Source organism: Mangrovibacterium diazotrophicum (assembly GCF_003610535.1).
Lineage (GTDB): Bacteria > Bacteroidota > Bacteroidia > Bacteroidales > Prolixibacteraceae > Mangrovibacterium > Mangrovibacterium diazotrophicum.
On the sequence record NZ_RAPN01000001.1, the window covers coordinates 3,114,255 to 3,229,597 of the forward strand.

At 46.3% G+C, this 115,343-nt stretch carries 80 protein-coding genes and 1 riboswitch (2 of these 81 cut by a window edge); of the genes, 54 read left to right on the plus strand and 26 right to left on the minus strand.

The genetic code is table 11. The annotated features are described in order from the left end of the window. The 7 genes from BC643_RS12270 to BC643_RS12300 all read left to right on the plus strand — a co-directional run. A protein-coding gene (locus BC643_RS12270; protein WP_147377215.1) for an MBG domain-containing protein crosses the window boundary here: on the plus strand, positions 1-3,571 show its 3' portion. The gene continues 1,106 nt to the left of window position 1, outside the view; the window shows 3,571 of its 4,677 coding nt (coding positions 1,107-4,677); its start codon lies beyond the left edge, outside the window; the stop codon is at positions 3,569-3,571. A 33-nt stretch (positions 3,572-3,604) separates the two neighbouring features. Further along, positions 3,605-4,501, plus strand: a complete 897-nt coding sequence (locus tag BC643_RS12275) for an outer membrane beta-barrel protein (protein WP_120273367.1) — start codon at positions 3,605-3,607, stop codon at positions 4,499-4,501. Between the two features lie 1,132 nt (positions 4,502-5,633). Further along, a complete protein-coding gene (locus BC643_RS12280) occupies positions 5,634-6,056 on the plus strand; it encodes an endonuclease domain-containing protein (protein WP_120273368.1) in 423 nt (140 codons plus the stop codon). 333 nt (positions 6,057-6,389) lie between these two features. Continuing rightward, positions 6,390-7,193 (plus strand): GNAT family N-acetyltransferase, encoded by an 804-nt coding sequence (locus BC643_RS12285; protein WP_211338044.1) that lies wholly within the window; start codon positions 6,390-6,392, stop codon positions 7,191-7,193. Positions 7,194-7,401: 208 nt separating this feature from the next. Then, the gene (locus BC643_RS12290) at positions 7,402-10,542 is read left to right on the plus strand and encodes a DEAD/DEAH box helicase (RefSeq protein WP_120273370.1); all 3,141 of its coding nucleotides are present in this window, start codon (positions 7,402-7,404) and stop codon (positions 10,540-10,542) included. Positions 10,543-10,603: 61 nt separating this feature from the next. Then, on the plus strand, positions 10,604-10,906 hold the full coding sequence (locus BC643_RS12295) for a hypothetical protein (protein ID WP_120273371.1): 303 nt from the start codon (positions 10,604-10,606) through the stop codon (positions 10,904-10,906). A gap of 8 nt (positions 10,907-10,914) precedes the next feature. Next, the gene (locus BC643_RS12300; RefSeq protein WP_120273372.1) at positions 10,915-11,286 is read left to right on the plus strand and encodes a hypothetical protein; all 372 of its coding nucleotides are present in this window, start codon (positions 10,915-10,917) and stop codon (positions 11,284-11,286) included. 393 nt (positions 11,287-11,679) lie between these two features. Here the strand turns inward: BC643_RS12300 and BC643_RS12305 are convergent, their stop codons facing one another. After that, positions 11,680-12,036: a hypothetical protein gene (locus BC643_RS12305; RefSeq protein ID WP_120273373.1), complete on the minus strand. Its 357-nt coding sequence runs from the start codon at positions 12,034-12,036 to the stop codon at positions 11,680-11,682. 1,060 nt (positions 12,037-13,096) lie between these two features. Between BC643_RS12305 and BC643_RS12310 the strand changes: the two genes are divergently transcribed. From BC643_RS12310 to BC643_RS12370, 13 genes are all read left to right on the plus strand, one after another. After that, a complete protein-coding gene (locus tag BC643_RS12310) occupies positions 13,097-13,519 on the plus strand; it encodes an endonuclease domain-containing protein (protein ID WP_120273374.1) in 423 nt (140 codons plus the stop codon). Between the two features lie 388 nt (positions 13,520-13,907). Further along, a complete protein-coding gene (locus BC643_RS12315) occupies positions 13,908-15,629 on the plus strand; it encodes a hypothetical protein (RefSeq protein WP_147377216.1) in 1,722 nt (573 codons plus the stop codon). 662 nt (positions 15,630-16,291) lie between these two features. Continuing rightward, positions 16,292-17,641, plus strand: a complete 1,350-nt coding sequence (locus tag BC643_RS12320; RefSeq protein WP_120273376.1) for an MFS transporter — start codon at positions 16,292-16,294, stop codon at positions 17,639-17,641. A 29-nt stretch (positions 17,642-17,670) separates the two neighbouring features. After that, the gene (locus BC643_RS12325; protein ID WP_120273377.1) at positions 17,671-18,711 is read left to right on the plus strand and encodes a DUF6090 family protein; all 1,041 of its coding nucleotides are present in this window, start codon (positions 17,671-17,673) and stop codon (positions 18,709-18,711) included. A 10-nt stretch (positions 18,712-18,721) separates the two neighbouring features. Further along, positions 18,722-19,477 (plus strand): DUF6090 family protein, encoded by a 756-nt coding sequence (locus tag BC643_RS12330; RefSeq protein ID WP_120273378.1) that lies wholly within the window; start codon positions 18,722-18,724, stop codon positions 19,475-19,477. Between the two features lie 87 nt (positions 19,478-19,564). Then, entirely contained in the window at positions 19,565-21,391 is a 1,827-nt protein-coding gene (locus BC643_RS12335; protein ID WP_120273379.1) for a potassium channel family protein, read from the plus strand. 128 nt (positions 21,392-21,519) lie between these two features. Next, on the plus strand, positions 21,520-22,881 hold the full coding sequence (radA, locus tag BC643_RS12340; RefSeq protein WP_120273380.1) for a DNA repair protein RadA: 1,362 nt from the start codon (positions 21,520-21,522) through the stop codon (positions 22,879-22,881). Positions 22,882-23,185: 304 nt separating this feature from the next. Beyond that, entirely contained in the window at positions 23,186-24,328 is a 1,143-nt protein-coding gene (locus BC643_RS12345) for an efflux RND transporter periplasmic adaptor subunit (RefSeq protein ID WP_120273381.1), read from the plus strand. 2 nt (positions 24,329-24,330) lie between these two features. Then, a complete protein-coding gene (locus BC643_RS12350; RefSeq protein ID WP_120273382.1) occupies positions 24,331-27,474 on the plus strand; it encodes an efflux RND transporter permease subunit in 3,144 nt (1,047 codons plus the stop codon). After that, the gene (locus tag BC643_RS12355; protein ID WP_120273383.1) at positions 27,471-28,853 is read left to right on the plus strand and encodes an efflux transporter outer membrane subunit; all 1,383 of its coding nucleotides are present in this window, start codon (positions 27,471-27,473) and stop codon (positions 28,851-28,853) included. Before BC643_RS12350 ends, BC643_RS12355 begins: the two co-directional genes overlap by 4 nt. Positions 28,854-29,068: 215 nt before the next feature. Then, positions 29,069-29,280, minus strand: a riboswitch (cobalamin riboswitch). A gap of 184 nt (positions 29,281-29,464) precedes the next feature. Continuing rightward, complete coding sequence (locus BC643_RS12360) at positions 29,465-29,857, plus strand: DUF4296 domain-containing protein (protein ID WP_120273384.1); 393 nt, start codon at positions 29,465-29,467, stop codon at positions 29,855-29,857. Continuing rightward, the gene (locus BC643_RS12365; protein ID WP_120273385.1) at positions 29,854-30,342 is read left to right on the plus strand and encodes a hypothetical protein; all 489 of its coding nucleotides are present in this window, start codon (positions 29,854-29,856) and stop codon (positions 30,340-30,342) included. Before BC643_RS12360 ends, BC643_RS12365 begins: the two co-directional genes overlap by 4 nt. A 30-nt stretch (positions 30,343-30,372) precedes the next feature. Continuing rightward, a complete protein-coding gene (locus BC643_RS12370) occupies positions 30,373-31,152 on the plus strand; it encodes a radical SAM protein (RefSeq protein WP_120273386.1) in 780 nt (259 codons plus the stop codon). On the opposite strand, the gene BC643_RS12375 is transcribed toward BC643_RS12370, so the two are convergent. Further along, the gene (locus BC643_RS12375; protein WP_120273387.1) at positions 31,149-31,598 is read right to left on the minus strand and encodes a DUF2147 domain-containing protein; all 450 of its coding nucleotides are present in this window, start codon (positions 31,596-31,598) and stop codon (positions 31,149-31,151) included. The genes BC643_RS12370 and BC643_RS12375 overlap by 4 nt on opposite strands. A gap of 172 nt (positions 31,599-31,770) precedes the next feature. Between BC643_RS12375 and pepF the strand changes: the two genes are divergently transcribed. The 4 genes from pepF to BC643_RS12395 all read left to right on the plus strand — a co-directional run bounded on the left by pepF (position 31,771) and on the right by BC643_RS12395 (position 36,323). Then, positions 31,771-33,663, plus strand: a complete 1,893-nt coding sequence (pepF, locus tag BC643_RS12380; protein ID WP_120273388.1) for an oligoendopeptidase F — start codon at positions 31,771-31,773, stop codon at positions 33,661-33,663. A gap of 161 nt (positions 33,664-33,824) precedes the next feature. After that, on the plus strand, positions 33,825-34,613 hold the full coding sequence (locus tag BC643_RS12385; protein WP_245994931.1) for a phosphatase PAP2 family protein: 789 nt from the start codon (positions 33,825-33,827) through the stop codon (positions 34,611-34,613). A gap of 146 nt (positions 34,614-34,759) precedes the next feature. After that, positions 34,760-35,251: a hypothetical protein gene (locus BC643_RS12390; RefSeq protein ID WP_120273389.1), complete on the plus strand. Its 492-nt coding sequence runs from the start codon at positions 34,760-34,762 to the stop codon at positions 35,249-35,251. Between the two features lie 19 nt (positions 35,252-35,270). Beyond that, on the plus strand, positions 35,271-36,323 hold the full coding sequence (locus tag BC643_RS12395; protein ID WP_120273390.1) for a DUF4421 family protein: 1,053 nt from the start codon (positions 35,271-35,273) through the stop codon (positions 36,321-36,323). Between the two features lie 10 nt (positions 36,324-36,333). On the opposite strand, the gene BC643_RS12400 is transcribed toward BC643_RS12395, so the two are convergent. Next, positions 36,334-37,632: an acetylxylan esterase gene (locus BC643_RS12400; RefSeq protein WP_120274260.1), complete on the minus strand. Its 1,299-nt coding sequence runs from the start codon at positions 37,630-37,632 to the stop codon at positions 36,334-36,336. Positions 37,633-37,855: 223 nt separating this feature from the next. Here BC643_RS12400 and BC643_RS12410 point away from each other — a divergent pair, with 223 nt between their 5' ends. The 3 genes from BC643_RS12410 (at position 37,856) to BC643_RS12420 (ending at position 43,823) form a co-directional block, all read left to right on the plus strand. After that, positions 37,856-38,452 (plus strand): flavin reductase family protein, encoded by a 597-nt coding sequence (locus BC643_RS12410; RefSeq protein WP_120273392.1) that lies wholly within the window; start codon positions 37,856-37,858, stop codon positions 38,450-38,452. Between the two features lie 33 nt (positions 38,453-38,485). After that, entirely contained in the window at positions 38,486-40,540 is a 2,055-nt protein-coding gene (locus tag BC643_RS12415) for a M3 family metallopeptidase (protein ID WP_120273393.1), read from the plus strand. A 637-nt stretch (positions 40,541-41,177) separates the two neighbouring features. Next, positions 41,178-43,823: a TonB-dependent receptor gene (locus BC643_RS12420; protein ID WP_170154537.1), complete on the plus strand. Its 2,646-nt coding sequence runs from the start codon at positions 41,178-41,180 to the stop codon at positions 43,821-43,823. On the opposite strand, the gene BC643_RS12425 is transcribed toward BC643_RS12420, so the two are convergent. The 6 genes from BC643_RS12425 to bglX all read right to left on the minus strand — a co-directional run bounded on the left by BC643_RS12425 (position 43,820) and on the right by bglX (position 55,316). Beyond that, positions 43,820-44,560, minus strand: a complete 741-nt coding sequence (locus BC643_RS12425) for a 5'-methylthioadenosine/adenosylhomocysteine nucleosidase (RefSeq protein ID WP_170154538.1) — start codon at positions 44,558-44,560, stop codon at positions 43,820-43,822. The genes BC643_RS12420 and BC643_RS12425 overlap by 4 nt on opposite strands. Before the next feature lie 304 nt (positions 44,561-44,864). Then, positions 44,865-45,980, minus strand: coding sequence for a family 16 glycosylhydrolase (locus BC643_RS12430; RefSeq protein WP_211338045.1), 1,116 nt, complete (start codon positions 45,978-45,980; stop codon positions 44,865-44,867). A 15-nt stretch (positions 45,981-45,995) separates the two neighbouring features. Continuing rightward, the gene (locus BC643_RS12435) at positions 45,996-48,329 is read right to left on the minus strand and encodes a hypothetical protein (RefSeq protein ID WP_120273397.1); all 2,334 of its coding nucleotides are present in this window, start codon (positions 48,327-48,329) and stop codon (positions 45,996-45,998) included. A gap of 26 nt (positions 48,330-48,355) precedes the next feature. Further along, on the minus strand, positions 48,356-49,864 hold the full coding sequence (locus tag BC643_RS12440; protein WP_120273398.1) for a RagB/SusD family nutrient uptake outer membrane protein: 1,509 nt from the start codon (positions 49,862-49,864) through the stop codon (positions 48,356-48,358). A 19-nt stretch (positions 49,865-49,883) separates the two neighbouring features. Further along, positions 49,884-53,072 (minus strand): SusC/RagA family TonB-linked outer membrane protein, encoded by a 3,189-nt coding sequence (locus tag BC643_RS12445; protein ID WP_245994934.1) that lies wholly within the window; start codon positions 53,070-53,072, stop codon positions 49,884-49,886. 30 nt (positions 53,073-53,102) lie between these two features. Continuing rightward, entirely contained in the window at positions 53,103-55,316 is a 2,214-nt protein-coding gene (bglX, locus tag BC643_RS12450) for a beta-glucosidase BglX (protein WP_120273399.1), read from the minus strand. A gap of 213 nt (positions 55,317-55,529) precedes the next feature. Here bglX and BC643_RS12455 point away from each other — a divergent pair, with 213 nt between their 5' ends. Further along, positions 55,530-58,421 carry a helix-turn-helix and ligand-binding sensor domain-containing protein gene (locus BC643_RS12455; RefSeq protein ID WP_120273400.1) on the plus strand — a complete coding sequence of 964 codons (2,892 nt, stop codon included), beginning with the start codon at positions 55,530-55,532 and terminating at the stop codon, positions 58,419-58,421. A 77-nt stretch (positions 58,422-58,498) separates the two neighbouring features. Beyond that, positions 58,499-59,110, plus strand: coding sequence for an HAD family hydrolase (locus BC643_RS12460; RefSeq protein ID WP_120273401.1), 612 nt, complete (start codon positions 58,499-58,501; stop codon positions 59,108-59,110). A 3-nt stretch (positions 59,111-59,113) separates the two neighbouring features. Here BC643_RS12460 and ispG read toward each other — a convergent pair whose 3' ends face one another. Continuing rightward, positions 59,114-60,979, minus strand: a complete 1,866-nt coding sequence (gene ispG, locus BC643_RS12465) for a (E)-4-hydroxy-3-methylbut-2-enyl-diphosphate synthase (RefSeq protein ID WP_120273402.1) — start codon at positions 60,977-60,979, stop codon at positions 59,114-59,116. A gap of 281 nt (positions 60,980-61,260) precedes the next feature. Between ispG and gldA the strand changes: the two genes are divergently transcribed. Then, positions 61,261-62,172 (plus strand): gliding motility-associated ABC transporter ATP-binding subunit GldA, encoded by a 912-nt coding sequence (gene gldA, locus BC643_RS12470; protein WP_120273403.1) that lies wholly within the window; start codon positions 61,261-61,263, stop codon positions 62,170-62,172. A 79-nt stretch (positions 62,173-62,251) separates the two neighbouring features. On the opposite strand, the gene BC643_RS12475 is transcribed toward gldA, so the two are convergent. Further along, positions 62,252-62,743: a TlpA family protein disulfide reductase gene (locus tag BC643_RS12475; protein WP_147377217.1), complete on the minus strand. Its 492-nt coding sequence runs from the start codon at positions 62,741-62,743 to the stop codon at positions 62,252-62,254. Positions 62,744-62,870: 127 nt separating this feature from the next. On the opposite strand from BC643_RS12475, the gene BC643_RS12480 reads away from it, so the two are divergent. From BC643_RS12480 to BC643_RS12550, 14 genes are all read left to right on the plus strand, one after another. Next, on the plus strand, positions 62,871-63,875 hold the full coding sequence (locus BC643_RS12480) for an LLM class flavin-dependent oxidoreductase (protein WP_120273405.1): 1,005 nt from the start codon (positions 62,871-62,873) through the stop codon (positions 63,873-63,875). A gap of 485 nt (positions 63,876-64,360) precedes the next feature. After that, positions 64,361-65,614 (plus strand): methionine adenosyltransferase, encoded by a 1,254-nt coding sequence (gene metK / locus BC643_RS12490; RefSeq protein WP_120273407.1) that lies wholly within the window; start codon positions 64,361-64,363, stop codon positions 65,612-65,614. Between the two features lie 385 nt (positions 65,615-65,999). Further along, positions 66,000-66,968, plus strand: a complete 969-nt coding sequence (locus BC643_RS12495) for a hypothetical protein (RefSeq protein WP_120273408.1) — start codon at positions 66,000-66,002, stop codon at positions 66,966-66,968. Positions 66,969-66,979: 11 nt separating this feature from the next. Further along, positions 66,980-68,032 carry a phosphate ABC transporter substrate-binding protein PstS gene (gene pstS / locus BC643_RS12500; protein ID WP_120273409.1) on the plus strand — a complete coding sequence of 351 codons (1,053 nt, stop codon included), beginning with the start codon at positions 66,980-66,982 and terminating at the stop codon, positions 68,030-68,032. Positions 68,033-68,111: 79 nt separating this feature from the next. Then, a complete protein-coding gene (pstC, locus tag BC643_RS12505) occupies positions 68,112-68,963 on the plus strand; it encodes a phosphate ABC transporter permease subunit PstC (RefSeq protein ID WP_120273410.1) in 852 nt (283 codons plus the stop codon). Positions 68,964-68,974: 11 nt separating this feature from the next. After that, positions 68,975-69,862, plus strand: a complete 888-nt coding sequence (gene pstA, locus BC643_RS12510) for a phosphate ABC transporter permease PstA (RefSeq protein ID WP_211338046.1) — start codon at positions 68,975-68,977, stop codon at positions 69,860-69,862. A gap of 16 nt (positions 69,863-69,878) precedes the next feature. After that, complete coding sequence (pstB, locus tag BC643_RS12515; protein WP_211338047.1) at positions 69,879-70,661, plus strand: phosphate ABC transporter ATP-binding protein PstB; 783 nt, start codon at positions 69,879-69,881, stop codon at positions 70,659-70,661. Between the two features lie 34 nt (positions 70,662-70,695). Beyond that, the gene (locus BC643_RS12520) at positions 70,696-71,382 is read left to right on the plus strand and encodes a phosphate signaling complex PhoU family protein (RefSeq protein WP_120273412.1); all 687 of its coding nucleotides are present in this window, start codon (positions 70,696-70,698) and stop codon (positions 71,380-71,382) included. 1 nt (position 71,383) lies between these two features. Beyond that, positions 71,384-72,064: a response regulator transcription factor gene (locus BC643_RS12525; protein ID WP_120273413.1), complete on the plus strand. Its 681-nt coding sequence runs from the start codon at positions 71,384-71,386 to the stop codon at positions 72,062-72,064. A 33-nt stretch (positions 72,065-72,097) separates the two neighbouring features. Then, a complete protein-coding gene (locus BC643_RS12530; RefSeq protein WP_120273414.1) occupies positions 72,098-73,867 on the plus strand; it encodes a sensor histidine kinase in 1,770 nt (589 codons plus the stop codon). A gap of 357 nt (positions 73,868-74,224) precedes the next feature. Continuing rightward, positions 74,225-76,960, plus strand: coding sequence for a TonB-dependent receptor (locus tag BC643_RS12535; RefSeq protein WP_120274263.1), 2,736 nt, complete (start codon positions 74,225-74,227; stop codon positions 76,958-76,960). Between the two features lie 42 nt (positions 76,961-77,002). Continuing rightward, the gene (locus BC643_RS23525) at positions 77,003-79,171 is read left to right on the plus strand and encodes a hypothetical protein (protein WP_211338048.1); all 2,169 of its coding nucleotides are present in this window, start codon (positions 77,003-77,005) and stop codon (positions 79,169-79,171) included. Positions 79,172-79,353: 182 nt separating this feature from the next. Continuing rightward, positions 79,354-79,707, plus strand: coding sequence for a carboxypeptidase-like regulatory domain-containing protein (locus BC643_RS12545; protein ID WP_120273415.1), 354 nt, complete (start codon positions 79,354-79,356; stop codon positions 79,705-79,707). Between the two features lie 212 nt (positions 79,708-79,919). Further along, positions 79,920-80,378 (plus strand): toxin-antitoxin system YwqK family antitoxin, encoded by a 459-nt coding sequence (locus BC643_RS12550; RefSeq protein ID WP_120273416.1) that lies wholly within the window; start codon positions 79,920-79,922, stop codon positions 80,376-80,378. 49 nt (positions 80,379-80,427) lie between these two features. Here BC643_RS12550 and BC643_RS12555 read toward each other — a convergent pair whose 3' ends face one another. The 3 genes from BC643_RS12555 to BC643_RS12565 form a co-directional block, all read right to left on the minus strand. Next, entirely contained in the window at positions 80,428-81,036 is a 609-nt protein-coding gene (locus BC643_RS12555) for a TetR/AcrR family transcriptional regulator (protein ID WP_120273417.1), read from the minus strand. A gap of 71 nt (positions 81,037-81,107) precedes the next feature. Then, positions 81,108-83,264, minus strand: coding sequence for a ribonuclease R (gene rnr, locus BC643_RS12560; protein WP_120273418.1), 2,157 nt, complete (start codon positions 83,262-83,264; stop codon positions 81,108-81,110). 116 nt (positions 83,265-83,380) lie between these two features. Continuing rightward, positions 83,381-84,832 (minus strand): glycoside hydrolase family 32 protein, encoded by a 1,452-nt coding sequence (locus BC643_RS12565; RefSeq protein ID WP_147377218.1) that lies wholly within the window; start codon positions 84,830-84,832, stop codon positions 83,381-83,383. An 86-nt stretch (positions 84,833-84,918) separates the two neighbouring features. On the opposite strand from BC643_RS12565, the gene BC643_RS12570 reads away from it, so the two are divergent. From BC643_RS12570 to BC643_RS12580, 3 genes are all read left to right on the plus strand, one after another. Beyond that, entirely contained in the window at positions 84,919-87,393 is a 2,475-nt protein-coding gene (locus BC643_RS12570; RefSeq protein WP_120273420.1) for a T9SS type A sorting domain-containing protein, read from the plus strand. A gap of 270 nt (positions 87,394-87,663) precedes the next feature. After that, entirely contained in the window at positions 87,664-88,572 is a 909-nt protein-coding gene (locus BC643_RS12575) for a prephenate dehydrogenase (protein WP_394340503.1), read from the plus strand. A 2-nt stretch (positions 88,573-88,574) separates the two neighbouring features. After that, the gene (locus BC643_RS12580; RefSeq protein ID WP_120273422.1) at positions 88,575-89,666 is read left to right on the plus strand and encodes a chorismate mutase; all 1,092 of its coding nucleotides are present in this window, start codon (positions 88,575-88,577) and stop codon (positions 89,664-89,666) included. 185 nt (positions 89,667-89,851) lie between these two features. Here BC643_RS12580 and BC643_RS12585 read toward each other — a convergent pair whose 3' ends face one another. The 3 genes from BC643_RS12585 to BC643_RS12595 form a co-directional block, all read right to left on the minus strand. Then, positions 89,852-90,289: a ribonuclease P protein component gene (locus BC643_RS12585; RefSeq protein ID WP_120273423.1), complete on the minus strand. Its 438-nt coding sequence runs from the start codon at positions 90,287-90,289 to the stop codon at positions 89,852-89,854. A gap of 70 nt (positions 90,290-90,359) precedes the next feature. After that, on the minus strand, positions 90,360-91,109 hold the full coding sequence (locus BC643_RS12590) for a uroporphyrinogen-III synthase (protein ID WP_120273424.1): 750 nt from the start codon (positions 91,107-91,109) through the stop codon (positions 90,360-90,362). Between the two features lie 33 nt (positions 91,110-91,142). Beyond that, positions 91,143-92,099 carry a DUF4271 domain-containing protein gene (locus tag BC643_RS12595; RefSeq protein WP_120273425.1) on the minus strand — a complete coding sequence of 319 codons (957 nt, stop codon included), beginning with the start codon at positions 92,097-92,099 and terminating at the stop codon, positions 91,143-91,145. Between the two features lie 96 nt (positions 92,100-92,195). On the opposite strand from BC643_RS12595, the gene BC643_RS12600 reads away from it, so the two are divergent. The 6 genes from BC643_RS12600 to BC643_RS12625 all read left to right on the plus strand — a co-directional run bounded on the left by BC643_RS12600 (position 92,196) and on the right by BC643_RS12625 (position 99,635). Continuing rightward, the gene (locus BC643_RS12600; RefSeq protein WP_120273426.1) at positions 92,196-93,149 is read left to right on the plus strand and encodes a tRNA dihydrouridine synthase; all 954 of its coding nucleotides are present in this window, start codon (positions 92,196-92,198) and stop codon (positions 93,147-93,149) included. A 214-nt stretch (positions 93,150-93,363) separates the two neighbouring features. Further along, entirely contained in the window at positions 93,364-94,698 is a 1,335-nt protein-coding gene (locus BC643_RS12605; protein WP_120273427.1) for a TolC family protein, read from the plus strand. Positions 94,699-94,713: 15 nt separating this feature from the next. Beyond that, the gene (locus BC643_RS12610; RefSeq protein WP_120273428.1) at positions 94,714-95,808 is read left to right on the plus strand and encodes an efflux RND transporter periplasmic adaptor subunit; all 1,095 of its coding nucleotides are present in this window, start codon (positions 94,714-94,716) and stop codon (positions 95,806-95,808) included. Between the two features lie 10 nt (positions 95,809-95,818). Beyond that, positions 95,819-99,043 carry an efflux RND transporter permease subunit gene (locus BC643_RS12615; protein ID WP_120273429.1) on the plus strand — a complete coding sequence of 1,075 codons (3,225 nt, stop codon included), beginning with the start codon at positions 95,819-95,821 and terminating at the stop codon, positions 99,041-99,043. After that, the gene (locus BC643_RS12620) at positions 99,040-99,351 is read left to right on the plus strand and encodes a hypothetical protein (RefSeq protein WP_147377219.1); all 312 of its coding nucleotides are present in this window, start codon (positions 99,040-99,042) and stop codon (positions 99,349-99,351) included. The genes BC643_RS12615 and BC643_RS12620 overlap by 4 nt, the downstream gene beginning before the upstream one ends. 101 nt (positions 99,352-99,452) lie before the next feature. Further along, a complete protein-coding gene (locus BC643_RS12625; RefSeq protein WP_120274264.1) occupies positions 99,453-99,635 on the plus strand; it encodes a YgaP family membrane protein in 183 nt (60 codons plus the stop codon). Between the two features lie 143 nt (positions 99,636-99,778). Here BC643_RS12625 and polA read toward each other — a convergent pair whose 3' ends face one another. Together polA and BC643_RS12635 are read right to left on the minus strand one after the other, a co-directional pair. After that, on the minus strand, positions 99,779-102,571 hold the full coding sequence (gene polA / locus BC643_RS12630) for a DNA polymerase I (RefSeq protein WP_120274265.1): 2,793 nt from the start codon (positions 102,569-102,571) through the stop codon (positions 99,779-99,781). Positions 102,572-102,915: 344 nt separating this feature from the next. Then, positions 102,916-103,218, minus strand: coding sequence for an ArsR/SmtB family transcription factor (locus BC643_RS12635; RefSeq protein ID WP_245994936.1), 303 nt, complete (start codon positions 103,216-103,218; stop codon positions 102,916-102,918). A 252-nt stretch (positions 103,219-103,470) separates the two neighbouring features. Here BC643_RS12635 and BC643_RS12640 point away from each other — a divergent pair, with 252 nt between their 5' ends. Further along, complete coding sequence (locus BC643_RS12640; protein WP_120273432.1) at positions 103,471-104,445, plus strand: polyprenyl synthetase family protein; 975 nt, start codon at positions 103,471-103,473, stop codon at positions 104,443-104,445. Between the two features lie 50 nt (positions 104,446-104,495). Here the strand turns inward: BC643_RS12640 and BC643_RS12645 are convergent, their stop codons facing one another. The 7 genes from BC643_RS12645 to BC643_RS12675 all read right to left on the minus strand — a co-directional run. After that, a complete protein-coding gene (locus BC643_RS12645) occupies positions 104,496-105,506 on the minus strand; it encodes a dipeptide epimerase (protein ID WP_245994939.1) in 1,011 nt (336 codons plus the stop codon). Positions 105,507-105,571: 65 nt separating this feature from the next. Continuing rightward, complete coding sequence (locus BC643_RS12650; protein ID WP_120273434.1) at positions 105,572-106,765, minus strand: C40 family peptidase; 1,194 nt, start codon at positions 106,763-106,765, stop codon at positions 105,572-105,574. A 30-nt stretch (positions 106,766-106,795) separates the two neighbouring features. Continuing rightward, the gene (locus tag BC643_RS12655) at positions 106,796-108,640 is read right to left on the minus strand and encodes an outer membrane protein assembly factor BamB family protein (protein ID WP_120273435.1); all 1,845 of its coding nucleotides are present in this window, start codon (positions 108,638-108,640) and stop codon (positions 106,796-106,798) included. 38 nt (positions 108,641-108,678) lie between these two features. Further along, positions 108,679-109,884 carry an N-acetylmuramoyl-L-alanine amidase gene (locus BC643_RS12660; RefSeq protein WP_120273436.1) on the minus strand — a complete coding sequence of 402 codons (1,206 nt, stop codon included), beginning with the start codon at positions 109,882-109,884 and terminating at the stop codon, positions 108,679-108,681. A 73-nt stretch (positions 109,885-109,957) separates the two neighbouring features. Further along, a complete protein-coding gene (locus BC643_RS12665) occupies positions 109,958-111,157 on the minus strand; it encodes an exo-beta-N-acetylmuramidase NamZ family protein (RefSeq protein WP_120273437.1) in 1,200 nt (399 codons plus the stop codon). A gap of 530 nt (positions 111,158-111,687) precedes the next feature. Beyond that, entirely contained in the window at positions 111,688-113,259 is a 1,572-nt protein-coding gene (locus BC643_RS12670) for a SusD/RagB family nutrient-binding outer membrane lipoprotein (RefSeq protein WP_120273438.1), read from the minus strand. Positions 113,260-113,270: 11 nt separating this feature from the next. Continuing rightward, positions 113,271-115,343 carry the 3' portion of a SusC/RagA family TonB-linked outer membrane protein gene (locus BC643_RS12675; RefSeq protein WP_120273439.1) on the minus strand. Its footprint extends 990 nt past the window's final position, so 2,073 of the gene's 3,063 nt are visible here — the last part of the coding sequence; its start codon lies beyond the right edge, outside the window — the gene reads right to left on this strand; it ends in the stop codon at positions 113,271-113,273.

Sequence of the window (115,343 nt, forward strand, 5' to 3'; positions counted from 1 at the left end):
AACAGCAACCATCAGCGGAGCAAGCCTTAGCGGCATAGTCGACACAGATGTTGTAACACTGGGTAACAGCACATCGGGTACCTTTGCCCAGGCGACAGTCGGCTCCGGAATTGCTGTCGGAACAAGCATGACAATCTCCGGTGACGACGCCGCCAATTACAGCTTGACACAACCGAGCTTAACCGCAGCCATTACAACGAAAGAATTAACAGTAACCGGCGCCAAGGCGTCCGACAAAGTTTACGATGGCTCAACAACAGCCACCATCAGCGGAGCAAGCTTAAGCGGCGTCGTGGGAACCGATGCCGTAACATTAGCCAACAGCACCACTGGAACCTTTAATCAGGCAGCTGTCGGTTCGAGCATCGTGGTAACAACTACCATGACGCTAAGCGGAGACGATGCGGCCAATTATACCTTGACCCAACCCAGCCTAAGCGCTGTCATTACCACCAAGTCAATCACCGTTACTGCCGATGCTGATCAAAGCAAAGTATACGGCGAGTCCGATCCGACTTTCACGTATTCGGTATCTCCTGCCCTGGTGAGTGGTGATAATTTCTCGGGGGGACTAACCCGTGCTGCCGGTGAGGATGTAGATACTTATGCCATCGCACAAGGAACACTGACTGCCGGCTCAAACTACGATCTGACTTTCGTGGCTGATAACTTCGCGATTACTCAAAAGGCAATTACTGTAACCGCCGATGCTGATCAGAGCAAAGTGTACGGTGAGATTGATCCTACTTTGACTTACTCAGTTGCTCCTGCTTTGGTAACTGGCGATAGTTTCTCGGGGGCACTTACCCGTGCTGCTGGTGAAGATGTAGATAGCTATGCCATCGCACAAGGAACACTGACTGCAGGCTCAAACTACGATTTGACTTTCGTAGCTGATAACTTCAGCATCACCCAAAAGGCAATTACGGTAACTGCGAATGCTGATCAAAGCAAAGTCTACGGCGAAACTGATCCTACTTTCACGTATTCGGTATCTCCTGCCCTGGTGAGTGGCGATAGCTTCTCAGGGGCACTTACCCGTGCTGCCGGTGAGGATGTAGCTACTTATGCCATCGCACAAGGCACATTGACTGCCGGTTCAAATTACGTTTTGACGTTCGTAGCTGATAACTTCGCAATTACTCAAAAGGCAATCACTGTTACTGCAGATGCTGACCAAAGCAAAGTATACGGCGAATCCGATCCTACTTTGACTTACTCGGTTTCTCCGGCCCTGGTGAGTGGCGATAGCTTCTCGGGGGCACTAACCCGTGCTGCCGGTGAAGATGTAGATACTTATGCCATCGCACAAGGGACATTGACTGCTGGTTCAAATTACGATCTGACTTTCGTAGCTGATAACTTCAGCATCACCCAAAAAGCAATCACCGTTACTGCCGATGCTGATCAAAGCAAAGTGTACGGCGAGACTGATCCTACTTTCACGTATTCGGTTTCGCCCGCTTTGGTGAGTGGCGATAGCTTCTCAGGGGCACTTACCCGTGCTGCTGGTGAAGATGTAGATAGCTATGCCATCGCACAAGGAACACTGACTGCAGGCTCAAACTACGATTTGACTTTCGTAGCTGATAACTTCGCGATTACTCAAAAACCAATCACTGTTACTGCGGATGCTGATCAAAGCAAAGTGTACGGCGAAACTGATCCGACTTTCACGTATTCAGTTTCTCCGGCTTTAGTAAGTGGTGATTCATTTACAGGTGCATTAACCCGTGCTGCCGGTGAAGATGTAGATAGCTATGCCATCGCACAAGGAACATTGACTGCCGGTTCAAACTACGATTTGACTTTCGTAGCTGATAACTTCAGCATCACCCAAAAAGCAATTACGGTAACTGCGAATGCTGATCAAAGTAAAGTGTACGGCGAATCCGATCCTACTTTAACCTACTCGGTTTCTCCGGCCCTGGTAACTGGCGATAGTTTCTCGGGTGCATTAACCCGTGCTGCCGGTGAAGATGTAGATAGCTATGCCATCGCACAAGGGACATTGACTGCCGGCTCAAACTACGATTTGACTTTCGTTGCTGATAATTTCAGCATCACCCAAAAGCCAATCACCGTTACTGCCGATGCTGACCAAAGCAAAGTGTACGGCGAAACTGACCCTACATTCACTTACTCGGTATCTCCAGATTTGGTAAGTGGCGATAGTTTCTCAGGGTCACTAACCCGTGCTGCCGGTGAAGATGTAAACACCTATGCCATCGCTCAAGGGACATTGACTGCCGGCACAAACTACGACCTGACTTTCGTGGCTGATAACTTCAGCATCACCCAAAAAGCAATTACTGTAACCGCCGATGCTAGTCAAAGCAAAGTGTACGGCGAAACTGATCCAACCTTCACGTATTCAGTTTCTCCGGATTTGGTAAGTGGTGATTCATTTACAGGTGAATTAACACGCGAAGCCGGTGAAGATGCGGGCTCGTACGCCATCGAAATTGGAACTCTAACAGCAGGTAGCAACTACGATCTGAGTTTTGTGAGTGCCGACTTTGTTATTGAGAAAGCCGCGCAAACAATAAGCTTTGACGCGATTCCTGTGAAGCATTTGGAGACAGATGACGACTTCCAATTGAACGCTACTGCAAGTTCAGGCCTCGCTGTCACCTACAGCTATACCTACAGCGCAGATCAAACTCCGGCGGAAGTTTCAGAAGAAGGATTTGTGTACTTGCTCACTTCCGGTGAAGTTGAAATTACAGCCATGCAAGCAGGCGACAACAACTATCTGCCAGCAGAAAACGTAAGTCAAACCCTGACCATTGAAAGCTCGGATGCCAGCATCCACCAACTGACAATTGACGGAGAGACCTACGAACAACCTGAACAGGAAATCTATTACCAGATCGATTGCGGCGAAGAGGAGATCAGCGTAACAATCAGCTACATCACCGAACCGAATGCCAGCTCGAGCGAAGGCAGTACTTTCGTTATCGATACACCTGTCCCCGGAATCTATCGTCAATCAATTACGATTACCTCTCAGGATGGAACAACACAACAGACCTATCTCATCGTTGTTGAAAAGGCCTTCAACTTTGACGATATCGTGGTGCAGAAGTACAACAACGTCCTACTGGTGAACAACAACCCGGACAACAACGGAGGCTACACCTTTGTCGCCTACAAATGGTACAAAAACGGCGTTTTGATTGGCACCGGACAATACTATTCGGCCGGACAAAATGCATCGAACCAACTGGATCCGACAGCAAGCTACTCGGTAGAACTGACGACCAGCGAAGGAGAAGTGATCCACACTTGTGATTTCAGCATCGAGCTAAACAGTGCTTTTGCGTTAACCGTAACCCCGAACCCAGTTCAAGCCGGAAGTACGGTTCAGGTTGTGACCAACTACGATGACGATATGTTGAGCGATCGCACCATTCATGTAACCAACCTCTACGGAACCTCCGTTATGCAACAAGTTTCGGCAAGCAACAACACTTCGTTGACACTTCCGAACAGCCTGGCCCCGGGAACCTATGTGGTAACAACCGTCGCTTCGGGCGTCAGCCTTAATGCAAAAATCATTGTTCAATAATCAGTCTGAAACTATCTCAAAAAAACACACAACATGAATCATTTGAAATTCAAAAAATACAAACAATTCATCATTGCAGCAGTGCTGTTGTTGTCCGCAGGGGCAGCAACAGCACAGGAATACCGCTTGCCGCAAGGCGAATTTTCCGTTTACCTGAAAGGGCCTTTTTCCAAGTTGAAAGCTGACTTGGGGGAAAACGGCGAGAGCACCAACCGTTTCGGAGCGGGCTTTGGCTTGCAATACAGCCGCTACTTCACCCCTCACCTGAGCTTATCGGGCGCACTCGAATACCAATCGTACCGCTCAAAGATCATTCTTCAGGAATTTACTGACAGCTATAGCCTGACCGATGCGGAAGGCGACAACATGGTGTTCCGCTCATCTGCCAACAGCTACCGTGAACGGCAGTCTGTCGACATGCTCAACATTCCCATTCGCGTTCAGTGGGAAACCATCGGCAAATCGAGAAACCTGTTTGCCGCAACAGGCATTCAAATCGGGCTTCCGATCTCGGCCAACTACAAGGGAACAGCCTACGGATTAAAAACATCAGGCTATTTCCCGGAATGGGATGCCGAGCTAACCAGCCCCACGTTCATGGGGTTTGGCAACTGGGGAACACAGCAGAGTGGCAAAGAAAAACTGAAATTGAAACCGAGTTATTCCTGGCTGTTCGAGTTGGGCTTCAAGCAACAACTGCAGGAAATGCGCGCTTTCTATGTGAGTGCTTACGTTGAACTTGGCTTGAACAACCTGGCCAAAAGCACCGACGAGCAGCAAGCGCTTATCGGCTACAACACCGAAAATCCGACAACGTTCAACTATTCGTCGGTGATCAACAGCTCTCCCAAAGCAGGAAGCAGCAACTACGTGAACAAAGTAACCACTCAAGGCTTCGGCATTAAAATGCGATATGCTTTCAGTTGGTAGACCAATTCCCAAAATAAACAGAAAACCCGGAGTCACAAGCTTCGGGTTTTTTATTGGTTTGACTCCTGGCTCCCAGGCAAATTGCATTCGAACACCCAAAAGAATTAACTACCATTCTAGCCTAAACCCTTAAAGGGGCTTAAGCAAGCCAAATCAGGAGTATAAACTTTCATGCAGTAAAACCCCGGGCACCTCCATAACAAACGGTGCTCCACACTCAGCGAAGGCAAAAGTCCCCTTTAGGAGAATTAGGGGTTTTCCGGCTTTAGACGGTGACTTGCCTACTGACACCGTCCTTGTTTTACCCTCTAACTCCCTGAAGGGAGAACCAACAAGGACTGCATCTAAACGCAAATCCGGAGACTCGCAAAACCTTAATCCAGTCCAACGGACTGCCAGCAATAGCCTGCGGCATCGCCGTAGGTTCTGTGATCATTGCAAATTGAATTGCCCTGAAGGGGCAAAAGCCATACTGAAATAATAGCTCACGCCCCTTTCAGGACTTTGGCCGATCCTCCATGGTCACAACAACAGGGCGCTGCCCTGCCCTGATGCTCGGGCACCGTTGGTGCATGGAAGAAAGATTTTGCATGCCTGCTCAAAGGCCAAATTCCCCTTTAGGGGATTTAGGGGTGTAAATCCGCCGAACTGCAATTATTCCTTGCCCCAAAAGCCACATAATATTCTCTTCAACACTCCGATCCAATTTTTTTATCCTCAGGCCGGATAGGCCTATCCTTTTCGATTTGATAAATATGGGGCGTTGCCCCAAACCCCACCTAACTTTTTGTCTTGACACAAAAAGTAGGCAAAAAAGTCAAGGCTGATTTTTATCGGCAACCTTCATCTTCCTGAAATCTAAGTTCAACGAGTGATTTCCTCCTTCGTCGGAACTTCTCGTTTACACTAAGCTTCCAGTTTGATTTTCGGTCTGGATAAAAATAGGCCGATTCAAAGCATTATCACGATTGTGCAACTTTTGATCAGAGCGCCGACTGCACGCAGTCCCGATGAATCGGGACGAACGAAAACACGGAAGTGCGACGCGTAACAACATCTTGAGTTTTAGGAAACAATCGTTTATCTTAGTGTTCGACCCCAAACCCCTAAAGGGGCTTAAGCTATTTACAAGATGAGTATAAGCAATCAGGTTTCCATGTTCTATAATGCTAAGCCTCACATCTTTGAAAAGGCTAAAACACTGCGGGAAAATATGACGTCTGCGGAGCTCAACCTCTGGGAAAAACTAAAAAGGAGACAGGTCCTTGGACTACGGTTTCGTCCGCAACATCCAATTGACATTTTCATTGCTGATTTCTACTGCCATCCACTAAAACTGGTCATCGAGATTGATGGCGGTATTCACCTGGTTCCGGAACATAAGGAATATGACATCGGACGGACAGCAGAACTAAACCAATGGGGCATCCAGGTCATTCGGTTTACCAATGAAGAAGTAGCAAACAATCTGGAAAAAGTTGTCAGCCAAATCAACTTAATCTGTCGTCAAAAATTGAGCGAAGGCAAAGTCCCCTTCAGGGGATTTAGGGGTTAAGCGTGCACCAACCCAGTCCAACGGACTGCAAGCAACAGCCTGCGGCATCGCCGTAGGTGTTGGAATCATTGCAAATTGAATTGCCCGGAAGGGGCTCAACGAAAAACACAGGGTTGCAACCACCATCCCGATCTCTGTGATCCAAATCAATGTTTTTTAGCCCAAACCCCTAAAGGGGCTTAAGCAAGCCTGGTCTGACAACAAGAAAACAAACCTTCATCTCCGTCAATATTCGTAACTTACCATTTCAATCATTAATCAGGAGCCATGCAGGAGATCAATCCCGAAACACTTCAATTCGAAAAGCTGGATTTTAACGGACTACTCACCCTGGTGGACTGGGCGAGGCAGGAAGGCTGGAACCCGGGGCCGCACGATGCCGAGGTGTTTTACCGCACCGATCCGGATGGCTTTTACGGCTATTTCCACCAAGGGGAACTGATTGCCGGTGGCTCGGTGGTTTCCTACGAGGGTGAATTTGGCTTTATGGGATTTTTTATTGTGAAACCCGAATACCGGGGAACCGGCATTGGTCGCCAACTGTGGTTTCAGCGCCGCGACCTGCTACTGAGCCGACTCCGCCCCGGAGCTTCCATCGGCATGGAGGGCGTGGTGGATATGCAGGCTTTTTATGCGAAAGGTGGTTTCCGGCTGGTCTTTCGCGACGAGCGCTACCGGCGAAACGGCGAAAGCTTTCCACCCTCCCCCGGCATCACGCTCTTGACTGCCGACGACTTTCCGGCAGCCCTGAAATACGACCGGCAATGTTTCGGTTTCAAGCGGGAAACGTTTCTGAAAAACTGGCTCACCATGCCCGAAAGCTTTTCCTTCAAAGCCTCAACCAACGGACGGCTCACCGGAATGGCGCACATGCGGAAAGCTACCGACGGCTACAAAATCGGGCCGCTGTTTGCCGACAGCCCCGAAATTGCCGAGGCGTTGTACCGGGCCTGTTTAAGTGCCGCCCCCGGCGACGCGGTCTTCCTCGACATCCCGGTCATTAACCAGGCTGCTTGCCAATTGGTGAAAAGCTATAATGCCGAGTACGTGTTCGAATGCGGGCGGATGTACTACGGCCCCGAACCCAAACTCCCCCTCCCTAAAATCTTCGGCGTTACAACTTTCGAGTTGGGTTGAGTTGGGGTTTGCTTGCCGCCAGCAACGGCACTTTGACCTTTTCTCTCCGCCCCATGCCCTCTGCTCCATGCTCTTTGCCTTTTTCTTTTCCTACCTTTACGCTATGGCCGATGTACACGATCAACAAACGCGTGCATATATTGAAAATAATACTAATTTTATGTTCGTAACTATCAAATAACAACACTCCAACTAACGTCGTATTTTAATGAAAGAACTGGGCCTTTACGAGCAACTAATAAACAACCTCGTCCAAACCAAACTAAATAACCTTGATAGAACCGAATATTACATTGCAGAAAGCGTTATCGACCCAAATGAAGCCGCTGATGTTCTTTCACAATATCTCGTCAACAAATTAAAACTAGCATTCAACCTATTTACTGGCTCCAAGAAACTCGAACTCCAAATTGAGCTAGCAAATAAGATTATCATGCTACTGAAAGATGAGCTCAAAGAAGAGGATTTCAAAGAAGACATAATTGACACCAAAGCGAGAATACTCGACGCTATATTTTCTAAAATTGACGCGCCATTCACCGACTTTGACAGACATCTTAAAGAAATAACACCTTATACCCGATTATCTCAAAGCGAACTGTTCACAGGGAGCAATGCGGGAATTTCGCTTGAAAGCGAAATCAAAAAGGAAATTCTTTCGTCGGATAAAATCGACTTCCTTGTTTCGTTTATCAAGTGGAGCGGCATTCGAATATTCGAGAAAGAACTTACGGAGTTTACAAAAAGAGGCGGTCAACTAAGGGTAATAACAACTTCCTACATGGGAGCCACTGACTTAAAAGCGGTCGAATTTCTAAGTGGTCTCCATAACACAGAAATCAAAATTTCCTACAACACAGAAAACGAACGTCTACACGCTAAAGCCTACTTATTTAAGCGAAACACAAAATTTGATACTGGCTATATTGGTTCCTCCAACCTTTCGAGATCCGCTTTAACCAGCGGATTGGAATGGAACATGAAAATAACCACTCAAGAAGTACCGCATATCATTCAAAAGTTCGAAAAGACTTTTGAAACTTATTGGCACAATCAAGAATTCGAATTATTCGAAAAGGAGCGTGATTTTGATAAGTTAAGATCGGCATTAAAAAGAGAAAGACGCCGAGACACAACTATTCTAAGTGCATATTTTGATATCACCCCTCACCACTTTCAAACGGAGATATTAGAAAAGTTAGAGGTTGAACGAACCATTCACAAGCGATTTCGCAATCTGATTGTAGCAGCCACAGGAACCGGTAAAACCGTAATTTCAGCTTTTGATTATCGAAACTTCAAAAAGAAGAACTCTTCAGCCCGACTGCTGTTTGTAGCTCATCGAAAAGAAATCTTACAACAGGCGATATCCACCTACAGAGGTGTTTTAAAAGACAATAATTTCGGAGAATTATGGGTCGATGGTCTCGAACCTGAATCTTACGAGTATGTATTTGCATCTGTCCAAACATTGAAAAACCGGATAGGTGAACTAACCTTAACTCAATCGTTTTATGACTTCATTATTATCGATGAAGTACACCACATTGCGGCATCTAGCTATCGACCAATTCTAGGAAAGTTTAGTCCCAAAATTCTACTCGGTCTGACAGCGACTCCAGAAAGAATGGATAACGAAGATATTCTCCAAGATTTCTCGAATACAATCGCGGCGGAAATACGGCTACCAGAAGCACTAAACGGGAAACTACTTTGCCCATTTCAGTATTTCGGAATCACAGACAGCGTCGATCTTTCAAAAGTAAGTTGGCAAGCAGGGAAATACTCCACCGGCGAACTGACTAAACTCTATACCGAAAATGACCGTCGTGGTAGAGAAATAATCCAAAACCTGAATAAGTATCTGACCGACCCAGAGCAAGTCCGCACTCTTGGATTTTGTGTTTCTCAAGAACACGCCGAGTTTATGTCAGAGAAATTTAAAATCGCAGGATTAAAGGCAGACTTCCTAACTAGCTCTCGAAGTCACTTAAGGGAAGAACTGAGGTTAAAACTCCTTAATAAAGAAATCAACTACTTGTTCGTTGTCGATATTTTCAATGAAGGAGTTGATATACCCGAAATTGACACCGTTCTATTCCTGAGACCAACCGAAAGCCTAACGGTATTCCTTCAACAACTTGGAAGAGGCTTACGTCTTTCTGAAGGAAAAGAATGTTTGACCGTACTGGATTTCGTTGGTAATTCGCGCCCCGAGTATGACTTCGAGGGAAAGTTTAGGGCGTTAGTTGGAAAAACGAATACATCCATTCAAAAAGAAATCAATGACGACTTCCCACACCTTCCTTTGGGTTGTTCTATCGTTCTTGAGAAAAAAGCAAAAGATTTTATCCTGAGCAATATCATTGAGGCGACTTCGATAAGCCAGAAAAAACTCATTCAAAAAATCAAGAATTTCCAGCACCAAACGAATCTGCCTCTTACGCTAGAAAATTTCACTAATTTCAATCATATCCCACTCCAATTAGTTTACAAAAAGGCAAGTTGGAAAAGACTCTGTCAAGAAGCTGGTTTAATCCAAAACTTCGCGTCAATAAATGAAGCCGAAATAACACGAGCAATCACAAAAAAATGGCTCTCATGCAGTTCAATATCCTATTTCGAATTTATCCTTCAACTGGCAAAAAACCATTTCAATGTCAATTTCCACGAACTCAATGAAAACGAAAGAACGATGTGCCTTATGTTGCATTACGACATCTGGCACAACCAAGGAAATTTTGATTCACTGGAAAAGAGTATTCAGGCGATTGGCGAAAATAAGGTCTTAGTTGATGAGATTATAGAATTGATAGAAATATTAATTGATAGAATCGACTTCATGGAGTTGGACATCCATTTGCCGTTTGAACAACCTCTAAAGGTACACGCCCGGTATACGCGCGACCAGATATTGGTTGCTTTCAGGCACAGTACTTTCGAACAAAAATCAAGCAATAGAGAAGGAAACGCAGAAAACAAAGAACTAAAGACCGACGTTCTTTTTATTGACTTAGATAAATCTGAAAAAGACTTTTCCCCAACAACACTATATAATGACTACGCAATCGATGATTACCTATTCCATTGGCAGTCGCAAAATGCTTCTCGCCCAGATAAAGGGAAAGGTTTAAGTTATGTGAAGCATGTAGAATTAGAAAAACGAGTTCTATTGTTTGTCCGAGAACGAAAAAAAGATCAATTCGACAACACAATGGGATATGTGTTTATTGGCGAGGGGAAAATTGTGGAACATTCAGGAGCCAAACCAATGAATATAATTTGGAAGCTAGAAGAACCATTGCCTGCTTATCTTTGGAAAAGTTCAGCTAAAATGGCTATTGGTTAGTCCTATGTGACGCATTGTCCGTTGACAACCATTCGACTATTGGATACCTTCAGCCCTAAAAATGGCAAAAGGTATCCGCTTTCACTATCTCTACCGCGACTCCGGCAACTACAAAAAGTTTGGACACAAGGACTTTTCGAATCCGACACAAATACCGCTCACGGAAATTGAAACGGCAATTCGGGAAAGATTGATCAGTACGGAGTTTTTCGATCCGGATCAAGTTGGAATCCGAAAATTCCTATTCCACCGCTATAACGATGATCATTCCTGGTATGAATTTGAAAAAATTGAGGAAATTGAAATTCACCGTCCAACTGCAAGCATCGAAAAATTTCTACTTTTATTGGAGTTATTGACGTAAAGCACCCCATGGACCAGCTGATTAACCTCGGCATTTTTGCCACCATCGCAATCTATTCCTTCATTGTTTACCTCCGCTGGTGGCAAATGTATAAGCAAATGGAGGTACTGCTGCACGAGCATTATGAACAGAGAGGGCTCGAGATTGTCAGCATTTCGAAGTTAAGTGCAACTGATCGGTTTAAATACGGTGTTCCCTGGAGTCCTTTCATCAGTTTCTACACCTCCAGTTTTCGCTTTTTACGGGCGGGCAAAGAGACCGTTTGCCGCTCCGTCGAAACCCGCGACGAATCCGGCACCGAGCAAATCCGCTACGTGGAGATTGGCTTTTCGGGAACGGAAGAAATCAGCGTGAACGAGTTTGAGGTGTACGAGTTTTAAGGGATAAAACCGCTAAAACCCCCATCAAGTGAGCCTTTCAAGAAATTCAAAGGTTGGGAATAGCCCTTCTTCCACAGCGCAGCAACGCCATTCCGCATGGTATCATAGAGAATCTCGATGGAATTATATTGCTGCTGTTTGGAATATCTATGATTCCACGTGGCAGCAGGGTCATTCCAGATGGAACCATTGATATTCTCTATGGAATTGCTTTGCTGCCATTAGGAATATCGATCATTCCACGAGGCAGGAAGCCTCGGCAAAAGCGCAGAACGATTATTCCCAAGCGATTTCATCCTCTCGTCGAAGTCGTTTTAGCGAAGCGGCCAGTCGGCGCATCGCTGTAATACAACAAAAAAAATCCGCCTCGTTTCCGAAGCGGATTTCCCGGGATCAGGCTTCCGTAGGAGCCGAACTGGATTTTGGTGTTCGCGACTTCCGGAGCTTTTTAATTTCAAGCACCAGGTTATCGTTCTTACCCAACAAGCCCGTAATCAGGTCAACGGTGGCCGAACCATCGGAGTAAGCCACATCAAGCGTGTCGTTGGCCAGCTGGGTGGCATCTTTGGCTGCAGCCATGGCTTCAATCTGCTTGCCTTCGGCAGTGTCGGCCGCTTGCACTTCGGATTTTAACTGGGTAATTTTTGCCGTCGGGTCGAAACCCTTGTCGGTTAGTAACTGGGTATTTTGTTCCAATACCACGATTAACTGTGTGACAAAGTCACGTTTTTTGGATTCGTTTAAACTCATAACTTTGGGTTTAAATCAGTTTTATAAAATTGATCTTCGGGGTCACCTGCATGCTTGTCGAGGGCACAGGTGGCCTCTTTTCGTACCACTCAGGGCGGCTGCCGCGGCGTGTACACACACCAGGGGTGCGCGTGATCATCAAGCGTTCAAAAAAATAGAATGATCAAAACGAGTTAAACCATCGGATTTGAAGTTGATTGGGTTCGGCTTTTATTCGTAACTAAATTATGAAAACAACCAGCGTAAGTTAAAGTGTTTTAGGACATAGGATCATAGCGTATGGAGGTAGGAGCATGGTGTTTGGAGAGGAAATGGGTGTGGTTTGGACGGACTCTTCGCTGAGTTGAATCATTCCATTTTGGTCTCCCGTGAGAGGTACAAAGCAGTATAAACAAAATAGCTTGCGCCCCTTCAGGGCTTTGGCCGATCCTCCATGGTCCCAACAACAGGGCTTTGCCCTGCCCTGATGCTACGGCACCGTTGGTGCATGGGAGAAAGATTTTGCATGCCTGCTCAAAGGCAAAGTCCCCTTCAGGGGATTTAGGGGTTAAAAACATCAATGGCATAGACCCGTCCTTGCCACCCTCTAACTCCCTGAAGGGAGAACCGGCAAGGGCTACATCGGAACGTGAATCCGGAGAATCGCAAAGAGAAATCACTCGTAAAACCCTAATCCAGTCCAACGGACGGCAAGCAACAGCCTGCGGCATCGCCGTAGGTTTTGGAATCGTTGTAGATTGAATTGCCCTGAAGGGGCTAAAGATTCACGATCAAAAATAGCTCACGCCCCTTCAGGGCTCTGGCCGATCCTCCGTAATCCCTGCAACAGGGCGTTGCCCTGCCCTGATGCCCCGGCACCGTTGGTGCGTCGGTGATTAATGTTTACTGCCCGGAATACATCGCAAGCTGATCAAAGCGCTCGACTGCGCGCAGTCCCGAGGATTCGGGACGAACGGAAACTCGGAAGTGCGACGCATAACAACATCTTGAGTTTTAGGAAACAATCGTTTATCTTAGTGTTCGACCCCAAACCCCTAAAGGGGCTTAAGCTATTTACAAGATGAGTATAAGCGATCAGGTATCCATGTTCTATAATGCTAAGCCTCATATCTTTGAAAAGGCTAAAACATTGCGGAAAAATATGACCACTGCGGAGCTCAACCTCTGGGAAAAACTAAAAAGGAGACAGGTCCTTGGACTACGGTTTCGTCCGCAACATCCAATTGACATTTTCATTGCTGATTTCTACTGCCATCCACTAAAACTGGTCATCGAGATTGATGGCGGTATTCACCTGGCTCCGGAACATAAGGAATATGACATCGGACGGACAGCAGAACTAAACCAATGGGGCATCCAGGTCATTCGGTTTACCAATGAAGAGGTAGCAAACAATCTGGACAAAGTTGTCAGCCAAATCAACTTAATCTGTCGTCAAAAATTGAGCGAAGGCAAAGTCCCCTTCAGGGGATTTAGGGGTTAAGCGCTCGACTGCACCAGTCCAGTCCAACGGACTGCAAGCAACAGCCTGCGGCATCGCCGTAGGAATTGGAATCATTTCAAATCATTGATTGTATCTCCAGACTCAGCAAAGGCTCAAGTCTCCTTCAGGAAGTTTAGGGATAAACCGGCAGACAGCCCTGTGACCTGGTCCAAATTTCGAGCGCCGATAACCCTTCCGGAAATCGTACGTAGAATAAAACACTTATTTATCTGAAATAAGATTTAAGCTGCCCGGCTTATTAGCCCCCTTTGATTCCTCTGAACGACCTTTTCCCCAACCTCCGTGAAGTGAAAAGGACATCCTCTCCCCCAACCCACATTGTACGAGATCTCACTTTCTGTTAAAACTTTACACAAAATCAAATTCCGTGAAACTAAGATTAATGACTTTGCTGTTGCTATCTGCCGTTGTGTGGGTAGCATGCAACCAGGCGAAGAAAAACAAACAACAATTGAGTTACACCACCGTGACTTGTGCTGTACCGGCAACCACTGATCAGGATTGGTACAGCTCCGGGAAGAAAGCACCTTTGTTCGACAACCTTGGCAATTACTCCTACCCGATTACCACCAGCAACGAATTGGTGCAACGCTATTTCGATCAGGGGCTGGTACTGGCTTACGGCTTCAATCATGCCGAGGCTGCCCGCTCGTTCTACTACGCCACCCAGCTCGATCCCAATTGCGCGATGGCCTACTGTGGCTATGCCTACGTACTCGGTCCCAACTACAATGCGGGCATGGAACCCGATCATTACCAACGCGCCTATAAAGCTATTCAAAAAGCCGTTGCCCTGTCCGACCAGGCAAGCCCAAAGGAAAAGGCACTGATCGCAGCCATGGCTAAGCGCTATGCCCCGGAGCCGCCCGAGTCGCGCCAACTATTGGATGAAGCATACTCGGCAGCGTTAAAAGAACTTTGGGGCAGCTACCCCGACGATCCCTATATTGGCACCCTCTATGCCGAATCGCTGTTGAACCTTCACCCCTGGGACCTTTATGAGACGGACGGAAGCGTCAAGGCATGGACGCCGGAAATTATAGAGACACTGAATCAAGTGATTGCGCTAAATCCGAAACATCCCGGAGCCAATCATTTCTACATTCATGCCGTTGAAGCTTCACCCACCCCGCAGCTCGGCTATGAATCGGCGCGTCTGTACGACGAGGGGCTGGTTCCCGGAGCCGGGCACCTGGTGCATATGCCTTCACACATCTACATTCGCACCGGCGACTACCACAAAGGTACATTGGCAAACATCAATGCCGTTGATGTGGACAGCGCTTACACCACAGCTTGCCATGCCCAGGGCGTTTATCCGCTGGCCTATTACCCGCACAACTATCATTTTTTAGCTGCAACGGCCACCCTCGAAGGCAATGCCGGGTGGGGTGTCCGTGCCGCCGAGAAAATGGCAAAGGATGTCAGCATTCAATTGATGAAGGAACCCGGCTGGGGAACCCTTCAACATTATTACACCATCCCCGATTACGTCTATGTCAAGTTTGGCTTATGGGATAAAATACTGGAGTTGAAAAACGAAGTTCCCGATTTGACTTACCCCTCTGCAATTCGTGCTTATGCGCGGGGAATGGCCTTTGCCGGAAAAGGCGACCTGAAAGCGGCAAAAGACGAGTTGGCCCAACTTGAACACTACGCGACCGACGAAAGCCTGAAAGAACTGACAGTTTGGGAAATCAATTCGACCTATGACCTGGTCAACATTGCCGAAAAAGTATTGAAAGCTGAAATCCTGGCCAGCGAGCAACAGTACGACGAGTCGATTCAGCTGTTAACCGAAGCAGTTGCCATTGAAGACGGACTGAATTACAACGAGCCGCCCGATTGGTTCTTCTCGGTACGCCATCATCTCGGCGCGGTACAAATTGAAGCCAAACACTACAACGACGCCATTGAAACCTACACCCAGGATCTCAAAAACCTGCCTAAAAACGGCTGGGCCCTTCACGGCATGAAACTCGCTTACAACAACCTTGGCGAAACCGACAAGGCCGAAGCAGTCGATCAGCAACTGGCCGAAGTTTGGGCTACCGCCGATACCCGGATTAGCAGTTCGCGGATTAAATAGACAGCCCGGCTCGAGGACAAAAGAGATAGCTTAATCGTTCCATGCGGCGCATGCAGCCGTTGCGATCAAAACACATGATCGGTGCGCCTAAAATCCGCAATGCACCTTAGCCCCGGGTTAACACCCGGGGCTACAATTATTTCACCCCGCTGGGGCGAGAAGCCTCAAATTCCACAAATAGCCGATCAAGGCGCCGACTGCACGCAGCAATAGTGAACGGAAACACGGAATTGCGACGCGTGAGCGTCAGGCATGAAGTGTTGAGAGTGAGCGGTGCGCAGCAATTGCCTCGGGTAGTCTTGACCTTTTGGTTCGTTTTGTGTCAAGACAAAATGAACAGCCCGTCCGGCTGGAGGACACACCCGGATTAAACAAAACATCTATTTGATTGGTTATTAACCTCAACCAATACCTTAAACCGATGAAAAAACGCTCGCACACCAGGCCTCCCTGTCGGGAGCGACATCCGGGACTGTGTTCCGATTCTCCCAATCCTCCGTCATCACCCCGCCCTTCTAGCCACCTGTCCGCTAAATGGCAATGACAACCACCCCGAACAAATGCCCCTTGCGCTGATTCAATCAGAACGACTTCCGAAAATTTTAAAACACACCTCATGACTGAAGGATAACACCAATAACCCCAGTTAAAACCCATTGCATATGACGGTTGAAAAAACGCTGACTCGCCAACTCAAACTTCCGGCTTTGTCCGAAAATGCCTTTCTACGTTACTTGACTTTTTCAGCGCTGTACTTCGCACAGGGAATTCCCATGGGACTCATGTTTTATGCCATCCCGGCGTGGCTGGCTGCGAACGGAAAAACACCAGCCGAAATAGGTAGTTTTGTTGCCGCCGTATCGCTTCCGTGGAGTTTCAAAATTTTAGTAGCTCCCTTGATGGACCGCTTTACTTACCTGCCAATGGGACGCCGACGGCCCTGGCTCGTGTTTGGACAAGTAGGCATTGTTGCCAGTTTCTTGCTGCTAGCCCCCCTGAGTGATCCACTCGAGCATATCCCGCTGCTCACTGTGGCCGGTTTTATGGCCAGTCTCGCCAGCATCTTCCAGGATATATCGGTCGACAGTCTCGCCATCGACCTTTTACCGGAAGACCAGCAGGCCCGCGCCAATGGCTTGATGTGGGGCTCCCAAGCCGTTGGTGTTTCATCGACCGTTGCAATTACCGGCTGGATCATCCAGCATTACAGCTTCCTGGTTGCCATGAACCTGTTTGGCGCCATTGTGACGGTCATCATGCTGTTCCCGCTGATCTTCCGGGAACGTCCCGGCGAGAAGGTTGCTCCCTGGACCGCCGGACAAACATCGCCCGAAGCCCAAAAGATTCAACTCTGCAGTTGGAAGGTTATTTTGAAAAGCCTGATCAGAGCATTCACCCTACCGGTAAGCCTGTATATGGGAGTTGCCGTTTTCGTCTATCGCATGGGAGACGGTTTTATCGGCTCCATTCTACCTGTTTTTACCGTCCAAAAACTGGGATGGACAGATATCGAATACGCACATGTCTTTGCAACAACCAAACTGGCGGGAGGTATCCTGGGGATGTTCATCGGCGGAGCCATGATCGACCGCTTCGGCAAAATCAGGATGATGGTGTTATATGCCTTTGCACTCGTCGCGCTGCTTATGGCCATGTCGCTGCTCTCCCTTTACTGGAGCAACGCAACGTTCATTACCGGTTTCTTCTTCATCTATCATACCCTGAGTACCTTCATCACCATCGCTATTTTGGCCGTAGCAATGCAGCTGTCGTGGCGAAGGGTAGCCACCACCCAGTTTACGCTTTACATGACCATTGCCAACCTGGGACTCTCGGCCGGAGCCTGGATTATGGGCCAGTTGAAAACCTATTTTTCCTGGCAGCATATGTTCATGGCCTACCTGGTGTTTATCGGACTGGTACTGGCCATTATGCCTTTCCTGAATTTCAAAAAGCACCAGCAACAACTGAACGAACTGGAAGAGAAACAACGGCAAATTCAGGACAGTTAAATCGAATTTGAATTAAATCCAACCAATATATGCTCCATTTCTTCCCAAAAATCCGCTACCAATTGGCATCCGAAAATAGGGTGGCCAAATACTTGCGTTATGCCATTGGTGAAATACTGCTGGTCGTAATCGGGATTTTGATTGCCGTCCAGATTAATAACTGGAATGAAAACCGAAAGAAAAACCAATCAGTGGAACAACTCATCACCGTATTAACCAAAGATCTCGAATTTAATATTGTCCATTCATCCGAGCTTATTGAGTGGTCCTACGAAAGGGACTCGATTTTCCAACTGATTACAACTAAAAAGGTCACGCGCGAAATGCTCATTAAAAACCCGAATTTGATTATTAAAGGAGGATCAGCGACAAGGCGTTACCCGGATGAGAACCTGAACGACATATTGGCTGGAGAAAACTACATTCCGGAGCGCTATAGCGGTTTGGTTCCGGACCTAAAAGAGTTGAAAGTCCTTCTGGAGTCTCAGAAAAAGTGGGAAACCGCAGTCCTTGAATTCAATGAAAACTGGGCAAAATATCAAAACGACAATCTGCCCTGGCTACATCAAACCGATCCGGCATCGAAAGAAGCAAAACTGGATTATTACCTCAACGATCCCTACTATATCAACCGCTTGTATTGGTACGCCACGCTCCAGTTTGACGAAAACACCTACGATGCCACGAAAATAAGCTCATTATCTGTTGCCTTGTTATGGTTGATTAATGCGGTGAAAGTCAACCCGGACAAGATTGACTTTATGACATTTATGAAACAGCATGGTTTTGTTCCTTTTGAGGAAAAAGACAGCAACGCAAGTTTCGATTCGCTTGAATATCGCACGCAGTTTCGCATGAGCTTCCCGATATACAATAACCTTGGCAGCGCGGTAACCTTAAAAAGAACCAGTGCCGATGATGGCGAAACAACAACCTACACCCTTCCCGACAGTCCTGAATTTTACTTTTTCCCAAACCTCAACCATGGCGATATTTGGGAATACAGCGATAAAAACGGGAACGTTCGGAAATACAGAAGCACCCGAAACGGCTATTTAATCATTCAATAAAAATTATACGATGCTCCGCTTTTTCTCAACAATCCGCTACAAACTCGCTGCCGAAAACCGGGTGGGCAAATACCTGCGCTATGCCGTTGGCGAAATACTGCTGGTCGTAATCGGCATCTTGATTGCCCTGCAAGTGAACAACTGGAACAATTCGAATAACGACCACAAGCGGATGAAAATAGCACTCAAAGCTATTAGCAACGACCTGGTGAAAGACAGTTTGTTTTTAACCCGCTATTTCGCAGTCAACTCAACAGAACAGCTGGCATTGAATAATCAATTTCGGGACAGGGTATTGAGCGAACAAGCAAACCTGGATACCCTGGTAAAAATTGCAGCACACGAATTCAGTTATACCTGGATGCCGATTCCCAAGTTCAATACGGATACCTACGAAAGTTTAAAATCTACCGGACTCATTGAAAAGGTTCCGGACTCTCTAAAAGTCGCACTGTCCAAACTTTACAACGAAGAGAACTTTTCGAATAAGATTTTTGAAGATCTAAACAATCAATACCGGGAACGTCTGGCTGAATTTCAGAAAACATACCCGATCGTTTTTGGACATAAAACTCACCAGGCTTATATCACCGACCTATCCTGGGAAAATGTTGATCCCCTCCATTTCAATCCCCGATTTTTTGGCATTATAAGCACCCGGCATATCCTATACAAAACCTATACGCAGCAAATTCAAATCCTACTGACACACATCAGGAACACACTTCGTTTGTTAGACGAGTTTAACCACGATAAAAGCACCTGAGGTTAAGGACGAACACAGGGATTTCAATCGCATTAAGGTGAACAACCGGAACGAAACCAAAGTATAACACGCAAAACCCGCGATAACATGAAACAACCTATCCTTCTACTGACACTGCTCCTTAGTACTATTGTGGGCTACAGCCAGGAAATCAAGTTTCTGGAATATTCCTATTCCGAATTCTTCAGGCTCATTCAGGAAGAGCAGGACTCCGTTTTCGTGTTTGAAAATGCCATCGTCACCTTCAACCCTGCAACCGACGAGGAATTTAAAGGCTTCTTTAAACAACGCGATTCGATCTTTCAATCTGAATCTTTTCCTGAAAAAGTCGTCGATAAAGAAATTCAGCTTCAAAATGTCATTTTCAAAAGCCGGATTATTGAAAGTCAGAAATACAAGGGCGAAAAAGTTACTGTTACTGAAGGCGCTTTTATTCACTTTCATTTTTTAAAAGCGGTCAGCCTGGTTGATGTTTACGCCTTTAATTGTTTTAATTCGAAATTCGAAAACAGTTTTTACTACGAGAACAAAGAAATCTGTTCGACTGACCAGTCGCTGATTGCCGGAATTTCGAACTCAAACTATTTCGCCTCCAACGAATTTAAAAATGCATTCTTCCGGTTTAATTGTGAGTCGGAAAATATTATCGTTTTCAATAACAAATTCGATATTGACAATAATAACCGGCGCTTCAGTCTGAATTTTATCGTCAACAACAACAGACTTACATCTTTTGGTAAAAACAGGATCAACGGTTCGCGATTGGTATACTTGAGCCAGAACAACTGCCAATGGGTCGATTTTCGGGATAATAACTTCAATACAACGACTCAAATCTCCATCAGCAATATGCATGGGCTAAACCGTTTAATTGTCAAATCCAACACGTTTGAAAAACCCGTCATATTTGACATCGACAAATTTTACCCGGTAAAATACAGCGTTGAATGGAAACAGTTTGATAATGAGTTGATCGCTGATATGGGACTTGGCCCTTATTTGGCGAAAATTGCTTACGAAAAAAACATCCAATTCAACCCTTTTGACGATCAGTATCTCAAACAATATATTGACTCAATCCGGATTGCCGATGAAGATGCCTATACCGGGGAGATGGGCTTTCGGGGATTTTTCTACAATCATTACAAATCGATTTTTGATAACGAAAACGCCAACGCGGTCTATGTTAATTTGAAAAACCTGGAAACGAAAAGGCTGGCATATCTTTATAAAAACAATCCTACGTTCGACACTTTCTTCACCTGGAAGATTAACCAGTTTCTGAAGGTGTTTTCTGCCTACGGAACCAAACCATCTCGCGCCATCATTTTTTCGTTATACGTCATCCTCATTTTTGCCCTCTTCTACCTGTTCTTTCCCAACAGTTGGGACAGCCACGGAAAGCATCGTATCATTCACCGCTATAGCTTTTTCCTGAAGTATCTGCGACGCAACCAGGGCATCCATGAAGTGTATCTCGAGGAAAAGCAGCCTGAGTTACTGGGCTACGAACATTTCAGGCAGATGATTGAGGAATCGGAATATGAAGTTCCCCGCTTTTTCAGGGCTACAGCCTTGCCGCTCTACAAATGGTCGTTGTCAGGCACAAAGTTGACTGCGGCTGTACTTAGCAGAGTCGACGTCATGAAAGGAACCTGGCAGGAAGTGCCACCTGCTCACCGCTGGTGGAAAGGCCTACTGCTAATAGGCGCCTTTTTAATGGCGCTGGCTTGGGACGTTATTATCAAAATTTTGAACGCACTGATGCTCTCGATCAACACCTTTACCACCCTTGGTTTTGGCGAAATCCCCATTAAAGGTCTTCCTCGCTACCTGGCCATTGTGCAGGGTTTCATCGGCTGGTTTATGCTGACCATTTTCTCCGTTTCTCTGATTTCTCAACTTTTAAATTAATGGCAGACCTTATTCCATTTGAAAGATGACACGGCACCGTCGGTGCTTAATAACTTTTGCCGTTTAACTTCTGCCTTTTGCCTTCCTTTAATTACTTTTATTCTCCGAATACAAACAGCATCCAAGGAATGGCTAAAATAAAAACGGTTTATACCTGTCAGAACTGCGGCAACACCTCGCCCAAATGGGTGGGCCGCTGCACCAATTGCAGCGAATGGAACACCTACGTTGAAGAGGTGGAAGTGAAGCAAACGCAATCGCCTCTTCCCTCACGCTCGGCAAGTGGCGCCCAACCGCAACGGCTTTCGGAAGTTGGTGCCGGACAGGTAGAACGCATCGACACGCGCAACAGCGAGCTGAACCGCACCCTTGGTGGCGGACTGGTTCCGGGATCGCTGGTTTTAGTTGGCGGTGAACCGGGCATCGGTAAATCGACGCTAGTGTTACAGGTGGCACTCGACCTCACCGGCCGCAAAATTCTGTATGTTTCGGGTGAAGAAAGCATTCAACAGATTAAGATCCGTGCCAACCGTCTGAAGCGCGAAAACGAGAACTGCTATTTCCTGAGTGAAACATCGCTGGAAAACATCCTGACACATTGCGAACACATGGAGCCGGAATTGCTCGTGGTCGACTCCATCCAAACCGTGGCCACTTCTTATATTGAATCGTCGCCCGGCTCAGTGTCACAAATCCGCGAGTGCACCAACGGCATTCTCAAGTTTGCCAAGGAGCGCCGCATCCCGGTTATTCTCATCGGGCACATTACCAAGGAAGGCAGCCTTGCCGGCCCCAAGGTACTGGAGCACATGGTCGACACGGTGCTGCAGTTCGAAGGCGAAAACCAATACATGTACCGGATCCTGCGCTCCATTAAGAACCGCTTTGGCTCTACCTCGGAGTTGGGTATCTTCGAGATGAATAACACCGGCATGCGCGAAGTGAGCAACCCATCGGAGCTGCTCATCAACCGCGACGACGAAGGCTTAAGCGGAACAGCCATTGCCTGCGCTATCGAGGGAAACCGCCCGCTGCTGATCGAGATCCAGTCGCTGGTGAGCACAGCAGCCTACGGAACTCCGCAACGCTCCTCTACAGGCTTCGACCTGCGCCGCCTCAACATGTTGCTGGCTGTTTTGGAAAAACGCGCCGGCTTTAAGCTGGCAGCCAAAGACGTCTTCCTCAACATTGCCGGGGGCATCAAGGTCGACGATCCTGCTATCGACCTGGCCGTGATCTCGGCTGTACTTTCGTCCAACTTCGATCTATCCATCAGTAAGTCGCAGTGCTTTGCCGGAGAAGTTGGCCTTTCAGGCGAAATCCGCGCCGTAAACCGCCTGGAGCAACGCATCGCTGAAGCCGAAAAGCTAGGCATGAAAAAAATCTTTGTTCCGGCCAACGGCAAAGCCCTCAACTTCAGCAAATACAAAATTGAGATTGATCCCGTTTCAAGGGTCGATGAGTTTTTCAGGAAAGTGTTTCGGAAATAGTTGTTAGTCGAGAGTAGTGAGACACGAGTAATGAGTAATAAGAAGTCACTGGAAAACTTTGTGCAAACGGGCGAGAAAGTTGTTCAATTAAAATGAAATCATTCGATGCGGTGGGTCGGATACAATGTCCCCATTAAACGAAACCCAAACGTTGCCCGGGACGGAAGCTTTAATAAAAATCCTTTTCGCTAATTAATACACTGAAATTGAACATTCTATTACTCTAATTTAACAGCAAACAACCTGCTAGTTTGGATGAATTGTCTTAAATTAATAGATCAAAACATACCAAACTCCTTGTAACATGAAAAAAACCCTGGCGCTGTTAATCCTAACAGGTTTATTTTCGGCTTGCTCCTCCCCTAAACCACAGCAAGCAACACCAAGCTACCCGGTAGTCGAAGTCAAAACGGAAAACATCCCCATCGTCAAAGAATTTGTGGGGCAGACCTACGGCTTGTTCGATATTGCGATTCGAGCCCGCGTTGATGGCTACCTCGAAAATCTTCACTTTAAAGAAGGTGGACGCGTAAAAAAAGGACAACTGTTGTACACCATCGACCCGGCGCCATTTGATGCGAAAGTGGCCGAAGCAATGAGTAAGGTCGCTGAAGCCAAAACCCGCGTTGTTCAGGCCAAAAGCGACTACCAACGCTACAAGCCCCTGTCGGAGACCAATGCGGTGAGCCAAAGCGACTACGACGCCGCCGTGGCAAATCTTGGAGCCGCCGAAGCAGCATTGGAAGCCTCCAATGCATCGCTCGACTATGCAAAAATCCAGCAAAGCTACACACGTATTTTTGCCCCGATCTCGGGTATTATCGGACGTTCTGAAGCCCGCGAATCCGACTATGTCGGCATGGCTCCCAACCCGGTTGTGCTGAATACCATTTCCCGGATCGACACTATCCTGGTACGTTTCTCTTTGTCGGAGCTGGAATACCTGGAGTTTATCAAATACGCCAAGTCTAAAAATGCCGTTGCCAACCCTCAAAAACGGGATGCCGATATTGAGTTGATCTTTGCTGATGGTTCTGTTCATCCCTATCCCGGCAAACTCGATTTTGTAGACCGTAACATCGACCCGACCACCGGTACGTTGATGCTTCAGGCTTCTTTTCCAAATCCGGAAAGTACGGTGCGCCCCGGGCAGTTTGCCAAGCTACGAGGAACAGTCGATATTGAAAACGACGCCATCCTTATTCCTCAAAAATGTGTGCAGGAAATCCAGGGACAATACAATGTGTTTGTTGTCAACAATGAAAACAAAATCGAATTTCGGGAAGTAACAGTTGCCCAAACAATAGAAGATATGTGGGTGATTTCATCCGGATTGAAAGCCGGCGAAAAAATCATTTTGGAAGGGCTCAACAGTGTCCGAACCGGGATGACTATTCAACCTGACCTCACTCAGTTCAAATCAGTCAGAACTACGAAAGCACAATAACTATGGGAAATATATTTGTCAGAAGACCAATCGTTGCCATTGTTATTGCGATTGTCATGGTGATCGTTGGGAGTTTGTCCATGTTGCAGCTCCCTATGGAGCAATACCCGGACATTACGCCGCCAATGGTTGAAGTACGGGCCAACTATACCGGGGCCAACGCCCTGAATGTGGAGCAATCGGTAGCCACGCCGCTGGAACAACAGATCAACGGGGTGGATAACATGATTTACATGAAATCAACCAATGCGAACGACGGCTCCATGGCTATTCAGATTTCATTTGAAGTGGGCACCGACCCCGACATGAACACCGTGTTTGCCCAAAACCGCGTATCGGCTGCTACCGCCAAACTACCGGAAGAGGTGAAGCGACTTGGCGTAACCACCAACAAAAGTATGAGCAGCATCGTGCTTGCGCTGGCTGTTTACTCTGACGGTCGGTACGACCAGGAATTCCTCGGAAACTATTCGCTCATCAACATCCAGGATATCCTGGCACGGATTAAAGGAGTTGGACGGGTAAATGTACTTGGTGCTTCGGATTATTCGATGCGAATCTGGGTGAAACCCGACCGGCTCGCCCAACTCGGAATCACGGTTCCCGAGATCATGGGGGCTGTAAAAGAACAAAACGTGATTGTGCCGGGTGGTAAGTTTGGTGCCGAACCGGCGCCACCGGGAACCGAATTCACCTACACCGTTACCCTGCCCGAACGCCTGGTTTCGGAAAAAGAATTTGGCGACATCGTGATCCGCAACAACAAAGACGGAAGCCAGGTAAAAGTGAAAGATGTGGCCTCCATTGAACTCGGCGTGGAACGCTACACCACCAATGCCAAGTTTAAGGGACAGGACTGTGCTCTCATCACCATTTACCAGGCACCCGGAACCAACGCTGTTGAGCTGGGACAAAACATCATCTCAGCTATGGATGGACTATCCAATTCTTTCCCCGAAGGTGTCACCTACGATATCGCACTCGATGCAACTGCCCCCATCACGGCCGGGCTGAAAGAGGTAGCCATCACCCTGGTTATCGCTTTGTTGTTGGTAATCCTGGTGGTTTACCTGTTTATTCAGGACTGGCGGGCAACGCTCATTCCTACCATTGCCATCCCGGTTTCGCTCATTGCTGCCTTTGCGCTGTTCCCTTTGCTGGGATTTTCCATCAACACCCTTTCACTATTGGGATTAGTGCTCGCCATCGGGATCGTGGTGGACGACGCCATTGTCGTGGTTGAAGCCGTTCAGGTCAACATTGCCAACGGAATGGACAGCAAGGAGGCTACCATCAAAGCGATGAAAGAAGTTACAGCGCCCGTGATCGCCACCACGCTTGTTTTGGTGGCCGTGTTCATCCCGGTTGCTGCCATGGGAGGGATTACCGGTCGGTTGTACCAGCAATTTGCCATCACCATTGCCGTTTCGGTTTGCTTCTCTTCCATCAATGCCTTAAGCCTGAGCCCGGCGCTCGCATCCCTGCTCTTGCGCAAACCTGCAGAACCGAAAGGACTACTTGGGAAATTCTTCAAGGGCTTCAACAAAGCGTTCGACAGGTCATCGGTGTCGTATATGAATGCGACCAACATCTTTGCCCGCAAAATCAAGCGCAGCGTCATCTACATCGGCATCGTGGTCGTTCTTATGATGGTACTGGGCAAAATGGTTCCGGGTGGCTTTATTCCGGAGGAAGATCAGGGCTACCTGTTTATCAATGTGCAGTTGCCCGATGCCTCATCGCTGCAACGCACCGACAAAGTACTGGACAGAGCCACAGCAATTCTGTCCCAGGTTGAATACGTAGCAAGTGCAACTTCAGCATCCGGTTTCAACATGCTCTCGGGAAGCAACTCAACCAACGCCGGCGTCATTTTCCTCACCCTGAAGGACTGGGCTGAACGTGACAAAACGGCTAACGAAATCGCTCAATATCTGAACTACCTGTTCTATTCCCAAATCAAGGAAGCCCAGGTTTACGCTTTCGGTCCACCGGCAATTCCGGGTTTGGGAAACGGCTCCGGTTTCTCACTCATGTTGCAGGACAAATCGGGAAGTAGCCCGCAGTACCTGGCCGAACAAGCTGCCAAATTTATCCAGGCAGCCAATCAACGTCCCGAAATCGCCCGGATTTTCACCACCTTCCGGGCGAATGTGCCACAACGCAAACTCAACATCAACCGCGACAAAGCTTTGAAGTCAGGCGTATCGCTCAACGATTTATACACCAGCATCAGTGTCTTTCTCGGCGGTGCCTATGTGAACGACTTCAACCGTTTTGGCCGGCTGTATAAAGCCTACATCCAGGCTGAACCCGAATACCGGCAAAACGGAGATCAACTCAATCTCTTCTTCGTGAAAAACCGCGATGGCGAAAGCTTGCCGCTATCCTCGCTGGTTGAGGTCGACAAAAGTTATGGCCCCGATTTCACGAACCGGTTTAACCTGTACCGATCGGCCGAATTGTCGGGAACACCGGCCGCTGGTTACACATCGACACAGGCTCTGGACGCACTCGAGCAAGTTGCTGCCGAAGTTCTGCCGGCAACCATGAGTTACGAGTGGTCTGGTATGTCGTACCAGGAAAAGAAAGCATCCGGTTCCGGATCCATCGTTTTCGTTTTCGCCCTGATCTTTGTGTTTCTGATCTTGGCCGCTCAATATGAAAGTTGGTCACTCCCCTTCAGCATTCTCCTTGGAACACCGTTTGCCGTCTTCGGAGCTATGCTGTTTGTGTGGATCGCGCGGTTCTTCAGCTTAAGTTTTGAGAACAATGTTTTTATGCAGATCTCGCTCGTCATGCTGATCGCCATGGCTGCTAAAAACGCCATCCTGATCGTCGAGTTTGCAAAATTAAAATTTGAAGAAGGACTGAGTCTTTACGATGCTGCTATCGAGTCGGCCCGCCTGCGTTTCCGCCCAATCCTGATGACGGCCTTCTCTTTCATCCTCGGGGTGTTCCCCCTGGTGATGGCATCAGGCGCCGGGGCCGAAGCCCGCAAGGTAATGGGGATGGCCCTGTTGGGAGGAATGGTGCTCGCGACAGTACTGGGCGTTTTACTTTACCCGATGCTCTTCATCCTAATCGGCAGACTTGCCGGCTACGAAAAGAAACGTGAACTGGCAGCAAAAAAACAACAATCATGAAGCACTATATACGACAAATACCACTGGGAATAGTAGCCACTACCCTCATTTTACTCAGCAGCTGTCTGGGCACAAAGGATTACGTTCGCCCGGAAGTTGATACCCCGGATATGTTTCGTTTTTCGGAAGCAGATACCAGCTACAACACCGCTTTGGAATGGTGGGATCTTTTTGATGATCCGGTTTTGGACACGCTGATCAAAACAGCACTCGAGCGCAATAGCGATTTACAGGCAACGGCTTATAATGTAGAAGCAGTTCGTCAGCAGATGGCGATCCAGAAAGCAGACATGTTCCCCCAACTGAATGTGTCGGGCCAGGCCATGCGTGGGAATTTTATCGGGAGTGTTTTACCCGAAACGACCAACAGCTACCTGGTTGCCGGACAGGCAAGTTGGGACCTGATTTTCTGGGGCAAATACCGGAAGCTAAACGAGGCGGCAAAAGCGCAATACCTCGCTTCTGAATACGGATTGATTTCGCTTCGGCTTTCACTGATTACAACGGTAGCAACCACCTATTTTCAACTATTGGAGTACCGGGAAAAGCAGCAAATTGCAGAATCAACATTTGACATCCGCGACGATTCCTACCAACTGATCAAACAGCGGTTCGACGCCGGGATCATTCCGGAGATTGATCTGCATCATGCACAAATCCAAAAGTCGATTGCCGCCAGCGCCATACCGGTTTATAAACGCCTGGCCGCTTACTCCGAAAACGCTCTCTGCGTGTTGATTGGTGAGGCTCCCGATACGATCATGACAACACAAAAGCTGGACGCCGTTCATGTTGTGCCGGATATCCCTCCAGGTCTGCCATCTGATCTACTTGCCCGACGCCCCGACCTTTTGATTGCAGAGCAGGACCTGGTGGCGCAGTACGCCAATGTTGGTGTAGCCCAAGCCAATTGTCTTCCTTCGATCAGCCTAACCGGGACATTTGGAGTTGCCAGCAACGAACTGAGCTCGCTTTCGCTGAGTGATCCCATCTGGAACTTCGGCGGCAGCCTTCTGGCACCCATCTTTAACTGGAGTAAAAACCGCAACCGCGTGAAAGCCGAACAAAGTCGCCTGCAATCAGCAGAAGAAAACTACCGGAGCGTCGCGCTCTATGCTTTTAAAGAAGTGGAAGATGTACTGATTGAAATTTCTACTTTAAAGGAGGAACAAATTGCGTTGAAAGAACATGTTGAGGCTGCAACCGGCGCCATGGAATTGTCGTCGGAACGCTACGATAAAGGAATCGCCAGTTACATTGAGTACCTGGAAAGCCAGCGGCAGGCGTTTGACGCGCAAATGAACCTGGTGGGAAATCAGCAAAATATTTTATCCGCTTACGCCAAGCTGTTCCAGGCAGTTGGCGGAGGTTGGCAATAAATTCAGAATTCAAACCAAAGAAGCGAATGCAAACGACGTTTTGTGTTCGCTTTTTTTTTCAGAAATGCGTTTTGAGAAAGGCCCGGCAAATGACGGGAAAAAAAAGCTGTGGCCCCTGACCGCAGCTTTTAACAGTTACATTGCTCCCAACGATTGGCAGAAAGCGGGAGCCAATGAAGCCAGGGATGCGCCTCGATCGGCAGCGTCTTTACCCCGAAAACTTCGAATCACCGGCAGGTCTTCTGGCTCACCCAACTTCGGATGCCTTCCCGCTCCTCCCGATGGCAGACGGGATTGGGAACAGTGGCGTCAATTTCCGAAATCGTTCACGGGCTTACAGCTGCGGGGACAGCTCCGGTTTTACACCGGATTCCCTTTTCATCCGAACTGCTCGCACAGTTGCGGAACCGATAACAGGCGCAAAAATAAGCTTTCTCGACCACCCACAGGTTAAATTCAACTTAATTTTCGGAGAAATTCACAATTTGATTTTCATGGATTAAGACACGATAAAGCACGAAATTCACGAAGCTTTTCTGTCGCCAATGAACACTTGGAACTTGAGCGCCGAAACTTTAACTTTGGCGACATAATTGCATAAACGCTTTCAGATGAAAAACATCCTTTCGATTAGCTTGGTTTTGATTTTGCTTGTTGGAGTTTCGTGCCAGAACAAGGGCTACCCAAAGCCTGACGGGCTACCAAGTCAGAATGAGATGGTGGATATTCTTTACGAAATTCATCTGGCAGAAGCGATCGCCAACCGCAATCGTTACACCGTTCGCGACAGTACCAAAATCGAATCGGATGACATGTATCAAGCCGTGCTCGAGAAACACGGCCTCAATGATTCGATCATGGCGATGTCTGTCATTTATTATTCGGGCAAGCCAAAAGTTTACGAAAAAATCTACTCAAAAGTCGTTGAACGCCTGAATGTAAAAATCGAGGACATGAAAAAAAAGAGCGAGTTGAAAGTTGAAAGCCCTGAAGCAAAAGAATGAAATTCGCCGCTCATTACATCATTACCGGGACGGGAGAAATCCTTCCGAAAGGAATCGTTGAAGTCGATCAGGACGGCCGCATCATCAACCTTATTTCAAACGAAAAAGGACTGCGCGAACAAGCAGGCATGGAGTTTCACAGTGGTGTAATTTGTCCGGCCTTCCCCGATATATTCCAACACCTTCAGCTTGACGAACTGTTTGAGAAAGTTCCGGAACTTCGACCCTACCAAGCGTTTTTACCTGCTGACATTAGCCATCCCAAAGCTGTTTTCAATTGGATTAAGAATATTCAATTGAACGATCCAAAGACAGAACTCTCGGAACTCATCACCTTGTTCTGCAAAAAGCTTTCAGAGGTTTTGAACCAGCCCGAAACAGGAACGATCGAAATCGGCAAACGCCCCGGATTAGTTTTACTCAACGTTATGAATTACCAAAATTTGCGTTTGACCGAGGACTCGCGAATCCGAAAACTGAGATAATCTTTACTTTTGAACTGAAAACAAGCAAACATGTCCACATTCCTGTTTGATCAAATCATATTTGGCCCGGTAAAAAGCCGCCGACTCGGCGTATCCCTGGGGATCAACCTGTTGCCAACCGACAGCAAGGTTTGTTCCTTCGATTGTATCTACTGCGAGTGTGGCTGGACTCCCCGTAAACGGGAACACAAAGCAGAGTTGCCGCAAAGGGGGGAAGTTGCCAAACGATTGGAAGCGCAGCTGGCCAAGATGAAGCAAAACAAGGAACTTCCGGACGTGATTACCTTCGCCGGAAACGGTGAACCAACCATGCATCCCGATTTTGCTGAGATTATTGACGACACCATTGCCCTGCGCAATCAATATGCCCCGGAGTGCCGTGTTGCGGTGCTGTCCAATTCCACGATGATCCAGAAGGAAAGCGTTTTCAATGCCCTGCTGAAAATTGACGACAACATCCTGAAGCTCGACTCGGCAATCGCCCGGACCGTTGAGCTGCTCGATTGCCCGATGGGCCGTTTCGACCTGGAGTCCATTATTGATCGCCTGGCTCAATTCGGAGAATCGGCTTCAATTCAAACCTTGTTTGTGCGAGGCACCCACAAAGGCGAAAAAATCGACAACACCACGCCCGAGGAACTGGACGCCTGGATGGCAGCTTTGAAAAAGATTAAGCCGGGACAGGTGATGATTTACACCATCGCGCGTGACACCCCTGCCCAGGGACTGGAAAAAATCAGCACCGAAGAGATGAATAAGATAGCCGACCGCGTAAGAGAAGCCGGCTTCGAAGTGCAGGTTTCAGCCTAGTTGAGGCTGGTGCGTGTCCACTCAGTTGATTTGCCCAACCACTTAATACCAACAACATAACCTTTCAGGTAAAGCTTGTCGGTCGATCCGTCGAACCAGGCATAGCAATCGTAGGTTTTACCGGATTTCGGATCGTAGATGTGACCTTCTTCCCATTGCTTCTCGTCCAGATTGAAAGTCAGACCATCCAGAATCTGAAGTCCCAGAATTGAGCGGTTCTGCAATGACTCTTCCGGATTTTTCGTATCCTTCGGCGGTTGACCGTTCTCGTACTTTTCCGGAATCATGTAAACAATCTTTCCAACGTACTTTCCGTTTTGCTCAACCACTTCAATTTTCGACGTTTTTTCTTCGTTCCACCAAATACCGGTGATACTCTTCGAATTCTGGGCCGACGCCACGTTCAGGTATAAACCCAATGCCAGCAAAAAGAGGAATTTCTTCATAAGTCAATTTCAATATTAATCGGGTTAAAAGTAATTATTTTCAGGAATCCGGAGCCCACTTCTGCGGTAAATGAAAGTCAGACAAATCGTTATTGCATCACAAATATTGGGAGACACTGTAATGATTTGAACAAGTTGATACTTATTAACTCAGAAATAATTCCTTTCAACTATGAGAAAAATTAGAACTATCCTCGGAACGACTTTACTTGCACTCGTTCTTGCACTACTCGCGATCAGCTCTTTTGCCCAGCAAACCAACCGGGCTGAGATCGATGACAAATACAAATGGAACCTGACTGATATTTATCCTTCGGACGAGGCCTGGCGCGATGCAGTGAATGCCCTTTCCTCGGAGCTGGATCAAATTGAAACCTTCAAGGGAACGCTCACCAAATCGGCTGAAAACCTGCTGAAGGCGATGAAATTCAACAGCAATGTTTCAAAAGAAGCAACGCGTCTGTACATCTACGCCAGCATGAACTCGGATCTGGATAGCCGCGACAGTAAATACAACGGCATGAAACAGGAATTGCAACACCTGTTTGCCAATTTCGGCGCGAAGGCTGCTTTCATTGAGCCGGAGATTTTAGCAACCGATTGGGCAACCATCGACGGTTTCATCAAGGAAAAACCGGAACTGGAACAATACCGCATGGGTCTTGAAAACATGTTCCGCACCAAGGCGCACTCGCTGAGTGAAGGCGAAGAGCGAATTATGGCATTATCGAGCACCGTTACCGGTACTGCTGCCGACATTTACGGCACTTTCCGAAATGCAGAAATGCCGGCGCCCAAAGCTGTGCTGACCAACGGCGACACCATTGAGGTGACAAGCGCCGCGTACAGCCGCTACCGGGCTTCGTCGAACCGCGAAGATCGCCAGCGCGTGTTTGAAGCTTACTGGCACAACTTCGCCAAGTTTAAAGCCAGCATCGGTGAAATGCTGAACGGAAACGTGAAATCGGATATGTTCCAGGCACAGGCCCGCCGTTACGAATCCTCATTGAAGTCTGCACTTTACCCCAACAATATCCCGGTTGATGTGTACCATTCACTGGTTGAAAATGTCAACAAGAACTTACCGGCATTTCATCGTTACCTTGAGATTAAAAAACGTATGCTGGGTGTGGACACGCTCAAATACCTGGATCTTTACGCCCCGGTGGTGAAAGATGTTGATTTGAATTACACTTACGACGAAGGAAGCAAGCTGGTATTGGAAGCCTTAAAACCACTGGGTAAAGAATACACCTCAACCGTTAAAAAAGCGATTGACGAGCGCTGGATCGACGTTTACCCAACCGAGGGTAAAGTAACCGGTGCCTATTCCAACGGAGCTTTCTACGACGGCCATCCTTACATCCTGCTCAACTACAACGACCTTTACGACGATGTGAGCACCCTGGCACACGAGCTGGGGCACACCATGCAAAGCTATTTCAGCAACAAAAACCAACCTTACCCAACTTCCGACTATGCCATTTTTGTCGCTGAAGTTGCCTCAACCTTCAACGAGCAACTGCTATTCAACTACATGGTGAAAACGGTAAAAGACGAAGACGTAAAACTTTCATTGCTGATGAACTGGCTCGACGGATTTAAAGGAACACTGTTCCGCCAAACCCAGTTCGCCGAATTTGAACTGAAAATCCACGAAGAAGCAGAGAAAGGGAACCCGCTTACCGGCGACAGCTTCTCTGAAATTTACGACGACATCGTAAAACGCTATTACGGACACGATCAAAACATCTGCTTTGTTGACGACTATATTGATATGGAATGGGCCTACATTCCCCATTTCTACTACAACTTCTATGTGTATCAATACAGTACCTCGTTCACGGCATCGATCTCGCTGGCTGAAAAAGTGATGAGCGGCGATAAAAAAGCGCTGGAAAACTACATGACATTCCTGTCGGCCGGCAGCTCCGACTACCCGATTGAGCTTTTGAAAGCAGCCGGAGTTGACATGACCACCGCTGAGCCTTTCGAAAAAGCGATTGCGGCGATGAACAAAGTCATGGATGAAATTGAAGTCATCCTTGACAAAAAAGGATTGTAAACTCGAACTACGAAACATAAACAAAAGACTGCCCAAACGGCGGTCTTTTGTTGTTTTCACTGATAGTCAAGTCCCTGTTCACAAAAACAGAGTTGCAGGTATTCTTTATTTTTATCATTTTAGATGTCTTAACACCTCAACCACTCACGAAACAGGACTACATGACCAGAACCCTACGATTGAAATGCGTGCTGACAATTTCGCTGTTCAGCATGATTAGCCCCGCCTTTCTCCGGGCAAACTCGGCTCAAAAAGACAGCACACAAACCATTGAAACACCCGCAGAACTCAAATTTAAACCGCAAGCCCTGATTGTACCTTCGGTGTTAATTGGTTTTGGAGTGGTTGGGCTTGAAAGCGATTGGATAAAAAGCATCAACGGGGAAATCAAAGAGGAAATTAATGAGAATGTCGACGAAGGTGCTACAATAGACAATTTTACGCAATACATGCCCATGGTCAGTGTTTATGCGCTAAACGCGATGGGAATAAAAGGCAAGCACAACCTGAAGGATCGGACCGTAATCATTGCCACCGCTTACCTCATTATGGGAGTTACGGTGACAACGATTAAAAATACCACCAAAGTCATGCGCCCGGATGGCAGTTCCCGAAATTCGTTTCCTTCGGGACACACGGCAACAGCGTTTATGGGAGCTGAGTTTCTGTACCAGGAATACAAAGACCAATCGATTTGGTACGGCGTTGCCGGATACTCGTTGGCAGCAGCTACCGGATTTTACCGCATGTACAACGACCGGCACTGGCTCACCGATGTTGCTGCCGGCGCGGGCATCGGAATTTTAAGTACCAAAATTGCCTATTGGGTGCACCCGGTTTTTAAAAGCAAGAACAAGAAACCTCAAGGCCCGGACAAATTATCGCTGGAGAGTTTGGTCCCGTATAGCAACGGCAAACAAACCGGCGTCTGCATGCTCCTTCGATTCTAAATAAAAAGAGGAGAGGGCGGAAGATACCCTTTTTAAAATAGACGAACTTTTATTCGATGCCTTCCTTGGAATCAACAATAAAGGCAGTAAATTGTAACAATAAACAGGATTGGCTGACTTAGTATTGGCAACCACAAACAAATAACATGCGAAAACTGATCTTCTGCATCGGGTTCATCCTGATTTTAACCAGTCTCAAAACCACTGCTCAAATCAAGTTTGAACCGATCGGACTTATGGAGAAAGGCATTCTGTTTAAGAAAGATGTTTACGTAAGATGTGATGTTGAAATGAATGACGAGCAGCTCGTCAAGCTTTTACTGAAAGATCCAAACATGGCTTCTTACGCCAAGCCGCTTACCTTAAACTACTCGGCGGGGAAAATTCTGAGTGCCTCGGCTGGCATTCTGATTACCCTTCCCATCCTCGACAGTTTTGGCAGCGATTCCGACCCGAACTGGTCCCTTGCTTACATTGGGGCCGGTTGTCTCGCCGCATCAATCCCCTTCAAAATAGCATTCCGCAAAAAAGCCCGTAAGGCAATAGCCTACTACAACAGTGGATACCGCGAAGCAAAGGATGTTAGTATGCTTTTTCAGACCGGCCCAAATGGCGTTGGTCTAGTGATGAAGTTCTGACGATAGACATTTCCAACGAATGGCAAGGATTAGAAAAGTAACCTGCCCTGTTTTAATTCTAATCAGCGTACTTGTTGCAACCAACCAGTATGCCTGTGGACAAGAAGTTGAATCCAGTTCATATTCGAACTACTTCCGCCCAATGAATCAAAACATGGTCATCAAGGTCGACCTCAATAACCAAATTGACGGATTCAAAGTGAGTGCCAATGACGATCTGAGTTACAAAATAAAACCCAACGCCCGGTGGGCAACCCGGATCTCGCTGAACTATCACTTTTTGTCGCTCAGTTACAGTTACATTTCCCCGCTTTTCAACAGCAACAAGGACGATGATCTGAAAGGTAAAACGAAGTACTTCAACCTGAGTCCACGGTTTCAATTCAACAAAATTATCCAGGAAATCGGCTACTCGCGTACCAAAGGCTACTATCTGGACAATCCCAAACCGTTCGACCCCAGCTGGACAGAAGGCGATCCGTACCCGCAGTTTCCGGAGCTGGTTACCCACCATTATTACGGACGAACATCGTACAAATGGAATCCGAATTTTTCGACCAAAGCTTTCCTTGATCAAACGGAAAAGCAACTGCGAACAACCGGCAGTTTTATCGGCACTTTTTCGTACGAGCTGTATCAAAACGACGACCGTACCAAGCTGACGGAAACAAACAGCTCGCAAAAAGCCAGCAACATTGAGCTGATGGCAGGCGGAGGATATTACCAAACCTTCGTTCTGCACCGGGACTTTTCCCTGACCTGTGGAGCCGGAGCCGCCGGTGGGGTGATTCATCAGAAATTATACACCCGCTACATCGACGTCAAATACAAGACAATCCAGAACCTTCCAATTCTCCGAGGAGAGGTACTTGGAGCCCTTGGCTACAACTCGCCGAAATTCTTTGCCGGAACGCGGGTCCAGTTCACCGGAGAAACCTACAACCAATCTAAAAATTCGGGAGGTGTCATCAATCAAAATCATTTCTACGTCAGTTTCTACCTTGGTTTCCGGTTGAAAGCACCGAAACCGGTAAGAAAGCTGAATGACGAGATCGAACACATCCTCAACTAAAGTTCAGGGGTTATTCCAATCCTGACTGTTCCCGTAAAAAGTCAAGCGACCTGTCGTTGGTTTCGCCAAACCGCCAGTGTCCGGAAATCGGAGTAATGACAATCTCCTTTGGCGCGGAGATCACATTCAATGCTGAAAAAACGGAAGTTGGCGGACAGGTATGGTCGTTATAACCTGTCGAATAGAATCCCGGGACTTTTACACGGCGAGCAAAATTAACCACATCGAAATAAGCGGCTGTTTTGATCCGGTCGGGAGTGGCCATCGTTGCCTGTTTATCCGCCCGGAAAACATGAGGCCAGCCGCCCGCTCGGCCATGCAGATAACCGGTCATGTCGCAAAGTGCGGGGTAAAACGCGGCCAGGGCAGTCACTTTTTCATTCAGGGCTGAAGTAACAATCGTCAACGCTCCGCCTTGGCTTCCACCAGTAACAACCACATTTTTGCCATCAAATTCGGGCAGGCTGCACAAGTAATCAACACAGCGAACGCAGCCCAGGTAAACATTTTTATAGTAGTACTCGTCGCGGTTGTCCAGGTTGGCGAACATGTAATCGCCAAAAGCGCTGCTCACCTGTTTATAGCTATCGGCATCCAATAAAGGCGAGATGCCGTGAATCTCGATCGTTAAACTGATGAATCCCTGCTCGGCGAACCCCGTGTACGGTTTTACCGGCTTCACACCGGCGCCGGGAGGAGCAAACAAAACCGGGTACTTGCCTTCGCCTTTTGGTTTGCACAGGTAACCAAATAGGCGCTTTTTGCCCCAGCCAGTGCGCAAATCCAGTAAATACACGTCCACTTTATCGGTGGAATATTCCGGTAAGAATTTCAGATTGGCATCAAAATCAACTTGTCGTGCTTCAGCAACAGCTTCGGTCCAAAACGCATCAAAATCCTTCGGGTTTTCAACAGTGGGCTCAATCGCCTCGGGAGAAAACCCCAGTTTTGACTGTGATTTATAAGTATGCCCATCAACCTTGACCGATACATTCAAATCCCGAAACCCGGGAACTTTGCTCGTTCCGACGTTAATTTTTCCTGTTCCGTCTTTCAACAGTTGCTTTTCTTTTTTCTCCGCGTCCATCATTTCCGGTCCAACCTCGTAACTGATTTCCACATTGGGCACCGGAACACCAAAGCGCAATACCTGCACCTCAACTTCGGCTTTTTCACCGGTTTTGTAGGTCCAATCGGCGTGCGAGGGCGTTAATAAAACATCAACTAACTTGATTGGTGCGGGCGAGTTTTGGGCAAAGGCCACATTGGTCAGGGCCAGCAGAAAAACAAAAAGAAGCTTCTTCATCATCATTATTGGTTTTTAGGAGATTCCAAATTTACAGAAAAGTGCCCACCGCTGAGGGTACAAATCATCTAAATTGCTTGGGCTTTTCTTCATCCGCTGTGGATTTTTAACTTTGCAGAAGGCATCATTCCACGACTGGTGGAACTGGCGGGCTGACTTCCGATTCCAAAAGAAGAATACGGATCGCTGCATTTGCCTTTTCACTTTTAACTTTTGACTTGACAACATGACACCAAAAAAAACCAACTGGAGACCGGGAACGATGGTTTACCCGGTGCCGGCCGTTTTGGTTAGCTGCGGCGAAACCCCGGAAGAATACAACCTGATTACCATTGCCTGGACCGGAACAATCTGCAGCGACCCACCCATGTGCTACATCTCGGTGCGCCCCTCGCGCCATTCCTACGAAATCATTAAACGAACCGGCGAGTACGTCATCAACCTGACCACCGAAGAACTGGCCCGTGCCACCGACTGGTGCGGGGTGAAATCGGGATCGAAAGTAAACAAGTGGAAAGAGATGGGCCTCACCCCTGCCCCGGCCAGCATCGTGAAAGCCCCCATCCTGGCTGAAGCGCCAATTTCAATTGAATGTAAGGTGAAGGACATTGTGAACCTTGGTACGCATGATATGTTTATTTCGGAAGTAGTGAACGTGATTGCCGACGAGCGCTACCTCGACCCCGAAACAGGCGCATTTAGCCTGAAAAGTTCCGACCCGATTTGCTACGTGCATGGCCACTACTTTAAAGTTGGCGATCAGATAGGCAAGTTCGGTTGGTCGGTCGAAAAGAAGAAAAAGGCAAAAAAGAACAAAGAATAATCGAGTTTGATAAACGAAAAATCAGAAATAGAAATGGACACCAATACAGCAATCGGGTTAAACCCGCTACTGGAGCATTTTAACACCCTGCACGATTCTGCTCCGTTCACAAAAATTAAAAACGAACATTATTTGCCTGCTTTTCAAAAAGCGATGGAACTGGCAAAAGCCGAGATACAAGCAGTCATCGACAATCCGGCAGAGCCGACTTTTGAGAATACCGTTGAAGCGATGGAACGCACCGGCGAGCGCCTGAGCATCATCCGTGGTATTTTCTTCAACCTGAACTCGGCCGAAACCAACGACGAGATGCAGAAAATTGCGCAGGACGTAGCACCGATGCTTTCGGAATTTGGCAACGACATCAGCTTAAATGAAGACTTGTTTGCCCGGGTAAAATCAGTATACACGAAAAAAGACGAGCTAAACCTGAACATCGAACAGCAAACCTTGCTTGATAACAGCTACCTGAGTTTTGTGCGCAACGGGGCCAACCTCAGCGCCGAAGATAAGGACACCTACCGTAAAATAACAGGAGAGCTCAGTAAGCTGGGATTGCAGTTTCAGCAGAATGTATTGGCTGAAACCAATGCGTACGAGATGCATTTAACCGACGAAGCCGACTTGGCAGGTTTACCCGAGTTTGTTCGCGAAGCCGCTGCTCTAACAGCAAAGCAAAAAGAAAAAGAAGGCTGGGTTTTCACCTTGCAACATCCGAGCTTCATCCCGTTCATGAAATATTCTGATCGCCGGGATTTGCGCGAAAAGCTATTCCGGGCATCTTCCTGCAAAGGAAACCAGGACAACGAGTTCGACAACAAAGAAATCATCAAAAAAATACTGGATCTGAAGCTTGAAAAAGCCCGGCTTTTAGGATTTGAAAGTCATGCTCAGTTCAAACTGGAACGCCGCATGGCCGAAACTCCGGAACGAGTAGCAACATTCCTGGATGAGTTGCACCAGGCATCGAAATCATTTGCCGACGAAGATTTGGCAGAAGTGCAAAAATTTGCCAACGAAAACGGTTTTGAAGGTACCATCCAACGTTGGGACTGGACCTACTATTCCGAAAAACTAAAGAATGCGCGCTACGGTTTCAACGAAGAAGAAGTGAAGCCGTTCCTGAAACTGGAAAACGTTTCCCAAGGCATTTTCGGACTCGCCAAACAGCTTTACAACCTCGAGTTCAAACAGAATACCCAAATTGAAGTTTATCATCCCGATGTGCAGCCTTACGAGGTTTATAATGACAAGGGTGAGTTCATCGCGGTGTTCTATATGGACTTCTTCCCGCGCGACGGAAAGCGTTCGGGAGCATGGATGACCGACTACCGTTCACAATATGTAGAAGACGGTGTGAATAAACGTCCACACATTAGCATTGTGTGTAACTTCACCAAGCCCACCGAAACCAAGCCTTCGTTGCTGACTTTCGACGAACTGACAACCTTCCTGCACGAGTTCGGACACGCGCTGCACGGCATGCTCAGCCAATGCCAATATGCCAGTACATCAGGCACTAACGTATTCTGGGACTTTGTGGAACTACCCTCGCAAATGCACGAAAACTGGGCCTACGAAAAAGAATGGCTCGACCAGTTTGCCGTTCATTACGAAACCGGGGAAAAATTGCCCGAGGAATTAATCCACAAAATTATTGAGGCTAAAAACTTCCAATCCGGCTACTTCCAGGAACGCCAACTGAGCTTTGGCATGCTCGATATGGCTTATTACACGCTGACAGAACCATTAAAAGAGAGTGTTCCAGAGTTTGAGGCAAAAGCAATGAAACCAACACAATTACTGGAACCGGTTGAAGGATCGCTGATGAGCACCGCCTTTAGCCACATCTTTGCCGGCGGCTACGATGCTGGTTACTACAGCTATAAATGGGCCGAGGTACTGGATGCCGATGCTTATTCGGTCTTCCAGAAGAATGGCATTTTCGACAAAGCAACAGCAGACTCTTTCCGCGAAAATATCCTGGAAAGAGGCGGAAGCGAGCATCCGATGATCCTCTACAAACGCTTTAGAGGACAGGAACCAACAGTTGACGCACTGCTGGAACGCAGCGGATTAACGAAATAATCGACATATCGATCTGTTAGTGAGGGCTTCACTTGAAGTGAAACCCTCACTTCGTTTTAGCAATAGGCATAAAAAAAGACAAGCGCCCCTGCGCTTGCCTTCTAACCTTTTCTCTCTGTGTATGTATGAAAAAACTCTGTTTCTGTTTCCGTTTACGGCTTTGAGGTAAACTTCTGCTTTTTATAAAACAACATGCGTGCCATAAACTGAAATCAACATAGCCATTAGCACCTTGTTAAGACTTATTAAGAATTCCTCCCCTACTTTCACTCAAAATCCAACTCAAGCACCATTCTTTTGTCTAGTCCCCTTCGACTTCGAAAACATCAAAAATCTTCTCTACTATCAAAAAAGAAGTTGTCCCCTCAAAATCGGAACATAAAAAAAGCAAGTGCCTCTGCACTTGCCTTCTCACCTTTTCTCTCTGTGTATGTATGAAAAAACTCTGTTTCTGTTTCCGTTTACGGCTTTGAGTAAACTTCTGCTATTCATAAAACAAGATGCGTGCCAAAAACCAAAATCCGTCTTCAAATTACCCCGCGTTAAGATTTATTAAGAAGAATGTCCCAAAATCGAGCCGGTAAATACTTCAAATTCATTTTGTGCGTTTTCAATACACGGTTGAATGAATGAAGACATGAAACAAAAAGAGAACATGAAAACGCCAAACAACGGCTTTGCTTGCCGGCTAAAAGCATTAGTCAAACTATCACTACTATTGGTAATCTTAAGCATCCAATTGAAAGTTTATGCCCAGGAGGATGTGGAACCAGCCATTGTTGACGGCCGGGTAACAGAGGAAGAGTTTGGCGAGCCGTTGGAGAAAGCCATCGTACAAATCCGCGGATCGGGTGTCTATACCATAACCAACCGCTTTGGCTACTTCCGTATGAAACTGCCACCGGCTTTTTTTGAGCTTGAGGCCATCCACCCGGGAATCTTCAGTGAGTTCTACAATGTTTCGACTTACGAAGGTATTTTAACGCCTATGGGCGCGGTTCGACTGGAACCGGTAGCAGTTGGTCGGCTTCAGCAACGCGACATCGCTTCCCGGATTGATATCACGAAAACCCCGTCGGCAACCCGGAATACACCTGTCATAAACATGATGGCGCAACAAGGCGGAACTGATTTTAACGAGCTCTTCACAGGGGAGCCGTCGGTTTACCTGCTTGAAAACGGAGGCGGATACGGAAGCTCGGAAATTAGCGTACGAGGTTTCGCCGCCAATCAAAACCAGGTTGTTTTTAACGGAATTAGCCTGAATAACCCGGAAACAGGACGAATGAATACCGCACTTTATCCGGGCCTGAGTGACTGGGGACATCAGGCCCAGTTTACAAGCGGTGTTGCATCGGGCAAACAAAGCGAATTGGGACAAACCAGCTTGATCAATGTTTTGCCCTTCATGCCTCACAAAAAATTTGGTGTTAACGTGCTCGCTTCAGCTGGAATGAACGGCTACCTGAAAACAGCAGCCACGGTGCATTCCGGGCTCAGCGACCGCAAAATAGCTTTCACTTTGAAACTGGACCGAACTGCAGGCGATGGCATTCCCGATTTCACCGGGTTTGAAAGCTACGGCATGTACCTCAACCTTTTCAAAGAATACAGCCACATGCACAGTTTTCTGCTCACCTCGGTCATGAAAACGTGGAAAGCAGACCTGCGCAACCGCCCCGATTCTATCTCCCGAATCAGCAGCTACGGTATCGACCACAACAGTGGCTGGGGTTTTCTGGACAATTCGGAATTGGGATGGAACGGAAGTTTCGGCATCGCCAACCTGTCGGTACTAACCCACAACTGGCACATGCGCGTTCACACCCGACTGGTGAGCCAGCTTTACCTGGAATTGGAGAACAGCGCCCAAACCTATCCGCAGGGGATGATGAATGGGATGACCCCCTACGAAATACCAGCGACCGACCGTGGGCTGGTTGATTTCGATGCTATCTCAGCGGCCAATTCGGAACAGACAATTTCCGAAACCGATGGCATTTCAACTCTGGCCGGCGTAAGTCGGACAACAAGATATGGTTTGCAAACACAACTGATTCATGAGATTGACGACGACAACAAAGTCTTCCTGTCTGCCGACCTCGAACAATACACGTCTGACCACTTCGCAGGCGCAACCGATTTATTGGGCGCTTCCGGATTTATGAGCAACGCCGATATAAACGGCAACGATCAGGCGGCAACAAACTTCGTGGAGGCAAACTTTTTACCCAAAACCGGTAAAGCAGATAAGGTCGACTACGATTATCGCTCTTTCATTCGAAAAGGAGGCTTGGCAGCGAAATTGGAGAGAAGCGGAAACCGGGCATTTGGCTACGCTGAAACCGGGATCTATGTGAAAAGCCTGAAGCGCGAAGACTATTTTTCGTACGAAACAAACGACTCGCATGGAACGACGGACTGGATTACACAATTCGGTTGGCGCCTGAGCACAGGCCTCACCTACCGCCTGAACGAATTTCATTCGATCCGCTTTAATTCAGGAGCATCCGGAAGTCCGACACGTTTCGACGTACTTTTCCCTGCTGGCAACAACTGGGAAAACACATCGGCTAAAAACCAGAATCTCTATACCGGTGAACTTGCCTATGTGTTGAACAGTGCGCGGTTTTTTGTTTCGCTGCGTGGCTACGCCATGTACCAGCAAAACCGCACCGATATTCAACGCTACGGGCTGAATGCAGATGAAGAATACGCCGTTCTTTCAGGATTGAACCAGTTTCACCGCGGTGTTGAGCTGAGCGGTCAAATAACTTACTTCAAGCGGTACAACCTGCATGTATCAGCGTCGTACGGAAAATGGACATTTAAGAATTCGGCCAATGCGAAAATATATGACGAAAGCAACCAACTGCTCTCAGAATCGGATCTTCCGTTTGATGGCTACAAAACAGACAACTGTCCGCCAATCAGCCTGTACGCGCGAAATGAGTTTAACCTGTTGAAAGGATTGGAAATCAACGTCAACTATTATCGCTCTTTTGCGAGCTATGCCCCGCTGCTGGTTCACGATTTTGATAACGACGCAGTTCCAGAGCAGCTTAAACTCCCTGCATTCGATAAGCTGGGAGCCGGAGTGAGCTACTACCATGAATTCCGCAAGAAGCAAAACATCCACGTGTTCGCGGATGTGCAAAATATACTGGGAAGTGAATACATCAACCAGATTTATTCGAATAAAAGCGGAGATGCTTTCGGCTCAAACCTGGCACTGTATGGCAAAGGCATGAGCTGGAGAGCCGGACTGAGCATTACTTTCTAAACGAACATGAGACGGGCAATCTCGACCGAAATTTTGCTGATATCTTCAAAAAGGAATTTGGCAAACGTGCTGTGAGCTTCCTCATCCGCATTGTCTGAGATGATGCGGATAACCGAACACGGCACATTGTAATCCGCCGCAACCTGGCCAATCGCTGCGCCTTCCATCTCGGTGCAATACAATTCAGGATGGCGCTCTACAATTTTATCTTTCCCTTTCTGGGAAGCTACAAACTGGTCGCCAGTGCCGATTGCCCCGATGTGAATCTTCGGGCGGTACTGTTTATTGATATTCGGATATTTGTCGTCGTGCAGATTGTAAGTGAACTGCTTCACTGCTTCCAGCGCACGACGTTGCGCTGCCTGTCGCACCGGGAACCGGAATTTCTTATAAAACGGTGGTTCAATTCCATGAAAACCATCCAAACGAGACAGGTCTACATCGTGCTGAATCAGCTGATCGCCCACCACGATATCGCCGATCTGCAGATTCTCCATCAGCGAACCGGCCATACCGATAAAAACCAGTTGGTCGACATTAAAAACATTAATAAGAGTTGTCGCCGTTGATGCTGCCGCCACCTTTCCCCATCCGGAAAGACACATCACAACCTCCTTTCCTCCGATGGTACCCTCGTAAAACTTACGAGCTCCATATTGATGAACTTTCAGATTCTGAATGTCGTGTTCGAGCAGAAGAATCTCCTCGCGCATAGCACCTATTAAACCGGTTTTCATTGTAACAAGATTTGAATGGTTTTGGAAATATCCTTTGAATTTATTACAAGACTGTTTATCAAGCAAATAAATTTGATTTATATATTTCATTATATGCTTTTCAAACATCTAAGCTAAAGCAATCTCTTGCTTTGTCTGTCCAATTTGACTTTGAAGCTACCAAAGATACCGGTATTTCGGGGATTCCCAATTGTGAAACCAAGTTTACATCCGGAAGGAAGAAAGACCGTTTAACAAAAATCCTCTGCATCCAGGTATTTCTGTATGCAGAGGATTGTAAGTAAAACCTTAGTTTATCTCCGGATCAGTCTTTCTGAAATACACGGACATAATCTATTTCATAGGTAGTTGGCAGGACACTTTCATCAACGCCTTGCGCGCCTCCCCAGCTGCCTCCCCAAGCCATATTCAGGATAATATAGAAAGGTGCATCATAAGGCCAGTCATCCGTTCCGGTTCCCGGGTTATTATAGGTGTAATACACTTCATCATCAACCAGAAAACTGATGCTCGAAGAAGTCCATTCCATCGCGTACTTGTGGAACTCCGTTTGAGATGTCGAACAAGTGGTCGTGCCGCTTTTCGGATTGCTACCGTAGTGATTGGTCGCATGCAGGCTACCATGGATTACATTCGGGTCGTATCCCACTTCTTCCATGATATCCATCTCGCCGTCATCTGGCCAAGCAGTATAATTTACAGGCATCATCCAAAATGCCGGCCAGGTTCCAAGTCCTGAAGGAAGCTTCAAACGGGCTTCAATGTACCCATATTTCCAACCGGTGCTTTGCTTACCATACATCCGAATCGAATAGACATTACCGTTTATTTTGGCCGTTTTGATTTTCAAGGTACCATCGGTGATGTAAGCCAGCGTATCTCCCGTGCCGGTAATTCCGCTTACGTAATACTGAAGCTCGTTATTCACAAAACCCGGACTGGCTACTTCATAAGTCCAGTCGGATCCGGGCATTGCGGCTTTGCCGTCGGACAAAAGTGCATCGTCAAACTCGTCATGCCAAACAAGAGAATAACCATCGGGAGTATCAATATCGTCCGAAACGTCGCCGTTTTGCGTAACATTTATCGTGTCGCGCGCGGTTGCTGATTTCACAACCAGCATCGCAGTTCTGGACGCAGCACCCGAATTTTTCTCAACAGTTACAGTCACCGTTTCCTCAGTGTTGATACTCGAACTCGGTGAACATTTCACCCAATCTTCAGTAGTGTAAATCGTCCACTCGTTGGTCACATTAACATCGACAGTCGCCGTATCAGCCGTGTTCTCAAAAGAGATATCGTGCGTTGATACTGTGATCGTAACCGAAGAGGTTCCCGTGATATTGTCATCGCTTTTGCTGCAACTTAGCAAAGCGAGGATCATTGTAAATAAACTTAATATAGACATTCTGTTCTTCATGTTTCATTTTGTTTTTCAATCGTTACAAGAGGATTCTTTCAAGATAACTTCACTAACCGTTACCTCTGTATTAGCCGGGTTGCCTCCAAAGTCGACAACAAGATTGACCTGGTCGGCATCGATACCATCCATGCTCGTCATCTCGAATTCGTAATCTTCGTAGGCCGACAGCGAGATATTACTGGTGAAGTAGAAAGTATCATCATCACCATTTTTGTACAGTTTCACCGTGACGTTTCCAATAGCCGTGGTCGAGTTCAAGACACAATGGAAATCATAGGTGTTTGCAGCAGAGGTTGCAATGTCTGTTTTGAAGAAGCACTGCGCCTGCCATTGGTCGGTTGTAGCCGACGGTAGACTGAATGTATAGGAATTTCCATCGGCCGTCATCACCGGATCAGCTATTTGAGACCAGCCCGGTGCGTAGTAATACGAATTGGTGAAAGTACCTGTATTCCATAAGTTACAAGCCGAATCTGCATTCCAGTTCACTGTAGTTGAACCGCCGCAAGAAGATTCTTTCAAAATCACACTGCTAACCGTTACTTCTGTGTTGGCCGGGTTGCCTCCAAAGTCGAGCACCAGGTTAACCGCGTCAGCATCGATACCGTCCATATCCGTCATCTCGAATACGTAATCTTCATAAGCAGTCAACGAAATATTCTTGGTAAAGAAGAAGGTATCATCATCGCCATTCTTATAAAGCTTCACGGTAACATTTCCAATCGACGTTGTCGAATTGAAGATACAGTGGAAGTCGTAGGTAGTACCGGCAGAGGTGGCCATATCCGTATTGAAGAAACACTGTGCCTGCCATTGATCGGATGTAGCAGATGGCAAACTGAATGTGTATGAATTCCCATCCGCAGTCATCACCGGATCGGCAATCTGAGACCATCCCGGAGCATAGTAATACGAATTGGTGAAGGAAGCCGTCTTCCACAAGTTACAATCCGAATCTTCATCCCAATCAACCGTGGTGTCATCATCCTCTATAACAGTACCATCATCACAACTGTGTTCTTTCAAAACTACATCGCTCAAGGTCACTTCCGTACCGTCCGGGTTGCCGCCGAAGTCCAACACCAAACTCACATTATCGATATCCAATCCGGTCATATCAGTCATAATCACATAACTGTCTTCATAGGCCTTCAACGAAAGATTTTCGACAAAATAGAAGGTGTCGTTATCACCGGTTGCGAACAATTTAACCGTTACGTTACTGATATCTTTGGTTGAATTCAACTTACAGGAGAAATCGTAATTCGTAACAGAGTTTGTAGTCAAGTCGGTATTGAAGAAGCACTGTGCCTGCCATTGGTCGCTTGTTGCTGACGGAAGACTAATGGTGTATGAATTTCCGTTTTGTGTCATTTCCGGATCTGCAATCTGAGACCATCCCGGAGCATAGTAATAGCTGTTTGTGAATGTTGCCGTTTTCCACAGGTTACAATCGCTATCCGGATCATATCCCTGACGTTCTGCATCAACACTGGACTTAGTTACCAGGATAAAGTGCCAGGCAATGCTGCCATTGTCAGCAATCAGTTCCATCTTGTTCGCAGTCAGGCTGACAATTTTGAATTTCGGATTTTCATACGAATCATCGTAAGGGATGTACGGGAATAAAGTATTGGCCGGAAGCGTCAGGTACACGTCGTCTCCTTCAACTTCAAATCCATAACTGGCAGTTTGTGTTTCAACCGGTACCGTGTAATCCGAACCAGTTGTGTTGTAATCGCTGAACAACGAGCAATCGGCATTCAGCAGCACTGTACCGCCAGTACCCGGATCGTATGTATAACTACTGTCAGCTGAGAACGTGACAATATCGTCGTAGATCCCCAATGACTTTTTCTCGTTGGCCGCTGCGCTGTACAAATTCGTACCGTCAGTTCCTGTATCGCCGTATGAAATATGGCCCGCTTCATCGCTGGCAATGACCCATTCTTTCGACGCATCGCCTGCCATACGAGTGATAAAACTGCTAAAGTCAACCAGTGTATTGTCAATGGTGAAAGACTTGGTGATAGAACCATCGCTGATACCGTTGGCATTACCCAGCTTCATTTCCACCTCGTAAGTTCCACTTTGAGAGTAGATCTTCGAAAGTCCGTTTACCGTTGAATAGGTTTCGCCATCGAAAATCCAGATCGGATAACAGGCCTGGTTGTCAATCGAGAACGTTACCTGGTTTATGCTTTGGTCAACCGTGATTGTAGCGTTGATATTCGCAGCTAACGGGATATCGCCTTCCGACGGAGAAGTCCAGTCCTCAGGAGCACAGGCTGTAATTGCAAATAGCAAGAACAGTACACGTGATATATTTATAAGATGTTTTTTCATCGTATTATGTTTTTTGTTTTTGCTAATTAGTAGTCAGTGTTTTGTTCAAGTTGGCCATCAGAAGCACTGATTTCAGTATCCGGAATAGGCAGATACTTTTTGTTCGATGTCCAGCTGACAGTGCGATATTCACCAGCGGTGAGTGTTGATGCTGCTTTGCCACTGCGAATAAGATCCCAGTAACGTTTTCCTTCGCCAACAAATTCAAGGCGGCGTTCTGTAATGATATTGTCGATGGATACCGTTGCAGAACCAGCAGTTAAACCTGCTCGGGTGCGAACTTCATCCAAATAAGTTTGAGCGTCGCCGGTACTTCCCCCCGTCTGAATAAGCAATTCAGCGGCGTTCAGTAAAGTTTCGGAGTAACGGTAAATGCGAAGGTCGTTACCGTAGTTCAATTGTGCATCAGCAATTTGTCCGTCGTTGTAACCGGTGCGGGCGCAATATTTTTTCAGCCAAAAGCCGGTATCTTCATAACGTTCGGTGTAACTGTATTCGCGGGCATCAAGAACAGTCGCATCTCTGCGGGTATCGCCATCATCATACATATCGTATACTGCTTCGCGAACCGGTCCAAATCCCCACCCCTGGTTAAAGCCATCCGTTCCGTCAACCAAACCGTAAGGGCTAATCAACTGGGGAAGAACGGTACCTCCTGCATAGTAAGGATTGCTCCAGCTACGACTGGCACCGTCATTGAAATAATTGATCGCAAAAATGCACTCGTCGTTCCACTCTCCGTCTTCGGTCCAGATATCAGCAAAATCATCCGTTAATGAATAACTTCCGTCGGCGATAATTCCTTTCATGTAAGCAAGAGCCTGCGCGTAGCGGCTATCGTCGTTTTGGTACATGACCACATCCGCATAGATCATATAAGCCGTAGCCAATGTTACGCGACCATCCAGCGAAGCGTTTGTTTGCTTCATGGGCAAGCCTCCGTTTGTAATGGCATCTTCCAAATCGGCAATAATTCCTTCGTAAACATCATCTGCCGGGCTTTTGCCACTAACGTAGGGATCTGTGAGGTTTGTGGTGTAATATGGCACTGCTCCCCAGAATTTCCACAACAGTGAATAGTAGTAGGCGCGCAATACCTTGGCCTCTGCTTCGTACAAATTCTTGGTGGCATCATCAATATCGGTTACTCCCGGCATGTAGTACATGACGTTGTTGCAACGGTGAACACCTTTATAAGCTGAAGTCCAGATACCGGACATCACTTTAATCGGCGTTACACTGTAATTGGCCTGAAGGTGCCAGGATTCGTTGTCGGTTGCACTGGAACCACCGGACCACATGTCGTCGCCCATCACATCCGACATGATATTGATTGGGTTGTATTCGCCCTGACCCCAGTCGAACCATTCCAGCGGGCTGTATGCGGCAATCAAAGCTTCATAAATACGTGCTTCGGTCGTGTAGTAATCGTCAATCGTCAGTTTTGTGGGACTTTCCAAATCCAGAAAGTCATCACTGCAAGAGATCATTCCAAATATCAACGACAAACTTGCTATGATTAAATATTTTTTCATGATAATTCAGGTTTGCTGATTAGAAATTAATGTTAAATCCGAATGTGTAGGTTCTTGATTGCGGATAAAGACCACGATCGATTCCCAAACCATAGGTTGAGGAAGAGCCATTTGAAATTTCCGGGTCGAAACCTGAATATTTAGTAAATGTTAGCAGGTTTTCGGCTGAAACGTAGATCCTCAAATTCGTAATAAACAGTTTGTTTGAAAGACTCTGTGGCAAAGTGTAGCCCAGCTGGACGTTTTTCAAACGCATGTAAGAACCATCAGTCACGTAAAGGTCAGATGAAACACCCCAGTTTGTCTGATCGTTGTAAGCGAAACTTGGGTATTTGTTTGAAGTACCTTCTCCGGTCCAACGGTTAAGCATGAAACTTGGCAAGTTGGCTGAGTTGATATCTACACGGCGGGTTGCATCGTAAATATCATTGCCAATTGTTCCCTGAATCATCATACTGAGATCGAAGTTTTTGTAATTCGCACTGAACGAAAATCCGTAGATCCAGTCCGGTGTTCCTTTTCCAATCTTTGTTTCATCGTTGCTGTCAATAACTCCGTCACCGTTCACATCAACCCAACGAACATCACCGGGAGCAGCATCCGGTTGCAGTTCCTCGCCGTCAGCATTTACATATGCGCCAATCTCTGCCTGATTTTGGAAGATTCCATCCGATTTATATCCGTAGAAATAAGGGAATTCTTTGCCATTTTCGGCGTAAGAAACATATCCAAGCCCTTGCACATTATCCCATCCCTGGTAACCATTTTCGTTACCCAGGTCAATCAGTTTATTTTTCACATAGGATGTGTTTGCATTAACCTGGAAATTCCAATCGTGGATTTTGAATTTATAGCCTAATTCAAATTCAAGCCCCCGATTCTCCATTTTACCAACGTTACCGGTCGGTGCATTGTCTCCATTATATGAAGGAATTGGCATGGTAATCAACATACCGTTTGTACGCTTCACGTAATAGTCGGTGCTGAATGTTAACGCGTTTTTGAAGAAACCAAAATCAAGACCGACGTTCGTTTGTTCCGATTCTTCCCAACGAAGGTCTGCGTTTGGAATCACATTCGACGTTACACCGCTAACTGCGCCTTGAGAACTACCACTCCCGAGTACGTAATTATTCCCGGTGGCCGTCAAAGCGATGTATCCAAAGCTTCCGATGTTTTCGTTACCGTTTCGCCCCCAGGAGAAACGCAGTTTTGAATTGGTTAACCATTCCGGGCGATCTTCCATAAAGGCTTCGTTGGTCAGGTTCCATCCTAACGAGAACGATGGAAATACCCCGTAGCGGTGACTTGCTCCAAAATTGGAAGATCCGTCGCGGCGGACAGTCACCTGGGCCATGTAACGTTCAGCATAGTTATAGCTGATTCGTCCAAAAATGGAACTCAGTGAGTGCGGATCCCATTCACCCCCTGATGCCGACATTTTGCCATCAGCTTGCAGCCCTGTGGCAAAATCGATGTTTGCTTTATCCGCGTCTTCCTCAATCAGATCCTGGCGAGATGCACCAACACTACGCCCGGTACTCTTTTGCGCACTTTGTCCTAACACGATGCTGAAACTATGGTCGTTTATTTTGAAGTCGTACAACAAGGTGTTTTCAAGCTGCCAAACAAGGCTCTTGTTCATGGATGAATACACCGATGAATAGGTCGCGTTGTTGTTGTTATTCAGGTAATACATTTTTGTCCAGCCATCCTCGCCGTACCAGTTTTGTTCGATCCCCAAAGCTGTTTTAAACTTCAACGATTTCCACAAACTAAGTTCAGCATAAGTACTGCTTATCAGTTTATCCGTCCAGTCCTTGGCGCCCGGTAAGGACAATTGAGCAACCGGGTTCGTAATTTCGTTATAGTCAGATCCCGCGATGGTGTACAAACGTCCGTCTTCGTCTGTTACCGCAGTAAAGGCACTGTTTCCTTCATAATAGGCATAAGCAGCATCCTCTTCTTCCTGCGTTGCATAGTAAACACCCAAAATTGGTGACAAGGTAACCGCCGATCCCAAAATGGAACCGAACTCGGAGTTTGCTGTAATACTCCGTTGATTGATGTGTGAGTAATTGGCATTCACACCCACTTTCATTTTATTGAGCCATGTGCGGTCTTTCGAATCGTCAAACACCGTGTAGTTGGTGTTGCTTCGAACACTTAAACGGTCGTAGTTTGACCGGTCCCAATCACCACCGATGATACCATCCTGACTTAAATAGCCAATTGACACGTAGTAATCAACTTTATCGCTGGCTCCGCTAATGCTTAATTGGTGATTTTGTTGCGGAGCGTTCTTGTAGAAAACTTCATCCTGCCAATCAGTTCCTGTACCGTATGAATAAGGATCGTTATACAGAATACTACCTCCTCCGTTCAAGGAGCCTTCGTTCATCATAATGGCATATTCTGTAGCGTTGAGCAAGTCGCGCTGACGCCAGGGATTTTGCAGACTGTATGAAAAATCATACGAAACTCTCACTTTACCGGCTTTACCACTTTTGGTAGTCACCAAAATAACGCCGTTGGCTGCGCGAGCTCCATAAACCGCACCAGATGCAGCATCTTTCAACACTTCTATCGACTGGATATCGTTCGGATTCAAATAACCGATACCATCGTCAACCGGCATCCCGTCGACAATATAAAGTGGGCTGGAGTTATTAATTGTTCCTGTACCACGAACACGGATTGTAGAACCAGCGCCCGGCTGTCCGGATACGGAAGTAACACTCACACCGGCAGCCAATCCTTTTAAGGCATCGTCAACCCGAATCGGATTTACTTTGGTCAAATCATCGGCTGATACTTTGGCGATGGAAGCTGTAACGACGCTCTTTTTCTGAACACCGTAACCTACCACAACCACTTCATCAACCGATTGTAAATCCTCTGTCAATACAACCTTGAGGTTACCAGCTGACGCTTTCACCGTTTCGGACTTATATCCGATGAATGAAATAACCAGTGTTGCATCTTGTTGGGCACTTAATCTAAACTTACCGTCTACATCAGTAACAGTGCCGTCGTTGGTTCCTTCCACGACTACAGTTGCACCGATAATCGGTTCGTTGGAAACGTCGGTAACGGTTCCTGTTATGTCTACCTTTTGAGCAAATGCAACTGCCGATACTGTCATCAGTAAAACCAGCAAAGCACACCTCACAAAGTAATTAGAATAAAAGACTTTGAAGCTTTTCATGTTTATTCTGTTTTGATTAGTTAAATTGTACTATTTTAAATCGAACACAACAGGAGTGCCGGATTGGCTGTCGGAAGCAATCCAAACACTGAACTCCCCTGGTTCTGCATATTTTTCCATATCGCTGTGCGTAAAAGCAAGATCAGAGGCAGAAAGCTGAAAGGACACTGTTTTAGTCTCGCCTTTTTTGAAGAATAGCTTTTGGAAACCTTTCAGCTCTTTCACCGGCCGAACAACAGAACCGGCCTTGTCCCGGATATAAAGCTGCACGACCTCTTTACCATCGTAGCTACCTGTATTCGTCACCTCACAGGAAATTGTCAAACTCCCGTCCATCGCCATGGTATTGGCCGAAAGTTTCACATCGCCGTAACTAAAGGTAGTGTAGCTCTTCCCGTAACCAAAGGGGAACAAAGGCCCGTCTCCTGCATCCAGAAAATAACTCGTAAACCCTAAGGAAGTCTGCTTGGCACCAACAGGAATTTCGTTGATTAAAGTGATATTCTCGGCGGGACGTCCCGTGTTGGGATGCGCATAGTAAACCGGCACCTGGCCAACCATTTTCGGGAAACTGATTGGCAACTTTCCGCTTGGGACCGCCTTTCCGAAAAGCAAATCAGCCAAAGCCGGGCCTGCCATTGTTCCCCCGTGGAACGCGTAAAGTGTGGCATCAGCCAATTCAACTTCGGCGCCAATTGTAAGAGGTCGGCCAGCCATTACGATCATAACTACTGGTTTGCCTGTTTTCTTCAATTCGTCGAGCATTTGGGATTGTGCTCCCGGCAGCGAAATGTCGGCCCGACATCTCGCTTCACCACTAAGAACAGCTTCTTCTCCAGCAAAAAACAGAATGACATCCGCCTTTTTAGCACTTTCAACCGCTTTCATCATCTCATCCTCATTCGTGTCCCTGCTGTAGGTCAAACCTGCTTCGTAAATAACTTCGGTGTCTCTTCCGCACAAATCGCGGATAGCCATTAGCGGAGTCACACTGTGCTCTGGTTCCGCATCGAAACACCAGGTACCAACCTGATCTGCGCCACTGTCTGCCAGCGGACCAACAACAGCTACACTGCTTACATTTTGCAAGGGTAGTATGCCGTCATTTTTCAGAAGAACAGCTCCTTCTATGGCTGCTTCTTTTGCCTGCTCCAATGAATTCGGTAGATAAAATTTAGAATCATCCGAAACCTCCACATACGGATTGTCAAATAATCCTAATCGGAACTTTAATCTTAAAATGCGACGTACGGCTTCATCAACATCTGCCAACTTCACATCTCCGTTTGCTAAAGCTTCTGGCAAGTGTTGTACGAAGGCATAACTTTCCATGTCCATGTCCACGCCAGCATTCATAGCCTGTACGGCCGCCTGATAGAGATCTTCGCTGAAACCCCAGGTGATCATCTGTTGGATAGAAGCCCAGTCGCTATCCAACACGCCATCATAACCCCACTGATCACGCAGAATATCCGTTAATAAGTGACGGTTACCTGAGGAAGGAATTCCATCAATATCATTAAACGAACACATAAAAGTGGAACAGCCCATATTGGCTGCCGCTTTAAAAGGAGGTAAAACCACATCATGCAGTTCTCGTTCCGTGATGTGTGTGGTGTTGTAATCCTTCCCACTTTCGGTAAAACCATAAGCTGCGAAATGCTTGGCACAGGCTGCAATTGACGTAGCCTCCGCGAGATCATCTCCCTGAAATCCTTTGATCATGGCGGAGCTCATGGCAGTGGTCAAGTAAGGATCTTCTCCGCACGACTCCGCGACACGTCCCCAGCGAGGGTCGCGGGTTACATCCATCATCGGGGCAAATGTCCAACGTATACCCACGGACGATGCTTCTATTGCAGCAACACGAGCACCGTTTTCAGCAACCTTTGTGTTCCAGGATGCAGCCTGTCCCAACGGAATCGGAAAAATTGTTTTGAAACCATGAATGACATCGCGAGCGAATACAATAGGTATATGTAACCTACTTTTTTCAACCGCGACTTTTTGAATCGCATTAATTATTTTAGCGTCTAATTCATTCAGAATACAACCGACATTTCCATTTTCAACCTGTGAGGTAATATTACTGTCGATGTTGTCATAACTCAATTGGTTTAATTGACCAATTTTCTCATCGAGTGTCATCCTAGAAATAAGTGAATCGATCTTCTCTTCTATTCCCTGCGCTTTCACAGAAATAGAAATCGTCAAAATGAGAAGAATGAATAGTGTTTTTTTCATAGCTCAATCGTAGATTAATTCAGAGCATGAAATTATCCTGAACAATGTCGCTATTCAAAAAAAACACTACGCAAAAAACTCACTTTTAATAAATGTAAGCCTCACTTTTAATAACTTTAAATTCTATATTTCAATCACTTAATTAGTTTATCATGCTAAATAACACATCAGCGCCACCTCAACTAGTAGTAGAATTTGAGTTAAGTTTATGGTATGGCGAGAACATTAATAATCTTATTCCTGATCCTCCTTGTTTCGGTAGATAAAACAACAGCACAACAACCGTCTATACGAAACTTTGCAACAAGTATATATGGTGGCGGCACACAAAACTGGTGCATTTCTCAAACGGATAACAAGCGAATGTTGTTTGCCAACAACAGCGGGTTGCTAACCTATGATAGCGACCGGTGGTTCCTGTTCAATATAGCAAACAACACCAATGTACGCTCTCTGTATTACGATGGGGAACAAGATTACATATATGCGGGAGCAAGCAATGAATTCGGTTATTACTACACTGACTCGATTACCTTTAAAACGACCTATCAGTCACTGTCGATAAATTTACCGGAGAAAGAACAGTCTTTTGACGAAGTATGGAATATCTACAAATACAAAGATGCGATCACATTTCAGTGCAAGCGGCACATCTTCCTGCTAAAGCCAGACGGGGAATTCAGTGTTTTTCACACAAAATACCGGATAGAAACTTCCACTGTTGTCGACGACAAGATCATCATTGCGTGCAAAGAGGCGACCTACTACATTTTCAACAACCGGCTGCACACGATGAACAACACGGATCTATTGCAGGGGAAAAGCGTCAGAGCTATTCTTCCTTACGTTAACGGGATGATTATTTTTGCCACCGCATCGGATGGCCTCTACACCTATGACGGATTTACGACCACACCTTTGATGCTTGATATAAGTCCGTTTCTGGAGAACAACCAGATATTTTGTGGTGCAATTCACGGCGACATGCTCGCCTTTGGCACTGTCAGAGGAGGACTCGTGGTCAAGAATATTAGCAGCGGACAAAACTCATATGCCAATGTATCCACCGGCTTACAGAACAATACGGTGTTGTCCTTATTCTTTGACAGCCTCAATAACATCTGGCTTGGGCTGGATCAGGGAATATCTTACGTGCTCACGGAGGCACCATACAAAGAACTCTTCGGTCACAACAATCAAAACGGTACCGGTTACTCGTCTCTGATTTTTGAAAACAAATTGTACCTCGCGACAAATCAAGGGCTGTTCTTTACTCCGTTTCCAATGCCGGATACCCCGATACCGCCCCAGCCTCAACTTCTGGCGAACATGACCGGACAGGCCTGGAGTCTCCGCAATATCTCCCATTCGGTGCTGTGCGGAAATGATGACGGTGCGTACCAAATTACCGGAACTGAGGCCCGCAAAATACCTGGACCTGAAGGTACATGGGACTTCAAAGAACTTCATCACCATCCGGGATCTGTATTATCCTGCGATTATCAGGGCCTTTACATTTTAAAGGAGGTTGAGAACCAATGGGTGTTTTCAAACCGGGTGGAAGGATTCAACGAAACGAGCACAGCATTTGAGGAAGACTCAGATGGTAGCATCTGGGTGTCGCACTGGCAAAAAGGAGTGTATCATCTGTGGTTGTCGGATGACCTCACAACGGTTGTAAAGATGAAGTTTTACAGCTCGGAGAACGAACTCCCGACAAACGACAACAACATCATTTCGAAGATCGACGGCAAAATTTACATCTCCTCTGCCGATGGCTTTTATCGCTACGACAGCGAAAGCGGAAAACTCGTCAAAGACGCAAAGCTTAATGCGACATTCCAATCACTGGAACATCCGCTTCGCCTCATCGAAACCCCGCGGCGCGATATCTGGGCCGTAAACACCGGTTCCTTATCCCTTGCCAAGAGAGACAGCACCGGCAACTACGAGACTGATACACTAACTTTCCGAAGTATCGCCAAAAGACTACAGGCCAACCTCGGCCATATTGATTTCATCGATGAAAACCACACGATATTCAACGTCGAAAACGGATTTATCAGTGTCAACAACGACTATATCTCCAAAAGGAACGATGCCCAAATACTAATACGCCGTATTCTTGGAACGAAATCCACCGACACCATTTTTTACGCCGGAACCACTAAAAATGTCCAGAAAAATATTCAAATCCCGCACGACCAGAACTCCATTAAAATAGAGTACGTCTGGCCCCAATACAGCTCCGACAAATCGATATCCTTTTCTTGTTATCTTGAAAACTACGACAACGAGTGGACCAATCAGCAGGACGCTGTCTCCAAAGAGTACACCCAGCTGAGAAAAGGCTCCTACACTTTTCACCTTCGCGGCCACAATATGGCAACAGGCGTGGTTCAGGAAACAATGATCAAGTTCACCGTTCTTCCGGCGTGGTATGAGACGTTGCTCGCTTACGCCATCTACCTGGTAACTTTCATCATTATGATGTTTTATATTTTCAAGTTTCTGAAAAATCGCTACGACCGGAGAATTCACGAGATTGAAATGCGTCGCGAACGCCAACTGCGCGAACGCGAAACGCAACTGGAAATTGAACGTCAGAAAAAGGAAAAGGAGCTGATACAAATGAAAAAAGAAGAGCTTGAAATCGAATTGAAGCATAAAACCAGCTTACTTGCCGATTCAACGATGAACCTGATTCGCAAGAACGACATGCTTCAAATGCTCGACAATGACCTCTCCGAAATTTCAAACGGAATACGGCATCAGGAAGCAACACATACGCTGAACCGCAAAATCCAGAATATCCACAAGAGCATTCATTCCAATATAAAGGAGGATGAAAACTGGGAAAAATTCGAGGAAAACTTCAACCTCGTGTATGTCAACTACATGAAGAAACTCACCGAACAATTTCCACATCTGAAGATGAATGATCGTAAGCTTTGCGCGTACTTACGCATGGGTCTCAGCAGCAAAGAAATGGCATCCCTGTTTAATACATCTATTAGGAGCATTGAAACGGCCAGGTACCGGTTGCGCAAAAAACTAAACCTGGGGCACGATGACAATCTTTCCGATTTCATCCAATCGCTCTAGAAACTGAACCGAACAGTTTATGCCGTAATATCCCCTTGGTTTATTAGATTTGCGCTACAACCCCAAAATCCGAAACAATGGCAAACACGTATAAAAATATCATCTTCGACCTGGGAGGTGTGCTGTTACAAATTGATGCGCAACGAAGTATTCAGGCCTTTCGCGAACTGGGAATGCCCGAGATGATCCGTCCCGGAGGCTGGGGCTACAACCACCCCGTTTTCCTGGAAATGGAAGCCGGCAAGTTAAGTGATGAGCAATTTCGAACTGGCATTCAGGAATTGTTGCCTCAACCTGTTTCAAACGAAACCATCGACAACGCCTGGTGTGCCATGATTCTGGAGTATTTCCCCGAACGAATTGAGCTGGTTCGGAGACTCTCGGCCAACTACCGCGTTTTCCTGTTTTCGAATACCAACGCCATCCACATCCGCCATTTCCAAGGACTTTTCAAGCGGACTTTCCAACACGAATTATCCGAACTGTTTGAGAAGGATTATTACTCAAGCGAAATTGGTTTGCGCAAGCCTGATCCGGCTTCTTTTGATTTTGTACTGAACGATGCCGGACTGAAAGCGGAAGAAACACTGTTTGTCGATGACTCGGATGCCAATATTGAAAGCGCAAAAAAAACGGGCATGAACACCATTTGGCTCACACCCGAATCTGATTTATTATCTTTTTTCTAACGATTAGTTCTGTTCTTCCGGCTCGCTCCAATCGCCGTTGTCACGAATCAGGTTTTCCAATTCATAAACGGCATTCTCGTACGGAATGTGGCGCTTCTTCAACGACTGTCCTTTGTAGAGGTTAACTTTTCCGTTTCCGGCACCAACAAATCCGTAATCAACGTCTCCCATCTCGCCGGGACCGTTGACCACACATCCCATTACGCCAATTTTCAGGTGGTTCAGGTGTTTAAAGTGTGCTTTTACCTTTCGGGTTGTTTCGTGCAGATCAAACAACGTGCGACCACAGCCCGGACAGCTGATAAACTCGGTCTTCGAAACACGCATGCGGCTCGCTTGCAGAATCGAGAAACTCAGATCTTTCAAGTCTGTGAAAGTAATGTTATCTCCTTCGTTGGTAATGCAAATACCATCTCCGTAACCATCCAACAGCAGACCTCCCAAATCGATTGATGCTTTAATCTGAAGGTCTTCCAGGCTGCTTTCCTTGTACGAACGCAAAATGATCACCGGCACTTTCCAGATGTGCGATTCCAGCGTCATGAAGAAAGCACGAAGCTCTGCATACGGGTTTTTGTTGAAACTCTCGAGAATGAGAACCGTTTTGCGCGTTTGCTTCAGCTTCATGATGATTTCCGGATTTTCGGACATAAAGCGGTCAAACTCCATCTTGTTGGTTCGGATGAATTTCATCTGTCCCCAGTGGCTTCCGCCAAACAGGTATTCCTCCAAATCCAGAATCGGGTAAGCGTTGCCTTCCAGATCCAGAATCTGGTCCCGGTCGAAGAAATATTCAGGAATCTGCTTGCCTCTCAGCGGCAGAATTTCCGACAAGCTACGGTCACGCAAATCTGCAATTACAACAGGAAGCTGCTTGCCTCCCATGTTCATCACAGGCCGAGTTGAGCGCTTTTCATACTCAAACGGATTGATTTGAGCAAAAAGCGGAGCTGTTATAGGTTGGTGATTTTGATACGTTTTAATGTGGTTGACCATCTTCTTTGCCACCGGAATCTCCCGTTCAGGAGCCTCGGTTAACGACACACGAATGGTATCGCCAATACCGTCGACCAACAGTGCACCAATACCAACAGCCGATTTGATACGGCCATCTTCGCCTTCGCCGGCCTCGGTGACTCCCAGGTGCAACGGATACTCCATGTCTTCCAGTCGCATCCGCTTGTTGAGCAACCGAACGGTGTACACCATCATGCGGGTATTGCTGGATTTGATCGAGATCACGACGTTGTTGAAATCAACTTTCTTACAAATCCGCAGGTACTCCATCACCGACTCAGAGATGCCCGCAGGCGTATCGCCGTAACGACTCATGATGCGGTCAGAAAGCGATCCCTGGTTTGCACCAATTCGCAGCGCTGTATTGGTCTCTTTAAGAACTTCCAAAAATGGAACAAACTGTTCCTCGATCTTTTGCAGTTCTTCCTTATACTCTTCGTCTGAATAAATATGCTGCTCGAAACGAGCGCGTTTATCGTAGAAGTTTCCCGGATTGATCCGAATCTTCGAAATATACTTGGCAGCAATCTCTGCCAATTTCGGGTTGAAATGAACGTCGGCAATCAGTGAGTTTTCGTAGCCGCGAGCAACGAGCTCCCGCTTGATATTTTTCAAATTTTCCGCATCGGTCATACCCTTTACTGTCACCCGAACATAGTCGGCACCAGCTTTGATAATACGAATAATTTGCTCTACTGTCGCGTCGGTATCTTTTGAATCGGTATCAGTCATCGACTGAATTCTGATCGGATAATCTCCCCCCACTGGTATCTTACCAACCTGTACCACAGAGGTTTGCTGGCGTTGATACTTTGTCAAATCTTTGATGTAATTAAAATTCCGATCTTCCATAGTCAGTCAAGCATTTTTGAGAGCCACAAAGTTAAATTAAAGTTAATAAATACAAAATGTCCAGACCTAATTTATAAGAAATTAGACCATTTTCCGGCTACTACCCGACACTTTAACTGATTTTTCGTTGGCTTTCAATAAAAAAGGATATTTGTTAGTGTGTTTTCGCGCAAAGGAAGCGGAATTGCGGGAAAAAGAGATTACCTGAAAATTAAATTTGAGACATCAATATTTAACCAAATCGTCCCGATTTCTTTATTTTTGGAATCAAACTTACATCCATGAGTATCCGGATCGACAATATTTCGAAATATTACGGGAAGCAAAAAGCTGTTGATAATCTCAGTATCGAACTAAACAGCGGAGAACTGGTTGGTTTTCTCGGTCCGAACGGTGCCGGCAAATCAACCCTGATGAAAATTATTACCGGCTACCTGGCTGCCGACGAGGGAAAAGTTGAGATCAACGGCGAAGAAGTTTCGCCCGACAATCACCGTATCCGGCAACAAGTAGGCTACCTCCCGGAACACAATCCGCTTTACACCGATCTGTACATCAAAGAATACCTGCAACTGACAGCTGGTATGTATCGGCTGGACAACAAGAAAAAGCAGGCTGAACGTGTTATTGAGATGACAGGGCTCGGTCCCGAGCAACACAAAAAAATCGGCGCGCTCTCCAAAGGATACCGCCAACGGGTTGGTCTTGCACAAGCTTTGATTCACGATCCGAAAATCCTGATTTTGGATGAGCCAACAACAGGTCTCGACCCGAACCAGCTGGAAGACATTCGTGCCCTGATCCGCGAAATCAGCCGCGAGAAAACCGTGCTTTTTTCGACACATATCATGCAGGAGGTGGAAGCGATTTGTAACCGTGTTCTCATTATCAACAAGGGAAAGTTGATTGCGGACAACCCGGTAGAAAACCTAAAAAGCGGCAAGCTGTTTTCGACTCAACAAGTGTTGATTGAATTTGCTGAAACGATCAGCCCGGAGATGCTGCCATCGCGCCTGAAACTTGTTAAAATTGTCACAATCTCACCAAACAGCTTATTGGTACATGCACCGGGCGATGAAGATATTCGACCGGAATTATTTCGTTTTGCCGTAGACGAGGGACTGACTATTTTGACACTTCAGGAACAACAAACCAGCCTCGAAAATATCTTCCACAAGCTAACAAAAAACTAAGCTCTGCTAATTCCCTATTGATGGTTTTACTTGCACTCAAGCACTCCATCGCTGCAGGAAGACCTACGCAGACACAGATCTATTGAATTTGTTTGATATACCCGAGCAGTTCGTCGGCGGTAATCAATTTTTGAGCTTCGGCAACCAGTTTGCCTTTTGCATCGAAAAAGAATGTCCGGGGAATTGTCCGGATTCCGTAAAAAAGCAGGTTGCTATCACTTTTGTAAAAATCGAATCCGTATTCTTTGCTTCTCACAAACTCATTGATTTCACCTAAATCTTCGTCCGATATCGCAACAAACAGGACATCGTCCCCCAAGCTTTTTCTAACGCGATCAAATTCGGGTAACTCTTTCCGACAGGACGGGCACCAGGTTGCCCAGAAAACCAAAACGACGGGCTTTCCAACAAACAGTTTCGGATCAACCTTTTCACCTGTCAGATCAACCAGATTAAGCCGACTCAGACTCATGGAATCGAAATAATGACGCTTCAGGTAGAATGCTCCGGCAACCCCGGCGATCAAAGCCCCTACGAAAATTATGAGCAACATCCGTCTATTCATTTTCATTTGTGTTCGAATTGTTGACGAAAGATAAACATCCGAACCAGTACAAAGATTACCGGTCTCCGTTTTATCACAAAATTTAATCAATTCACGCGCTGCATTGTTATAAACAGCCTAAGGAGAAAACAGAATGGAAAGCAGAAAACAAATCGCCTTTTCGGTGTTGGATTTAGCACCGGTAGCCGAAGGCTCAACCCCAGCCGATGCCCTAAGAAACAGTCTCGAACTAGCCCAACAAACCGAGAAATTTGGTTACACCCGCTACTGGGTTGCCGAACATCATAACATTATCAGTGTTGCCAGTGCAGCCACTTCAATCATTATTGGATACATCGCTCAAGGCACAAAATCAATCCGGGTAGGATCCGGCGGTATCATGCTGCCCAACCACTCGCCTTTAATCGTCTCTGAGCAGTTTGGAACTTTGGCAGCCCTCTACCCCGGACGAATTGACCTGGGACTGGGCCGAGCACCGGGAACCGACCAGGTGACCGCCGCCGAACTGCGCTATGATCGCATGCGCGCTGCGCAGGATTTTCCGAACGAAGTGCGCAAGATTCAACAATACTTTTCGCCGGAAAACAGCAAAGCGGCCGTTCGCTCTGTTTTATCCGAAGGTGCCGACGTACCGGTTTGGATTCTCGGTTCGAGCACCGACAGTGCCTACCTCGCCGCTGAGTTAGGATTGCCTTACGCCTTTGCCAGCCACTTTGCACCGCAGCAACTGATCCCGGCCATCAACATTTACCGACAAAACTTTAAGCCATCCGCTCAACTGGAAGAGCCGTATGTGATTGTGGGTAGCCAGGTCGTCGCTGCTGAGACCGATGACGAAGCCGAATACCTGGCCAGCACCATGCGACGAAGTTTCCTGGGTATTGTTACCGGTCGCCGCGAGTTGATGCAGCCACCAACCCATGACCTGGGTTACGAAAACTGGGGAATCATCAAGGATCGGATTGACCTGATGCTAGCCTGCTCGCTCATTGGTGGAAGAAAACGGATCAAACGGGAATTACAGCAAATACTTGGACACACCAGCGCCAACGAAATCATTGTTTCATCGCACATCTACGACCAACAAAAACGAGTGGACTCGTACCGGATTTTTTCGGAGCTGGTGCAAAACCTGTAAACAATTGGGGGCCTATCTCCCTATTCATCGGATGACTCAAAGTTGCCTGGTGAACAGCGTTGACACTTGCTTCACCAAAGCAGAACACAGGTCACAAACCTGCGCCATCGGGGCGAAGCCGATACTAAAATTTATCGGCATTTACATTTGATAATTCCGGTTTCTACCCTGATATACTGCAAGCAGACCGACCGGTTTGAAAGAACTATGGGAGTTACGAAAAAGCGAAACAATTCGATCTCTCGCTCGTCAGCGAATTGAATATGATTTCCAGTTGTTTGGCAAACAAAAAAAAGATATTACATTTGCCGCCGTATTTGTGGACAAATTTGAGATTGATTGCAACCACATAAAAAAATGCTAAAGCAGTCGCTTTACCTTTTGAGGCATTCCTTTCAATCCAATTCATCCACACACAACTTGTTGAATCAATTCATTTGTAACTGCTCAAACAGGCAGGCAAATTTTAATAGTTAAAGACAGATATGAGCTATCTATTTACAAGCGAATCGGTATCAGAAGGGCACCCGGATAAAGTGTCTGACCAAATTTCTGATGCCCTGCTGGATGAATTTCTGGCATTTGACCCGAACTCAAAAGTAGCCATTGAAACGTTGGTAACTACCGGACAGGTGGTGTTGGCCGGCGAAGTAAAATCGAAGACTTACGTGGATGTGCAGGAAACAGCCCGTAAAGTGATTAACGAAATTGGATACACGAAAGCCGCTTACCGTTTCGACGGTGACTCGTGCGGTGTGCTGACTGCTATTCACGAACAGAGTGATGATATTAACCGTGGCGTTGACAAAGTTGACAAAATGGACCAGGGTGCCGGCGACCAGGGAATGATGTTCGGTTATGCCTGCAAGGATACCGAAGATTATATGCCACTGCCGCTGGAACTTTCGCACCGCATTTTGAAGGAACTGGCTGTAATCCGCCGCGAAGAAAAAGTAATGACCTACCTGCGTCCCGATTCGAAATCGCAGGTAACCATTGAATACAACGACGACAACTCTCCGAAGCGTGTTGAAGCCATCGTGGTTTCGACTCAACACGACGAGTTTGATGCCGACGAACCGATGCTGGCGAAAATCAAAGAAGACGTTATCAATATTTTGATGCCTCGCGTAATTGCCCAATTGCCGGAGCGTGTTCAGGCTTTGTTTGGATCAGACATTAAATATCATGTCAACCCAACCGGTAAATTCGTCATTGGCGGGCCGCACGGAGATACAGGCTTAACCGGCCGTAAGATCATTGTAGATACTTACGGTGGCAAAGGTGCTCACGGTGGTGGTGCCTTCTCGGGTAAAGACCCGTCGAAAGTAGACCGCTCAGCCGCTTACGCATCGCGTCACATTGCCAAAAACCTGGTAGCAGCAGGTGTTGCCGACGAGATTTTGGTGCAGTTGGCATACGCTATCGGCGTCGCTCAGCCTGTAGGTGTCTATGTGAATACCTACGGAACTGCCAATGTAAAAATGGACGATGGCGCCATTGCCCGCGAAGTTGAAAAACTATTCGACTTACGTCCGGCAGCTATCGAAGAGCGCCTGAAACTGCGTAACCCGATTTACCGAGAAACAGCTGCTTACGGTCACATGGGTCGTACGCCGCAAACCGTTACCAAAGTATTCGAATCACCCTATTGGGGCAAACTTGAAAAAGAAGTAGAGTTGTTTACCTGGGAGAAACTCGACTACGTTATCGAAATCAAAAAAGTATTCGGCATTTAATCCGCTTACCGCAAACAAAAATACCGAGCCCGGCCTATCAGGTCGGGCTTTTCTATTTTAAAAACGGCCTTTTGCTGAACGCTTCTCCCATCCAAATCCGGCTAAAAACGGTTACGCAAATGTTACAGCTTGCAGATTTCTCTGCCAGTATCAGCAGCACAATTCCAAGAATATGTCGATAAACATTACATCGTGTAATATTTTTGCAACATACCACAACATTCTGATTGACTGAACGTAAACAGCGGTAAATTTCTAAAAAAACATTATCCAAAAACACAATTAATCGTTTTGTAATATTTCATTAATCCGGCTGTAACGAAATAGATCTTGATTTGCTTCCGAATTCTGTCACAGGAATTAACCTTTTCAATCTTAAGTATATATGAAACGCAAAGTAATCATCACATTTGCTATGCTCTGCATGGCTATTATCGGCATGTCTCAGACAACCGACGAATTTAAACCAACAGGTAAGATGTACGGATCAGTCTTCACGAACTTCTACACGACGATATCTGACGGAGAATCTGCCTCAGGTTTTAACCTCACCCGCCTTGAACTCGGTTACAAATACCAGTTCAGCCCGGTAATCTCAGCCAGGGTATGTTACGACATTGAAAATCCGAAAGACGGAGGTAGCCTCGACTTCACCGCTTTTGCCCGTAACGCCTACCTGGAATACAGCGACCACGGTTTTACAGTCGATTTTGGTGTTATCACCGCCAACGCATACAATATGCAGGAAAATTTCTGGGGCTACCGGTACGTTGCCAAATCATACCAGGATCTATACAAATACAGCTCGAGCCGCGACCTTGGAATTAAGGCAGCCTACAAATTCAGCGATGCTGTTAGTGCCGATGTTTTCATCGCAAATGGTGAAGGCTATAAAAGTATGCAGAAAGACAGCGCACTGCGTGTAGGATTCGGAGCAACCATCGATCCTGTTAAAAAGCTAACACTTCGTGCTTATTACGATTTCATCAGCAAAGATGAAACAATGACAACCCTGGCACTTTTTGCCGGTTATAAAGCAGAAAAATTCTCGCTTGGTTTCGAATATAACCAACGCAACAATACCTCATTCGTTGCTGGTGAAGACCAGGACGGTATTTCAACTTACATCAATTTAAAACCATCTAAAAAAGTATCTGTATTCGGTCGTTACGACAAAAGAATGTCGAAAGACGACTGGAACTTGTCAAGCGACGGAGACCTGTTTATTGCAGGTATGGAATACAGCCCTGTAAAAGGCGTGCGTTTGGCACCAACACTTACCGGATGGAGTCCTGCTGACGATAGCCAAGCCTTCACAACAGGAGTCTTATTGAATTGCGAAATTAAATTCTAATACAATCTATCATGAGAAAGTTATTAACCCTGGTTTTAGCAGTTGCTCTACTTAGCAGTTGTTCAAACTCTTCGAAAAAAACAACAGAAGGTAAAGCTGTAGACCTGACAGCTGCAGGTGCAACATTCCCGCTGCCATTCTACAACATGGTCTTCAAACAATACGGCGAAGAAACCGGATCGACCGTCACCTACGGTGGTATCGGCTCTGGCGGTGGTATCCGCAGCCTGAAAGACCAGGTTGTTGACTTCGGTGCAACCGACGGCTATCTGAACGATGAGCAATTGACTGAAATGCCGGGTGAAGTATTACACATCCCAACTTGTATGGGTGCTGTTGTTATCGCGTTTAACATTCCGGGAGTTGACTCTCTGAAATTGTCGAACGATTTGCTGGAAAAAATCTTCATGGGTGACATCACCAAATGGGACGACATTCAAATCACTTCAAACAACGAAGGCGTAACGCTTCCAGCGATGGACATCACTGTTGTACACCGTTCAGACGGTAGCGGTACAACTCAGATTTTCGCCGACTTCATGACTAAAATCAGCGAGAAATGGGCTAGCCAGGTTGGTGTTGGCAAATCATTGAACTGGCCTGTAGGAATGGGCGCTAAAGGAAACCCAGGCGTTGCCGGTACCATCAGCCAAACAGCAGGTTCAATCGGCTACATCGGTTCTGAATTTGCTTTTGCTCAGAAAATTTCAATGGCAAAAGTTCAAAACTCAGCCGGTAACTATGTTTTGCCAACAATCGAGACAATCAGCGCTGCTGCTCAAGGCGAAATCCCAGCTGACACCCGCATCATGTTGACCAACTCATCTGATCCGGCGTCATACCCAATCAGCGGTTTCACCTGGTTGATTTTCTACAAAGACCAAGCTTACAACAACCGTTCGGAAGACCAAGCCAAACAAACCGTTGACTTGCTGAAATGGATGGTAAGCGAAAAAGCACAAAACGAAGCTCCGAAAGTACACTACGCTCCGCTACCCGCTGCAGCAGTAGAAAAAGCAAAAGCGATTTTGAGCACCGTTACTTACAACGGAAACCCTTTATAAATTAAACCGGATAATTGAGCGACCGGAACACGCTCCTCAAATTCAATCCAGAATAAAAACTGAAAATTGAAGCTTGTTTATGAATAGTGATAAAATAACCCGACTGGTTTTATCCCTTGGCTCATTTATCCTAATAATTGTGGCTGCAGGAATGGTTTACTCATTGGTAATGGGATCCATTCCTGCATTCAAAACCTTCGGGTTTAAATTCATTTTCTCCAATAACTGGGATCCGACTTACGGAAAAGAAAACTACGGTGCACTGCCGTTTATCGCCGGAACATTGATTTCATCCATTCTGGCTCTTCTCATCAGTCTTCCCCTATCCTTTTCAGCCTCGCTTTTTTTAGGTGAATATTTCAAAGGAACCCGTGTTGCCCGCATTTTGAGCATGCTGGTCGACCTTTTGGCAGGTATCCCGTCAATCGTTTACGGACTTTGGGGCTTTTACGTCCTGCGCCCATTGATGATCGAACTCGGGATCGGTAGCCAGGGATTTGGCGTTTTTACCGCCAGCCTCATCCTCGCCATCATGATCATTCCGTATGCAACCTCGCTGAGTAACGAGATTATCGCGATGGTTCCCAACGACCTGAAAGAAGCTGCCTATTCACTGGGAGCAACCCGTCTCGAAGTGATCCAAACGGTGACCATCCCTAGCGCGCACTCCGGAATTATTGCCGGCTACATTCTATCGTTTGGGCGCGCATTGGGCGAAACCATGGCTGTAACCATGCTGATTGGTAACTCAAACAAAGTTCCGGATAGCCTTTTCGGAACCGGCAACTCTATGGCCAGTGTGATTGCCAACCAATTTGGTGAAGCCGACGGACTTAAATTAAGTTCCCTGATCGCCATCGGTCTGCTGCTCTTCCTGATCACAGCAATTGTGAACGGAATCGGAAAACTGATTATTAAACGGATGCAATAAAAGTCGAAAACGTGAACACAACAGAAAACATACGACTTCAGGACACATCGAAACGCCGCCAATTAAAGGACAAACTTGTTCTTGGCATGGTTGTTTTCTTCTCGCTGGTCACCGTCTCCCCGATTATTTTAATCATCGGCGAACTGGTGCGCAAAGGTTACCGCCAAATCAGCCTCGATTTCCTGATTAAAAATACACCGGACACCTATTCAGCCATGACCGCCATTGCCAACGGAGAACGCATTCCGGGCGGTATTGCCAACGGTATTGTTGGTACATTAATCATGGTTGTTTTAGCCGCTGCTATCGCCATTCCTGTCGGTATTATTATCGGCATCTATTTATATGAAAATCCAGGTAAACGACTGGCCAATTTTACCCGAAGCCTTTCGGATGTGATGCAGGGGGTTCCCTCCATCGTTTTGGGTTTGATCAGTTACCTGTGGGTTGTAAAACACGTTACAAACGGGTATTCCGCATTGGCCGGTAGCGTTTCGCTATCCATCATGATGCTGCCCATGATTGTACGTTCAACCGAAGAAACATTGAAGATGATTCCCAACAGCCTGAAAGAAGCTGCGCTGGCATTGGGAACGCCTTATCACAAAGTCATTTTAAGGGTCTTGATCCCAACCGGGTTCAGCGGACTTTTCACCGGAATTCTACTGGGTATTTCGCGCGTTTTGGGCGAAACGGCTCCATTGATGCTGACTGCACTGGGAAGTTCGATGATCAACCTTGACATTACCAAGCCAACCAGTGCCGTACCACTGTTGATCTGGGAATTTTACAACGACCCAAACATGATTGACCTGATCTGGAGCTCATCGCTGATGCTGATGATTCTGGTCTTAGTATTGAACATGATTTCGAAGCAAATTGCTAAGAAAACAAAATAAACAGAACTCAAGAGAAATGGTAACAGATACAATTGCTGAAATAAAAAATCCAGCACTGAGCATTCAGGATCTTAGCGTTTATTACGACAAGAACAAAGCTGTAAAAAATGTTTCAGTCGACATAAAAAAGAACACCGTAACGGCGATCATGGGACCTTCGGGTTGTGGAAAAAGTACTTTGCTGCGTGCCTTGAATCGCATGCACGAGCTTTACGACAACATCCGCACCGAAGGGAAAGTGTTGATCCACGACGAAAACATTTACGATGTGCCTGCCATTAAGCTGCGCCGTGAAATGGGAATGGTGTTCCAACGCCCCAACCCTTTTCCGACCATGAGCATTTTCGAAAATGTGATCGCGGGTTACAAGCTAAACGGCATTCGATTGAAGAAAAATGAGAAAGAGGAAATCGTGGAACGCTCCCTGCGCGACGTAGCCCTTTGGGACGAGGTGAAAGACACCCTGCACAAAAAAGGAACCTTCCTTTCGGGTGGTCAGCAGCAACGTTTGTGCATTGCCCGCGCACTGGCTTTTGGCCCTGAAATCATTTTAATGGATGAGCCAACTTCAGCCCTCGACCCGATTGCCACTTCGAAAATTGAAGACCTTTTGGTGAAGCTGAAGGAGAACTACACCATCATCCTGGTAACGCACAACATGACGCAGGCGGCCCGTATTTCAGATTACTCTTTATTTATGTATCTTGGAGAGTTGGTGGAATACGGCAAGACAAAAAATATGTTTACCAATCCGAAAGACCCGAGAACCGAGCAATACCTGACCGGTAAATTTGGTTAATCAACCCATACACTTAACTTAAAAATTTTCGACCATGACCATAAAAAAAGACGAGGCAATCCAAGGAATCTTCAACGATTTTGAAAAGCTGGCCAATGTAGTCCTCGAGCAGCTCGACAACATGGAGCACATTATTACCTCGGGCGAACTGAATATCTCGGATGAAATGCTGGCTCAACTCAACAAAAATGAGGAGTCCATCAATCAGCTCGAGGTTAAAATCAGCGACAAGATTGTCAACACCATCGTGTTGCAGAATCCGTTTGCATCCGAATTGAGAAAGTTAATGTCGTGCTACCGGATCCTGATTAACCTTGAACGCATTGGCGACCGGGTGATCAATGTTTCCAATTTCATCAAGAAAATTAAGACCCCTGAGCTTTACGACTCCTTCCACGAGATTTTCTCGAACACCGCTATCCTGAGTGTCGAGATGGTACGTAAATCGCTTTGGGCGTTCTCAAATAATGACATTGAATTTGCTATCTGGACCATTAAGAATGACGATGTGATGGACGAAGTGAATTCGAAGCTGTTGAAAAAACTGGTCAAAAAAACCAACAGTGCCGAAACAGACAAGCACTTGCTAACAAGCATGGTTACTTTAAAAGAAATGATGAGCAACCTCGAGCGTATTGGCGACTACGCAACCAACATTGCCGAAGCAACGATTTATGCTGTTGAAGGAAAAGATATCAGACACCATAACATAGAAGAATAATATGGATTTTATACCTAAAATATTAATTGTTGATGACGAGCAGGATCTGAGAGAAATCCTCCAATTCAACTTATCCAGTGAAGGGTTTCAAATTGACGTGGCTGCTTCTGCGGAGGAAGCTTTGACAAAGCCACTGGAAACCTATCACCTCATTCTCCTGGATGTGATGATGGGCGGCATGTCGGGTTATAAAATGGCCGACATCGTTCGCAAAGAGCACAAGCTGGATGTACCAATCATCTTCCTGACCGCAAAAACCTCGGAGAATGATTTGCTGACCGGCTTCAATGTGGGCGGCGACGATTACATTGTAAAACCATTCTCCATCAAGGAAGTTATCGTGCGCATCCGTGCCATCCTGAAACGCGGCCGGGCAACCGAACAGCCGTCAACAACTCTTGAACACGAGGAGATGAAGGTGGACGTAGACCGCAAAATGGTTTCGATCGATGCTGAAGCGGTGGCTCTGACCCGGAAAGAATTTGAAATTTTGGCGCTGCTGCTCCGCAACAAAGGTAAATTCATCAGCCGCCAGGAAATACTCGACCGCATTTGGAGCAACGACGTGATCGTGACCGAACGGAACGTCGATGTGAACATCGCTCGCTTGAGAAAAAAGATTGGTGACTACGGTAGCCAAATCATCGGTCGCTCCGGATATGGTTATTGCTTTGAGAAATAATTCATTGCTTATTCACTTTAAAACAGTTTAGCCGTGCTAAAACAACGAACATATCAACAACGCATTTTCATTTACTTTTTTAGTGCATTCACGGTTTTCACCTTGTCTATCCTGGCATTTCAATACAGCCGCGAAAAGGAATACCGCCGCAGCGAACTGGAAAGCACGCTAGACAACGTTGCCAACATGACCAACGCGTACATCAAGCACCACAAGCTGAACGAGACGGGTGATTTCGGTGAGTTGGATTCGATCGTTTACCTGGTACCAGACCCTGAAATGCGTGTTACAGTCATCGACATGAAGGGCGTCGTGTTGTTCGATAGTTTTGTTGAAGAATACACGGCCATGGAAAACCACCTTCAGCGCCCCGAAGTACAAAAGGCACTTTACAACGAACGCGGCGCCAATATCCGGCACTCAGCCACCACTGGTCAGGATTTCTATTATTACGCCCGTAACTACGACACCTACTTTATTCGTTGCGCGGCTCTTTACAACATCAAAATTCAGCATTTCCTGAAAGCATCGCGGGTATTCATTTTCTTCATGATCGCCCTGTTCCTGCTCATGTGGCTTATGCTGTATCTGGTAACCAAACGCCTTGGCGAATTCATTACCAAGCTGCGCGATTTTGCTGTGCGTGCCGGCAAAGAAGAAGACATTGATCCGAATTTCAAATTCCCGGATTCAGAGTTTGGCGATATTCAGCTTCAGATTGTTCGTATCTACAACCGCCTGAAGCGTGCCAAAGACGATTTGAGTGCTGAAAAAGAAAGGCTGTTCAACCACCTTTACGCATTGAACGAAGGGATTGCCTTTTTTACAACCAACAAAGAAAAAATACTGGCCAACAACCACTTTATTCAATTCATCAACATGATTTCGGAACATTCAACCATCTCGGCGGAATCGCTGTTTGAAATTCCGGAATTTGCTGAGTTGATTGAAAAAATTGAGGCATACCTGAAACCGGGAACGGTTATCAACCCCAAAAACCCGCCACATGTACAGATTACCGTGGAAAAAAATGAAATGTTCTTCCGGGTCCAGGGGATTGTGTTTGCCGACCGCAGTTTCGAAGTACTGATCGAAGATATCACACGGCCGGAAAAACGCCGCCTGCTGAAACAACAGCTGACCTCGAACATCGCCCACGAGCTAAAAACACCGTTGGCGTCGATTAAAGGTTACCTGGAAACAATTCTTTCCAACAAGAATGTACCGGAGGACAAAATGCATTATTTCATCGAGCGTGCCTTCCTGCAAAGTGAACGCCTCAACGAATTGCTGAACGATATTTCGTTGCTAAATAATATCGAAGATGCCGGCGACCTGTTCGAGTTTAAACAAGTGAAACTTCGCCCGCTGATCAACGATGTTATCGAAAACCTCGAGTCGCGCATCAACAAAAAAGAAATCAAACTGGATCTAGACATCAATGAAAAAGTCACCGTCTACGGAAATGATAGTTTGCTGTCGTCGATTTTCCAAAACTTCATCGAAAACAGTATCAACTATGCCGGACCGAAAGTAACGATCCGAATCCGCCAATACCTGGAAGATGAGAAGTTCTACTACTTCAGCTATTCGGATAGTGGAAAGGGCGTCCCGGAAGCGCATTTAACCCGTATTTTCGAGCGTTTCTACCGCGTTGACGAAGGTCGCACCCGCGATACCGGTGGAACCGGCCTGGGACTGGCTATCGTGAAGAATGCCGTTGGCCTGCATAAAGGTGAAATATCAGTTCGAAATCGCCCCGAAGGAGGCCTCGAATTCCTGTTCTCCCTTTCAAAAAGCTAGCTTAACTTGTTAAATAATTCTCAAAGGTCCCGGTGATTTGTTTCATCGGGACCTTTTTTGCTTAATACTATTGTAATCCTTTATTAATATCATTGGCTTTCAAATACTTACAAATCAAGATGTAATTTAAGAGTAAATAATTTGTAATCATACTGCAACATAAAGGCTCGTATTTAGCGGCGGAAAAAGGTCACAACAAGCTTGAGATTAAAGAAATGCAATCGGAATTTGACCTTCATTCTAAGAGCGGCCAATAAAAACCAATCGATATAAAGGCGTCTGACAAAGCGCCGGGCAAAGTGACATAAAATTCAACGCAAGTTGATTTTAGATATGTACAAATTATTTACAAATTTTATGGGAATTAGAAGATTAGCATTACTATGTCTTTTTGTGAGTTTTTCGATTATTTCGTTTGCTCAAAAAGGGACACTTAAAGGGCTGGTAACAGACCTGAAAACTAAAGAACCTTTGGTGGGGGCCACCATCATGCTCGAAGGCACAACCAAAGGTATTATTACGGACTTTGACGGGAATTACGAATTACCAAACATCGATCCCGGAACCTACACCGTTCGTTGCTCATTCATTTCTTACGAGACAAAACTCACCGAAAACATCGTCATTAAAGCAGGTCAACCGACTGAGCTGAATGTTCAGTTAGGTGAATCTACAGTGGAAATCGGCGACGTAAAAGTGGTTGCTAAAGCGAACCGCGAGTCGGAAAGCATGCTGCTTGTGGAGCAAAAAAATGCTGTTGTGGCAACGCAAGCCATCGGTGCGCAGGAGATCTCGAGAAAAGGTGCCAGCGATGCGGAAGCTGCGGTTACAAAAGTGTCGGGGATATCGAAACAGGAAGGCGTGAAAAACGTTTTCGTACGTGGCTTGGGCGACCGTTTTAACTCCACCAGTTTGAATGGTTTTCCGGTACCTTCCGAAGACCCCGAGTACAAAAACATTTCGTTGGACTTCTTCGGCTCTGACATCATCAAGGCAGTCAATGTAAGCAAGGTTTTTGATGCCAGCATGACCGGCGACGTTGGTGGTGCCGAAATCAATATCAACTCGAAAGAGCTGGTTGGCAGTTCTGAATTCAATGTTGGCGTATCAGCTTCGGCCAACACCAATACCTACAATGCAGACTTCCTGCTGCCTGACGGTGTGAGCAGCTTTGGTTTTGCTCAAAACACCGAAAGCCCGACCAGCGGCGACACCTATTCGTTCGCAAACTCATTGGATCCGTCGTCGCAAGACCTTCAAATTGGTAAAGGTTTGAGTTTCTCGGGCGGAAAGCGTTTCTCGGTAGGAGCGAACAAAAACCCGCTCAACTTCTACCTTATCGGTAATTACTCAACCGACTTCAGCTATACCGACGGGGTTACCCGCCAAACAACAACAACCGGTACAATCTACCGCGACCAAACAACAACAGAGTACGAAAAGAATTCGCTTCACTTTGCGACAGCCAACGTGAACTATTCATTCAACAAATACGATCTGACTTATAATTTTCTGGCGATCCACTCGGCTAACCAAAGTCTCCGTGACGATCTAGGTCTCAACACGAACTCCTTCACTGATGACGAAGCCGGCAATACCGGTTTGGTCAGACGCCAGCAAATTAACGACAACACCCTGTTGGTTAACCAACTTCAGTTGAAAAAAGAAATCAACTCAAGAATTGCAGCTAGCGCCGGCGTAGCTTATAATTACACCAACGGTAAAGAACCCGACCGACGTGTCAACTACTTGGCGTCGAATGGAGAAAACATTATTCAGCCACTAAAAGGAAGTGGCAACCAACACCGTTTTTTTGGCGATCTAAAAGAAAATGACATCAACGCACTAGCGAATGTCACTTACAAACTGACAGATGATTCGGAAAAAATCTCTTCAGTAGAGATCGGCTACCGCGGTCGTTTCCTAAATGACGAATACAACGCCAGTGCCTGGGATAACCAATGGCAAACGTCAAATCCGCCTCAGTTAGACCTGAATGATTTCTCCCTGGATGCAATATTCAACCAAGAGGGTTTTGCTGCGGGTAAATTCGCCAACAACAACTACAAAGTATTGACCTACTCTGTTGACAAGACTATTCATAGCGGATATGTATTGCTGAATTACCAACTTACTGAAAAGCTGATCGCCAATTTAGGTGTGAAAGTAGATAAAGTAGACATCACAGTGGACTATGATTTGGACCTGAACGACCAGAGTCCTGCCAAATCTTCACCTCCAATCGATGAATTGTATTTGCTTCCTAGTTTAAACCTGAAATATAACCTCAACGACAAAAATGCCCTTAGATTAGGCGCCAGCAAAACTTACACTTTGCCGCAGTCGAAGGAAATCTCGCCAATGTTATACGAAGGTCCCCAATGGGCTTCTCAAGGTAACGAAGATTTGGTACCATCAACTAACTACAACGTGGATCTGAAATGGGATTACTACATGACGCCAGGTGAACTCATCTCCATCACTGTATTTGGCAAGTTAATTCAGGATCCAATTTCCAAAGTTGAGATCGCATCGGCTAACGGCTACCAATCGTACGGGAACATCGCCGAAGAAGCTAAACTCGGCGGCGTGGAAGTTGAAATCAGAAAAGACATTTTCGCCACTGGCGAAGAAACCCGGAAGAAACTAAGTACCGGTATCAACTTCTCGTACATCAAAACCGGTGTAACGCTGAGTAACGCGAGCGGTTCGCTTCCGCTTGATTTTACCAACACCAAATCGGAACTGGAAGGCGCATCACCAATACTGGCTAACGGCGACCTTTCATATCAATACAAAAGCAACAATTTCGAATTCAACAGCACGGTGGTCGCAAACTACTTCAGCGACCGCATATATGCTATTGGAGTGGGAGGATATAACGACATTGAAGAAAACGGCCTGGTGACGCTGGACTTCATTTCGTCAGTCAAAATAAAAAATCATTGGGGAGTTAGCTTCAAAGCAAAAAACCTTCTCGACCCCGACTTCGAACTAACACGCAAACCGGCCAGCGAAGGAGCTGAACCAACCGTGTTGCGCAGCTACAAAAAAGGAATCAACCTAAGCTTGGGTTTATCCTATGAATTTTAAAATAAGTCTCGAAAATACCTTATGAAAATTAAATTTTACAAAATGAAAAAGTTATTGTTTTTCCTTTCGATTGTGACTCTGATCTTCGCTGGTTGTAGCGACGATGAGCCGAGTGGACCGAACGTTATTGAAGGTTCTACCCTATCAGGTGACATTACGACTGATACAGAACTGGATGCCTCAGTTGAATATACCTTGAATGGCACACTGAGCGTTAAAAACGGCGCTACTCTGACAATCCCTGCCGGTACAATGATTAAAGCCACCTCAGGCTTTAGCTCGTACCTGATCGTAGAACAAGGTGGTAAACTGGAAGCAAACGGTACTGCCAGCAACCCAATTACCTTCACTTCTGCCGCTTCTTCTCCTGCAGCTGGTGACTGGGGTGGTATCTGGATCAACGGTTTTGCACCAATCTCAGGTGGTGGCACCGGAACTTCTGAAGTTGATGCTACACTGCCTTACGGTGGTACTGATGCAGCTGACAACTCTGGTACCCTGACCTACGTGAAAATCCTTTACTCAGGAGCACAATCAAGCGAAAGCGTTGAACACAACGGTTTGACTTTAGACGCTGTTGGTAGCGGTACAACAATCAACAACCTGTACATTGCTTACGGTGCTGATGACGCTGTTGAATTCTTCGGTGGTTCAGTAAACGTAACAAACTTGTTGGCTGTTAACTGCGACGACGATATGTTCGATGTAACCCAAGGTTGGACCGGTACACTGGATAACGCTTACGGTATCTGGGAAGATGGTTATTCAAGTACGGAATCTGACCCACGTGGTATCGAAGCTGACGGTAACCTCGATGGTAAATATTCAAGCCAATCAGGTCAATCTGATTTCACAATGACCAACATCACCATCAAAAATGCGTCAAGTTACCTGATGGAAGACGGTATCAAAATCCGTCGTGGAGCTACTGCAACAATCACAAACGCGCTGTTGATCGGTGGTAATGCAAAAGACCTGATCGATTTGACTGACTCATCGGGTGATGCTACAACAACCACTTCAATCAGCCTGACTGTAGACAGAACTTCTTACACTTCTAACGAAATTCATGCTGACGCTACTTACGCTAACGTGGTAATCGAAGACGGCAACACTGGTGCAAGCACTGGTGCATTTGCCTGGACTGGTTACGACTTCGACGCAGATATGACTGCTGAAATCAGTGGTGATGTAACTGAAGATGTGTACCTGAATGCTTTGTACACTTACACCCTGAACGGTACCATGAACGTTAAAGATGGTGCTACCTTGATCATTCCTGCCGGAACAACAATTGAGGCTACAAAAGGCTTTGCTTCTTACCTGATCGTTGAACAAGGTGGTATGATCGAAGCAGCTGGTACTGCTGATGCACCTATTACGTTTACTTCTGCTGAAGCTTCTCCTGCAGCTGGAGACTGGGGTGGTATCTGGATCAACGGTTATGCTCCAATCTCTGGTGGTGGTACCGGAACTTCAGAAATTGACGCAACGCTTCCTTACGGTGGAACTGACGCAGCTGACAACTCAGGTACATTGACCTATGTGAAAATCCTTTACTCAGGAGCACAAGTAAGCGAAAGCGTTGAACACAACGGTCTGACTTTGGACGCTGTTGGTAACGGAACAACAATCAACAACATTTATGTGATGAATGGTGCTGATGACGCGGTTGAATTCTTCGGTGGTACAGTTAATGTAACCAACTTATTGGCTGTTAACTGCGACGACGATATGTTCGATGTGACTCAAGGCTGGACTGGTACACTTGATAACGCTTACGGCGTTTGGGAGTCTGGCTACACAAGCTCTGAATCTGACCCTCGTGGTATCGAAGCTGACGGTAACCTGGATGGTAACTACCCTAGCGACTCAGGTCAGTCTGACTTCACGATGACAAACATCTCGATTGTAAACAAATCAGACTATGTAATGGAAGATGGTATTAAAATCCGTCGTGGCGCGACTGCTACTATTACAAACGCTTTGATCGTTGGTGGTGTAGCTAAAAACATCATCGACATGACTGACAGTAAAGGTAATGCCAACACTGCTTCTGCAATCAGCTTAACTGTTGACGGAACAACTGTTCCTGATGGTAATGACGAAATCAATACAGGTAGCGACACGTATTCAAGTGTTGTTATCGAAGCCGGAAACACAGGTGCTTCTTCTTCAGCATTTGAATGGACTGGCTTCACAAACTTCTAATCTTCATGATTGTACAATAATTGAAGTGTTGACTTCAATTCCCGTAAATTTGTTGGGAGACCGTCCATTGGGCGGTCTCTTTTTTTTATAAAAAGAATCGTACTGTTTAATCAATTTTTAATTCTGCTGTAACTCCATCGTAATCGTCCTCCTATACTTTTGACTCAACAAATTACGAGATCATGAAGAATTTATTTTTAACCGTCTTGATGGTATTTGCGATTAGCGTCGCAATGGCCGGAGAAAAAAAAGACAAAGAAGCTGTTGAATCCAACGCCAGCGCAACTACCGTATTAAGCGGTTCAGTAATCGACCAGCTAACAAACGAAGCTTTGGTTGGTGTAAAAGTTGAACTGGAAGGTACCAACAAAGTTGTTTATACCGACTTCGACGGAAATTACAGTTTCGAAGATGTAAAACCGGGAACTTATAATCTGACTGCAAGCTACGTTTCATACGAAAAGAAAAGCATGGAAAAGGTTTCGGTAAACCCGAATAAGAACGAAATGATTATTAGCTTGAAATCTTCAAACTAGTATTTGCGGATTTCTATATACTTAAGATTGCAGCCACTTCTGAGAGCAGGAGTGGCTTTTTTCATGCAATTACGCGTCTGCTTTACATAAGGGATTAAATTTTACCTCATTTTGTGAAATTTAATCGTAATCGTTTCTTAATTTTTTATAGGGCAGTTAACTTTGGCTTAACATTAGAAACAAGAATCAACCAATTAAAGGAGGCGCAAGATATGAAAAAGATAATCTTAATGATCGGTGTACTTTTCTTCGTTGCTCTGGGAGCTAACGCACAAGAAGTAATTGAAAAAGATGGTATTTACTATTTCGATTCAAAACCTTATACCGGAAGTTATATTGGCACTTACGACAATGGCAACACCAAATTCAGCCTGTTTTTGAAAAATGGCAAGAAAGACGGTGAAATGCGTATTTATTTCCAAAATGGCAAACTGAACGAAATCCGCCATTATAAGAAAAATGAAATGGACGGTACCTGGATCACCTACAATGAGGATGAAGTTCAGGTCGGTTTAGCCAATTACAAAGCCGGTAAAAAAGACGGCGAGTGGAAAGTATGGAACGACCAAGGCAAAATGATCTACGAAATGAACTATGTGAATGGCGAGAAATCGGGCACATGGAAAAAATTCGGAGCCGATGGTCAAATCCTTAGCGAAAGAACGTTTTAATTTTCAACGTTAAAATGCAAAAAGAGGAGCTTTCGGCTCCTCTTTTTTATTAGCTGCGTTTCATGATTCCGTAGCAAAGTATCTTTAAAATATTGTCGACTCCTTTTTCGAGGTTCGTAGTCCCATAGTCACCGGCTGTCAGCGGCATTTCAAGCCCTTTAATAGCCGTTGTAATTCCGATAGCAGCCAGGGTAAAATCATAGATCTCGAAGGTATTTTTCCGGACTCCTTCAATCAGGATCCGTTTAATCATCCGAATCTCTTCCTGGTTGTATCTGTTCTTGATATTATCGATGAATTCAATCGCGGTAACGTCATTCTCCAGTGCATGATAAAAGTTCGCCAAACCACGGAAAGTTGTCAGCTTGGTCAGAATATATTCCCGAAGTTTCTCCACCGGATCGGTGTTCCGCATCACAACTTTCTCCAACTCGCGTTTCAAAATCTCCACTTCTTTCAGAATCACCGCCTGAAACAAATCTTCCTTGCTGTTGAAATAATAATAAAGCGAACTTTTACCCTTCCGAACGGCATTGGCAATATCGTCCAGGGTGGTCTTCTTATACCCGTACTTACTAAAAATATCCTGAGCAATTTTCAGGATTGTCTCCCGGTTGGCGTCTTTCTTATTTACACCATTTTCGAGGTTCATCACCATAACTGGATAGTCTTATTTAGAAATGCGTAAATATAGCTGAAATTTTCGAATGTTTTTTGCCAAAAATCTAACTACTCAACATCTGGCTTTTTAACAAGCTTAAAATCAAGCTGCTTTTTCTCCAGATTCGCCCGCATAATTTCGACCCAAACCGACTCACCTAATTGGTAAGTGCGCTTACTGTGATTACCAACCAAACAATAATTCTTCTCATCAAACATGTAGAAGTCGTCGTCGAGTTCGCGCATAGGCACCATGCCTTCGCACTTATTTTCCAGCTCAACGTAGAGTCCCCAGTCGGTAATTCCCGAAATGACGCCCGGGAAGGTCTGCCCTATTTTGTCCTTCATAAACTCAACCTGTTTGTACTTGATGGAGCTCCGTTCGGCATTGGCTGCACGGCTTTCCATCTCCGACGAGTGCTTGCAGTAGTCTTCAAATTTCTGCGCATTTGCCGATCGTCCGCCATCCAAATAGCGTTCCAGCAGGCGGTGCACCATCACATCGGGGTAACGCCGGATGGGCGATGTAAAGTGGCTGTAATACTGAAATCCCAGCCCGTAATGTCCAATATTCCGGGTCGAATATTCAGCTTTGGCCATTGAGCGAATGGCGAGTGTTTCCACCACATTCTGCTCACTCTTACCCTTCACCGTTTCCATCAATTCGTTCATCGATGTTGAAATGGTTTTGGCAGAGGTTGTCTGAATACCGTAACCGAATTTCTTGATGAAGTGGTTAAAGTTCTCCAGCTTTTCAGGATCGGGTTTGTCGTGAATCCTGTAGACAAAGGTTCGGGCTTGCTTGCCACCTTTCTCTTTCCCGATCGACTCAGCTACTCGTTTATTGGCAAGTAGCATAAACTCTTCAATCAACTTGTTACTGTCTTTCGACTCCTTGAAGAATACCGAAAGCGGTTTTCCTTTTTCGTCGATTTCGAATTTCACCTCGATGCGATCAAAGGCCAAAGATCCTTCTTTAAAGCGTTTGCTGCGCAATTTTACCGCCAGCGTATTTAGTTGTAAGATCTCCTCTTTCAGGTCGCCTTCGCCGGTCTCAATAATCTCCTGAGCCTCTTCATAGGTAAAGCGGCGATTCGAATGGATAACGGTGCGCCCAAACCATTCTTTCAACACTTCTCCGTCCTCATTCATTTTAAAGACAGCCGAGAAACAGAGTTTATCCTCGTTAGGACGAAGCGAGCAAACGCCATTCGACAGCTTCTCAGGCAACATCGGCACAACCCGATCCACCAGGTAAACCGAAGTGGCCCGCGAGTACGCCTCATCGTCCAAAATCGTGTTGGGTTTTACATAGTGACTTACATCGGCGATGTGCACACCAACTTCCCAAAGACCTTCTTTGAGCTGCCGAACCGACAAAGCATCATCGAAGTCCTTGGCATCGGCCGGGTCAATCGTAAACGTCGTTACATCGCGCATATCGCGCCGTTTCTCAATTTCTTCATCCGGAATATCAAGCGGAATGCGTTCTGCCGCTTTCAGCACGTTTTCGGGAAAACGGAGAGGCAAATCAAACTCCGCCAAAATCGCGTGCATTTCCGTATCGTTCTCGCCGGCATTTCCTAATACTTCAATCACCTCCCCAAACGGATTCTTCGCCCGGGTTGGCCACTCGGTGATCCGCGCAACCGCCTTCTGTCCGCCAACAGCACCATTCAGCTTGTCGTTCGGTATAAACAGGTCGAAACCAACTTTACCGACCGGTATGAGGAATGCGAAGTTACGCGAGCGTTCTATCGTCCCTACAAATGTGGTTTTCGCACGTTCAATAATTTCGGTGACCTCACCTTCCAACTGGTGCTTTTTGCGTCGCGCATACATCGTCACCCGAACTTTATCGCCTTCCATCGCGTGGTTCAGGTTACGTTGCGATACGAGTACCGGCTGATCAATTTCGTCGGAGACAACAAGCCCAAAACCTTGTGGCTGCAGCTCTACCCGACCGCAGATTTGTCCTCCGCGCGAGGTCACTTTATACTTGCCACGGAATACCTGCTCGATGGTTTGATCCTCGGACAGTTCATCCAAAACAACGCTGACCAGCCGGCGAATTTCGGGATCTTTCACTCCCAACTCCGAAGCTAACTGCTTATAATTAAAACTCTTTTGGGGATTATCGTAGAAAACGGTTAATATGGCGTTTTTGAGATTTTTTTTATTGAAAGTCGAAGACTTCGGTCGATTCTTCTTATTTCTTTTCTTCATGTTTCGACATTGAATATTCGCGATTGAAGTTAAAACTATTTATTTAGGATATAAAAAAAGAGGAAAGCAAATAATCGCCCTCCTCCGGAATTTTTATTGTAAAATTTTTGATCGAATTACTTCTTGGGGTACACGGAAATCATTGGATAAACGTCGAGGTTATCGATAAACAACTCTCCTCCTGTATTGTAGAGAATATATTCGTCGCCAATTCCGGTAGACGAGTATTGTCCGGACAGAACAACTTTACCGTCATTTGCGAAAATCTCGACCGAAGACCGATCAACCAAAACATCCAGTTTTATCTTGCCATCCTCGGGCATCAACGAAGCCGATTTACCCAGACAGGATAAAAGATTGCGGGTCGCATCGTAGCGTATTTCCACACCATTCTGTCCTTTCGCTGCCCGAATAACGTAACCAAAACTACTCACGGTTTTCAGATCAAAAGTTCCTTTGAAACGGAAACAATCTCCTTTCAACCGCTTCACCGGATTTTTATCCAGACCCGGCAAGATATTTTTTTCGCTAATGTTGAATGATTTGTCCTGAAGTTGTCCCAATTCCTTCACCGGCTCTTTTACCAAACGAAGGCCTTCGGGATACTTATGAAGTGACAACTCAACCGGGATCGACATCTGGCCGGCAAATGGCATTTCAGCCAACTCTTTTTCCGAAATCGAACCAATTTGAATAACGCGCTGCGTACCATCCTCGCCAGGCACGATCCAGCTCGAGCCACCTTTAAATGTGCCATAGTCCGTTTTCATCAAACTGGTGAGCGCCGTAAAACTTTTACCGTCAAAATCACCAATCACATAGGCACCGATCGAATCCGTCAGCACCCACTGTTCTTCATCCGGGTGTCCGTTAACCGGCAACTCGAAAAGATCGGGGCGTCCTTTTGGTCCAACAATGTGGCTTTGGTAACTCCAATCTGTCAAATTAGTCGATGTGTAAAACGAAAAGCCATCGCCAATATCGCCGTCTTCGGGATTTCGGGCCAGCACCATCACAAAGCATTTTCCGGGTTCGTACCAAAATACTTTCGGATCGCGGGCATTTTCGTCCGCTTTATATGGGATGATTGGATTGCTACCGTACTTCGTCCAGTTTTCTCCGTTATCGCTGCTGTAAGCCATGCGGATCCCACAATCGTAACTCGTGTAAAAAATCACCAGCGTTGGCGAGCCTCCTGCTTGCTTTCCGAGTACATTTTGCTCATCTACCAGGGCGCTACCGCTGCGGATAGTACACTTATACAAATCGCGGGTGTCATTGTCGGGAACAACGGCGATCGGCTTCACCTCCCAATGCAACAAATCCTTACTCACAGCATGCCCCATATTGGTGTAAATGGCTGTATTTCCAACCGGGCTGTATTCGTAAAACAGGTGATAAAGCCCATCACTGTAAACCGTAGCGGCCGGGTTACCGATCCAATTGGCAGGCGCAGTAAAATGAAATTGCGGTCTCATCGATTGCGTGAAATCAGGTTCAGACTCCTGAGCGCGCGCAAAAACAACAAATAAACACAGTAATAAAGCAGAACAAAGAGGTTTGATCATGGCTGAAATTTTCAATTTGCTTAGCAAAATAAGCAAAAAAACGCTATATAAATCATAAATTGCTTCACGCAATTTCGGTTAAGCCAATGAAGTTTATTTTTACAGCCATATCTCTAATTCTGCTTTTCAGCCCGGCGAAAGGACAACTCAAAACAATGGGCAAAGCACATGTGCATGCACCCGTATGTTACGCATCCGACGAGGTGCACCGGGTTTATGTGGAGCCGCCGACGCGGATCCGACTTAAGTCGGCCCAAACGACTGCTGCAACCATTAACGTTACCTACATTGGTTTTTCGGATGAAGCAAAAACCGCCTTTGCTTATGCTGTCGACATTTGGGAGGGACTGATAAATTCACCTGTCACCATCAACATCCTGGCGCGTTGGACTCCACTGGAATCAGGTGTTCTGGGAAGTTGCGCCCCGACCGACTACCTCGAAAACTTCGACGGCGCCCCACTCAAAAATTACTACTACCCAATTGCACTGGCTGAAAAACTCGCCGGCAAAGAACTGAATAATTCGTATGAATACGAGATATCTGCCCAATTCAACAGCAGTAACGAATCGTGGTATTTTGGAACCGACGGCAATACGCCGTCCACAAAATATGATTTTGTATCGGTGGTTCTGCACGAAATCGCGCACGGGTTGGGCTTTACAGGCTTGTGCTACGAAAGTACAAGCGGTAATCAAACCGTTGGAGGCTACGGCTGGATCGAAGACCATCCGGGAATTTTTGACGATTACATGATCAACTTTGACGGAGACAAACTGGTTGACCAGACGAAGTTTCCGAACTTCTCAACAACCCTCTTTGACGAGTTTGAATCCGGCTACCTGATCTTCAAAAATGACGAAACAAAGTCGCAAACCAACAACAGCTATCCTCGCCTTTACGCTCCACTGACCTACGACGAGGGATCAAGTCTTTATCACTTGAACGAAAGCACCTACTTTCCCGGAAACCCGAGTTCATTGATGACCCCGAGTATTGGGCGCGGCGAAGCGATTCATAATCCGGGACCGGTTACACTGGCTATTTTCGACGAAATGGGATGGGTTTATACCACGATCATTCACGATGAATTACCGGATACGGAAGATACGACAACACCTTTGACCGTGGAGGCCCAAGTCATAAGCGACAATGGTCTCGACAGTACCAGTGTAAAAGTAGTTTACACTTACTCTGATTTCACAACACCAGACACCCTTCAACTGAATTATCAAGCATCAACCAGCTTGTTTACAAACCAAATTCCGATAAACGGCGCGAGTGAAATTCGCTATTACCTCATTGCAAACGACGTTGACGGGAACTTATTCGCCTTGCCAACACAAGCGCCGGATACCTATTTCAATGTGCTGATCGGTGTGGATCAAACTCCGCCGACATTGACTCACGAACCGGTTGTCCTGCAAATGGAAAGTGACCAAACACTAACAATTACGGCACAAGCAGAAGACAACATTGGTGTTGCCAACGTCAAAATGGAGTACGCAATCAATGACCAGGACTTCCAAACAGTAACGCTCGACGAGGCGGATGATGCCTACCAGAAAACAATCACCCTGCCGACGATTACCGACGGCGACTCTATCCGGTATCGCCTAATCGCGACCGATACATCCAGTCAGGCATTAACGACCATACTACCCTCAAACGGTTATTTTGTCGTTACAATCGAGGGATTTTACGACGCAGTGACGAATTACAGCAACAACTTTGACACCCCGGATCGGGATTTTATTTCGACAAGCTTTTACACCGCTACCGAAGAAGGCTTCGACAATGCCTCTCTCAACAGTCCCCATCCTTACCTGGCTCCCGAAAAATCAGATCAAAACTTTGAATACACAAGCATTTTGAAGCACCCGATCATTTTACAGGAAAACGGCGAGATGAGCTTTAACGAGGTCGTCCTGGTTGAGCCCGGCGCAACAGGGACAAGCTATAGTGACGACGATTTTTGGGACTATGTTATTGTTGAAGGATCGCTGGATGGCAGCACCAACTGGCTGCCAATTATCGATGGCTACGACTCGCGGGCAAACAGCTCCTGGCTCACAACCTACAACTCTTCAACGGATGGCGATAACTCAACGGCAACAGGAACGAAAGACCTGTACGTTGCACGAACAATTTCGCTAACCGGAAACGGCAATTTTAGCGCCGGGCAAACGGTGTACCTGCGCTTCCGCTTGTTCTCCGATCCTTTCGCTTACGGCTGGGGTTGGTCCATCGACGATCTGGTGATTCAGGATCCGGGAACTGCAGTTGCAACAATCGAAATCTCTCCGGGCGAAGTCATTTTCTTCCCAAACCCGGCAAAAGATCAGTTGAATATCCAGGGATCTTTGAAAGAAGCTCCAGGTGATATTCTGCTTTCGATCTACAACAACACAGGGCAAAAATTACTGCAGCGAAAAATCGAGGGAAGCACCGCCAACTTTAATGCCGAGCTTGATATCTCGAACTGGCAATCCGGTATTTATCTGGTCAATCTTCAGTTTGAAAACGGGCAATTGATTTCGCGTAAAATTGTGCGGGAATAGTCGGAACAGGGTTGAATTGAGATTTCATTTCTGTTAATAATCCGGGGGCAATTTTGAAAAAATAGAAACAAAACAGCCGATAAATTTTGATTTTAAAATAAATCTCTATCTTTGTCAGCAAATTAGACAGAAACAAATGCTTTTAGCTAATACTTTTTATTACTGGTTTTATTACTTCACTTCCAAAAACGGGGTCGAACAGTAATTGTATTGTCAAAAAAGCAGAGAATAAAATACTAGAAGGTCCCGAGATTACTCGGGACTTTTTTTTTGAAACAAACGAACATGAATGTAAGCATTGTAGGACTTGGATTAATTGGCGGATCGGTTGCCAAAGATTTGCGAAAAGCGAATTTTGCAACCCACCTCATCGGGGTCGAAGCCAGCGAAGCACACGCAGAGGAGGCCTTGCGCATTAATTTAGTCGACGAAGTACTTCCATTGAATGACGCCGTGGCCAAATCCGATTTGGTGGTCATCGCCATTCCGGTGGACAAGATTCGGCAAATCCTTCCGCAGGTTTTGGACCAAATCCAACCGGGCACTACGGTGACAGACCTGGGATCGACCAAGCAATTGATTGCTGATGTGGTTGAAGGACACCCGAAACGTCGCAACTACGTGGCTGCCCACCCGATGTCGGGAACCGAGAACTCCGGTCCTTCAGCTGCAATGGACGGCTTGTTCGAGGGCAAAATCACCATCATCTGCGACCAGGAAAAAAGCGGACCTCAACACCTGGCTCTGGTTGAGAAGATGTTCCAGTGCTTGGGTATGAACATTGCCTACATGTCGGCCGACGAACAAGATCACAGCACCGCTTACATTTCACATCTTCCGCACGTTGTAGCATACGCGCTGGCTAACGCGGCGATGTCTAAGGAAAACCGCCACATCATTTTCGACCTTGCCAGCGGGGGGTTCAATTCAACGGTTCGCCTGGCAAAAAGTACACCTTCGATGTGGGGGCCAATTTTTCAGGACAACCAAAAGTATATCATTGAATCGCTGGATACGTATATAAAGCATCTGAAAGAATTTCGGGAGAGCATTTTAAACGACGAACAGCGAATGTACGAGCTGATGGAAAACGCGACCAAGATCCGCGAAGTGCTGGGTGGTGCAAACCCGTCGCTCATTAAAAACGAAGAAAAAATTATTAAACTTTATACCAAGTAGAAATGGGAGTAGAAATTGACATTAAACCAATTAAAGAGTGGTTACCGAAGCTGAATAACCCTCTTTTAATTGCCGGGCCTTGCAGCCTTGAAACTGAAGAACAAGCGATGGACACAGCGCGTCAACTGGCTAAAGACCCGCGTGTATTTGTATACCGCGGTGGTGTTTGGAAACCACGTACGCGTCCGGGAAGCTTTGAAGGGATTGGCACTGTGGGTTTGGAATGGCTGAAGCAAGTAAAGCAGGAAACCGGCTTGTTGGTGGGTACTGAAGTTGCTAATGCTCAACATACTGAAGAAGCTTTAAAAGCAGGATTGGATGTACTTTGGATCGGAGCCCGCTCAACAGCCAGCCCGTTCGTTGTTCAGGAAATTGCTGACGTACTGAAAGGTACCGACGCTGTGGTCATGGTGAAAAACCCGGTTAACCCGGACACCCAATTGTGGATGGGTGCCATCGAGCGACTGTCGAAAGTGGGTATTACCAAACTGGTAGGTATTCACCGCGGTTTCACTCCTTTCCGCGAAACCAAATACCGCAACTATCCGAACTGGCAATCGTTCATCGAGCTACGCCGCCTGATGCCAAATCTGCCGGTTATTTGCGACCCGAGCCACATTGCCGGAAAACGCGAATACCTGTCCGAGATCTCTCAAAAGGCATTTGACATGGGTATGGACGGTTTGATGATTGAATCACACCGCGATCCGTCATGCGCGTTGAGTGACGCTGCACAACAGCTGACACCTGCCGACCTGTTCAAATTGCTGGATAAATTGGTAATCCGCAACGAGAAAGTTGACAACAAACAATTTGAAGATCAGCTGGAAATGCTGCGTAGCCGTATCGACTCACTGGATACTGAATTGCTTGAAATCCTTTCGTCACGCATGGAAGTTGTTCGCCAAATTGGTCAGTACAAAAAAGATAACAACGTGACTGCGCTTCAAATGAGCCGTTGGACTGAATTGATGAACAAACGCGTTTCTGCCGGGGAGAAAATGAATTTGAACCGCACGTTCGTACAGATTCTTTTCCAATTGATTCACGAAGACTCGGTACGTATGCAAACTGAAATTATGGATGCTGAATAAGCATTGCTGAATCGATATTGAGAAGGACTGCCGGACGGTGGTCCTTTTTTTTCGAGCACCGATGCACGCAGAGACGCAAAGTCGCCAAGATACCCATTGTTTAGTGATCTGGAATGCAAAGGCCTTTAGAAGTTTATTTTCAACTGCATCCTATTGCCTTCAACCGATTTCTCCAACAACGATTCCTACTTTTTATTCTCAAAAGTTATACTTGTTTTGTTGTCGGCAGAAACTTCTTTGGAAGCCAGAATTGAACAGAGCTTTTCAAGACACTTGACCATCCCCTTTTCAACTACGGCGTAATCTTTCAGCTCCTTGCCCGCATAAATAAACATGATGGCTAATTGCACGTTCTTTTCCACCGAAATGCGTAACAACTCGCTTTTATTTAAACGGTAGGTTTCTCGCATCAGTCGTTTAAGGTAATTGCGCTTTACGGCCCGCTTAAAGTTTCGCTTGGAAACCGAGAATGCTGCTTTTACCGGACGACCATCTTCAAACGACAACTCGCGGTACACCACTTTTAACGGGAATACAAAAAACGATTCACCATCGGCAAACAACTCACCGATAGCTTTCCGACTGCAGAGCCGGTCGTTTTTTGAAAGGCTGAATTCGCTCATTAGGAAACTAAAGTACAATAAAAAAGGGGAATCAACTTCCCCTTTCATTCCGGTGTATAAACTCGTGTGTTTACTTTACTTTGTTGTGTTCTTTGATGAACTGTTCCAACGCCATCGTCATCGATGGTGCCTTGGCTGTTGGAGCTTCAATATCCAAACGTAACCCTGCTTCGCGCACAGCAGTCGCTGTTGTTGGACCGAAACAGGCAATTTTCGTGTCGTTTTGTTGGAAGTCCGGGAAGTTTTGTTTCAATGACTTGATTCCTGACGGACTGAAAAATACCAGAATATCGTAGTTCACATCCTTCAAATCAGACAAATCACTGCTTACTGTGCGATACAGAATCGCTTTGGTGTATTTGTAACCACCTTTATCGAGTAATACAGGGATCTCTTGTTTGTGAATGTGCGAAAGAGGAACAAGGAATTTGTCATCCTTGTGCTTCTTCATAACCTCTACCAAATCAGCGAAAGCACCGTTTCCGTAGAAGATTTTTCTTTTTCTGTAGACGATATATTTCTGCAGGTAGAAGGCTGTTGCTTCCGAAATACAAAAATATTTCATCGTATCAGGAACGGTAATACGCAATTCCTGGCAAATTCTGAAGAAGTGGTCGATAGCTGTCCGGCTTGTAAAAATTACAGCCGTGTGATCCAGAATCTGGATCCGTGTCTGCCTGAATTCTTTCGAAGAGACTCCTTCTACTTGAATGAAAGGCCTAAAATCCACCTGAACAGCCGTTTTCTCGGCTAAATCAAAATAGGGGGATTTTGCGGTCTCAGGCTTGGGTTGCGATACTAAAATTTTCTTGATTTTCAAGATTTCTTACTTTTAAAAATTTATATACCAACTTTATACTAACACCAATTTGTAGATAAAGAATAGTGGTAAAATTTCAAGGGTACAAAGGTACAAAATCAAATAAAATAACGGAAAATCTTTCCGGACTAAAATTTTCATACCCCGAAACACCAGTAAAATATAGCATCCCAGAGCCATCACGACACCTAATCCAATGATTATTTGTGGATTTGGGAGTCGCGAGAAGGCCAAAATCAGCGTAACCGGGATCAAGCCTAAGCCTAAAATCCGGTTATAAAGATTCATGTTATACAGGATCTCCTGGGTCTCTGAAACGGTTTCACTAATCTTTCCTTGCAGCGAATACAAGAATTGTTTACCAACAAAATAGAGGACTGTTCCGGAAAACAACAGCAAGTATTTCAACAAATTATGTTTGACGTAAAAATCGATCTCTTTCCCGAAAATCTGGAACAAAAACAGGCTGGCAGTTAAAAAGAAGATGATGTCCAACCGGAAAGCAACATGGGTAAGGCTCACCGACCGCTCGCGAAACAGGCGCGAAGCAGTTCCATAATTAACGGCAGCCTGGAATAATTGCACCAGGTATTTACCGAAAAACAACCGCACCGTGGCGAAAAGTGCGAAAACCAGAATTAAAACACCAACAACCCAATCGGCTTTCCGTCCCTGCAAATTGCGCATCGGTAATGTTAACCTCGGGGACTCTGTCGTTGTACTTAATTGAACCTGGATGGAATCGACCGGGTGAATCATCTCCAGCAATTTCATTTCTTCCGGACGATAACGGTAATTTTTTTGCTGAGCGGGAACTGCATTTGCCATTTTATTACCGGCGGTGCCCGTATTGCTGGTAGACTGAGCTGACAGCGGTTTCGCCTGGCGCAATTGCGGTTTCTCCTGAACTTTCAGGCTGGAATCCGCTTGCACCGTTCGAGTCGGAAGGGTATTTTTCAGACTATCTTGCTGCAAATAAAACGCTGTCATTCCTTACTCAGTGTGAATTTCTTTGCAAAAATAATGAATTCGTGATGCAAAACAGATCATTCATTAACTTTGTGCTTTATTATTTTTTACATCACTATGCCTGAAAGCAATTCATATTCTCTGGCCCCTCTGCAAGGCTTCACCGATTTCGTTTTTCGCAGCTGCTATCACCGGGTGTTTGGAGACATTCAGGCCTATTATATCCCCTACATCAGTTTTGGTCCCGGCAACAAAATTCGGAACAGCCAACTGCGCGACCTGCTTCCCGAGAACAACATGGATATCCCCGTGATCCCTCAAATTCTGTGTTCCAATGCCGAGGAAATGCACCGCCTGGCCGAAATCGTTAAAAATTACGGATACACGAAACTGAACCTGAACATGGGCTGCCCCTACCCCATGGCCACCAACCGCGGACGCGGATCAGCATTACTCGAAAATCGGGACGAGCTGAAACAGATATTCGACCATCTTTTCTCCAATTTTCAATTTGAAGTATCCCTCAAGTTTCGGGCGGGCATGACAGACGAAAACAGTATTTTCGAGCTGATTCCCATCCTCAAAGACTACCCGTTCAGCAAACTCATCTTTCACCCCCGAACAGCCGATCAACTTTACAAAGGTTCGGCCAACCGCGAATTGTATGCCCGATTTGTGCAGGAAATAAACCTCCCCATTGTCTATAACGGCGACTTAAACACCCCGGCTGATTTGGAACAGATTCGGCAACTCAACCCTACTCAATCAGAATGGATGCTTGGTCGAGGTATTCTCTCCGATCCTTTCCTGATCCGGAAAATCGATCACCGCCTTCCTGAAATTCAACAACAACGCGAGCTCAAAAGGGAATTTCATGATTCCATTTTCGAGGAATACCAACGACAGTTTTCCGACCAAGGCCAGGTATTGATGAAGATGAAAGCCTTTTGGTCTTACTTCGCGAACTCCTTTTCAAATCCCTCAAAAGCATTCAAACCCGTCAAAAAAGCGTCGTCCCTTGCAAAATTCAAAACCAACTACCCGGAAATATTTCACAACTTCGAGCTTTAATTAACTCTACTCCTTGACTTTCCGTTAAAGTATTCTTAACTTTTGATCATTTAAGAGATCGTTCTTAAAATACGCATCTGCATTATATCCAACAGCTTACTTTCCATATAGAGAAAAACTAACGCACAATAGAAAATACCGATAACATCTATACATTTATATTTCTGCATATTTAGATATATTTGTCGCAGGAATTTAAAACAAAAAATCAGATATGCGTAAAATCGATCACCTCTTGCTCTTGTTAGCTGTAATGGCTTTACCCATTTTAGCCAGCAGCCAAACCAAACGGCAACTAAGTTTACAGGACGCTCTTCAATTAGCCGAAGAAAACAACCTGGCAACCAAAAGTGCCGAAGCACGTGAATTGGCAGCCCGCGGTCAGTACCGAATGACCAATTCCGTTTTCCTCCCCGGACTAACGGTGAGCACCACCGGTGTCACTACCAACGATCCGCTTTCTTCTTTCGGCTTCAAACTGAAACAGGAAATTGTAACTCAAGCCGATTTCGACCCGACTTTATTGAATGATCCGGACCGTATTGACAACTTCAATACCAAACTTGAAGTTCAGCAGCCGCTACTGAATCTCGACGGTATCTACGCCCGCAAGGCCGCCAAAAACCAGTACGAGGCCATGAGCCTGCAAACCCAACGCGTGAAAGCCAATATTCGCTACCAGGTGAAGAAGGCCTATTTTATGCTGGAGCTCGCTCAAAACGCTGTTGGCGTATTGGAAACATCGGTAAAGGTTGCCGAAGATGCCCTGAAATTAACCAAAGACAATGAAGCACAAGGCTTCGTGAAGCATGCCGACGTTCTGGAGGCGATGGTTCGGGTTGACGAGCGCAAAAACCAACTGCTGGAAGCCCAAAACAACCTGCAATCAGCAAATGAGTTCCTTGCCCATCTATTGGGTGTGGATTTAAATACGCCCATAGAAACAACCGACTCGATGATCCAATCGCCGGCACTGGCGGTGTGGCAAGCATCGGAAACGACCATCGAAGGCCGCTCCGATGTTCAGGCAATCCAAAAGCAAATACAGGGAGCTGAGAACATGCTGAAGTCTGAAAAGATGAAGTTTGTACCCCGCCTCAACGCTTTTGGTGCCTACGAGTGGAACGACAGCAAATTGCTGGGAACTTCGGCCAACAACTACCTGGTTGGAGCAAGCCTGAGCTGGAACCTGTTCGGCGGGTACAAGAATGTGGGTAGCGCACAACATGCCAAAGCTCAATTACAGGAAGCACAATACAATTACGAAGACTATCTGTCTCAAAGCCAAATTCAATTAAACCAGGCCAAACGAAATGTGGAACTGAAATACCAACAGGTGCAATCGGGCAAACTGGCTAAAGAACAAGCTACCGAATCGTTCCGCATCCGCAACGACCGCTTTGCCCAAGGCCTGGAAAAAACAACCGAATTACTGATGGCCGAAGCATTGTCGTCACAAAAGAATCTCGAATTCATCCAAGCCATTTACAACTACAAGGAAGCTGTCTTCCAACTTGAATTATTACTCGAAAAAGATATTAACGAATAAACGCCGCGATAACACATGAAAACTCGTATGAATAAAACCAAGCTTATGCTGCTTGCTGTAACAGCAGCAACCCTGACTCTGACTTCTTGCGGGAGCAAGGAAAAGCAAGAGAGAACCCCTGAACACACCATCACTGCAAAAGTAGCAACGGCCCAGGAAACCAACTACCCGGTACAATACAGTTTCTCGGGTAAGCTGCAGGCCGACAAACAATCGAACCTGAGCACCCGCGTCATGGGACAAGTGCAAAAGGTTTATGTGAAACCCGGTCAAAAAGTAAATGCCGGCGATCTGTTAATTCAAATTCGCAACCAGGATATTTTGGCTAAAAAAGCACAGGTTGAAGCCAGCAAAGTGGAAGCAACCACCGCTTACGAAAGCGCCGAGAAAGACCTGAAACGTTACGAAGCGCTCTACAAAAACAACAGTGCTTCGGACAAAGAAATGGACGACATGCGCACCCGTTACCAGATGTCGAAAGCGCGCTTGGATGCTGTTAACCAAATGGAACAGGAAGTAGAAGAATCGCTGCGTTACACCGGTATTCGCGCTCCGTACAGCGGTGTCATTACCGGGAAGTTTGTGCAGGAAGGCGACATGGCCAACCCGGGCATGCCCTTGCTAAGCATCGAAAGCCCCAGCCAATGGAAAGTTTACGCCCGCATTCCCGAAAGCGACATTGCCCGCCTGGAATTGAACGCACCTGTCAACGTGCAATTCACCTCTATTGCCGGGTTGGAAGTTCAAGGTACCGTTTCCGAAATCAACCCGTCATCAACCAATACCGGAAGCCAGTTCGAAGCCAAAGTTCTGCTAAATACATCCGGCGCCGACGCCAAGCAACTTTACAGCGGCATGTTTGCCACTGTGAACTACGAAGAAGGAACACAACCGATGATTTTAATCCCGAAAAGCAGCCTGGTAACCCGCGGTCAGCTGGTTGGCTTGTACACCGTAAGCCAAGCCGGAACATCGCTACTGCGCTGGGTCCGCACGGGTAAAAGCTATGGCGACTCGATTGAGATTCTTTCGGGATTAAGCGATGGCGAAAAATACATTTTGTCGAGCGACGGAAAATTGTTCGACGGAGCACTGGTTGTAAACAAATAAGCAGAACATCATGAAGACAGGATTTGCAGGCGGAATCGCCAAACTATTCATAAACTCGAAGCTGACGCCCCTTTTGATGGTCGCTTTCCTGATCATCGGGATTTACAGCTCGTACCTTACTCCGAGGGAAGAAGAACCTCAAATTGACGTACCAATTGCCGACATCTTTTTCCGTTATCCGGGTGCTAGCCCCAAGGAAATTGAGTCGCGTGTTATGCAACCGCTTGAAAAAGTCGTTGCCAATATTCCGGGTGTTGAATATGTGTATTCAACATCGATGCCAGGCCAAGCCATGCTGATTGTACAGTTCTATGTTGGCGAAGATATTGAACGCTCGCTGGTAAAAATGTACAACGAGATCATGAAGCACATGGACCAAATGCCGGCCGGAACTTCTCTGCCTCTGGTAAAAACGCGTTCAATTGATGACGTTCCGGTACTTGGGTTGACCTTGTGGAGCGAAAACTACGACGATTACCAACTAAAGCGCATGGCGCAGGAACTGAACAACGAGATTGAACAGGTAACCGATGTTTCGGAAACCAAAGTGATTGGAGGCCGTTCACGCGAAATTCGCGTGGTACTGAACAACGAAAAAATGGCCGCTGCTCACGTCGATGCGTTGATGATTGCCCAACAAATCCAATTGGCCAACGGTCAGTTCCAGGCTGGTTCATTCAGCAAAAACGACACAGAATACCTCGTTGAAGCCGGAGAGTTCCTGAAGTCATCCGAAGACGTAGAGAACCTCGTTGTCGGCGTTTACGACAATCACCCGGTGTATCTGAAACAAGTAGCCGACATCATTGATGGCCCGCAAGAGCCCATTCAATATGTAGAATTTGGCTACGCCCAAATGGACAACGAAAAGAAAGAATACCCGGGCGAATATCCGGCCGTGACCATCTCAATTGCAAAACGCCGTGGAGCTGATGCCATGCGCGTGTCCGACGAGATCCTACAGAAATTAGATATCCTGAAAAAAGACCTGATACCCGACGATGTCAACGTAACCGTAACCCGGAACTACGGAGAAACAGCTTCGCACAAAGTATCGGAATTGTTGATGCACTTAGCAGGTGCGATCATTTCGGTAACCTTTGTTGTGATGCTGGCCATGGGATGGCGCGGTGGTTTGGTTGTGTTCCTATCGGTACCAATCACCTTCGCCCTGACCATGTTTAGCTACTATTTCCTGGATTACACATTGAACCGGATTACCCTGTTCGCACTGGTATTCGTTACAGGTATCGTCGTCGACGACTCGATCATCATTGCCGAAAACATGCACAGGCACTTCAAGATGAAGAAACTGCCGTTCATACAGGCAGCATTACGCTCCATCGACGAGGTGGGTAACCCAACCATCCTGGCAACTTTCACCGTAATTGCAGCTGTATTGCCGATGGTATTCGTAAGCGGTTTGATGGGGCCTTACATGAGCCCGATGCCGATTGGCGCTTCCATCGCCATGATCTTCTCCCTTTTGGTCGCATTGACCATCACGCCGTACCTGGCTTATCGCCTGCTGAAGCACGATAAAGGTGAAGACAAGGAATTCCGCATGGAAGACTCGATGATTTACAAGATGTACAAGAAAACGATCAGCCCGATGCTGGAATCGCCGTTCAAGCGCTGGGGATTCATTATTGGCGTAACCGTGTTGTTGCTGGCTTCCATGACTTTGATTTATTTCAAAATGGTTGCTGTGAAAATGCTTCCGTTCGATAATAAAAATGAATTCCAGGTGGTGGTCGATATGCCGGAAGGCACGACACTGGAACGCACTGCCGCTGTTACAAAAGAGCTGGCTGCTTACATCGCTCTTCAGGACAACGTGCTGAATTACCAGACTTACGTTGGAACGGCTTCGCCGATGAACTTCAACGGCCTGGTGCGTCACTACGACCTGCGCCAGGGAGCCAATGTTGCCGACATCCAGGTGAACCTGACCGATAAAGGCGATCGCAAGGAACAGTCGCACGACATTGCCAAAGCCCTTCGCCCGGGATTACAGGCAATCGGTAAAAAATACAATGCCAATGTGAAAGTTGTGGAAGTTCCTCCGGGCCCTCCGGTATTGTCTACCCTGGTAGCCGAAGTTTACGGGCCAGACATGGATACGCAAACGAAGATTGCCCAGGGTGTGAAAAAAATCTTCTCCGAAACAGCTGATGTTGTAGACATTGACTGGTATCCGGAAGACGACCAGGTTGAATACAAATTCAATGTACTGAAGGAAAAAGCCGCCTTGCTGGGACTGACCACACAACAGGTCACTCAAAGTTTGGCTATGGCACTGGGCGGACAGGAAGTATCGCAACTGTACCAGGAAAAAGAATACGAACAAACGGGCATTAAACTACGCCTGGGCGAGAAAGACCGCTCGGGACTGAACGAACTGAAAAACATCAACATTATGAGCAGAACCGGCCAAATGGTGGCTCTGGGAGATGTGATTGAAGTTGACAAAGGCGTTCAGGACAAGAGCATCTACAGGAAAAATCAACGCCGCGTGGTTTACGTTACGGCCGATGTTGCCGGTAGCCTGGAAAGCCCCGTATATGCCATTCTCGACATGTCGGAAAAACTGAAAGGCATCCAGTTGCCTGAAGGTTATTCCCTGAGTGAGGAGTACACTGAACAACCCTTCACGCAAGATAACTACAGTGTAAAATGGGACGGCGAGTGGCAAATCACTTACGAAGTATTCCGAGACCTCGGTACCGCTTTCGCTGTTGTGCTGCTGGTCATCTACATGCTGATCATCGGTTGGTTCCAAAACTTCAAAGTGCCGTTTGTCATGATGATTTCTATCCCGCTTTCGCTGGTTGGTATCCTGGTCGGCCACTGGCTGATGGGCGCCTTCTTTACTGCGACATCCATGATTGGTTTGATCGCGCTCGCGGGGATCATGGTCCGAAACGCCATCCTGCTGATCGACTTTATCAACCTCCGGCTGGCCGATGGCGCACCGCTGAAAGACGCTGTAATTGAGGCCGGGGCTGTACGTACAACGCCAATCCTGCTGACTGCCGGAACAGTGGTCATCGGAGCCGTGGTGATTCTGTTCGACCCGATCTTCCAGGGATTAGCCATCTCACTCATGGGCGGCAGTATCGCGTCAACCTTCCTGACGCTGATCATCGTCCCATTGATCTACTATATGACTGAAAAGAAAAAATACCCGGAAACGGAAGACACCAATAAAACGGAAAAAACGGAAGAACTATGATGAAGTTTGTCATTATTCAATGCGTGAAAGCGTACCGAGATGAGCTTGAACAAATTTTCAAGTCCATCCAGATCAACGCTTACAGCGAAATGGATGTAGAAGGCTTTATGAAAAACGCCGACGGTACGTCCGATTACTCGAACTGGTTTGGATCGACCAAGAATCCATACAACTACATGATTTCGTTTAGCTTCCTGGCTGCCGACAAAGCAGAAGAGTTGCTGAAACGTGTTGATGATTTCAACAACAGCATTCAGGGCATGAGCCCGATCAATGCGTACATCGTTGGAGTTGAAAAATCAGTTTAGAACGAAAAAGAAAACACTTGAAGGCGATTGGAGGCAATTGTCTCCCACTGCCTTCAACTACTTTCAATCGCATTCAAAAATTAGAAAAAAAAGAAAAAGATATGGTAGAACGAATCATTCGCGCTGTAGCAGGCACATTTGTCCTAGTCAGCATTTTACTGGCGGTTTATGTGAACATCAACTGGTTGTTTTTTACAGGTTTTGTGGGGTTAAACCTGTTGCAATCATCATTCACTAAATTTTGCCCGCTGGAGTACATTCTGAAGAAGTCAGGGGTGAAGTAAATCACCGGTTTTTTGTTTTATTCTGAAAAGCAGGATCCAGATTTGGGTTCTGCTTTTTCAGTTTGGCTGTAAAACAATTGAGGGCTTGACTCAAAGTCAAACCCTCAATATTCGTAGATATTTTTCGAAAAAAATGTTCTCTTTTAGTGAGCTTCCAACCAGTTCTGTGCCGCATTCATTTCAACTTCGAGTGGCAAACCAACGTCAACGGCGTTTTCCATTTGCTCTTTCACGATTTGCTTCACCTGTTCCAACTCATTTTTCGGAACATCGAAGTTCAATTCATCATGCACCTGCAGCAACATTTTAGCTTCCAGCTTTTGCTTTTTCAACTCGTTCCAGATGTTGATCATGGCCAATTTGATGATGTCAGCAGCCGATCCCTGGATGGGCGCGTTAATGGCATTCCGTTCCGCTACCCCGCGTACCACGGCATTGGCCGAATTAATGTCGTTCAGGTAGCGGCGACGCCCTTTGATCGTCTCCACATAACCTTTTTCGCGTGCCAGTTGAATACACTCGTCCATGTATTCCTTCACCCGCGAGAAGTTCTCGAAATAGCCATCAATCAATTCTTTCGCCTCCGATCGGGAAATGTTCAGGCGCTCCGACAAACCGAACGCCGAAATACCGTAAATGATCCCGAAGTTGGCGGTTTTCGCTTTCCGCCGCATGTCCGAAGTCACCTCTTCCAAGGGCACTTTGTAAATCTTGGCTGCAGTTGTAGCGTGAATATCCTGCTTGTTTCGAAAGGCCTCAATCATGTGTTCATCCTTGCTCAAAGCTGCCATAATGCGCAACTCAATTTGCGAGTAGTCGGCCGACAGGAACAAGTGCTCATCATCCGATGCGGTGAAAGCCCGGCGAATTTCTCTGCCATTCTCATCACGAATCGGGATATTCTGAAGGTTCGGGTTTGTAGAACTCAAACGGCCGGTGGCAGCAATAGTTTGGTTGTAGGTGGTGTGAATTTTCCCCGACTTTGCATCAACCAGTTGCGGCAAAGCTTCAACATAGGTTGAAAGCAGCTTCTTCAAACCCCGAAAATCGAGGATTTTCGATACAATCGGATGCTTGTCCACCAATTTGATCAGGACTTCCTCCGAAGTCGAATATTGCTTGGTTTTCGTCATTTTCGCCTTACTGTCGATTTTCAGCTTTTCGAACAGAATTGGCCCCAATTGTTTGGGTGAAGAAAGGTTGAAATCTTCACCAGCCAGCTCCTTGATCTCTGCTTCCAGGTCAATGATTTGTTTGCGCAGTAAATCCGCGTAATCATCCAGTGCTTTCGTATTCAGTGTCACCCCTTCCATCTCCATATCCGCGAGTACGGGGATCAGTGGCATTTCAATTCTCTCAAAAACCGAACGAACACCTGTTTCATCCAGCTTGCTGTCTATGGCTAGTTTTAGTTGAAGGGTAAGATCAGCATCCTCGCAGGCATAGTCACGCAGCTGCTCCACCGGAACATCGAGCATGGTTTTCTGGTTTTTTCCTTTCTTGCCTATCAACTCCTCGGTTTCCACTTTGCGATAATTCAGATAGGTTTCGCACAAATAATCCAGGTTGTGGCGCAACTCGGGCTGAATAAGGTAGTGAGCAATCATGGTATCATACAATGGCCCTTTCACATCCATGCCGTATTGTTTCAACATCGAAATATCGTATTTGATATTCTGCCCGATCTTGCGAATATTCTCGTCTTCGAAAATCAAGCGGAATTCTTCCAGCACTTTCAGCGCTTCTTCCCGCTTCTTGGGCAGCGTCACACAAAAAGCCTCCCCTTTCCGAAACGCAAACGACAGACAAACCAAGTCCGCATTATTCGTGTCCAATCCGGTGGTCTCTGTGTCGAAACAGAATTCCTCCTGCACTGAAAGTTCTGCTTTCAGGCTGGCACGTTGCATGGCGTTTTCAACCAGATAGTATTCGTGGGGCGTATCATTAATGGTCGCGAAATTCGTCTCGACAATAGCTTCTTCTGCTGCTGCAGGAGCCTGCGCTGCTCCAAACAAAGTTCCCTGCTCAAATGATGGCTCTGCCGCTTTCGCCGGTTCCATCTTTTGAACCATCGAGCGGAATTCCAATTCCGTAAAAATCTCCCTCAATTTGCCCCAATCCGGGTCATCCATCGTCAGCTTGGCTTCGTCAAACTCAACCGGTACATCCTGAATGATAACCACCAATTTGCGCGACAAACGAACCTGCTCTTCATGTGTTTGCAGGTTTTCCTTTTGCTTGCCTTTCAGTTCGTCAATGTGCGCATATAAATTGTCAATCGAGCCGTACTGCCCGATCAGTTTCATCGCTGTTTTAGGACCAATTCCCGGGCAGCCCGGAATGTTGTCTGCGGTATCGCCCATCAAACCCAACACGTCGATGACTTGCTCGGGGCGTTCAACCTCGAAGTTTTCTTTCACCTCGTCGACACCCCAAATCTCAACGTCGTTGCCAGCGCGGCCCGGTTTGTACATGAAGGTTTTCTCGGTAACCAGCTGCGCATAATCCTTGTCGGGGGTCATCATGTAGGTGGTGTAGCCGTTCTCGCCAGCCTTTTTCGCCAGCGTTCCGATGACGTCGTCCGCCTCAAAACCGGCTTTCTCAATAATCGGAATGTTATACCCTTCAATAATCTTGCGCACCCAAGGAATCGATTTCCGAAGATCTTCGGGCATTTCATCACGAGTTGCCTTATAAGGTTCGTACATTTCGTGGCGAAAGGTCGGCGCATGCACGTCGAATACCACGGCTACGTGCGTCGGCTTTTCTTTGCTCAGCAGCATTTCCAGGGTGTTGGTAAAGCCCAGCATCGCCGAGGTATTCAGCCCTTTGGAATTGAATCGAGGATTGCGAATAAATGCAAAGTACGAACGGTAAATAAGCGCGTAAGCATCGAGTAAAAACAAACGTTTATCCTGGCTTGCAGTATCTGACATGGTTGAATTTTTTATGTTGATCAAAGTTCGGAAATTGAAACAGAAAACACCTGATGATGTTTTCCGAAACTGATCCGCCCTATGAATAATGACCGAAATTAGGAACTTCCCGCCAATAAATAAAACGGAGGTCAATATTGGTTTTACCGGGCAAGGATGAAAATCGGGGAATAACCGGGTATCCCGGTTGTTGTCGAAGTTGTCGAAAGTTGTAGTCTTGTCAATTGACAACTAAGCAGCAACAACATTGCCCTTTGCGCCTCTGCGTCTTTGCGTGCATCGATATTCACAAAAAAAGGCTGCCAAATTTGACAGCCTTCAAAATGTATGTGTTTTGAAATATCTTATTCCCCGCAAGTGCAACGTTGCAGACAATCAACAATCTGACTCAAGGTATCGTGCTTGAGATAGTAAAAGGTATTTTTCCCCTCACGACGTGAGCAAAGTACCCCTTTGTCCTTCAAAATTCCCAAGTGATGCGAAGTCGTTGATTGTTCGATCCCCAGCAACTCATGAATCTCGGTTACGGTCAATTTCTTGCCCGCTTCCAAGTGCTTCAAAATCGCAATACGCATCGGATGGGCAATCGCTTTCAACATGTTTGCAGCCATATCCAGACGGTCTGCATCCAATTCTTGTATTTTCATTACAGCCATATCAAAATTCTATAACAGATGCAAATATATAAATATATTATTTCTTCTAAAAGAATAAGTTAGCTTAAAAACTATTTTTAGAAAAATTTTAAATAGGATTAAGATAACATAAACAAAAATCGCTTAAAAGTACACAATTTTCGTGCCTCTCAAAGAAATCAGCCGGAATCAGAAAGAAGAAAAGTCGAAAAAATCGAAAAACCGTTTAATTTACTATTTTTGACCGGAGGAAAACAAATAGGCATGGGATCATTGGATATCATTAGAAAACCGATCGAAAAGGAACTGGACGAATTCGAGGATTACTTTAAGAATACAATTCAAAGTGATATTCCCCTGCTCTCGTTGATCATTCAATACGTCTTGCGCAAGAAGGGCAAGCAAATGCGTCCGATGTTTGTTTTCCTGGCCGCCAAAATGAATGGTGAGTTCAACGAAACCTCCCACATGGCCGCCTCTTCCATCGAATTGCTGCATACAGCAACTTTGGTTCACGACGATGTGGTTGATGAATCGTACGAACGCCGTGGAAGCTTTTCAATCAATGCTTTGTGGAAAAACAAACTGGCTGTTTTGGTAGGCGACTACATCCTCGCAAAAGGCCTGTTGCTGAACATCGACAACGAAAATTACCGTTTCCTGCAACTCATCAGCCGCTCAGTGAAAGACATGAGCGAGGGCGAGATTCTGCAGATGCGCAAAAGCCGCAAGCTCGATATTGATTACGAGACTTATTTCGAAATTATTGAAAAGAAAACAGCCTCGTTGATTGCCACCAGCCTGGCTATTGGTGCCGCTTCGGTAACAGAAGATCAGTGCATCGTAGAGCGCATGTTCGAGATTGGTATTGATGTGGGCATCGCTTTCCAAATCAAAGACGATATTTTTGACTACCAGGCAAAAGGCATTCTCGGCAAACCAACCGGAAACGACATTAAAGAGAAAAAGATCACCATGCCGTTGCTTTACGTGCTGAGTAACTCGGACGAAAAAGAACGCCGCCGAATCCTGCATGAGGTAAAACGCAAGCACAAGAACACCGCCAAAGTTCAGGAGTTGGTGAAGCTGGTTGTCGACCGTGGCGGACTGGATTACGCCACCGAACAAATGAACATTTATCGCGACCGGGCCATTCAGAAAATCATGGAATTCCCCGAGACCGATGCTCGCACGGCCCTGATCGAACTGGTCAACTATGTGACTACCCGTAAAAAATAAGGGCACCACGCTAAGCGCAATACCCCCATTTGTACACATCTCAAAATTGGTTATTCTATCCGTTTAACCCCGATTCCGGGTTCACCGTTCAATTGAATTTTTCCATCAACGATTTTCACGCCGTCAAACAGGTCGTTGCTGATTAACAAGTTACCATCCAGGTCTGCCCAATCCACTTTTGGTGATAACTGAGCTGCTGCCGACACGGCACAGGAAGTCTCCGTCATGCAACCAATCATTACTTTCATATCAAGTGCCCTTGCCAGCGTCAACATTTTATGAGCTTCACGCATACCGGTGCACTTCATCAGTTTGATGTTGATGCCGGAATAAACGCCTCGCAAGCGCTCCAAATCGGCCAACCGCTGAACACCTTCGTCAGCAATAATCGGTAGCGGGCTGTGCTGCGTGAGCCAGGCAATATCGTCAACCTGGCCTTTGGGCATGGGTTGTTCAATGAACACCACCCCCTGTTCTTTTAACCAAAAAATTGACTCGAGTGCCTGAATCCGATTCTTCCATCCCTGGTTAGCGTCAATACTCAACGGCACATCCACCATGGAGCGGATAGTTTCGATCATCTCTTTATCGCTGCTTCGTCCCAGCTTAATTTTCAAAATCTTGAATCCCTCCGCCTCTCTCACCTTCTGCCGCAACACTTCGTCGGTATCAATGCCGATGGTCATCGAACTAATCGGGGCATCTTCGGCCGAAAATCCCCAAATGCGGTGCCAGGGCTGCTGCATCATTTTACCAACCAAGTCGTGCAAGGCAATGTCAATCGAGGCTTTTGCGGCGCAATTCCCGACGGCAACGCTGTCAACATAGCCAAGAATCTCGTCGAGCCGAAACGGGTCGTTAAACTGCCCCAGATCGACTGAATTCAGGAAGCGGGCGGCCGTCTCATAACTTTCACCCAAATAAGGAGGCATCGCCGCCTCCCCATAACCAACCAAGCCGTCAAACTCAAGTTCAACGAGCATCGATGGCGTAACAGTCCGCGAACTTTCGGCCAGCGTAAATGCATGCCTCAACTGCAAGTCGTACGGTTTAAAACTCAACTTTAAACCGTTCCGCGGTCTTTTGCTTTGTTCTGTTTCGTTCATTTTGTGTTGTCCCGCACCCGCTAGTTATACCAGGGGTGGTCTTTAATTTGGATAATTTGTCCGGTATTCAACGAGTTCAGAATGCGACGCGCTGCGACCAGTTGTCCTCGCCGGTCGGGGTCGTAATCGTCATCCTTCGGGTTGAAACTATTGATTTTCACTCGTCCGGAAGAGTGAATAAAATGATCGTTGCCAATATACAGCCCAACATGCGTGATGTGATCGGCACTTCGCCCGAAGAACAACAAATCGCCGGGTTGAAAATCGATGCTGTCAACAGAAAGAACTTCGCCGTAACGTGCTTGTTGGGAAGCGTCGCGGGCCAGCATTACGCCCTGCGAGAAATAGGCTGTCTTCACGAATCCCGAGCAGTCGATTCCTTTGGTTGAAGTTCCACCCCAAAGATACGGGCTGCCAAACAGCTTTTTCGCAGTCGCGATTACGTTCGCGGCTTCAGGCTGAATCGCCTCCCAATGAGTAATCGGCAAGCATTCTGTGGCTTTCACAAAACCGGCCCGTCCGTCGGGAAACTTGATTTGAAGAAAACCGTTGACGGATCCTTCACTTTGAACAATGCTCCCTAAAACCAAATCAGACACAGGTTCTGCATCCCCTTTAGGAGCAGCCAGAGCCCAGCCACTTATTTGGCTGAAAACATAGCGATCCGAAGCTTTCCATTCGGCCATTTGCGCTTCAGTGCAAGTTGCCACACCGCTCGAACTCGCCCAACCGATGTACGAATCCGGCGTTTGAATCCGGTACCATCCGCCTTTTTTGTCGAGCAACTTCACCGGTGTACCCATCAGTGTTTGCGACACCATTTCGGCTGAATATTTCGGGGCCGAACGCATCGGGATAACCGATAATGTGACCAGCCCCCAGGTTTTATCGCCTAAAACCGTATCCGGCAGAATACGAACCGAATCGATTACCTGAACCTGCATCGAAGCAAGTGTATCGAGCAAAAAATCGTGCGCTTCTTTTACACTCGTTTCACCTTTTAAAACGACTTTCCCACTACTCGTCTCCTGAATGTCGACGTCTAAAACAGCCACTCGCTTATCGGGCACAAATCGCTTAGTAACGCTAGTTGCTAACGTGTCGTACGATTCCTGATTGCTCCCCGGCTTACAGGAGGCAACCACTAAACACAGCATACCGATGAACATGGATTGCCGCAGAAAACGGCCTCGATGGCAACATTTGTATTTCATTTTATTCTCGTTTTTTTGATTACTATCAATTTAATTCACATACTTCAAACACACGATTTTTCCATCCAGCAACGAGACCAAAACCTCGTTGTTTCCAACAGGCAAGATGTAATTAACCAATGCATTCGAAACTTTGTATTTCCAGGCAACCTGATGTGTCGTTTTATCGATTGCACAAACAATGCCCTCGGTTGTAGGCACGAACACCAATTCGCCGGATTCGGTGATTGGCGAAGGTGCAATCTCGTAGCCCAAACCAGCCTTGCTTTCCCAGGCTAGCTTTTGTTCGTCGCACAGGGTGTAAAAAGCATCGACATTTCCCTCGTGCATGTTTTTGATGTACACCAACTCCCCGTCATCCGAAATGCCAATCGACTCGCGGCAGGAATATGCTTTCGAATCCCAGACTTCTGCCCCGGTTTGGGCATCCAGCGCCGTCATGTGCTGATCCGGCGCAACAATAAAGATTTTCCCGTTTGCCGCCACCGGCCAGACCGCAGCCGGCGACAACATCCGATTGGTATATTTCTCGCGATTCCACATGAGTTTTCCTGTTTGGGTATCCAACGCGTAAAACGAGTTGCCCCACGATCCGAAGTAGACTTTGCCGTCGTAAACCAGCGGCTTGCACTCAACAAAGTTACTCACCCCGCTGAATTCCCAATTGAGTTTCCCGGTTTTCAAACTGACGGACCGGAAAATACCTTCGGAAGAGCCGATATAAACTGAATTTTGATCGGCTGACGGTGAAGCAACAATTGATTTTCCGGTCTCAAAACGCCAAAGCTCCTGCCCCGTTTTTAAGTCAATACAGTAGATGTTATTGTCGGTCGACGCACAAACGACTTTGTTTTCCGAGACTGCCGGTGTCGAATAGACTTTCCCGCCAGTTTGAAATTGCCAAACAGTTTTGCCGGTGTTTGTGTCGAGCGCCACAATTGCCCCTGCCACATTTCCGTAAACGGCAATATCGCCTACAACAGAAAGTCCGGTTCCTATATCGCTCACATCCTGAAACTCCCAAACTTTCGACACGCCCGGATACTTTTCATTGACCGAATAATCGGGACGAGGGTATGTTTTCGTATCGGCTTCAAAATGATGATTCACCAACGGTACTTTGCACCAAACGTCATTTGTCTTTACGCCCGGGGTTCGTTCGGCGTAAAACATCGTGTCCTGTTGGATCGTGACGATATTGTAGCCGCCAATCTCCCTTCTTGCCCGTAGGTTGGAGCGCCCCATCACGCCGGGAATGCCTTCAAAATCGTACAATTTATTGGCATGCCCGTGCCCCAAGAGGTCGGCTTGGATATTTCGCGATTTCAGCAGATCGATAATCTTGTACCAGTTCGACAAGGAATTGTCGAGCGGATAGTGGTTGACAAAAATGACCGGTTGCTCGGGATCTTGCATGTGGCTTAGAATTGAATCGAGGTAAACCAGTTGTTCGTGCGGAACAAGACCCGGAGCCATGCGCATGTTGGGGCCACTGGCTGTCCCGATAAACAAATAGCCGCCGGCTTCGAAACTAAACTCCTCGCAACCGAAAATACGAACAAAGCTGTTGTTTCCGCTTTCCGACCATTTGGAATCGTGATTTCCCGGCACGATGTACCATGGCTTGTTCAATTTTGAAATGATTGCCTTTGCCGTGTTCAATTCTTCGTCGGAACCAAACTCTGTAATGTCGCCCGAAAGGATCACAAAATCGATGTCATCCTGCCCATTAATATCTTTAACCGTATTTTCCAGATCTTCAGCACCGGTTCCCGAACCAACGTGCGTATCAGTAACATGCGCAAACCGCAATGTTTGTGCAGAGAGTATTCCTATTTGAAAAGCGAGGATGAAAAGGAATATAATTTTTCTCATTTGGTTAATGAATTTGAAATACTTGCTAACCGTAAAATCTACTTATTATCTTTTAGCCAGTCGATGATACCTTTACGAATTTTCTTCGCCGTTTTCTTTTGAAAGTGCGGATCGATGACCTGCTTTTCATCCGTTTCGTTGCTTAAAAAAGCCACTTCAACCAAGCAGTTTGGATATTCGGTAGGACCGCTCAAGGCAAAGTTGAAGTTGCCAACATTGCCGAACTCATCCAGCCCCAGTTCCAACATTCGGTTTAAAATGGTTACCGAAAGAGGTTTAAATCCGATATAACGATAGTAAGTGCTCACCCCGCTTACCGATCGATTGGAAGAGGAATTGTGGTGAATGCTGATCAGAAGATCCGGGTTTTGTTCCCGTAACATCAATGTACGATCTGTCATACTTAGTTCTTCATCACCATTTCGGGTCATAAATACGTTCGCTCCGCGGCGTTTCAAATACTTTTCGAGTTGTTTCGCCACCTGCAGATTGCAATCTTTTTCCTGAACACGAGTATAAACGCCAACTGCACCTGTATTTGAGCCACCATGCCCGGCATCGATAGCGATCTTCAGATGCTTTAGTGCGGTGCGAGTCGGCTGCCGCTTGATCGAAATTTGTAAGGATTTGTCTTTATAACCGATGGAATATCCCCAGATTTGCTGATGTTTTAGTTCGATGATCACTCGGAAAACATCGTCTTCCACCTGTTCACAATACGCATTTTTTATTTCGGTTGCCGACCGGCGTTGCGTAATCCAGTTTGTGTTGCTTGTCGCACCGTAAATATCCACAACGATCCGCGATGGGTTAATCATCTGAATACTTTTATAGGGCAGTCTTTCGTCCAGTCGAATCGACACCAGGTCACTTTGTGCGTCTCCATCCACTTTCCAGGAAGACGTCAGGTGGTACGGAGTTTTTGGGTAGACCCCCGAAAGTTGAATATTTGCTTTCGGAATAAAAGCTTTGTGATTTTTTGAGAGTTGCACAATGTAGTCATCAGCCAGACTATCGACTACCTGCAAAACCACCGCGGTATCCAGGTAAGTCATCTTTGCACCACCGAGGCGGTCAGCTCCAGGTCCATATTCCAGGTAGGGCAAATCTCCGGTCGTTATTCCTTTCAGAAAAAGGCTATCATTGAGCGTTTGAAGACTGTCGGTCTGAGCATACAAACCTGAGAAACAGTAAATACCTAAAAGGAACAGGAACGTTTTTATTTGATATTCTTTCCGTGACATATTATTCAACTAGTTTCAACTTTACAGCGAAAAAAAGCGGTGTAAAATTGCGTTCATCGACTGACTTAAAAAGCTAATTTTCATCGTATAAAAGATACTTCTTTCTCATCTGTTTATACTTATCCAAATCTTGCTGCCAACTGGCACGGATTTGCTCTTCACTCTGCCCCTCGATAATTTGCTTGCGCAACTGATCGGTGCCGGCCAAGGTGTCGAAAAACGAGATGAAAAAGTTCTCCTTGTCATCGCACTTGTTGTAAAAATCGATGACGTATTTGATTTCGAGTTGCCTTATCTCCTGGAGCTGGCTGAGCGCCACACCCGATAAATCGTAGCCGTAGCAGGTATCACCTTCAAACTTGGGATGAAGCGCCAGCACCGGGATCGATTTCGGAACATAGGAAAAATCGGTCGGCGTGTAGTAAGGCGCACCGAATTGCTGAAAGGGTTTGTAAGTTCCGCGGCCTTCATTCACATTGGCACCCTCGAACAAACAAATTGAAGGATAAAGGTAAATCGACTTCATATCGGGCAAGTTGGGCGAAGGAAGTATCGGCAACTGGTACTTCGTCGCATGCGTGTAGTTTTCCACTTTCACCACCTCCAAATCGCATTGAATGCTGTCTTTCAGCCAGCCTTCGCCGTTAGCCATTTGCGCATATTCACCCACTGTAAGCCCGTGGATAACCGGGATCGGGTTCAGGCCCACAAAACTACCGAATTGAGAATCGAGCACTGGCCCATCAACGTAATAGCCCAGCGGGTTTGGACGGTCGAGAACAATCACTTTAATCCCGTTTTCGGCACAAGCCTCCATGACTTTATTGAGTGTTGAGATGTAGGTGAAGAAACGCACACCAACATCCTGAATGTCGAAAACAACAACATCGACGCCCTCAAGCATCTCGGGACCGGGTTTCCGATTCTTGCCGTAAAGCGAATAAACCGGAACACCCGTATCCGGGTCGGTTGTACCATCAACATGCTTGCCACGCTCGACGGTTCCTTTATAACCGTGCTCGGGAGCGTAAATCGCCTTAATGTTGACACCTTTCCTGTAGAGGTAGTCGATCAGGTGAACCGAGTCGACCATCGATGTTTGATTGACCACCAAGCCAACGTTTTTATTTTCCAAAAGCGGCAGGTAGATCTCAGAACGGTCAGCACCAACGATCACCGCGGGTTCTGACTGTTCAGTTGAATTGCTGCATCCGGTTGTTAAAATAGAAGCCAGAAGAATCAAACAGGAAATCAAACTCAGTTTCGCGTACATGAATTGTCTTTTTAAATTGGTAATATTCTATTCTTAAAAATTAAAAATGAGAGAGGCTGCGGTGTCTCGGTGCTAGTTTGATTTTGAGGCATCCCGAAGAAAAACCTCATCAAGTAAAACAGGAGCGAAGGAACATTTTGCTAAGATTGAACAGCCGCTTTTTTGCCGTTCCCAAACATACTAGTCATACGTTTTTCGAAAGATAATCTGCTGCGGAATTTGAACCCGACTCCGTTTCCGTACTCCTGAGATTTCACTCCCATAGTCACGTCCAACCTATATCGGAATTCGGGACCAAACATCATCAAGATCTTCCTCCAATACAACTATTGCACAGAACCCGGTTGCAGCACACCATCTACTGTCCCCCAACAGAATTTGTGGCTTTTCACCTGAACAGCGACTAAAAAAAGGAATGAATGGAAGATCCGCTCTGAAAAGAGCAGCTCAAATAAAAAGAATAACCCCCTTGACTAAATGATTTAAAAAAAGGACAGTTCTCTTGCAGAGAACTGTCCTTAACAATCTAATTATTCTGCAGTATCCCACCAAACGGGTTCAGTCATATAAGTATTCTCGAAAACACCCAATGCCGTTACTTTGGCAGCATTATAATATCGTTCGTAGTAAGCCATCTGGTAACGACGAATGTAATCCGTCTCGGTTGGGAAAGCGGTTTCATAAACAAATTCAGGACGCATAAAGCCTTTATAGACACCGGCATCCAGATCGTAGGTTCCCGCTGAACCGATACAATAGTCACAACGTCTCATATCAGTCCAAACTTCAGGACTATAAGTTAACGCGATGTACTTCTGCATCATGATGTGGCTCAGGGTCAACTCAGTCGAACTTTGTGCCACTGCTTCACTCGCCAGGAAGGCAGCACTTTCAGTCGACGAAATTCCCATTTTATCCATGTTTGCCTGAATACCTGCTTTGTAAGCTGTTAACGCACTGGCTTTGTCTCCTTCGCGGAAATAAACTTCAGCCTCGATAAACTTCACTTCAGAGTAGGAAAGCAGGAAATATGGTGAATTTTGTTGTGTGTAGAACAACACATTGTCATCAGTCGAGCGAAGCCCAACATAGTTTACATCCGAAGCCAATGGCTCAGAATCTACCTTTGTCAAATCAACACCGTAGGAATACTCTCCTGCATTGTCGCCACTTAAAATTTTCGGGATCAACAAGGCTGCACGAGGGTCTTCAACGCCGCTATTCCAGCTGTTTCCTGTTCCGTCAACTGTATTCAACAGGTAATCAATCCATAATTTACCGGGCTTGTAGCTGGCCGACATGTTTTGATATTGAATAGAACGGCGAGCCGAAATATCGCTAATCTCATACGGATAGGAAGCATCATCGTCATTCGAACTAAAAGACATTGAAAGAGCTGACAGGATGCCGCTTGGATTATAAGACAACAGATCGGTACCCTCTGCTTTTTTAGACAGGTGACTCATCAAACGGGCTTTTACGCCGTATGCAAACTTGATCCATTTGTCTACATCACCGTTGTACATGATATCGCCGGCGGCTAAAGTTGGAGCATCTTCCGCTTGAGTCTTCTGCAAGTCAGCAATCGCTTCGTCGCACAATGGCAACACCTGGCTGTAAACGTACTCTGCATCATCATAATCCGGCTGAATGTTTCCTGCCAAACCATCCTGATAGGCCATGTAGCCGTAGGCATCAACCAAAGCGCCACAACCAAATGCCTCCAAAATTTTACCAACACCAACATAATGCCATGCACCCAAATCTTCTGCATCCTGCACCATTTCGTCGATGTTCACCCAAGCATAGCCGTACCAGCACTGCCAAACCCATGCGTCGGCATTATTCTGAAATTGCCAGTTTTCCAACTGGTAATAACGGGCACTAGGGCTGTAAATATATCCCATTTGCTGGGTCAGGGCGGCAACACGGGTTCCGTGACTGCCATAAAAGTCGAAAGTCTCCGTCAAAGCATAGGGCAGTCGCTGATCAGGAGAAGCTTCCTGCGCGCTGTTCGGGGACGTATTAATGTCCAGATCATAATCACAGGACGTGATTATCAATCCGAGTAATATGATTAAAGTTGTCGTTATCTTTTTCATAGTTGATTGCTTTAAAACTTAATATTTACACCAAATGCAACACTGGTTGTAGCTGGTACGCCTGCATAATCGATCGCTGTAGAACCGGCACCAACAACACCTGAACCTCCGGCACTTACCTCAGGGTCCATTCCTTTATAGTTGGTAAATAACAACAAGTTAGTTCCCGACAGCGAAATATCTGCTGATTTAACAAATCCGAGTTTATCACAGAAAGAACCCGGCAAAGAGTAGGTTAACGACGCAGAACGCAAACGGAACCAATTCACATCGGTAATAAAGTGAGAAGCATCCGCAACATACTCATTCTGATAGTAGCTTTGATCCAATTCCACGGAGCTGGTTGCATCCTGGTAATCACCATTCGAATCAACCATTACACCACTGAATTGCCCTGTTGTACCACGGTTTTCGGTTTCTTTACTTGTACCCGAGTAAACCATTGCATATTCGGTTGCATTGTAAACATCTCCGCCCTTGCGGATATCAATCAGGAATGAAAGATTCCAATTTTTAAAGGTGATACTGTTGTTGAAGCCAAGCAACAAATCCGGCTCGCGGTTACCAACGATATTGGTCGCATCTGTTGAAGTAATTGGCAAACCGGTATCAGAATCCAGGATTGTTTTTCCATTTTCATCCGCCGTCCAGCGCTGACCAGTCAAGCCAAGGAAGTCTCCTTCGCCGATTGATGCCGATTTGGCCGGTCCGATTTGCACGTCAGTTACGTAAAGCAGGGTAACACCTTCTGGAAGATCCGTTACCGTACCATCGTTGTGTGAAATATTCAACGAAGTATCCCAAGTCCAATCTTTCGATTTAACCGGTTTACCGGTCAAGGTAACTTCAACCCCTTTGTTGATAACCGTACCGAAGTTTACATACTGGAAGATGTAACCGGTTGCCATACTCACACGAGGAGAGATGATCTGGTCCTTACTGCGTGTATCATAGTAGGTGAAATCAACTCCAAAACGACCTTTCAGGAAACGCATATCCAAACCTAACTCAGTTGATTCGGTTGTTTCCGGTTTTAGGTTCGGGTTACCACCGGTGTAACTGTTCGAATATCCACCGCCAACTGTCGTTACAGGGTCATTCAGATAAGTAGCTGTTTGGTAAACCGGAGCATCCTTACCAACCTGTGACCAAGAAGCACGAAGTTTAGCAAATGAGAATTTATCTTTCAACTCATCCGAGAACAGTTCTGAGACAATAACACTACCACTTACAGATGGGTAGAAGAAAGAGCGGTTCTCAGCAGACAAAGTTGATGACCAGTCGTTACGACCGGTAACACTCAAATATGCAATGCCTTTGTAGTCGGCAGAAAACTCGCCAAAGAAGCTGTACAAACGTTTTGTTGAACGATAATTTGAATAGCTCTTATTGTCTTCATCAGCGTTATTGATACTGAGGAAGTCGCTCAATAAACCAATCGCCTGCTGCTTGTTTCTGTAATAAGTTGTTTGCTCGTAGTTATGTCCGAGCAACAAACCAAGTGTGAAGTCATTTACTTTTTTGTTGGCTGATAAAGTTAAGTTCGATGTCAAAATGTTGTTTTCACGTTGAATCTCGCTAACGGAACCGTCAGTATAAGTGTCTGCTACAGCAGATCCCGGGTACAAAATACTGCGGGTATACATGTTATAATGGTCAACCCCCAAACGGTAAGTACCACTCAACCAATCTGTCGGATCAATTGTAACGTAACCTGAACCAATAAAACGGTGAACGTCGTCGGTTACCGGGTTGCGGTTTACTGTCCAATAAGGGTTGTCGACATCATCTACCGGTTCAACATTGTTTACCAAAGGAACACGGCTGCCACCTTCCAACCAATTCGACATGTTGTTATTCACCGGCCACAGGTAAAGGCTGATCATCGCACCATCGCCTGAAGATCCGTAAAGACCATCACCGGTCAATGTTTTGTTTGATTGAGAGTAAATGTAGTTTGTATTCATCCCAACCGTAAATATGCCTTTCGTTTGCTCACCGTTAAAACGGAATGAGTTTTTAATGTAATTCGTAGTCGGCACGATACCGTTTTGGTCAGAGCGGTTCATGGAGATGAAAAAAGT

Bases quoted from the DNA above. Each gene is read 5' to 3' on its own strand.
- rnr (WP_120273418.1), bottom strand. From the start codon at position 83,264: ATGAAGAAAAGAAATAAGAAGAATCGACCGAAGTCTTCGACTTTCAAT.
- BC643_RS12375 (WP_120273387.1), bottom strand. From the start codon at position 31,598: ATGAAGAAATTCCTCTTTTTGCTGGCATTGGGTTTATACCTGAACGTG.
- BC643_RS12445 (WP_245994934.1), bottom strand. From the start codon at position 53,072: ATGAAAAGCTTCAAAGTCTTTTATTCTAATTACTTTGTGAGGTGTGCT.
- BC643_RS12425 (WP_170154538.1), bottom strand. From the start codon at position 44,560: ATGAAAACCGGTTTAATAGGTGCTATGCGCGAGGAGATTCTTCTGCTC.
- BC643_RS12665 (WP_120273437.1), bottom strand. From the start codon at position 111,157: ATGTACGCGAAACTGAGTTTGATTTCCTGTTTGATTCTTCTGGCTTCT.
- BC643_RS12400 (WP_120274260.1), bottom strand. From the start codon at position 37,632: ATGATGAAGAAGCTTCTTTTTGTTTTTCTGCTGGCCCTGACCAATGTG.
- BC643_RS12290 (WP_120273370.1), top strand. From the start codon at position 7,402: ATGAAAGAACTGGGCCTTTACGAGCAACTAATAAACAACCTCGTCCAA.
- BC643_RS12545 (WP_120273415.1), top strand. From the start codon at position 79,354: ATGAAGAATTTATTTTTAACCGTCTTGATGGTATTTGCGATTAGCGTC.
- BC643_RS12520 (WP_120273412.1), top strand. From the start codon at position 70,696: ATGACCATAAAAAAAGACGAGGCAATCCAAGGAATCTTCAACGATTTT.
- BC643_RS12355 (WP_120273383.1), top strand. From the start codon at position 27,471: ATGAAGCACTATATACGACAAATACCACTGGGAATAGTAGCCACTACC.
- BC643_RS12615 (WP_120273429.1), top strand. From the start codon at position 95,819: ATGAAGACAGGATTTGCAGGCGGAATCGCCAAACTATTCATAAACTCG.
- BC643_RS12670 (WP_120273438.1), bottom strand. From the start codon at position 113,259: ATGAAAAAGATAACGACAACTTTAATCATATTACTCGGATTGATAATC.
- BC643_RS12535 (WP_120274263.1), top strand. From the start codon at position 74,225: ATGGGAATTAGAAGATTAGCATTACTATGTCTTTTTGTGAGTTTTTCG.
- BC643_RS12280 (WP_120273368.1), top strand. From the start codon at position 5,634: ATGAGTATAAGCAATCAGGTTTCCATGTTCTATAATGCTAAGCCTCAC.
- radA (WP_120273380.1), top strand. From the start codon at position 21,520: ATGGCTAAAATAAAAACGGTTTATACCTGTCAGAACTGCGGCAACACC.
- BC643_RS12365 (WP_120273385.1), top strand. From the start codon at position 29,854: ATGAAATTCGCCGCTCATTACATCATTACCGGGACGGGAGAAATCCTT.
- BC643_RS12310 (WP_120273374.1), top strand. From the start codon at position 13,097: ATGAGTATAAGCGATCAGGTATCCATGTTCTATAATGCTAAGCCTCAT.
- BC643_RS12640 (WP_120273432.1), top strand. From the start codon at position 103,471: ATGGGATCATTGGATATCATTAGAAAACCGATCGAAAAGGAACTGGAC.
- BC643_RS12415 (WP_120273393.1), top strand. From the start codon at position 38,486: ATGGACACCAATACAGCAATCGGGTTAAACCCGCTACTGGAGCATTTT.
- polA (WP_120274265.1), bottom strand. From the start codon at position 102,571: ATGTCAGATACTGCAAGCCAGGATAAACGTTTGTTTTTACTCGATGCT.
- BC643_RS12335 (WP_120273379.1), top strand. From the start codon at position 19,565: ATGAAACAACCTATCCTTCTACTGACACTGCTCCTTAGTACTATTGTG.
- BC643_RS12420 (WP_170154537.1), top strand. From the start codon at position 41,178: ATGAAACAAAAAGAGAACATGAAAACGCCAAACAACGGCTTTGCTTGC.
- BC643_RS12395 (WP_120273390.1), top strand. From the start codon at position 35,271: ATGGCAAGGATTAGAAAAGTAACCTGCCCTGTTTTAATTCTAATCAGC.
- BC643_RS12525 (WP_120273413.1), top strand. From the start codon at position 71,384: ATGGATTTTATACCTAAAATATTAATTGTTGATGACGAGCAGGATCTG.
- BC643_RS12580 (WP_120273422.1), top strand. From the start codon at position 88,575: ATGGGAGTAGAAATTGACATTAAACCAATTAAAGAGTGGTTACCGAAG.
- BC643_RS12295 (WP_120273371.1), top strand. From the start codon at position 10,604: ATGGCAAAAGGTATCCGCTTTCACTATCTCTACCGCGACTCCGGCAAC.
- BC643_RS12655 (WP_120273435.1), bottom strand. From the start codon at position 108,640: ATGAGAAAAATTATATTCCTTTTCATCCTCGCTTTTCAAATAGGAATA.
- BC643_RS12320 (WP_120273376.1), top strand. From the start codon at position 16,292: ATGACGGTTGAAAAAACGCTGACTCGCCAACTCAAACTTCCGGCTTTG.
- BC643_RS12435 (WP_120273397.1), bottom strand. From the start codon at position 48,329: ATGAAAAAACATCTTATAAATATATCACGTGTACTGTTCTTGCTATTT.
- BC643_RS12370 (WP_120273386.1), top strand. From the start codon at position 30,373: ATGTCCACATTCCTGTTTGATCAAATCATATTTGGCCCGGTAAAAAGC.
- BC643_RS12325 (WP_120273377.1), top strand. From the start codon at position 17,671: ATGCTCCATTTCTTCCCAAAAATCCGCTACCAATTGGCATCCGAAAAT.
- BC643_RS12460 (WP_120273401.1), top strand. From the start codon at position 58,499: ATGGCAAACACGTATAAAAATATCATCTTCGACCTGGGAGGTGTGCTG.
- BC643_RS12610 (WP_120273428.1), top strand. From the start codon at position 94,714: ATGAAAACTCGTATGAATAAAACCAAGCTTATGCTGCTTGCTGTAACA.
- BC643_RS12440 (WP_120273398.1), bottom strand. From the start codon at position 49,864: ATGAAAAAATATTTAATCATAGCAAGTTTGTCGTTGATATTTGGAATG.
- BC643_RS12585 (WP_120273423.1), bottom strand. From the start codon at position 90,289: ATGAGCGAATTCAGCCTTTCAAAAAACGACCGGCTCTGCAGTCGGAAA.
- BC643_RS12390 (WP_120273389.1), top strand. From the start codon at position 34,760: ATGCGAAAACTGATCTTCTGCATCGGGTTCATCCTGATTTTAACCAGT.
- BC643_RS12620 (WP_147377219.1), top strand. From the start codon at position 99,040: ATGATGAAGTTTGTCATTATTCAATGCGTGAAAGCGTACCGAGATGAG.
- pstB (WP_211338047.1), top strand. From the start codon at position 69,879: ATGGTAACAGATACAATTGCTGAAATAAAAAATCCAGCACTGAGCATT.
- BC643_RS12360 (WP_120273384.1), top strand. From the start codon at position 29,465: ATGAAAAACATCCTTTCGATTAGCTTGGTTTTGATTTTGCTTGTTGGA.
- pstS (WP_120273409.1), top strand. From the start codon at position 66,980: ATGAGAAAGTTATTAACCCTGGTTTTAGCAGTTGCTCTACTTAGCAGT.
- BC643_RS12635 (WP_245994936.1), bottom strand. From the start codon at position 103,218: ATGAAAATACAAGAATTGGATGCAGACCGTCTGGATATGGCTGCAAAC.
- BC643_RS12330 (WP_120273378.1), top strand. From the start codon at position 18,722: ATGCTCCGCTTTTTCTCAACAATCCGCTACAAACTCGCTGCCGAAAAC.
- BC643_RS12385 (WP_245994931.1), top strand. From the start codon at position 33,825: ATGACCAGAACCCTACGATTGAAATGCGTGCTGACAATTTCGCTGTTC.
- BC643_RS12595 (WP_120273425.1), bottom strand. From the start codon at position 92,099: ATGACAGCGTTTTATTTGCAGCAAGATAGTCTGAAAAATACCCTTCCG.
- gldA (WP_120273403.1), top strand. From the start codon at position 61,261: ATGAGTATCCGGATCGACAATATTTCGAAATATTACGGGAAGCAAAAA.
- BC643_RS12300 (WP_120273372.1), top strand. From the start codon at position 10,915: ATGGACCAGCTGATTAACCTCGGCATTTTTGCCACCATCGCAATCTAT.
- BC643_RS12570 (WP_120273420.1), top strand. From the start codon at position 84,919: ATGAAGTTTATTTTTACAGCCATATCTCTAATTCTGCTTTTCAGCCCG.
- BC643_RS12565 (WP_147377218.1), bottom strand. From the start codon at position 84,832: ATGATCAAACCTCTTTGTTCTGCTTTATTACTGTGTTTATTTGTTGTT.
- BC643_RS12600 (WP_120273426.1), top strand. From the start codon at position 92,196: ATGCCTGAAAGCAATTCATATTCTCTGGCCCCTCTGCAAGGCTTCACC.
- BC643_RS12275 (WP_120273367.1), top strand. From the start codon at position 3,605: ATGAATCATTTGAAATTCAAAAAATACAAACAATTCATCATTGCAGCA.
- BC643_RS12430 (WP_211338045.1), bottom strand. From the start codon at position 45,980: ATGAAGAACAGAATGTCTATATTAAGTTTATTTACAATGATCCTCGCT.
- BC643_RS23525 (WP_211338048.1), top strand. From the start codon at position 77,003: ATGAAAAAGTTATTGTTTTTCCTTTCGATTGTGACTCTGATCTTCGCT.
- BC643_RS12350 (WP_120273382.1), top strand. From the start codon at position 24,331: ATGGGAAATATATTTGTCAGAAGACCAATCGTTGCCATTGTTATTGCG.
- BC643_RS12605 (WP_120273427.1), top strand. From the start codon at position 93,364: ATGCGTAAAATCGATCACCTCTTGCTCTTGTTAGCTGTAATGGCTTTA.
- BC643_RS12555 (WP_120273417.1), bottom strand. From the start codon at position 81,036: ATGGTGATGAACCTCGAAAATGGTGTAAATAAGAAAGACGCCAACCGG.
- BC643_RS12625 (WP_120274264.1), top strand. From the start codon at position 99,453: ATGGTAGAACGAATCATTCGCGCTGTAGCAGGCACATTTGTCCTAGTC.
- metK (WP_120273407.1), top strand. From the start codon at position 64,361: ATGAGCTATCTATTTACAAGCGAATCGGTATCAGAAGGGCACCCGGAT.
- BC643_RS12455 (WP_120273400.1), top strand. From the start codon at position 55,530: ATGGCGAGAACATTAATAATCTTATTCCTGATCCTCCTTGTTTCGGTA.
- pstC (WP_120273410.1), top strand. From the start codon at position 68,112: ATGAATAGTGATAAAATAACCCGACTGGTTTTATCCCTTGGCTCATTT.
- BC643_RS12480 (WP_120273405.1), top strand. From the start codon at position 62,871: ATGGAAAGCAGAAAACAAATCGCCTTTTCGGTGTTGGATTTAGCACCG.
- BC643_RS12550 (WP_120273416.1), top strand. From the start codon at position 79,920: ATGAAAAAGATAATCTTAATGATCGGTGTACTTTTCTTCGTTGCTCTG.
- BC643_RS12410 (WP_120273392.1), top strand. From the start codon at position 37,856: ATGACACCAAAAAAAACCAACTGGAGACCGGGAACGATGGTTTACCCG.
- bglX (WP_120273399.1), bottom strand. From the start codon at position 55,316: ATGAAAAAAACACTATTCATTCTTCTCATTTTGACGATTTCTATTTCT.
- BC643_RS12475 (WP_147377217.1), bottom strand. From the start codon at position 62,743: ATGAAAATGAATAGACGGATGTTGCTCATAATTTTCGTAGGGGCTTTG.
- pepF (WP_120273388.1), top strand. From the start codon at position 31,771: ATGAGAAAAATTAGAACTATCCTCGGAACGACTTTACTTGCACTCGTT.
- BC643_RS12345 (WP_120273381.1), top strand. From the start codon at position 23,186: ATGAAAAAAACCCTGGCGCTGTTAATCCTAACAGGTTTATTTTCGGCT.
- ispG (WP_120273402.1), bottom strand. From the start codon at position 60,979: ATGGAAGATCGGAATTTTAATTACATCAAAGATTTGACAAAGTATCAA.
- BC643_RS12495 (WP_120273408.1), top strand. From the start codon at position 66,000: ATGAAACGCAAAGTAATCATCACATTTGCTATGCTCTGCATGGCTATT.
- BC643_RS12660 (WP_120273436.1), bottom strand. From the start codon at position 109,884: ATGTCACGGAAAGAATATCAAATAAAAACGTTCCTGTTCCTTTTAGGT.
- BC643_RS12650 (WP_120273434.1), bottom strand. From the start codon at position 106,765: ATGAAATACAAATGTTGCCATCGAGGCCGTTTTCTGCGGCAATCCATG.
- BC643_RS12305 (WP_120273373.1), bottom strand. From the start codon at position 12,036: ATGAGTTTAAACGAATCCAAAAAACGTGACTTTGTCACACAGTTAATC.